The following is a 113,447-nucleotide window of genomic DNA, read 5'->3' on the forward strand; positions in this document are numbered from 1 at the left end:
CTGAGCACCAGGGCACGGCCGGCCAGGGCGGCGTGCAGGCGGTGCGCCGTGCGCGCGACGACGTCACCCTCGGGCACGTCAGCGCCTCAGCCGCAGGCCCCGCGGGGTGGCGTGGAACCCCGCGGCCTCCAGCGCCGCCACCATCGGGTGCCCCGAACCGAGCAGGCCAGCGCCGTCGGCGCGTTCCACCGTGAGCTTGCCCAAGGCGCCCTCGCGGACCGCGAGCGCCAGCGCGTCGGCCGCGGCGGACAGGTGCTGCTCGTCCTCGGTGAAGGAGAGCAGCGTCCGGCCCCCGCGCTCCACGTAGAGCACCAGGTCGCCGTCGTGCAGCACCACCAGGGCGCCGGCCTTGCGACCGGGGCGGTGCTGCGCGGCCGATCCCGCCGGTGCTTCGCCGCTCGCGGTGCGCTCGGGCCACGGCAGGGCGGCGCCATAGGGGTTGGCGGGGTCGGCCGCAGCGATGACGAGGGTCTGGGCGGGCCCGGCCTCGAGCGCGCGCAGCCGGTCCACCGGGCCCGTTGTGGCGAACTGGGCGGCGCCCAGCCCGTCGACGTAGTAGCCCCGACGGACCCGCCCGGCGTCCTCGAACGCCGACAGCACGCGGTAGACGGCTGCGAAGCCTCCCGGGGCTCCCTCGGCGGTCACGGCGCCTCGGGTCAGGACGCCGTGCCGGTCCAGCAGGGTCTCGGCCAGGGCAGCGGCCCGTGCGGTGGGCTCGAGGTCGACCGGAGGGAGCAGGGACCAGCGGCCGGCCGTGCCGGGGGGGCCGGTGCGGCTCGGCATCGCGGCTCGCCCCGGGATGCTGGGGCGGCCGGTGACGGCTGCCGGGCCCGAGACCGAGCCGCGCGACGTCGCGTACCGGCTGCGGCGGGGGCCGACCCGGGCGGGGCGGTGCGCCGTCCGGCCACCGGAGAGCCGAGCCCGCAGCGGCGCCACGGTGTCGCCGGTGACTCGGGCCGACCAGACCAGCTCCCACAACGCCACGGCGAGACCGGCGTCGTCCGTCGACCCGACCGTGTCGGACAGGGAGCGGAAGAAGAACGCGCCCCCGCTGGACAAGGCGTCCAGTACCGCCTCGTGGGTGCTGTTGAGCTCCAGCTCGGCTGGTGCAGGCAGGGTCAGCGGGGCGCCATCGGCGAGGTGCAGGGACACCCAGCCGTCGTCGCCGGGCAGTGCGCCGTGCCCGCACCACAGCACCTCGCCGGAGGAGGTGAGCTCGTCCAGCAGCGCGGGGCCGTACCCGGCGACGCGGTGCGGCAGGACCAAGGTCTCGATCGCGCTGGCCGGCAGCACGGCGCCGTCCAGCTGCTCGATCGCGCGCAGCAGCCCGGCGACGCCGCGGCCGTGCCGCCCGGCGAGCCCCTGCCACTGCGGCAGGAACCGGGCCAGGTCGCGGGCCGGTACCGGCTCGACCTGCTGGCGCAGGGCGGCGAGCGACCGGCGGCGCAGCGTGCGCAGCACCTCGGCGTCGCACAGCTCGAGCCCCTGGCCGCTCGGCCGCAGCTCACCCTCGACGAGCCGTCCGTTGCCGACCAGCCGGGCGGTCGCGGCCCCAGCCACGGCAGGCCCGAGCCCGAAGCGTTCGGCGACCTCGGCGATCGTGAACGGCGTGTGGGTCCGTGCGAAGCGGGAGACCAGCTCGCCCAGCGGATCGGCCACGGGCGCGAGGAACACCTCGGCGATGCCCACGGGCAACGGCGCCCCGAGGGCGTCCCGCAGCCGCCCGGCGTCCTCGACGACGGCCCACCGCTGGTCACCGGCGATGCGCACCCGGATCACCCGTCGCGAGGCCTCCAGGGACTCCAGCCACTGGGTGACCTCGGCCTCGTCGGCCGGGCCGGCCCGGGCCGCCACCTCGGCGGTGGACAACGGGCCGAGGACGCGCAGCAGGTCCGCCACGTCCTCCCCGTGCCGGGCCGCCCGCTCCGGCAGCAGGTGCTGCAGCTCGCGTTCGGTCCGCTCGACCGCCGCTGGGTCGAGCAGGTCACGCAGCGCGGCGCCCTCGCCGCGACCGAGGAGCTCGGACAGCAGGGTCGGGTCCAGCGCGAGGGCGGCGGCCCGCCGCTCGGCGAGAGGTGAGTCGCCCTCGTAGAGGAACTGCGCGACGTACCCGAACATCAGGCTGCGGGCGAAGGGCGACGGCTGGGTCGACTCGATCTCGACGACCTGGACCCGGCGTGCGGTGATGTCGCGCATCAGGTCGGCCAGCCCGGGCACGTCGAACACGTCCTGCAGGCACTCACGAACCGTCTCGAGCACGATCGGGAAGTCGGCGTAGCCGCTGGCGACCTCGAGCAGCTGGGCGCTGCGTTGCCGCTGCTGCCACAGGGGCTGACGCTGGCCCGGGCGGCGTCGGGGCAGCAGCAGGGCTCGCCCGGCGCACTCGCGGAAGCGGGAGGCGAACAGCGCGGACCCGCCGATCTGCTCAGTGATGAGGTCGTGCACGTCGTCCGGGTCGAAGGTCACCAGGGACGCCACGTCGATGGCCGGACCGTCGTCCAGCTCGACGTCCGGAAGGCGCAGCACCAGCCCGTCGTCTCCGTGCATCGCCTGCACGTCCACCCCGAACCGTTCGCGCATCCGCGCGCTCACCGCCAGTGCCCAGGGTGCGTGCACCTGGGCGCCGAACGGGGAGTGCACGACCACGCGCCAGTCGCCCAGCTCGTCCCGGAACCGTTCGACCACGATGGTCCGGTCGTCCGGGAGGTGTCCGCACGCCTCGCGCTGCTCCTCCAGGTAGGCGAGCAGGTTGTCCGTGGCCCAGTCGTCGAGGCCGGCTCGCCGCACCCGTTCGCGGGCGGCGTCCGGCGCCAGCGCACCGACCTCGCGGACGAACGCGCCGACCGCGCGACCCAGCTCGGCCGGTCGACCGAGCGAGTCGCCGTGCCAGAACGGCAGCTTCCCGGGTTGGCCCGGCGCCGGGGTGACGAGCACCCGGTCGTGGGTGATGTCCTCGATCCGCCAGGAGGAGGACCCCAGGGTGAAGACGTCGGAGACCCGGGACTCGTAGACCATCTCCTCGTCGAGCTCGCCGACCCGCCGTCCGGGCCCGTCTCCGGACGCCAGGAACACGCCGAACAGGCCACGGTCGGGGATGGTGCCGCCACTGGTCACGGCCAGGCGCTGCGCGCCGGGGCGGCCCGTCAGCAGGTCCGCGTGCCGGTCCCACACGAGCCGAGGCCGCAGCTCGGCGAACTCCTCGCTCGGGTACCGGCCCGCCAGCATGTCCAGCACCGCTTCGAGGACGTGCCGGGTCAGCGTGCCGAACGGCGCGGCCCGGCCGACCAGGGCGGCCAGGTCGTCGACCGACCAGTCGTCCATCGCGCACATCGCGACCACCTGCTGGGCGAGCACGTCCAACGGGTTCGCCGGGACGCGCAGCGCCTCGATCGCACCAGCTCGCATGCGCTCCACCACCACGGCGGTCTGCACGAGGTCGCCACGGAACTTGGGGAAGAGGACGCCGCGCGAGACCGCGCCCACCTGGTGCCCGGCCCGGCCGACCCGCTGCAGCCCGGATGCCACGCTCGGCGGCGACTCGACCTGCACCACGAGGTCCACCGCGCCCATGTCGATGCCGAGCTCGAGCGAGCTGGTCGCCACCACGGCAGGCAACCGCCCCGCCTTGAGGTCCTCCTCGATGATCGCCCGCTGCTCCTTGCTCACCGACCCGTGGTGAGCGCGAGCGAGCACCGCCGGGGCGCCGTGACTGGCGCCGGCCTGCGCCATGAGCTGGGCCGGGGTCCGGGCGGTCGTGGACGCCGGGGCCGAGCTCGGTTCGGAGTCCGTGGCCGCGTCGAGCCGCTCCTGCCACACCTCGTTGAGCCGTGCCGTGAGGCGCTCGGCGAGGCGGCGCGAGTTGGCGAACACCAGTGTGGAGGAGTGGTCGGCCACCAGGTCGACGACCCGTTCCTCGACGTGCGGCCAGATGGACGTCCGGGCCGGGTCGCCCGCCGCCGGACCCTCGAGGTCCCCGGTCGGCTCGCCGATGGCGCCGAGGTCCGGCACCGGCACGACGACCCGCAGGTCGAACTGCTTCTCGGACGGCGGCTGAACCACGGTCACCGGCCGCCCGCCGGCCAGGAACCGTGCCACCTCGTCGACCGGGCGCACGGTGGCCGACAGGCCGATGCGCTGGGCCGGCTCCGGCAGCAGGGCGTCCAGCCGCTCGAGGGACAGCGCGAGGTGCGCGCCCCGCTTGGTGCCCGCGACGGCGTGCACCTCGTCCAGGATCACCGTCTGCACCCCGGCCAGGGCCTCCCGGGCCTGCGAGGTGAGCAGCAGGAAGAGCGACTCCGGGGTCGTGATGAGCACGTCGGTGGGCGTGCGCGCGAACAACCGGCGGTCCTTGGCGGACGTGTCGCCCGAGCGGAGCCCGACGCTCACCTGCGGCTGCGGGAGGCCGAGCCGCGACGCCGCGTGGCCGATCCCGGTGAGTGGGCCGCGCAGGTTGCGCTCGACGTCCACCGCCAGCGCCTTGAGCGGCGAGACGTACAGCACCCGGCAGCGGCGCAGTACCTCGGCCGGCGGCGGCTCGCTCGCGAGCCGGTCGAGCGCCCACAGGAAGGCGGACAGCGTCTTGCCCGAGCCGGTGGGTGCCACCACCAGGGCGTGCTGGCCGGTGCTGATCGCGTCCCACGCGCCGACCTGCGCGGACGTCGGCGCGGCGAACGCCCCGCGGAACCACTCGCGGGTGGCGGGGGAGAAGCGGTCCAGGACGTCCGGCACGTCCCTGATGGTGTCACCGACCGCCGACAACGGCCCACGTGCGATGCTGGCGCGCGTGCGACACAGCGAGTTCTGGCAGCTGATGGAGGAGGAGTTCGGCCCCGGCTACGCCCGGACCGTGGCCCGCGACCAGGTCGTCGCGGCGCTCGGTGGCCGCACCGCCGAGCAGGCGCTCGCCGACCACGTGTCCCCGCGGGACGTCTGGCTGGCCCTCTGCGACGCCATGGACGTCCCGCTCGAGCACCGTTGGGGTCGGGAGAAGAACCGCAAGGCGCACGGCTGAACGGTCAGTAGACCCAGACGGTGCGACCGATCGGCGCCAGCCCCGACGACCACAGGAAGTCGATCGCGCTGTTGGACAGGCGCACGCAGCCGTGCGACGCCGGGTACCCGGGGATGCTCGGCGAGCCGTGCAGGGCGTACCCGCCGGTGAAGTACTTGGGGCGCCACAGCTCGCCGAGCCGGCTGACCCGCAGGCCGTCGATCTGGCGCTGCACGCTGAACCGGCCCTCGGGCGTCACGGCGACGTAGGTGTGGCCGTCCGAGGTGTAGTTCTGCCCGCTCCCGGTGGAGGTGTTCAGCACGTACTTGAGCTGGCCACCGCTGACCACCAGGACGAGCTGACGGGCCTTGTCGACCTCGATGGCGGACCCGGACGTCGTCCGGGCGTGCGGGCGCACGCCACTGTCGAGCGCCTTCTTGGTCTTGGGCCCTAGGACCCCGTCCCGGCCGAGTCCGGCGGCCTTCTGCAGGGCCATCACGGCCTGACTGGTGTTCGAGCCGTACTCGCCGTCGGCCGTGCCGAGCCAGTAGCCGAGCGCGGCCAGCTTCTTCTGCGCCGCGAGCACGAACGGTCCGCTCATCCCCGGGCGCAGGGTCGTCTGCTCGGTGACGGCCGGCTTGGTCGCGGTGGCGGTGGTGGACGGAGCGGCCGTCGAGGTCGGGTTCGCCGTCGACGTCCCCGTGGGTGCCGACGTGGCGCTCGTGGTGGGGCTCGACGTGGCGGTGGTGGACGGCGCCGAGGTCGCGCTCGGGGTCGCGCTGGGGGTCGACGAGGTACTCGAGGTGGTGCTCGAGGAGCTGGACGACGGCTGCGCGGCCGGGCTGGCGCTGTCACCCTCGGCTGGTCCGCAGCCCGTCGCGAGGACGGCCACCGTGGCGGCGATCGCGGCCAGCGTGAGCGGACGTCGCGCCCGCGAGGTGATCGCGGTGCGTGTGGTGTGCGGCCCCTGCGGCATGAGCTCCCCGTTCGATCCTGGTCGTTGCGGTCAGGTGTACAGACGCCTGACCTCCGCGGCCGGTTGCATCGAGCGTACGCAAGCCCCGCACCGGAACGGTGAGGGCGCGCGCGATCTGGCCAGACCGTTATCGAGGTGCGGGCTGTCGGTGGGCCTGGTTAGGGTCGCTCGGGTGAGCGAACTGGGGGACAGGTCGAGCATCTCGAGCAGGTCGAACGGGGAGGACGTCGCGTGACGCTTGAGCAGTCGGGTTCGTCGGGTCCGGTGGGGCGGGACGAGCCGACCGCCGACCCGCTCATCGAGGCCACCGGGCTGCGCAAGCAGTTCGGCGAGTTCACCGCGGTGGACGGCATCGACGTGCAGGTGCAGCGCGGTGAGGCGTTCGGGTTCCTCGGACCGAACGGGGCCGGCAAGTCCTCCACGATGCGGATGATCGGTTGCGTGTCGCCGCCCAGTGGCGGTGAGCTGCGGATCCTCGGGATGGACCCGCGCTCGGACGGCGCCCGGATCCGTGCGCGGCTGGGGGTCGTCCCGCAGCAGGACTCGCTGGACGGTGAGCTGACCGTCCGCGACAACCTGCTCATCTACGGCCGGTACTTCGGCCTCTCGCGCGCCGAGTGCCGGGTGCGAGCGGACGAGCTGCTCGAGTTCGCGAACCTCACCGAGCGAGCCGACGCGATGGTCGAGCCCCTGTCCGGTGGGATGAAGCGCCGGCTGACCATTGCCCGGGCACTCATCAACCGTCCCGAGATCCTGCTGCTGGACGAGCCGACGACGGGACTGGACCCACAGGCGCGACACGTCCTGTGGGACAGGCTGTTTCGGCTGAAGCGACAGGGCGTCACGCTCGTGCTGACCACGCACTACATGGACGAGGCCGAGCAGCTCTGCGACCGGCTGGTCGTGATGGACGGCGGCCGGATCGTCGCCGAGGGCACACCGAGGTCGTTGATCGAGACGTGGTCGACCCGCGAGGTGCTCGAACTGAGGTTCGACGACGAGGACCTCACACCGCACGCCGAGAAGCTAGACGGCGTCGCCGACCGCATCGAGGTCCTGCCGGACCGCCTGCTGCTGTACGTCGACGACGGTGAGGAGGCGACGGTCGCGGCCCACCAGCGTGGCGTGCAGCCCCTGTCCTCGTTGGCCCGACGCAGCACCTTGGAGGACGTGTTCCTCCGCCTCACCGGGCGGACGCTGGTGGACTGATGGACGCGACCGGCACGATCTCCCGACCAGGCCCGGCGCCACAGCCCGTGGACGGTGGGCCGCACCCGTCGCTGCGCGTGCTGGAATACTTCGTGGTGCTCTCGCGCCGCACGTTCCGCGGCACGATCTTCGGCAGCTTCCTCTCGCCGCTGCTCTACCTGGTGGCCATGGGCTACGGCCTGGGCTCACTGGTGGACGGGGCCAGCAGCTCGGGGGTCGACGGCGTGCCCTACGTGCAGTTCATCGCGCCGGGCGTCCTGACCGCCACGGCCATGCAGACCGGGGTGTTCGACTCCTCGTACTTCGTGCTCGGTGCGATCAAGTGGAGCCGTCAGTTCCACGCGATGCTGGCCACCCCGGTCGGGGTCTGGGACGTCGTGACGGGCCACCTGTCCGGGACCACGCTGCGCGCCCTGTTCAGCGGGGCCGTGTTCCTGGCGGTCGCCGCGGTGCTGGGCGCCATCCCGTCCTGGACGGGCGTGTTCGCGCTCGTCGCGGTCGTGCTGGTCACCCTGGCCTACGCCGGGCCGATGTTCGCGATCGCCGCGCGCGCTGAGACCGACACGTCGTTCACCCTGGTGTTCCGGCTGGGCCTCGTGCCGATGTTCCTGTTCTCCGGGACGTTCTTCCCGGTCGACCAGCTGCCCGGCTGGATGCAGCCCATCGCCTACGTGATCCCGTTGTGGCACGGGTCCTCCCTGGCCAGGGACGCCACGCTCGGCACGATGTCGCTCTGGCCCGACCTCGCCCACGTGGCGTACCTGCTGCTGTGGGTGGTCGTCGGCGCCTACCTCGCCCACCGCACGCTGCGCCGTCGGATGGTGGTCTGATGGCCGCCCTCGCCCTGGCCGGGGTCGTGGTGGAGCGGAACGTGCTCACCTACCGCCGCCAGTGGGTGGCGTTCCTCACCGGGTTCCTGGAGCCGGTCTTCTACCTGTTCTCGCTGGGTATCGGCCTGGGTGCACTGATCGGCGACGTGACGTTGGCCAACGGCCAGACGGTCACCTACGCCCAGTTCATGGCGCCGGCGATGCTCGCCATGTCGGCGATGAACGGTGCCGTCTTCGACGCGACGTACAACATGTTCTTCAAGCTCAAGTACATGCACACGTTCGACGCGATGCTGGCCACGCCGGTCGGGCCGCGGGACATCGCGATCGGCGAGATGCTCTGGTCGCTGATGCGCGCGGGCTGCTACGTCGTCGGCTTCCTGGTGATCTCGGTGGCGATGGGGCTGACCACCAGCTGGTGGGCGGTGCTGGCGCTACCGGCCGCGACGCTGATCGGGTTCGTGTTCTCGGCCGTCGGCATGGCGGCGACCACGTGGATCCGCAACTTCCAGGACTTCGACTACATCCAGATGGCGCTGGTGCCCCTGACTCTGCTGTCCGGCACGTTCTTCCCGGTCGACACGTACCCGGGCGCGCTGCGCTGGTTGGTCGAGCTGTCCCCGCTGTACCACGGCGTGGTGATCGAGCGGGCGCTCTGCCTGGGCGACGTGTCCTGGTCGCTGCTGGGCAACGTGGCGGTTCTGCTGGCGATGGGCGCCGTCGGCCTGGCCGTGACGCGTCGCCGACTGGCCGCGCTGCTGCTGAAGTAGCTCAGCTCGCGGCCGAGCCCCGCACCTGCAGGCTGTCCAGCAGCCGCTCGGTGGCCTGTGCGACCTCCTGGACGGCGGCCTGGAACGCCTCCGCGTTGTGCGAGGCGGGCTGGCGGAAGCCGCTGATCTTGCGCACGTACTGCAGCGCGGCGGCCTGGACGTCGGACGGGCCGACGTCGTGCGTGTAGGGCTCACGGAGGGTCTTGATGCTGCGGCACATGGGACGAGCCTACGTCCCTTCGACACGCCGGGACAGGTTCCCCGGGATCGAACACCTGTTCGGTAGTGTCGTCCACAGGTGTCCGGGTCAGTCCCACGATCCACAGATCGCGACCGGCTCGGGCGCGTTGTCGGTGGGGTCGCCTAGCGTCCTCCTCGATGACAACACGACGTAGCGGTCGGCAGTCCCGACCCGAACCCCGAGGTGGAAACATGCCCGCTCCCGCAGACCGCGAGAAGGCGCTCGACACGGCGCTCGCGCAGATCGACCGACAGTTCGGCAAGGGCTCGGTCATGCGCCTCGGCGACGAGGTCCGCGCCCCGATCGAGGTGATCCCCACCGGGTCGGTGGCCCTCGACATCGCGCTCGGCATCGGTGGCCTGCCGCGCGGTCGCGTGGTCGAGATCTACGGCCCGGAGTCCTCCGGTAAGACGACCGTCGCGCTGCACGCCGTCGCGAACGCGCAGAAGGCCGGCGGGATCGCGGCCTTCATCGACGCCGAGCACGCGCTCGACCCGGAGTACGCGCAGAAGCTCGGGGTGGACACCGACGCGCTGCTGGTCTCCCAGCCCGACACCGGTGAGCAGGCGCTCGAGATCGCGGACATGCTGATCCGCTCCGGCGCACTCGACATCATCGTCATCGACTCGGTGGCGGCGCTCGTGCCCCGCGCCGAGATCGAGGGCGAGATGGGTGACAGCCACGTGGGTCTGCAGGCGCGGCTCATGTCCCAGGCGCTGCGCAAGATCACCGGCGCCCTGAGCAACTCCAAGACGACGGCGATCTTCATCAACCAGCTGCGCGAGAAGATCGGCGTGATGTTCGGCTCGCCCGAGACGACGACGGGTGGCAAGGCGCTGAAGTTCTACGCGTCCGTCCGGCTCGACGTGCGTCGCATCGAGACGCTGAAGGACGGCACGGACCCGGTCGGCAACCGCACCCGGTGCAAGGTCGTCAAGAACAAGATGGCCCCGCCGTTCAAGCAGGCCGAGTTCGACATCCTCTACGGCCAGGGGATCTCCCGCGAGGGCGGCCTCATCGACATGGGGGTCGAGCAGGGCTTCGTCCGCAAGTCCGGCGCCTGGTACACGTACGAGGGCGACCAGCTGGGTCAGGGCAAGGAGAACGCGCGCTCGTTCCTGCGCGACAACCCCGACCTGACCAACGAGCTGGAGAAGCGCATCAAGGAGAAGCTCGGCATCGGCCCGCGGGTCGACGCGCCTGCCGAGGTCGCCGTGCCCGAGGCCAAGGTCGACTTCTAGCCCCGGCCCGATGGCACCTTCACGCCAAGCCCGTGCCCGAGGTGGGCGGCCCGGTTCGCCGAGCCAGCCCACCCCGGGCGGTACGGCGGACGAGACGCCGGACGCCGACCCCGAGTCGGTGGCCCGGTCGATCGTGCTCCGCCAGCTGACGATGGCGCCCCGTAGCCGGCAGCAGCTCGCCGACAAGCTCGCCCAGCGCGGCGCGCCGGACGACGTGGCCGAGCGGGTGCTGGACCGCTTCGAGTCCGTCGGGCTGGTCGACGACGCCGCCTTCGCGGACATGCTGATCCGTTCCCAGGTCGCCTCTCGCGGCCTGGGTCGTCGCGGGCTCGCTCACGAGCTGCGCCGCAAGGGCGTGGACGACGAGACCGCTCGCGCCGCGCTCGAGCAGGTCGACGACGACGATGAGGCCGAGACCGCGCGGGCGCTCGTGGCCCGCAAGGTACGCGCCACCCGCGGGCTGGACCGCGACAAGCGCATGGCTCGGCTGGCGGGCATGCTGGCGCGCAAGGGCTATCCGTCCGGCCTGACCATGACCGTGGTGCGGGAGGCGCTGGACGCCGACGCCGCGGCGACCGGCCACCCCGAGCGGGACTGAGCGGGACGGAGCGGGACTGAGCGGGAGCCGCCGGGTCAGGTCGTCGGTGCCGCGGCGTCCTCGAGCAGTGCCGTGGTCGTGGACCTGCGCGACCGGCGTGAGCGCTTCTCCAGCCAGCTCGCCAGCAGGCTCAGCACCACGCAGGTGGCGATGTAGACGGCCGCGACGATCAGGTAGGTGAGCACGTAGGGGAAGTCGAAGGCCCCGCGCCCGCCGATCTGCTTGGCCACGTACAGCAGCTCGTTGTAGGTGAGGATGAAGCCCAGCGCCGTGTCCTTGAGGAGCACCACGAGCTGGCTGATGATCGCCGGCAGCATGCTGCGCACGGCCTGGGGGAGCAGCACCTGCCGCATGACCTGGCCCTTGCGCAGACCGATGGCGTACGCCGCCTCGGACTGCCCGCGGGGCACCGCCACGATGCCGGCCCGGAAGATCTCCGCCAGCACCGAGCCGTTGTACAGCATCAGGCCCAGGATCACGGCCCACATCGGGCTCAGCCCCAGCCCGTACTCCAGCGACCCGTAGTAGAAGAAGAACATCAGGATCAGCAGCGGTATCGCCCGGAACAGCTCCACCAGGGTCGAGGCCGGCAGCCGCAGGAACCGGTGGTCCGACAGCCGCCCCGCGGCGAGCACGGCGCCGAGCAGCAGTGCCAGCACCGAGGCGATCGCCGCCGCCTTGAGGGTGGCGACGTAGCCGCGCAGCAGCTCGCGCTGCACCTCGGCGTACTGGAACTGCGCCACCCGTGCCTGCGAGAACTGGTCCGTCGCCAGCAGCCGCCACACGACGACCGCCACGAGCACGATGACCACCAGTGACGTGACCACCCCGAGCCCGAGGTGGCGGCGCTTCGCCCGCGGCCCCGGTGCGTCGTACAGCACCGTCGAGGTACTCATCGGCCCACCGCTGCCTTGCGCTCGGCGACGCGTTGCCCGACCGCCAACGGCACCACGAGCGCCACGAAGATGATCGCGATCCAAGTGTTCACGTACAGCTGGTTGGCGCCACGCTCGGACAGGTAGTCCGGCAGGGACCCCGCCTGCAGGACGTTCACCGCCGTGGCGATCGTGGTGTTCTTGAGCAGCGCGATCAGGACGCTGACCAGGGGCGGGATGCTGGCCCGCAGCGCCTGCGGAAGGACGACGAGCGAGAGCACCTGGCTGAACCGCAGCCCGATCGCCCGGGCCGCCTCGGCCTGACCCGTCGGCACCGTGTTGATGCCGGACCGGACCGCCTCGCAGACGAAGGCGGCCGTGTACAGGGTCAGCCCGAGGCAGGCTGCCGGGAAGTAGTCGATCGGGATGTCGAGCTTCGGCGCCGCGAACCCCAGGAAGACCAGCACCAGGGTGAGCGGGGTGTTGCGCACCACGTTCACGTACCCGGCGCCGAACAGGCGCATCGAGCGCACCGGCGACACGCGCAGCGACGCGACGACCGTCCCGAGCACCAGCGCGCCCACGCCGGCGATCAGGAACAGCTTGATCGTCGTCCAGAAGAACCGGGCGAACAGCGACGCGTTGTCACCCAGCACGGCGAGGAAGTCCGACACCGGCAACCCCTGCTACTGCTCGAGAGTCGGGGGCTTGGCGGCAGAGCCGGACTTGCCGAGCGTCCCGTCGTAGATCTTCTGCCAGGTGCCGTCCTGGAACGACTTGAGCAGCAGTGCGTTCACCGCGGTACGCATCGCCTTGTCGTCCAGGGGCAGCCCAATGCCGTACTTCTCCACCGAGAACGGCTTGCCGACCACCTTGAGCTTGCTCGGGTTCTGCGCCGCGAAGCCCTTGAGGATCGCGTCGTCGGTCGTCACCGCGTCGACCTTGCTGTCGAGCAGCTGGGACACGCACTCGGAGTAGGTCTTGAACTCCACGATGTTGGAGTCCTCGGTCAGCTTCTCGTCGCGCACCCGCTGGATCGGCGTCGACCCGGTGGCCGAGCAGACCTTCTTGCCCTGCAGGGTGTCCTTGCCGGTGATCGCGGTCTCGTCCTTGCGGACCAGCAGGTCCTGACCGGCCACGAAGTACGGCCCGGCGAACGAGACGATCTTCTTGCGGTCGTCGGTGATCGAGTACGTCCCGACGTAGTAGTCGATCTGGCCGCCCTTGATGGCCGACTCACGGTTGGCGGACGGGATCTCGGAGTACTGGATCTTCGAGGGGTCGACGCCGAGGCCAGCCGCGATCATCTGGGCGATCTCGATGTCGAAGCCGCAGCGCTTGCCGCTGGCGTCCTTGTAGCCGAGGTTGGGCTGGTCCGCCTTGACGCCGACCCGCACGGTCCCGGCGGACTTGATCTTGTCGAAGGTGGGGCTGCCGCTGATGGTCGGCGTCGCCGGCGTGAACGTGGTGCCCGACGTCGTACAGGCGTCGCTGGCGCCACCGCCGCTGCCGGACGACGTCGGGGTGCCCTCCTTGCCGCACCCGGTGACGGCGAGGGCCAGGACGGCCCCAGCCACCACGATCGAGCTTCGTGTCGCATTCATCGTTTCTCCCTCGTTCGCTCGTTCTCGGTCGTTCAGGGACTCGCTCGCAGACTCGTTCAGACCCCCACTCAGTGGCTGAGGATCTTGGACAGGAAGTCCTTCGCCCGGTCCGACGTCGGCTTGGTGAAGAACTCCTCGGGGGTGGCCTGCTCGACGATCTGTCCGTCGGCCATGAACACGACCCGGTCCGCGGCCCGGCGGGCGAAGCCCATCTCGTGCGTGACGACGATCATCGTCATGCCGGACTTCGCCAGGCTCGTCATCACGTCCAGGACCTCGTTGATCATCTCGGGGTCGAGGGCGGACGTCGGCTCGTCGAAGAGCATCACCTTGGGATCCATCGCCAGCGCCCGGGCGATGGCCACCCGCTGCTGCTGCCCGCCGGAGAGCTGGGCGGGGTACTTGTCCGCCTGGGCCTGCACACCGACGCGCTCCAGCAGCTCGTCCGCGCGCTTGTCGGCCTCGGCCCGGGCCAGGCCGCGGACCTTGATCGGCCCGAGCGTGACGTTCTCGCGGATCGTCTTGTGCGCGAACAGGTTGAAGGACTGGAAGACCATCCCGACGTCCGCCCGCAGCTGGGCGAGCTCCTTGCCCTCCGCGGGCAGCGGTGCGCCGTCCAGCGTGATGGTGCCGGACTCGATGGTCTCCAGCCGGTTGATCGCCCGGCACAGCGTCGACTTGCCTGAGCCGGACGGCCCGATGACCACGACGACCTCACCCTCGCCGATGGTCAGATCGACGTCCTTGAGCACGTGCAGCTCACCGAAGTGCTTGTTGACGTGGTCCAGCACGACGAACGGGCGGCGGTCCTGGGCGGGGCCCGGAGGATCGGTTTCTGGCTCGGTCATGCAGCAAGACCCTAGCCATGAGCGGACATACCTGGCTATGTGCGTATCTGTCCTGGTTGTGGACCGTCACCGTCTCGTGACCCGCGCAAGTACGCTGGACGGTGCCATGACCGACACGACGACAGACCCCACGACCCAGCCGGTCGACATCGCGCGCACGTACGAGGTGCGCACCTACGGCTGCCAGATGAACGTGCACGACTCCGAGCGCCTGACCGGGCTGCTGGAGGACGCCGGGTACGCCCCCGCCGCCGAGGGCAGCACGCCTGACGTCGTCGTGTTCAACACCTGCGCGGTGCGGGAGAACGCGGACAACAAGCTGTACGGCAACCTGGGCCACCTCGCGCCGACCAAGAAGCAGCACCCGGGCATGCAGATCGCGGTCGGTGGCTGCCTCGCGCAGAAGGACCGCGGCGAGATCGTCAAGCGCGCACCCTGGGTGGACGTGGTGTTCGGCACGCACAACATCGGGTCGCTGCCGGCGCTGCTCGACCGCGCCCGGCACAACGAGCAGGCCCAGGTCGAGATCCTGGAGTCGCTCGAGGTCTTCCCGTCGACGCTGCCGACCAAGCGCGAGTCCGCCTACGCGGGCTGGGTGTCGATCAGCGTCGGCTGCAACAACACCTGCACGTTCTGCATCGTGCCGAGCCTGCGCGGCAAGGAGAAGGACCGCCGGCCGGGCGAGATCCTCGCCGAGATCGAGGCGCTGGTCGCCGAGGGTGCGCTCGAGGTGACCCTGCTGGGGCAGAACGTCAACACGTACGGGGTGGAGTTCGGCGACCGCCTCGCCTTCGGCAAGCTGCTGCGGTCCTGCGGCGCCATCGACGGGCTGGAGCGGGTGCGCTTCACCAGCCCGCACCCCGCCGCGTTCACCGACGACGTGCTGGACGCGATGGCCGAGACGCCCAACGTGATGCCGAGCCTGCACATGCCGTTGCAGAGCGGCTCGGACCGGGTGCTCAAGGGGATGCGGCGCTCGTACCGCTCGCGCCGGTTCCTGGACATCATCGACTCGGTGCGCGCCCGCATCCCGGACGCCGCGATCACCACCGACATCATCGTGGGCTTCCCGGGGGAGACCGAGGAGGACTTCCAGGCCACCCTGGACGTCGTCCGCGAGGCGCGGTTCGCCAGCGCGTTCACGTTCCAGTACTCCCAGCGTCCGGGCACGCCGGCCGCCGACCTGCCCGACCAGCTGCCCAAGGCGGTCGTGCAGGAGCGGTACGTGCGGCTGGTCGCGCTGCAGGACGAGATCTCCTGGGCCGAGAACCGTGCCCAGGAGGGCCGGCGGCTCGACGTGCTGGTGGCTGAGGGCGAGGGGCGCAAGGACGACGCGACGCACCGGTTGTCCGGCCGGGCCGCCGACAACCGGTTGGTGCACTTCGCCGTCCCGGCGCACGCGCTGGCAACCGGTGACGTGCCGCGGCCCGGGGACGTCGCCACCGTCGAGGTCACCTACGGCGCACCGCACCACCTGGTCGCCGACGCCGCGCTGACCGGCGGTTCGTACGCCGTGCGCCGGACCAGGGCCGGGGACGCCTGGCAGGCCCGGCAGGAGGCCCCGTCGACCCCGGCGGGCGTCGGCCTGGGCATGCCCCGGGTCGGGCCACCCGTCGTCACGCCGGTGGTCCAGGGCTGCCGGTGAGCGCAGGTCGCGTGGTCGTGGCGGTGGTCGGCGCCACCGCGACCGGCAAGTCGGACCTCGCGATCGCCCTCGCGCACGAGCTCGACGGCGAGGTGGTCAACGCCGACGCGATGCAGCTCTACCGGGGCATGGACATCGGCACCGCCAAGCTCACGGCGGCCGAGCGCCAGGGCGTCCCGCACCACCTGCTCGACGTGCTCGACGTGCGGCAGGAGGCCACCGTCGCGGCGTACCAGCGCGAGGTCGACGCGGTGCTGGCGGACGTGCTGGGCCGTGGGCGGGTGCCGGTCGTGGTCGGCGGCTCCGGTCTCTACGTGCGGGCGGCGCTCGACGTCCTGGAGATCCCGCCCACCGACGCGGGCGTGCGCGCCCGCCTCGAGGACGAGTCCCGGACCGTCGGCGCCCTGGCCCTGCACGCCCGACTCGCCGAGCTGGACCCGCCGTCCGCCGCCCGCATCCTGCCGAGCAACGCCCGCCGCGTCGTGCGGGCCCTCGAGGTCATCGAGCTCACCGGTCGACCGTTCTCGGCGACCCTGCCCGAGCCGGTCTACCGACGACCGAGCGTGCAGCTGGGGCTGCGGGCGCCCCGCCCGGAGCTGGACCAGCGGATCGAGCGCCGGGTGCACCGCATGTGGGACGACGGGCTGCTCGCCGAGGTGCGGCGCCTGCTGCCGCAGGGCCTGCGCGAGGGGCGCACCGCCGGGCGGGCGGTCGGCTACGCCCAGGCAGTCGGCCAGCTCGACGGCAGCCTGGACGAGGCGGCAGCGCAGGCGCAGACCGCCCAGCTGACCCGCCGGCTCGTCCGCCGGCAGGAGTCCTGGTTCGGCCGCGACGAGCGGATCGCCTGGCTGCCGTACGACGGCCCGGACCTGGTCGAGCAGGCGCTCGCGGCGGTGCGGGCTGGGCGTTCGGCACCGCGTGCCGGATGATGGACCCGTGCAGCTGACCTTCACGAAGGGCCACGGGACGGAGAACGACTTCGTCCTGCTCCCCGACCTCGACGCGACGCTCGACCTGACGGCCGAGCAGGTGCGCCGGATCACGGACCGGCACGCCGGGATCGGCGCGGACGGCGTGATCCGGGTCGTGCGCACCCGCGACGTCCCGGAGGTCGCGGACCAGGCCGGTGCCGCGGAGTGGTTCATGGACTACCGCAACGCGGACGGCTCGGCCGCCGAGATGTGCGGCAACGGCGTCCGGGTCTTCGTCGCCTACCTCCTGCGCGAGAAGCTGCTCGACGGCGTGGACTGGACCGGCGGCGTGCTCGCCGTGGCCACCCGGGCCGGCACCAAGCACGTGCGGATCGAGGAGGCCGACCACCTGGCCGTGGACCTCGGTGCGTGGCAGGTCGTCGGCGGCCAGCAGGCGCTCGACGACGGCGGCGACTGCCAGGTCGCCCTGCCCGGGACCGACGGGCTCGTCGCCGCGCTGTCCCTCGACCTGGGCAACCCGCACACCGTGGTCATGCTGCCGAACGAGCCGGACCTGGAGGCCCTCGACCTGAGCACGGCGCCCACGGTGATCCCGGAGCCGCCGAACGGCACGAACGTCGAGTTCGTCGTGCTCGTCTCGTCCGGGCACGTGCGCATGCGCGTGCACGAGCGCGGGGTGGGCGAGACGCGCTCGTGCGGCACGGGCGCGGCCGCCGCGGCGTTGGCCGCGCGCGCCTGGGTGAGCGTGGCCGGCGGCGGCGAGGTCGACCTGTGGCGGGTGGACGTGCCCGGCGGCACGCTGCTGGTCCGGCTCAGCGCCGAGGGCACCGTGGAGCTGGCCGGCCCGGCCGAGCTGGTCGCGGACGGCACCCTCACGCTCTGACTGGCCGCTGTCGCAGGGTCCCCCTACGTTGGCAGAACATGCCCTTTCGGGAGGTTCTGCGATGAAGCGTCAGGTTTTGGTAGCAGGTGCGGCCCTGCTCGCGGCGACCGGTGGCCTGCTGGCCCCGTCGGCCGCGAACGCCGGGCAGCGCCCGACGTCCGGGTCCGGGCCGGCGACAACGGTCCCCACGACAGTGCACCCGGCGACGAAGGTGCCCGTGATGACCGGCGGCGGGGGAGCGGTGTCGTCGGTGGACGAGACCGCCACCCAGGTCGGGATCGACGTGCTGCGGCGGGGCGGCAACGCCGCCGACGCGGCGGTCGCCGCGGCCGCGACGCTCGGCGTGACCGAACCGTTCTCGTCCGGCATCGGTGGCGGCGGGTTCCTGGTCTACTACGACGCCAAGCACCGCCGCGTGCAGGCCGTCGACGGACGCGAGACCGCGCCGAGGTCGTTCACCAGCACGACGTTCACCGACGGCCAGGGCAAGGCGCTCGACTTCAACACGGTGGTCAACTCCGGGCTGTCCGTCGGGGTGCCCGGCACGCCCGCGCTGTGGGACACGGTGGCCCGCCGGTGGGGCACCCGGTCGTTCGCCGACCTGATGAAGCCGGCCCAGCAGGTCGCCGAGCAGGGGTTCGTCGTGGATGCGACGTTCCACCAGCAGGTGGCCGACAACGCGACCCGGTTCGCGAAGTTCCCGGCCACCGCGGCGCTCTACCTCAAGGGCGGCCAGCCCCCGGCCACGGGCGCGACGTTCCGCAACCCCGACATGGCCAAGGCGTACGGCGAGCTGCGGGCGCACGGCGTGCGCTCGCTCTACCAGGGCACGCTCGGCGCCGCCCTGCTGGCCGCGTCCCAGCACCCTCGGACCAGTGACGGCAGCACCGTGTACCCGGGCCAGCTGACGGCCCGTGACCTCGCGTCGTACCGGGCGCTGCTGCGTACCCCGACCAGCACCAGCTACCGCGGGCTCGACGTGCGCGGCATGCCGGTCGCCTCGTCGGGCGGCATCGCCGTGGGCGAGTCGCTGAACCTGCTCGAGGCCTACGACCGGCAGACCCACCAGAGCATCTCGGACGTCGACGAGGCCCAGTACCTGCACCGGTTCAGCGAGGCGACCGCGACCGCGTTCGCCGACCGCAACCGGTGGATCGGCAGCGTGCCCGGCGTCCCGACCCGCGAGCTCACCTCGCAGGGCTTCGCGAACGAGCGCGCCTGCGCGTTGTTCAGCCCGACCGCCGCGGCCACCCGCCCCCTGCCGTTCGGCAACCCCGACGGCTCGTACTCGTGCTCGCATCCGGCCGCCAGCCAGCCGGCCGCCCGCGACGACCACGGCACCACCCACCTGACGGTCGCCGACAAGTGGGGCAACGTGGCCTCGTACACGCTCACGATCGAGCAGACCGGCGGCTCGGCCATCACGGTCCCCGGCTGGGGCTTCCTGCTCAACAACGAGCTCACCGACTTCAACTTCGTGCCCCTCACGGCCGGCGTGCCCGACCCGAACCTGCCCGGCTCGAGCAAGCGGCCGCGCTCGTCGATGAGCCCGACCATCGTCACCCTGCACGGCCGGCCGGTGCTCGCACTGGGCTCGCCCGGCGGCGCCACGATCATCACGACCGTGGCCCAGGTACTCACCGAGTACGTCGACCGGGGGATGCCCCTGGTGGACGCGATCGCGGCCGCCCGCTTGTCGTCGCGCAACGGCGTCGAGCAGGCCGAGCCGGCCATCTACGACGGTCCGGACGGCGCTGCGCTGAGATCGCTCGGCCACGTGCTGTCCAGCACGCCCGAGATCGGGGCCGCGACCGGCATCGTGATCCGGCCCGACGGCACCTTCCAGGCCGCCGCCGAGCCCGTGCGACGCGGTGGCGGGTCGGCGCAGGTCGTGCGCCCCGGCGGCTAGCCCCCTCAGCTCAGCGGGGCGGTGACCTGCAGGACGCGGAAGCCCTTGGCGCTCGCGTGCCGGCTCGTCGTGTAGCCCCGCGGGCCGAGCTGCTCGTCGAGCCAGCGGTGCAGCGAGTCGGACCCGAGGTTGCGCTGCACCACGAGGTAGGCGCTGGCCCCGGCATCCAGCCGGGGCAGCCAGCGCAGCAGCAGCTCGTGCAGGGCCGTCTTGCCGACCCGGATCGGCGGGTTGCTCCAGATCGCGGCGAAGCGGACGTCGTCCGGGACGTCGTCCGGCCGACCGGCCCGCACGTTCGACGCGCCCGCACGGGCCGCGTTGCGCTCCAGCAGCCCGACCGAGCGTTCGTTGACGTCGACACCCCACACCGTCGCCTGCGGTGACAGCATCGCCAGGGTCAGGCTGATCGGACCCCAGCCGCAGCCGACGTCCAGCAGGTGACCGTGCTCGGGGGGTGGCGGGGACTCGCGCAGCAGCACCTGGGTGCCGGTGTCCAACCGAGCCGGGCTGAACACGCCGGGGGCGGTGACCAGGTCCAGGTCGCGGTCCAGCAGGCGGACCCGCAGTGGCCGCAGGTCGGCCGGGCTGGCGGGCTGGGCCGTGAAGTAGTGGTCGCCGTCGCCCTCGGGGCCGGTCCGCTCGCCGCTCTGCACCGGGACAGTGTGCCAGCGCCCACGGCCACCCAGGGGGAATCCGGTGGCCCTCCCGGTCGTTGATATGTCACGTTGGGATACGACGAACCCCCCAGCACCAGGAGATCCGTGAACCGCCGCGCCAGTGCCCCCGAGTCCACCAGTCCCGCCGACCTCGACGACCTCGACGTGGCGCGGGTCGACGAGGCGTCGGACGACGGGTTCGAGGCGAGCGACGACGGCGGGTACGACGGCGACCAGCTGGACCTCGAGGAGCGGCACGCGCTGCGCCGCGTGGTCGGCCTGTCCACCGAGCTCGCGGACGTCACCGAGGTGGAGTACCGCCAGCTGCGGCTCGAGCGGGTCGTGCTGGCCGGGGTCTTCAACGGTGACCTGCGGGACGGTGAGAACTCGCTGGCCGAGCTGGCCGCGCTCGCCGAGACCGCGGGCTCGCAGGTCCTGGACGCCATCATGCAGCGCCGCGACCAGCCGGACCCCGGCACCTTCCTGGGCTCTGGCAAGGCCAAGGAGCTGCGCGACATCGTGGTCGAGACCGGCGCCGACACCGTGATCTGCGACGGCGAGCTGTCGCCGTCCCAGCGCCGTGCCCTGGAGGACGTCGTCAAGGTCAAGGTCATCGACCGCACGGCACTGATCCTGGACATCTTCGCCCAGCACGCCCGCAGCCGGGAGGGCAAGGCGCAGGTCGAGCTCGCGCAGCTCGAGTACCTGCTGCCCCGCCTGCGTGGCTGGGGTGAGTCGATGTCCCGGCAGGCCGGTGGTCGGGTTGCCGGCGGTGAGGGCATCGGTTCGCGTGGCCCCGGTGAGACCAAGATCGAGCTCGACCGGCGCCGGATCCGTACCCGCATCGCCAAGCTGCGCCGGCAGATCCGCGAGATGAAGACCGCCCGCGACGTCAGCCGGCACGACCGCAAGCGGCACGAGGTGCCCAGCGTCGCCATCGCGGGCTACACCAACGCCGGCAAGTCCAGCCTGCTCAACCGACTCACGAACGCCGGCGTCCTGGTGGAGAACGCCCTGTTCGCCACCCTCGACCCGACGGTCCGGCGGGCCGAGACCAGCGACGGTCGGACGTACACGTTGGCCGACACGGTCGGGTTCGTCCGCCACCTGCCGCACCAGCTCGTGGAGGCCTTCCGGTCCACGCTGGAGGAGGTCGCGGACAGCGACCTCGTCCTGCACGTGGTGGACGCCGCCCATCCCGACCCCGAGGGCCAGATCCAGGCGGTGCGGACCGTCCTGGCCGACGTCGAGGCGCACCAGGTCCCCGAGCTCATCGTGCTGAACAAGGCCGACGCGGCCGACCCCGAGGTCATCGCCCGGATCCGCTCGCGCGAGCGGGCCGTCGTGGTCGTCTCGGCGCGGACCGGCGAGGGCCTGGCCGAGCTGCAGTCCCGGATCGAGGAGCTGCTGCCCCGACCGGACATCGACGTCGAGGTCCTGCTGCCCTACGGCCGCGGCGACCTGGTGAGCAAGGTGCACGACGACGGCACCGTGCTGGTCGAGGAGCACCTGGCCGAAGGCACCCGGATCAGCGCGCGGGTGCACCCCGCCCTGGCGGGCGAGCTCACCGGCTACGCCGTCTGACCCGGCTCACCCGCTGAGACCGTCGGGAGCAGCAGGCGGAAGCAGGCGCCGCCCTCGGGGGCGTGCGCGGCCTGCGCCTGCCCGCCGAGGCGGCGCGCGATGGTGGCGACGATCGCCAGCCCGAGGCCGGTGCTGACCGGCCGCTGGCCGGCGTACCGGCGGTGCAGCTCGGAGCGCTCGAACGCGACCGTCAGGTCCTCGTCGGTGAGCCCCGGCCCGCCGTCGCGGACCTCCAGGACGGCGTGGTCGGTCTCGTGCCGGACGGCCAGGACGACGGGCCGTCCGGACGGCGTGACCCGCACCGCGTTCTCGGCCAGGCCGTCCAGTACCTGGCGGACCCGCACCGGGTCGGTGCGCACCAGCACGGGTGCCGAGGGCCGCTCCACCAGGAGCTGTTGACCGCCCTGCCCGCACCGGCTGCGCCACACCGGCTCCGCGTCCGCCAGCAGGGCCGCGAGGTCGACGTCCACGGCGTCGATCCGCAGGTCGACCGCGTCCAACCGGGCCAGGTCCAGCAGGTCGCCGACCAGGCGCTGCAGCCGGTCCGCCTCGGCGACCAGCGTGCGGCCGACCGCGGGCACCGACTCCGGTTCGGTGACGCCGTCCGCCAGCGCCTCGGCGTAGCCGCGCACGGCCGTGAGCGGCGTGCGCAGCTCGTGCGAGACGGTGAGCAGGAACTCGCGCTGGCGCTGCTCGCTGAAGCCCAGCTCGGCGCTGAGCGTGTTCACCGCGTCGGCGACTTCCGCGACCTCCTGCGGGCCCGTCGGGTCGAGCACCACGTCGCGCTCCCCGGCGGCGAGGCGGTGCGCCGCAGAAGCCATGCGCTGCAACGGTTTCGCTAGCCAGCGAGCGAGCAGCACGCCGGCCACCACCGCGACAACAAGGCCGACCAGCAGGGCGAGGAGCTGGCGCCACAGCAGCCGTACCGCCGGGCCGATCGCGTCGGACTGCGCGCGCGCCAGCACGAGCCCACCGCCCTCGGACAGCGGGCGCCCCTCGGCGATCACCGTGCGGCCGCCCGCCTGGAAGCGCAGCGACACCGGCTGCCCGGCGAGGAGCTGGTCCTTGCCGCGCTCGGCCGCTGCCACCGCGAGGGCGTCCCCGCGCACCGTCCCGTTCGGCTGCACCCGGGCCACCGGCGTGCTGGTCGCGCGCAGCGCTCGCAGCGCCTGCCCGGTGCGGGCCGGGATGGCGGCGTCCACCAGACCGGTGACCACGTTCGCCTGCTGCGCCAGCGACCGGCGCGCCTCGGTGCGTGCCGCCTGCCGGACCAGCCCGATCGACAGCAGCGCCGCCACCAGCACTGCGAGCGCTACCGTCGCGGTAATCACCAGGGTGGTGCGCTGGGCCAGCGTCGGGCGGCGCCGGGGGCGGACGTCGCTGCTCATGCGCGCCGGTCGTCGGCGGCGTACCCGACCCCGCGCACCGTGCGGATCGGGCTGGCGTCGCCGAGCTTGGCGCGCACCTGGGCGACGTGCACGTCGACCGTGCGGGTCGCGTCGTCCGGCGGGTAGTCCCAGACCTGCGAGAGCAGCTCGCCGCGCCCGAACACCCGCCCCGGTCGACGCATCAGGTGCGCGAGCAGGTCGAACTCGGTCGCGGTCAGGTCGACCGGCTGGTCGTCGGCGAACACCTCGCGGCGTCCGGCGTCCAAGCGCACCCGCCCGACCTGCAGGGGCGGCTCCTCGCTGACCACGACCGTTGCGGTCCCACCGGGTCCGCGACGGAGCACGGCCTTGACCCGGGCGACCAGCTCGCGGGGGGAGTAGGGCTTGGTCACGTAGTCGTCGGCGCCGAGCTCGAGGCCGAGCACCCGGTCGACCTCGTCGTCGCGCGCGGTCACCAGGATGACCGGCGTCCAGTCACCCGCCGCCCGCATCTCGCGGCACAGGTCTACGCCGTCCCGGCCGCCGGGGAGGCCGATGTCCAGCAGGACGACGTTCGGGGGGTTGCGCCGGGCGGCGAGCTGGGCGCCGGCCACGTCCCCGGCGACGTCCACGACGAAGCCGTCCCGCTCGAGGTACATCCGGGCCAGGTCGGCCAGGGCGGGCTCGTCCTCGACGACGAGCACGCGGCGCACTGGGTCCATGTCCTCACCGTCGCGGTCGGTCTCGGGGTCTGGCAAGCCTCGTACAGGATGCTGACACACGCCGATCGGGGCGCAGATCTTGACGCGCCAACGTGCCCCTATGAGCAGCGACGAGACGACGATGGCAGCGGTCCGGATCGGCGCCCTGGCCACGGCCGCGGCCGGCGCGATCCACTTCGCGGTGGCCGGTGAGCACTTCCACGAGTGGTGGGTGTTCGGGGTGTTCTTCCTGGTCCTCGCGGTGGCCCAGGCGGTGCTCGCGGTGCGGTTCTGGGCCCTGCCGGAGGCCCGGGTGGCGGCGATGACCGCGGCCGTGAACCTGACCACGGTGCTGCTCTGGGTGGCCAGTCGCACGACCGGGCTGCCGATCGGGCCGGAGGCAGGCTCCCCGGAGGCGTGGGGGGTCACGGACGGCGTGTGCGCGGCCCTCGAGGTGGCGGCGGCCGTCGCCGCGGGTTGGGTCGTTCACCGGCTGCGCGAGGCGGGACCGGTGACGTGGCGGCCCACCCGCTCGCTGGCGGTGGTCACCGGCATCGCCGCCGTGGCCGTGGTGGCGGCCAGTGGTGTTGCGGTCGCCGCCCCCGGTGAGCCCGCCGGCCACGGGCACGACGACGACATGACGATGACCGCAGGTGCAGGACCGGGGCACGAGCACGGCGGGTCGGCCGGTACCGACCAGGGCAACGGCGAGCGCCACGTGATGGCGAACCTGCCGGACGTCTCCGGCGCGACGGCCGAGCAGACCGCGGCCGCCCGCGCGCTGGTCACCACCCTGGAGTCGGACACCCGCCGCTACCGCGACGTCGCGGTCGCCACCCGAGCCGGGTACGACGTGGACGCCGCGCTCAAGCACTGGCGGCAGAAGCACGACGGCAGGCAGCCCGGGCAGATCCCGGCCCTGCACGTGCCGCAGCAGCAGGCGCGCACCGACGGCCGGCTCGTCGACCCGGCGGCGCCCGAGACGTTGATCTACCACCGTGCCGCGGACGGCACGATGACGCTGATCGGGGTGATGTTCACCGCCGAGCACCAGCAGCCGCCCAGCTCGTACCAGCCGTTCCTGCGCTGGCACTTCCACCAGAAGCCCGCTGCCGCCGGCTCCGGCGCGACCAAGCCGACCGGCTACATGACGCACGTCTGGTTCGTCGATCCGGGCAGCACGGCCGACAGCCTGCGGTACGCGTTCGCGATGAGCCCGCCGAAGGCGCAGCTGCTGGCCTCGCCCGGGGCGAACGCCTGACCCGCGGCGGCCGCCTGCCCAGGACGCACCGCCCGGCCAAGTAGGGTCGGCGGGTGCCCGCAGCCCACCCGCCCGCGTCCAAGGGTCCGACCCGCCCTGCCGATCTGACGGCACTGCTCGAGGCCGCCGTCGAGGGCGTCGGCGGGACGCAGCGCCCGGGGCAGGTGCAGATGGCCCAGGCCGTCGCGGACGCGGTTGAGGGCGACGGCCACCTGCTGGTCCAAGCCGGCACGGGCACCGGGAAGTCGTTGGCGTACCTGGTTCCTGCGCTGGCGCACGCGGTGGCAACCCGGCGTCCGGTCGTCGTCGCCACGGCGACGCTGGCGCTGCAGGCGCAGGTCGTGGACCGCGACCTGCCCCGCATCACGGCAGCCCTCGAGCCGCTGCTCGGTCGGCGGGCGACGTACGGGTTGGTGAAGGGTCGGCGCAACTACCTGTGCCAGCACAAGCTCGTCGGTGGCTTCCCGGAGGAGGACGACGACGCGTTGTTCGGACCGCCCGCCGCCGCGAGCCGGATGGGCGAAGAGGTGCTGCGGCTGCGCGAGTGGGCGAACGACACGGCGTCCGGGGACCGCGACGAGCTCGTGCCCGGCGTCACCGAGCGGGCGTGGCGGCAGGTGTCGGTGTCCGCGCACGAGTGCCTGGGCGGCAAGTGCCCGATGCTCGAGGAGTGCTTCGTCGAGCAGGCGCGCTCGTCCGCCAAGGTGTCCGACGTGGTGGTCACCAACCACTCGATGCTGGCCATCGACGCCTTCGAGGGTCGCCAGATCCTGCCCGAGCACGACCTGGTCGTCGTCGACGAGGGGCACGAGCTGGTCGACCGGGTGACGTCGACCATCACCGACGAGCTGACCGCGCCCATGGTCGAGCGCGCCGCCCGGCGCGCCGCCCGGCTGGCTGACGTCGAGGCGCTCAGCACGTCGGCCGACGTGCTGCGCGAGGTGCTGACCGGGGCACCGGAGGGGCGGCTCACCTCGATTCCGGAGAGCCTCGGCGTCGCCCTGGCGGGCGTGCGGGACGCTGCCCGGTCCGTGCAGAGCGAGCTCAAGCCGGAGAAAGGCGCGGAGGTGGACGCCGGCCGCCAGGTCGCGCGCGCCGAGGTGGACGAGGTCTTCGAGGTCAGCGAGCGGCTGCTGTCCGACAACGACCACGACGTCGTCTGGCTGAGCGACGACCCGCGGCGTGGGCCGGTGCTGCACGTGGCACCCATCGGGGTGGCGGGCCTGCTGCGCGAACGGCTGTTCCCGGACCGCACGGTGGTGCTCACGTCGGCGACCCTCGAGCTGGGCGGCAGCTTCGAGTCCGTGGCGGCCTCGATGGGGCTGTCCGGGCCGGACGCGCCGGCCTGGCAGGGCCTGGACGTCGGCAGCCCCTTCGACTACCAGAAACAGGCGATCCTCTACTGCGCCAAGCACCTGCCGGCCCCCGGCCGGGACGGGACCTCGTCCGCGGCCATGGACGAGCTGGCGGAGCTGGTCACCGCCGCGGGGGGTCGCACGCTGGGCCTGTTCTCCTCCCGCCGTGCCGCGGAGGCCGCCGCCGAGGCGATGCGCGAGCGGCTCGACGTGCCGATCCTGTGCCAGGGCGAGGACCAGATGCCCACCCTGGTGCGGGCCTTCGCCCGGGACGCGCGGACCTGCCTGTTCGGCACGCTGTCCCTCTGGCAGGGAGTTGACGTGCCCGGGCCGGCCTGCCACCTGGTCGTGATCGACCGGATCCCCTTCCCGCGCCCGGACGACCCGCTGATGTCGGCGCGGTCCCAGGCTGTCGCCGACGCTGGCGGCAACGGCTTCATGGCGGTGGCCGCGACGCACGCGGCGCTGCGGCTCGCGCAGGGGGCCGGACGCCTGGTCCGCTCCTCGCAGGACCGCGGCGTGGTGGCCGTGCTGGACTCGCGGTTTGCCACCGCCCGGTACGGCTCCTTCCTGCGCGCGTCCATGCCGCCGTTCTGGCCGACCGCGGACCGCGAGAAGGTGCTGGCCGCGCTGCGCCGGCTGGACGAGGGCGCCGGTGAGCTGCTCCCGGTGCTGGAGCCGGGCCTGCGGGTGGACGCCGTCCGGGACACCAGCACCGTGCCGGCGCCGCCCGCGCACGCTGAGCCGAGCGTGCCGCTGGACGTGCCGGCCGCCGAGCCGGCGCCGGTCCCGGAGTCCAGCCGCACCGGGGTGGTGCAAGGACGCGCCTGGACGGCGCAGGACGACGTCACGATGCGCGAGGGCGTCGAGCTGGGCTGCAGCGTGGAGGACCTCGCCGACCAGTTCGACTGCGAGCCCGACGTCATCGAGGCTCGGTTGGACGCCCTCGGGCTGCACGCGCCGCACGAGCTCTTCTGAGCATCACTGCCAGGGGACGATCTCATCGAGTTCGGCCGTCTCCCAGGCGCCGCCCAGGTTCGTCGTCCAGCATGGGGTGATGCAGGAGGACGAAGCCAACCGGATCGCCGCCACTCTGATGGAGCGCGGGGTCATCGCCCGGGTCGCCAGGCCCAGCTCGTACCGCTTCGGCGTGCGCATCCCGCTCGGGGACGGCCGCGAGGCCCTCTGGGACGTCGACGGCGCCGCCGGACTGGAGGCGCAGGTCATGCGGGACGGCGTGCTGGTCGGGTTCGTGCCACAGATCCCCGGATCCGAGCACTTCGACGAGGCCCAGACCGTCGAGGCCATCCTCGCCACGGACTACGGCTCCGCCTGAGCGCTGGCCCGCTTCGAGGTCGGTGGACGGCAGTCCGCACCACCTGCTCTGATGAGTGGGTGAGCGCTGCCAGCAGGGCAGACCAGGATCCGGTCGTGGGGTGCGTCGTCCGCGGGGACGACGCGGCGACCGTGCTGCTGGACGCCGTCGGACGCAGGACCTCGCCGCTCGTCGGCTCGCTCTCCGGGCCGGCCGGTCGCCGTGCCGTCGTCGTCCCCGCGTTGTCCCAGCCGGCACCGGTGTGCGCCGACCTGGTCGCCACGCTGGTGGACCTGCTGCTGGACAACGGGTTCGCCGACGTCGTGGTCGGCACGGCGGCGCGGACCGGCGACCGCGACCGGGGACTCGGGTCGGTCGGCGACCTGGCCGCTGCGGCAGGTTGCACGGGGCGCACCGCGGCCGGGCGCGACTACCAGGTGGTGGACCTGCACGAGCACATGGTCCCGGCTGCTGTCCCCTTGTCCAGCGTGCTCGCCGGGCACGCGGTCGCGGCCGCGTGGGCGGAGGCGGACGTGCGGATCCTGCTGTGCCGCAGCGTGACCGATGTGCTGGACGGGTTCGCCGGGTCGCTGGACGCCCTGTTGCTGGTCGCGCCGGGCGTGCCCGGCGCCGAGCCGGCGGACGTCGCTGCGGACCTGCTGCAGCACCACCCGCCGACGCTGGTCATCGCGGACGCCCTGGTGTCCAGCGACGGCCCGGACGGCCGACACGTGCTGCGCGAGCTGGGCACCCAGGCGCTCGTCGTCTCGACCGACGCCCTCCGGCTGGACGTCACGCTGGCCGGCCTGCAGGGGGAGGACCCAGCGGCGTCCCGCCTGGTCCAGCGGGCCCTGACCCGGCAGCGCCCGGCGGTGGGCCGGGTGGTGGGCGACCTGACCCCGTTCCCGGGGTGGGTGCGGGCCCACCCCCTGGTGCGCGACGCGGCCCGCCGGGCCACGACGACCCCCGACCTCGCGCGGCTGCTGGCCGCTGCCACCGGTGGCCCAGATCGTGGCGCTGGCGGCGGCGACGGCAGCGACGCGGTGCTGGGTGCGTTCCGCGGGCTGCTCACCCCGTTGGTCGCGGCCGCCGACGACCCGATGGCGCGCGGGGTGCTCGTCGGCCTGCTCGGCGCCGTCTCCGCTGTGGCGCAACAGGTTGACGGCTGGACGACGACCAGCGCCAAGGGTCGGGTGCGCCGGGTCGAGGTCCCGCTGGGGTTCGACCCCTCGCACTGGGAGCCGGCCAGCTACGACGAGCTGCCCGAGCTGCTCGGCGAGCTCGACGCGCTGCTGGCCGGCGTCCCCGATGTGCCTGGCGCGATGCGGTGGTGCCTGCTCGACCGCTCCATCGTGTTCGAGACCACCCGGGTCGTCGAGGCGCCGTTCGCCGACTTCGTCGCCCGGGTCGACGTCGCCCAGGGGATCAGCCTGATGGCCGACTACCTCGGGGGGCGGCGGGTGCCGGTCAGCGCCGACGACTCCGGCCGTCCGGTGCGGCAGGCCGAGCGCAACGTGTACCTGCCGCAGCCCAATTACCTGGCGCACTGGGGCGGGCTGCCGATCGACGTCTGCAAGATCGAGCTGGTGCAGCGTGAGCAGGGTCGGCACGCCCTGCACTGGCGCACCGTGGACAGCCTCAACGGGTCGGCAACCTACGACGACGGAACCCTGAGCTTCACGGACCTCGGGGCCGGCCGCACCCGCTTGGGCGTTCGGGGCCGCCAGCTCTTCACGCTGCCCGCCTTCTGGCAGGCCGCGGACCTCGACCGGCTGCCGGAGGTCAAGGACGACCTCGTCGAGGACGCCTACCGGCGGTTCTTCAGCACCACGTTCGACAACCTCGAGGCCTGCTACGAGGGACGGGAGTTCCGCATCGGTCGGGACGCCGATGACGAGGGTCCACTGGTGACCCAGACGCTGCAGCTGCTGCTGGAGCTGGCGTCCCAGTGGCTGAGCCAGCACCAGCCGGGCTGGACGACAGTCACCGCCACGCCTGCGCCCGTGGTCGACGTCCACGGGTTCCGGCACTTCCGCGGCGGGGCGGAGGCCGTCGGATGAGGGTCGCGGTCACAGGGGCGTCGGGGCTGGTGGGCGGGCAGGTGGCCGCCGCCGCAGCTGCGGCGGGTCACGAGGTTCGTGGGGTCGTACGGCGGCGGGGATCGGTTGCGGCGCAGGGGATCGAGACCGTGCGGGCACCCCTGGAGGACCCGTCGGCCCTGCGGTCGGCCTTCGCCGGGTGCGATGCGGTCGTGCACTGCGCGGCGGTGTACGCGTTCGACGCCGACCGGGCCGCCGAGGTCGAGCGGGTCAACACCACCGGCACCGTCTCGGTCGTGCAGGCAGCTGCGGACGCCGGGGTCCAGCGGGTCGTCGTGACGTCGTCCTCCGTCACGCGCGGGTCGTCCCGGACGGCGGCACCGCGCACCGAGCTCGACGTCCTCGGCGACGAGCCGGCTCCCACCTACTACGCCAGCAAGGTCGAGCAGGAGCGGGTCGCGTTGCAGACCGGCCAGCGGTGCGGCGTGCCCGTGGTACTGGCACTGCCGACGGTCGTGCTGGGCGGCCCGGCGCAGCGGCTGCTGCCCAGCAACGCGATCGTGCTGCGGTACCTGCTGGACGCCACCCGCAGCACCTACCCCGGCGGGTGCAACGTCGTGGACGCGCGAGACGTGGCGCTGGGGCACCTGCTGCTGCTCGAGCGCGGGGTGCCGGGGGAGCGGTACCTGCTCGGTGGGCAGAACGTCAGCTGGCGCACCCTGCACGCCACCGTCGCCGAGCTGGCCGGGTTGCCCGGCCCGTTCCTGGAGGTGCCACGCCCGGTCGCCCAGGCCGTGGCGAGGGTCGCCGGCGGCTGGAGCCGGCTGACGTCGTCCGCTCCGCTGGTCACGCTCGACGAGGCGGACACCGTGGGCCGCTGGTACTGGTACGACCACGGCCGGGCGGCTTTGCTGGGCTATGCCCCGCGGTCCGCCCGGGACGCGGTCGCAGCGTCCCTGGCGTGGCTGCTGGTCGGTGAGCACGTCCCCAGGTGGGTGCGCGAGGGGCTGTCGCTGTCGCCCGACGTCCGGGCCGCTCGCCCACTCGTGCCGCGCCCGCTGTAGCCGCAAACCGACACGAAAGTGCTTTGTGCGGTGGGCGCCGTTGCGCCTAGCGTGGCGCGATGACGGTCTCCCTGCATGCCTTGTGCTTCGACGCGATCGACCCAGTCCGGGTCGCGGCCTTCTGGGCGGGCGTCCTGGGCTGGGAGCTGGCCGACGATCCGCACGATGGCACCGTGCTCCTGCCGGACGACGAGACGGGGTTCCGGCTCCGCTTCCTGGCGACCGAGGAGCAGAAGAGCAGCCAGAACCTGATGCACTTCGACCTGACGAGCACGTCCCTCGAGGACCAGCAGCAGAAGGTCGCCCTGGCACTCGCGCTCGGCGGGCGGCACGTCGACGTCGGTCAGCGCCCCGACGAGGGTCAGGTGGTGCTCGGCGATCCTGAGGGCAACGAGTTCTGCGTGATCGAGCCGGGCAACAACTTCCTGGCGGACTGCGGGTTCGTGGGAGCGGTCTCCGGCGACGGTTCGCAGGCGGTCGGGTACTTCTGGAGCAAGGCGCTCGGCTGGCCGCTGGTCTGGGACCAGGACGAGGAGACGGCGATCCGCTCACCGCACGGCGGGCCCAAGGTCACCTGGGGCGGTCCGCCGCTGATGCCCAAGCTCGGCCGGAGCCGGGTCCGCTTCGACCTCGTGTCGCCGGTCCACGGTGATCTGCAGGCGGAGGTGACCCGTCTGGTCTCCCTCGGTGCGACGCGGGTCGACGGAGGTGGGGGTGAGGGTGAGGCGAGCGAGGTGAGGATGGCCGACCCGGACGGCAACGAGTTCTCGCTCCGGGTCGCCGGTGCTGCCTGACCCGATCGAGGAGGCCATCGAGGAGGCCCGCCGTCGGCAGGCCATCGCCGACCGGGACACCTCCGACTCGGTGAACCACTTCGCCAGCTCCGTACGGGCCGTGTGCCGGCGGTGGAACCTGACGGCCCAGCGGTGGCTGCCCGGCGGTGCCGGTGCGCCGACCCTCGCGGTGACGGGGGTGGACGGCACGGCGGGCGTCCTGAAGATCGCCGAACCGGGGAGCCTGGACGACGCGGTGCGGGTCATGCTCGCGGCCGACGGCCAGGGATACGCGCGGGTGCTGTGCTGGGATGCCGACCGGGGTGCGCTGCTCACCGAGCGGCTGGGCGGCGACCTCTGGACGCACGCGGCGACGCTGGTCGAGCAGGCGCAGCTGGTCGTGCCGCTGCTGCAGCTCGCCTGGCGCGTGCCGCTCGACCGCGGCCGGCCGTTTCCGGGCAAGGCGTCCGGGCTGCTCGACATCCTCGCCGACCTGGGGCCGCGGTACGGCGCGCACCACGCTGACGTCCTCGCTCGGGCCTCGCGGTACGCGACCGAGCTGGCGGCGTCCGAGCGGCCGCAGGTGGTCTGCCACGGCGACCCGCACGCGGGGAACGTCCTGCGCCGAGGTTCGGGCTGGGCGCTCATCGACCCGGACGGGTTCGTGGGGGAGCGCGCCTACGACCTCGGGGTCGTGCTGCGCGACGGATGCCGGGAGATCGTGGCGGCGGAGGCGAGCCGGGCAGGCGCGGGCGCCTCGGTGCTGCGCCGGGCGTGCCAGGTCGCGGCCGGGCTCGCGGACGTCGACGCCGAGCAGGTGTGGCGGTGGTCGTTCGTGGAGCGGGTGACCACCGGGCTGTACCTGCGGTGGTTCGGCCACCACGACGAGTCGGCGAGCTTCCTGGGTGCGGCTGACCTGCTGAGCTCGCGCGAGAGGTAGGAGCCCGCCCGGTTGGTCGCGGAGGTCTCCGAGCCGCCGCCCGCCGGTCGGGCCAGCGGCGGGCTTGCTCACAACGAGTGACTCAAGGACGCCAGGCAATAGGCCGAAGGAGTGCTGTCGCCGTCATCTCGGCGCTGTTCGCGTGAACCCTCTGTCACAAATGCCCGATCCCGAGCCGACGACAGCACTGTGGCCCGGCCCCTGCTGAGGAGATCGCAATGCGAGTTACAGGAAAGCGCCGGGTCGCCCTCGTGGCGGCCGCGACCGCCATCGTGCTGGTCGGCGCCGGCACCGCCTACGCGTACTGGACGACGACGGGCAGCGGGAGTGGAAGTGCCAGCACCGGCACCAGCGTTCCCGTGACGGTGGCGCAGGACAGCACCGTCGCCGGGCTCTACCCGGACGGTCCGGACGTGCCGCTCGACTTCACCATCACCAACCCGAACCCCGGCTCGCAGTTCATCTCGTCCGTGACGATCGCCGTCACGGGGACGAGCTCCGCGAGCTGCACGGCTGCCAACTTCGCCGTGTCCCAGCCGACGATCACCGCGGGCAACATCGCGGCCGGCGCCACCTCCTACGCCAGCGCGACCACCGGCGCGGCGATCCACATGATCGACACCGGCGCCAACCAGGACGCCTGCAAGTCCGTCACGGTCAACCTGTCGTACTCGGTCAGCTGACCCAGGTCCTGGCGGTTGACGAGCAGCGTGACGCGCGATGACTGAGGGCGCTCAGCCGACCCCCACCCCGGAGCAGCCGGTGGCACCCCGCCGCCGAGCCGCTCTCGGGTGGTGGGTGCTGGGCGCCTTCGGCCTGCTCGCCGGCCTCGCGCTGGTCCTGGGCCAGCTGTTCCACGGGCCGGCGGCGGGCCAGGCGTCCGCCGGGTCACCGACGACGCCACCCACCACCTCGCACGCGGGCGGGCAGACTCCGTCGTTCAGCGGCACTGCCACCCCGACCGGTACCCCCACCGGTACCCCCACCGCATCCCCGACCACCACCGGCGCGGGCTCGAGCACGCGCTCGGCCGGGACGGGTCCGGTCGGATCAGGCTCCAGCGGGACCGGACCCCGCGCCACCGCGTCGGGCAGCACGACGTCCCGCCCGAGTGCCCCCTCGACCACGAGGACGTCGACCCCGCCCCCCGGTGGCGGCCCGACCATCACCCCGAGCGGCCCGGCGACGGGCTCACCGTTCACCATCACCGTGTCGGGAGTCGACGGTCCGCTGGTCCCGGGTGCGCCACGGACCTTGACCGTTCAGGTGCACAACCCGAACAGCTCCACGATCCGCCTGCTGTCCCTCACGGCGTCGGTCGGCGACCCCCAGCACGCGGGCTGCTCCGCGGCCTGGGTGTCGGTCGGCAGCTACGCCGCCGCGCACGCCCCGTTGCTGCTCGTCGGGGCCGGCCAGTCGAGGCCGCTCTCGCTGCCGATCGTGCTCACCAACCTCGCGACGGTGAACCAGGACGGTTGCAAGGGCGTCAGCTTTCCCCTGACCTTCAACGGATCTGCCACGCAGGTGACCCCGTGAGCGCCCGCGGCCAGCACCGCCGTCGGGACGGCCGCCCGGTGGTCCGGCTGCTCGTCGGGTCCGTGATCGGCGTGGCCGCGCTGGTCGGGATCGGCTCGGGGTCGACCGCGATCGCCAGCTGGTCCGCGACCGGTAGCGGTGCCGGCGCCGCCGCCACGGCGACCCTGGCCCCCGCCAGCGCGCTGACCGCCGCGCAGGTCGGCAACGACGTCAAGCTCACCTGGTCTCCCGCGGTGCCGCCGAGCGGAGCGACCCTGACCGGCTACTACGTGACCCGGTACGCCGGGGCCACACCGTCCAAGGCCTGTGGCACCAACCCCGCGGCCCCCGGCACGCTCCTGCCCGCCTCCGCGCTCACCTGCACGGACACCTCCCTGGTGAACGGCACCTACTCCTACACCGTCACCGCGGTGCTGCGGACCTGGACGGCACCGAGCGCCGCCAGCAACGCGCTGGTCGTGATCGTCGACGGATCGGCGCCCGGACTCGCCCTGGGGATGGCCTCCGGCGCCACCGGTGCCTCACTCTCCGGGAGCACGCTCTGGTACCGCAGCGGCGGCGCGGGCAGCGTCAGCCTGACGGCGGCCGTGACCGACGGGCAGTCGGGTCCGGCGTCCGCGTCGTTCCCGCTGGTCGCGGCCAGCGGCTGGACGCACGCCGCCGAGACCGTCACCACCGGCACCGGCTCGCCGCCCACGGTCACGTACCAGTCCAGCCCGTTCGCCTGGACGGCGTCACCGGGCACCCCTGCCTCGATGGCCGTCGTCGGCCGCGACGCCGTCGGCAACGCCTCCTCGATCTCGGTCGCGTTCGCGGCCGACGCGAGCGCCCCGACAGGCGGCTCGCTCAGCGTGAACGGCGTGGCGGCCACGGCTGCTGGGAGCCAGAGCGTCAACAAGACCGGTGCGTTCACCCTCGGCCCGCGCATCGACTACACCGCGGACGTCGGGTCCGGGCTGGCGAGCAGCCTGCTGACGCTGCAGTCCGCGTCACTGGTCAACGGCGCCTGCGGGGCCTTCGGGGCCGCCACCACGGTGACCGGCGCGCCGGCACAGAGCGGCCTGGCCACGGGGTGCTACCGCTACAGCCTGACCGGCACCGACCGGGTGGGCAACGCGTCGGCGCTCGTGTCGACGGTGAAGGTCGACGTCACGGCGCCCACCCAGAACCTGTCGCTGGTCTCCGGCACCGGCGCGTTCCTGACCCCGGGCCGCCTGTACTTCCGTGGCACCGCGGCGGGTTCCTTCCAGCTCGCCACCACCGTCACCGACGCCGCCACCGGCCCCGCGCAGACCGTCTTCCCGGCCATCGCGACGACGGGCTGGACCCACAACGCAGAGACCGTGACCACCGGGTCCGGCACTCCGCCCAGTACGACGTACTCCTCGACGAGCTACTCCTGGACTGCCGCACCCTCGGTCCCCGGCTCCAAGAACATCATCAGCGGCGACGGCGCGGGCAACACCGTGACCACCGCGCTGGCGTTCACCCGGGACAACGCGGCGCCCACCGGCGCAGTGCTCAAGGTGAACGGCGGGACCGCCAGCGCGGCAGGCACGTTCACCAACAGCGCCAGCGGTACCTTCGCGATCGGGACCCGCACCGACTACGTCGAGACGACCTCCACCACCGCAGCGGGTCTGGCGTCCAGCGTGCTGACCCGCGAGGCAGGAACCCTCACGGGCACGTCCTGCAGCGCCTTCGGTGCGGCGACCACGGTGACCGGCGCGCCGGCCGAGACCGGTCTGACCACCGGTTGCTACCGCTACACCCTGACCGGCACCGACAACGTGGGGAACGTCGTCGCGATCAGCACGACCGTGCGGGTGGACCAGTCGGCTCCGACCGGCGCCGCCCTGACCGTCAACGGCCAGGTCGCCTCGGCGGCCGGCACCACGACGACCAACGGCACCGGCAGCTGGCCGATCGACGTCCGCACCGACTGGACCGACCCGCAGTGGGCCACCACCACCAGCACCCTGACCCGGCAGACCGCCCCGATGGCCAACGGGGTCTGCGGGACCTACGGGGGATCGTCGACGATCGCTGGGACGACGGCGCAGACCGGGACGGCACGCAACTGCTACCGGTACACGCTCACCGGTACGAACACTGCGGGGCTCGTCTCGACCGTCTCGGTCGTCGTCAGGGTCAACCCGTACGTGAGCGGCGTCCAGCTGGTCAACGGATCGGGCGCCGCCGGCCGGGTCAGTGCCGGCGACCGGATGGTCGTCACGTTCTCGGACACCATGGACCCCAGCACCTTCTGCACCGCCTGGGGCACCAGCGGCGACCAGTCCATCACCGGTGACAACCAGGCCAAGGTCTCGTTGAACGACGTCGCCGCCGGGGACACGGTGACCGTGACGTCCACGCTCTGCACGTTCCGGTTCGGCACGATGGCCCTGGGCTCCACCGGCTACACGGGCGCGACCACCACGTTCGCAGGCGCCGGCGCCAACAAGTCCACGATCGTCTGGGACGCTGCCGCCCGCACGTTGACCGTGACGTTGGGAGCGGCGTCCAGCACCTCGCCGACCGTCGTGCCGTCGAGCGCCGTCACGTTCACCCCCAGCACGGTGATCCGCAACAGCGGAGGCCTGGCGATCGGTGGCACCTTCGTGACCGGCACGATGCAGCAGTTCTGAGCCGCCCTGGGCCGGTGCCGTCCTCCTGCGCGGGAGTAGCATCCTGCGTGGAGGGGAGCGAGGTGATGAAGCGGCTCCTGTGCACGGTCATCAGCCACCGGTACGCCCGGGTGCGCTACCCGTCGTCCCCCGACGGGTACTACCTGAGGTGCCTGCGCTGCGGGCACCGCGGCGAGGAGCCGTACCTCTCCTTCCAGGTGGCGTCCGCGGTCCGGGCCGACTCCGCAGCGCACGTGGACCTGCGCTCCCGCCGGTAGGTCGGCTGCTGCCGGCCACTGCTAGCGGACGGTTGCCGCGAACGCGGCGAGCGACTCCGACGACTGCCCGGACCGCACCCTGTCGGCGACGGCGTCCCTCGTCCGCAGCGCGCGTCGCCATCCCACGACGGGCAGGCCGACGACGTCCGCGTCGACGTCTTCGTCGACGTCCGCTGGGGTGCGGCGACGAACCTCAACGGTCCACGGACGCCGTAGCGCGACGCGGGTGAGCGCCCCGAGCACCACCAGCAGCAGCACGACGAGCCCGTCGAGGAGGAGCAGGACGAGGGGCAGCAGCAGCCACCAGAAGACCAGCCCGAAGATGATCAGGCCCACCACCACGGCGATCCCGACGAGCAGGTCGTCGATGCTGTCGACCCAGGGGACGTCCAGGGTGTCCAGCCACGACCCGCGGTCCTTGCTGCGCCTGCGGTTCTCGCGCCTGCGCCAGCCACCAAGACGCCGTGCCAGCGGTCGCCACCTCGGCACCGCCCGCACGGTCACCGCGAACGTGTCGCCCGCGGGCGTGCGAGCAGTCGTGGTCAGCATCGACTGGATTCTGCCGCAACGGGTTCAGTCGACGGCCACGACACACACGACAGTGGCCTCCTCACCGCCGCTGACGGTGATCGTCGAACGGTAGGTCCGGCCCGCGGTGACGGTGCCGGGAGTGAGGTCGCAGGAGATCGAGACGACCTCCTCCTTGCCGGCCGGCACGGTGGTCCTCGTCGGGTCGAGGGTGAGGGTCGCCGCCACGACGACTCCGAGCTCGTCGACGAGCGGCGAGGCCGCCAGCTCGATGCGTCGTGCTCGCGGGTGCCGGTTCGCGACGGTCAGCGAGCCGACCGCACGGTCCCCGACCACGCCGTGCAGGGTCAGCCCGGCCAGGCCCGCCGGTGCGGGCGGGGGCGGTGCCGCATGGTGCGCCGCGGGTTCGGCCGACGGGGCGTGCGCAGAGCGGCCGGTTCGCGTCCGGGCCACGTCGTCCACGACGTTCGTGGCGACCTGGCTGCCGAGCTGGGCGACGTCGCGCGCGTACTCCGCGCCGAGCCGGCTCGCGCTGCGCCAGTAGCGCGTCCCCTCCCGCCGCGCGGCCTCGGCGTAGGCCCGGCTCGCGCTGGCCGTGTCCAGCTCGCCGCCGATCGCCGAGCGCAGCAGGTCCACGGATGCCCTGGCCCACGCCGCCTGCGCCTGCCACGCCTCGCGGGTCACGTCGAGCCATCGAGTCAGCTCCGGATCGCGTTCGTTGTCGGGCATCGCGCCTCCCTCAGCAGCAACCGCAGTCGCACGTCACGTCCACCGCGTCGCACGAGGCCGGGTGGACGACGACCGCCACACGTTGCGGGCGTGCGCACCCCTCGAACCTGATGTCAGCGTAGGCGCTCGCGCAGCTCTGCACATCGCCCAGCGGTTCACGCTGCTCGCCGTCCTTGCCTGCGCTCACAGCGACCAGGAGCCGCACGACCTTGCGCTCGCAGCCCTGCAACGTCAGTGGCGAGTCGACGTCGAACCGGGCCTGCACCTGCACGGGCTCGTCGCTGCACAGGTGCCACGGGCCCACCTCGAGGCTGACCTCGCGCTCGCGGTGCCGGGGGTTGCGCAGCGAGAAGGCCAGCACCCGGCGTTCACCGGCGCGTGCGTGCAGCACGATGTCCGCCTGCGGGATGCAGCACGAGCACGGGTCGCCGCAGCCGCAGTCGTCGTGCGACTCCGTGCAGCCGCAGTCCTTCTGGCGGCCCTGCGGCTCGACCGTCCAGCTGCGCTGCAGCGAGCGCACGGCGCTGGAGGAGTCGTCCCACCAGCGCTGCATCGCATCGGCCCAGCCGGTGGCGAGGTCGGACAGGACGTCGGTCGGTGCGCTGCTGCTCATCGGCTCTTCCTTGCTGTGGTGGGCTTCTCGTCGGACGGCAGCACCACGACGACCAGCGTCGCGGTGCCGACCGGGATGCGGGCCTGGTGACGTCGGGTCGGGTCGAGGTCGTCGGGGACGCTCACGTGCCCGGTGGCGTCGACCGTGACCCCCGGCTCGACGGTGACGGGGGAGTCCAGGCCGACCTCGACGTCGAGGTCGCCCACCACGCCGTTCGTCCAGAGCCGGGCCCGCAGCACCGACGCGATGGGCACGGACACGTTGCCCGCGTTGGTGATCCGCACGCTCAGCGGTTGCTGGCCGCGCTGCGCGAGCAGGCGGGACGGGCTGATCCGCAGGTCGAGATCGGCCTCGACCTGCAGCACGGCGTCGCGCGCGACACCGGCCACCTCGAGCTCGACCGGGTAGCTGCCCGGCGCAGTCGATGCCGGCAGGCTCACGCTGACCGGCACGGTGCCCGTGGACCCAGCGGCCAGACGGGCACCGACCCGCGCGGTCGTCGTCCGGACGTCGGGCCCGCGGACGGTCGCCGACCTGACCGTCACTGCGCGGTCGCCCTCGTTCGTCACGCTCACGGTGGCGTCGAGGTGGCGCGGCGTCCCGCGCAGCAGGATGGGCGGCGGGGCGTCCGCGGCCTTGGTCGTGCGACGTTTCGTTGCCACGTCGCCCGCCTACCGGTCCACGACGATCGGCCGCGCCCGGTCGGGTCGCACGTGGGTGGACGTCTGGCCGCAGACACTGAGCGAGAACAGCTCCAGCCCGAGCACCGACCACCCCCAGCGCTGTTCGTAGGGCGTGCACACCTCCGTCGGTGGCGGTGGGGCGAGCTCCAGCCGGACGCACGAGTCGACGGCCACCGGCTTCAGGTCGATGCTGGACGTCGTCTCCAGTGGCGCGAGAGTGATCCGTGCGTCGGAGCTGACCGTGCTGTCCGTGTGCACCTTCGAGTCCGACGTCACCGCGGACGTGGTGTTCAGGCTCGTCCCGCCAGCCAGCGTGGTCGTCGTCCCGCCGTCCACCGTGAGGTTCATGTCCTCCAACCCGGCCAGGTCGGTGGTCAGGCCACCAGAGACGTTGGTGTCGATCGAGTAGTCCGCCATCAGGGCGTCCCTTCCGTTGGGCTGACTGGGCTGACTGGGCTGACTGGGTTCACCAGGTAGGAGTGGTGGAAGCCGAGCCGGGGGTCGCCCCAGCTCGGTACCCGGGGGTCGAACTCCTGCAGCTCGGGCATGGGTATCCGCGTGCGCAGCTCCAGCGACGGGTAGTCGTACACGGTGATGTGGTTCTGGCCGCGGTTCGCCGTGAACAACAGGGTCTGGTCGGCGGACAGCTGGCACGCGTAGATGCCGTCCAGCAGGGCACCCCGGCTCACCTTCATCGCGCCGACGTACAGGTGCGCGTTGGCGAACACACTGCCGCGGGACAGCGCCTCGGTGACGGTGGACGCCGCCTGGCGGGCGTGCGTCCACTGGTCCAGCGCGCCGGGGTGCTCGTCGATGATCCGGTGCTGGGACAACGTCGCCAGGTCGACCAGCACGACCGTGTGGCTGCCACCGGTGCAGAAGATGAGCTCGCGGTCGGAGATGGTCACGTCCGAGTTGATGTGCGCCGGCAGGTCCCGGTCGGCTGACCAGTGCCGCAGCACCTGCCCGGACTCCGCGTCGACCTCGTACGCGTACTCGCGAAGGTACGACATTCCCCAGTGCTGCCAGTCGGTTCCGTCGGCCGGCGCCACCCGGAACGACAGGGCGTAGAACACGTCGAGCACCGGGTGGCACACCAGGTGCCAGCACGTGGTGGGGAGCTCGACCCGTTGCACCGTGCCGGTCCGCGTGTCCAGGATGCCGACCTCACGTGCCTCGCCCCGGCTGGGGTGGTCCATTCCGCCGTACACGACGTAACGGCCGGAGGCGCTGCGCTTCATGGCGTGCGGCACCTTCAGGCCGTGCGGGGCGATCTGCTCGGCCTTGGTCAGCCGGTTGACGTCGAAGCGCCACAGGTGCTCACCGATCGCCGTGATGAACTCGGTCTCGTCCAGCCAGACCAGGTGCGTGCTGCCCTTGATCGTGGTGTCCGGCACCGCAAAGCGCAGGGTCGAGACGCGGTCCGCCTCGTCCAGGGTCTGCGGGTCGTAGAAGAGCAGGTGCTGGCCGGTGTTGCCGAGGAACCCCAGCCGACGCGACGGATCCACCGAGGGGGCGTGGCCGCCCGCGACCCCGCCGAAGTAGGTGATCTTGTAGGCGTGGTCGCCGGTGACGGGGTCGTACCGGAAGAGGCACACGCCGGCGCGGCCCTCAAGACCGTTGAGCCCGTTGCCGTCCAGGGCGATGTGGAAGGCGTAGGGGTACTCCCGCATCGACCCGACGCCGCTCACCAGTGATCACCACCCCGCCTGGTGCTGGTTCCGTGCGGCTCCAAGCCGCCCGAAATCGACCATACGCGGTGCCGTGAAAAGCGTCACGGTGACGAACCGGACAACCTGCTCGGCGGGCGCGTCGGTGAAAACGGTAGAAAACCGACGTGTCGAACTTCTTGCTATGTGATCTTGCTCGCCCCTAGCATTCGGCGCGGCGGGGTGGCAGCGCGCACCTCGCCTTCGACTGCGCCCCGGTGGACGACGGTGAGGTGGACCATGCACGACTTCGGCAACGCGAAGGTGTCGCGTGGTCGCCGGATTCTGGTGCTGAGCAGTGACGAGTTCGGCGCGGACGTCGCCGGTCGACTCACCGGGTTGGGGTCCGTCGTGGTGCACGACGTCAGCGCCGACACGCACCCGAGCTCGTGGCCGTCGGCCGACCTGATCGTGTTGGCCGGGCGGGACCGGCCGTGCGTGGCCGATGCGGTCGACGAGACCTCGTTCCAGCGTGGCCTTCCCTGGTTCCCGGTCAGCGTGCACGGCAGCGAGATCCAGGTGGGTCCCGTGGTCCGCCCGGGGCACAGTGCCTGCCACGGGTGCCTGACCCGTGGTCCCGAACCGCGCAGGGCGGCACTGCCGGCGGACGAGTACGCCCAGGACCACGTCGGGATCGCGGTGGGCATGGCCTACACGGCCGCCCGCGAGGCCTTCGGCGAGCTGGGTGCGACCGACGTCGGCGGCACGGTGCGAGTGTTCAGCCGGGCCGGTGGCGCGCACCGTCGGGCCGGCGCGGTCACGGCCGCGTCCGCGGACGACGACTGCCGCCGGTGTGGTGGGACGGCCGCCCCGCAGCCGGTGGGGACCGCCGTCAGCTGACCTCGATGGGCTGCCCGCCGGTGATCCGGACCAGCTCCTCGTAGGACGTCGGGAACACGGTGTGCGGGTGACCCGCGGCGGCCCACACGACGTCGTAGCGGGACAGCGCGATGTCCACGAAGGTGCGGACCGACGTGGGGTGCCCGACGGGTGCGACGCCGCCGATGGCGAAACCCGTTGCCGCACGGACGATCTCGGGGGTCGCCCGCTGCAGGTCCGCCAGCCCGAGCAGGTCGGCGACCTTGTGCGTGTCGACCCGGTGCGCACCCGAGGTCATGATGAGCAGCGGCTCGCCGGGGTCGCCGAGCTGGTGACGTCCCTGGTCGGGGTCGGCCACCGCGGGGACGCTCACGAAGACGAGAGAGTTCGCGATCTGCCCGACCTCGATCCCGAGCGCGTCAGCCGCGGCCTGCGCCGTGCGAGCGGCGTCGTCCAGCACCCGGATCTCGCCCTGGACGCCGAGCCCGACCAGCGTCTGCGCGACGCGTTGCACGGCCGCGTGCTGGCTGACGTCCGTCATGCAGGCAGGGTAGTGCTGTCGTGATCACCGGTGCCGCAGGTCGGGCTCAGGTGGCGCGTTTCACCAGAAGCGGGGCTGCCCGGGGATCGTCTCGAGGTCGGCCAGCACGAGCGCTCGGTCCTCGGGGTCCGTGACGTCCTCGGCGCAGGCCAGCGCCTGCTCGGTGGCCGCCCGGGCAGCCTCCTCGTCACCGCAGACGGCGTGCGCCCGGGCCAGCGCCTCGTAGGCGAAGGCCAGGTCCCAGTCGCCGATCTCGTTCTCCTGGCACAGGTCCAGGACGCGCTGGGCGTGGTGCAGGCTCGGCTCGCCACGTCGCTGCAGGGCGTAGACCCGCGAGCACAGCCACTCGCCGCGGGCCAGGTTGACCGCGTTGCCGGCGAGCTCCCAGTGGTAGCGGGAGGCGTGTGCCATGTGCAGCATGCGGTCGTCGTCCGCGCGGGTGCGGGCGTCATCCTCCATGAGCCGCCAGGTGCCGTTGAACAGGTCGACGGCGAGCCGGCGGTGCAGCTCGCCGTCCGGGGCGGGTCCGCTGGTCGGGGAGGCCGGTCCGGCCGGGACCGCGGGTGTGCTCACGGGTGTCTCCTTCAGGTGGTGGTCGATGGTGTGCAGGTCGCCGCGCAGGCGGATCGAGCGCGCCTCGACCCGTCGGCGGTGCCGGGCCAAGGCCGTGGCCACGGCGTCGGGGTCGGTGCTCGCCAGGCACTCGCGCACCTCGCCCAGCGGGACGTCGACCGAGCGCAGCAGGTGCACCAGCTGGGCGTCGGCGAGCTGCGCCCGGGTGTAGTAGCGGTAGCCGGTCTGCGGGTCGACGAACGCCGGTGCCAGCAGGTCGACGCGGTGGTAGTGCCGCAGCGCCTTGGTGGTCAGCCCGGTCCGCCGGGCCAGCTCACCGATCGGCAGTAGGCCGTCGTGCTGGGTCATGTCGGCAGGCTAGAGGTCTGCCCCGGGGCAGTCTCAAGATCGCACCTGGCAGTCCTGCGCCCGTTCGGGCGAAGGTGTTGACGGGCTGTCCGAGGCCGGGTGTAGTGTCGTTCTTGTTCGAACACCTGTTCGAATCCTCCCCAGGGCCAGCTCCCCGTCGGCTCGGGAGGAGGGTCCGTCTTCCGGCCGCTTCGACCCCGGCCTTCCGACGGACCCGGACCTGCCTGACCCGGGTGGCGGTGGGGAAGCCGCCGCCCGGGTCCGGGCCAGTCCTGCCCTGCCCCGTCTTCCCCCTACGGCAGCGCGACCCGGATCAGGGACGTCCAGACGTGGTGTGGAGGTGGGTGCGGTGCGGCGGTACGACGAGCAGATCGAGGTGCGGACGGCGAGCCCGGCCGAGGGTGGGCCTGGCATCGGCCCCGGCCGGCCGGCACCGCCGGTGGCATTCGTGTGGCGGGACCGGCTGTACGTCGTGCGAGGGGTCCTCGCGCACTGGTACGAGCGTCGGGTGTGGTGGCGCGAGGCTGCGGCCTCGGCGTTGCTGGGCCTGCGCTCGGAGGCAGCCGGGGGAGCGCGAGGTGAGGGGGTCTTCGGCGGCGGCATCGCGCAGGGGGCGGTGGCGACCGTGCCCACAGACCCCGACGAGCGCCTCGAACCCACCGAGCGGCAGGTCTGGCGGGTCGAGGCGGCGGCCGGCCGGTCGAGCCCGGTCGGCGTCTACGACCTCGTGCACGACCCGTCGTCCGAGCCGAGCACCGGCTGGCGACTGGCCGGCATCGACGACTGAGCGATCCAGCTGACCAGCCGACCATCCAGCCGACCATCCAGCCGACCATCCACCGACCCCGACGAGGAGGTTCTCGTGACGACATCAGGCCCCCCACGGGTGCCAGCCAGCAGCCTCGACCTGGTCGAACGGGCCCGCGACAGCCTGGTCGCCGCGCTCACCGCGACCTCGGCCGGCGAGCGGTACGTCGCGGCGCACCTGGGTGCGCTGCGGGCGGCGGCGGCCGTGCTGTCGGTGCGGGGTCGCCCGCACCGCTACGGCCGCCCGCGCAGCGTGTGGGAGGTGCTGCCCACGGTGGCGCCCGAGCTGGGGGAGTGGGCCGCCTTCTTCGAGGCCGGGGCGACCCGCCGCGCGGCGGTCGAGGCGGGCCGCGAGGACGCCGTGAGCGGTCGGGAGGCCGACGACCTGGTGCGCGACGGTGAGGCGTTCCTTGCCGTGGTGGAGGACGCGCTCGGCCTGCCCCGGCACGCGGTCCTGCCATCCGGTGCCGTGTCGATCCGCAGCGGCTCCGCCCTGCCGCTGTCGCTGCCGGGATGAGCAGCGACTTCGTCCACCTGCACGTGGCGTCGGGGTACTCGCTGCGGCACGGGGCCTGCTCGCCGCAGGCGCTGGTGGACCATGCGGTCGAGCTGGGGATGGGTGGGCTCGCCCTGACCGACCGCGACGGCCTGTACGGCGCGGTCAAGTTCGTCCAGGCCTGCGAGCGCGCCGGGATCGCACCCTCGCTGGGGGTGGACCTCGCGACGGCACCCACCGGCTTGGTCGACGAGCTGCCCGGGTGGGCCGACCCGTCGACGACCGTGCGGGCCGCCGGTGCCGGGCGCACCCCCGTCCGCGGCGGTGCGCTGGTGGACGTCTACCGGCCCCGGGTCACCGTCCTCGCCCTGGGCGCCGACGACCGGCAGGCCCGACCGGCCGGGCAGGGCTGGGCGGCGCTGTGCCGGCTCACGTCGTCCGCCCACCTGGCCAGCGCCTCGCTGGGCGGTGAACGCGGGACGCCGGTCAGCGACCTGGCGATGATCGCCCGGCACATCACCGGTTCCACCAGCGCCGACGACGGTCCCGCGGCGCTCGCGGTGCTGCTCGGTCCGGCCAGCGAGGTCGGCCGCGCGGTGCTGGCCCGGCGACCGGACCTGGCCCGTGCCGTCCTGTCCCGGTGGCGCGCGGCGCTGCCCGAGGGCGCGCTCGCGATCGAGGTGGTCTGCCACCACGGGCCGCCGGGTGGTCCGCTCAGCGTCCAGCACGCCGCCCGGATGCTGGCCCTGGCCCGCGAGGTCGGCCTGCCCGCCGTCCTGACCAACGCCGTGCGCTACGCCACGCCGGACGGTGCCGCCACCGCCGACGTCCTGGACGCCACCCGGCGGTTGGTCACGCTCGACGTCCGGCACCTGGACCGCGTGACGGCCCAGGGGTACCTGGCGGACGGTGCCACCATGGCGCGCACCGCCGAGCAGGTCGCCGCGGCGCTCGGCGGCGGCAGCCACCAGGCCGGTGAGCAGGCGCACCGGCTGCTGGCGGACACGGCCGCCCTGGCCCGCCGCACCCGGCTGGACCCGCGGGCCGACCTCGGCATCGGCTCGGTGCACCTGCCCGAGCCGGCGGTGCTCGGGCTGACCGCCGACCAGCGGCCAGCGACGGTGCTGCGTGAGCGGGTGCGGGCCGCGATCGGCGGCCGGTACGCGGGGGTCTCGGGTCACCAGCTGGCGCAGGTCGAGCAGCGGCTCGACGACGAGCTCTCGGTCATCGACCAGCTCGGCTACCAGAGCTACTTCCTCACCGTGGCCGCGGTGTGCGACCTGATCCGCGACATGAACGTGCGGGTGGCCGCTCGCGGCTCGGGGGCGGGCAGCCTGGTGAACTACCTGCTCGGCATCAGCGGCGTCGACCCGATCGAGCACGGCCTGCTGATGGAGCGCTTCTGCTCGCCGCTGCGCGCCCAGCTGCCGGACATCGACATCGACGTCGAGTCGGACCGGCGCACCCAGGTGTACGAGCAGATCCTGGCGCGGTTCGGCGGTGAGCGGGTCACCTGCGTGTCGATGATGGACACCTACCGGGTGCGGCACGCCGTCCGCGACGTCGGTGCCGCGCTCGGCCTGCCGCCAGCCGAGGTCGACGCCATCGCCAAGTCCTTCCCGCACATCCGGGCGCGCAACGCCCGCACCGCGATCGCCGAGCTGCCCGAGCTGCGGGCCAGCGGTCTGGGGCACCAGCGGCTCGACCTGCTCTTCGAGCACGTGGAGCGGCTCGACGCGCTGCCCCGGCACATCGCGCTGCACCCGTGCGGGGTCGTGCTGTCCGACGGCACCCTGCTGGACCGCACGCCGGTCGAGGCGAGCTGGCTGGGCTTCCCGATGAGCCAGTTCGACAAGGACGACGTCGAGGCGATGGGCCTGCTGAAGCTCGACGTGCTGGGCATCCGGATGCAGTCGGCGATGGCGCACGCGGTCGACGAGGTCGCCCGGGTGGACGGCGAGCAGGTCGACCTCGACGACCGTACGCACGTGCCGCTGGACGACGAGGCGACCTTCCGACTGATCCGCTCGACGCACACCCTCGGCTGCTTCCAGATCGAGTCGCCCGGCCAGCGCGAGCTCGTCGGCAAGTTCGGCCCAGAGACGTTCGGCGACCTCGTCATCGACATCTCGTTGTTCCGGCCCGGCCCGGTGAAGTCCGACATGGTGACGCCGTTCCTGCAGGCCCGGCAGGGCTGGCGGGACGCCCAGTACCTGCACCCGTCCCTGCGTCCGGCGCTGGAGGACACCTGCGGCGTCGTCGTCTTCCACGAGCAGGTGCTGCAGATCGTGGCGGTCACCACCGGGGTCAGCCTCGCCGAGGCGGACGAGGTGCGCCGCGCGATGGGCTCCCCGGCCGGCCAGCTGGAGGTCGAGGCGTGGTGGCGTCCGGCGGCCCGTGCCCGCGGGTACGCCACTACCGACGTCGAGCGGATCTGGTTGGTGCTCAAGGCGTTCGCGTCCTTCGGCTTCTGCAAGGCGCACGCCGCCGCCTTCGCGCTGCCCACCTACCAGTCCGCCTGGCTCAAGGCGCACCACCCGGCCGCGTTCCTGGCCGGGGTGCTCACCCACGACCCCGGCATGTACCCCAAGCGGCTGATCCTGGACGACGCGCGCAGCCTCGGCATCGCCGTCCTCAGCCTGGACGTCAACGCCAGCGACGGCACCTACCGGGTGGAGCGGCTCGCGCCCTGGGACGAACCGCCGCCGGCCATCCTGGACCAGCTGGACGCCGGCCCGGACCGCCCGGACGACGGGCCGCGCCCTCGCCCGCACCCCGACCTGCCGGACGGGCGGGACTACGGCATCCGGCTCTCGTTGGCAGACGTCAAGGGGATCAACGCCGCGGAGGTCGAACGGATCGTCGCCGGGCGCCCGTACGCCTCGCTCGCCGACTTCTGGCACCGGGCCCGGGTCAGCCGTCCGGTGGTGGAGCGGCTCGTCGTCGCAGGTGCCTTCGACAGCCTGTACGGGTTGGGTGGGCTGGCCGCACGGCTGCCGGTGCGCCGCCGCGGGCAGGTGACCCGCCGCGACCTGATGCTCCAGGTGGTCGAGCTCGACCGCTGGACGCGCGCCACCACCCGCGGCACCGGCCAGGGGCGACAACGAGCCGCCGCCAGGGTCGCCCAGGGCGCCCGCGGCCCGCAGAGCCCGGACGACGTGCGTGCCCTCGCCAAGGCCCAGTCGCAGGCCGCGGCCGTGGCCGTCCCCGCCGCCGAGCAGCCCGTGCAGCTCGCGCTCGACCTGGGCGACGCCCCGGACACCACCCGGCTCACCGGCCTGCCCGAGATGACCATGACCGAGCGCGTGCACGCCGAGCTCGAGGTGCTCGGCCTGGACGCCAGCGCGCACGTCGTCGAGGCCTACGCGCCGATGCTCGACGCGCTCGGCGTCACCCGCAGCAAGGACCTGCTGGGCCAGCGCAGCCGGGCCGAGCTGCTGGTCGCCGGCGTGAAGGTGGCCACCCAGACACCACCGATCCGCTCCGGGCGGCGCGTCGTCTTCCTCACCCTGGACGACTCGACCGGCCCGGTCGACGCCACGTTCTTCGAGGACGTCCAGGGTCCTTACGCCGCAACGGTCTTCCACTCCTGGCTGCTGGTCGTGCGCGGCGTGCTGCGCCGCACGGGGCCGCGGGGGGTCTCGCTGCGGGCGACCGGTGCCTGGCAGCTCCCACCGCTCTGGGAGGCGTGGACCGCCGGCGGCCTGCCCGCGGTGCACGCCGCGCTGGACGCCGCCGACGTCCTCGCGCACGCCCAGGTGGCGCCGGACGACGAGGCGCTGGCGGCCGGGGAGCTCGTCCTGGAGTACACGGCCGAGGCGACCGCCGGCGCGGCGGCCAGCCGTTCCACCCGCCCGGTCGTCGCGCCGCCCCAGCCGGAGGAGACGGCGGCCCGGGCCGGCGGCATGGGCGGCGGTTCGCGGACCCGCCGGGTGCTGGTGCACGCCAGCGGCTTCAAGCAGTCGCCGTACGCGGACGTCAAGCCGCCGGGCGAGGACGTCAAGTCCGCCCCGCGCAAGCTGTGGCACTCCAGTCCGGGCAGCTCCGGCCGGTGACCGTCGCGCCGTCAGCGGCCCTCACTAGGCTGGGCGGTGGCCGCGAGCACCGTGGCCCCCGCGAGCCCAGCGCCCGGGTACGACGACCTCGAGGAGCCCACCGGTGGCCGCACCGTCCGACGCGCCCCGCCGTGCCCGCCGGGGCGACGTGGCCAGCGCCCCTCGCACCGCCGCGGTCTGGGAGGTGGTGTCTCGCACCGCAGCTGCCCTGCAGCGCGCGCAGCCGGATGCCGACGCCCCGCTCACCGTGCTCGACGTCGGTGGCGGCACCGGCGGCCTCGCCGTCCCGCTCGCCTCGCTCGGCCACCACGTCACCGTCGTCGACCCGAGCCCGGACGCGCTCGCTGCGCTGGCCCGCCGCGCCGAGGAGGCCGGTGTCGTCGGCCGGATCACCGCCGTCCAGGCGGACGCCGCGCAGCTCGCCCAGGTGGTCGGGCCAGGCAGCGTCGACCTGGTCTGCTGCCACGGCGTGCTGGAGTACGTCGACGAGCCCGCCGAGGCCGTCGGGGCCGTCGCCGACGTGCTGCGTGACGGTGGCGCAGCCAGCCTCCTGGTCGCCCAGCGCCTTGCCGTCGTCCTCGCCCGTGCCCTGGCCGGCCGGTTCGCCGAGGCCGTGCACGCGCTGGACGACCCGGCCGGGCGGTGGGGGATGGCCGACCCCTTGCCGCGTCGCTTCGACGCGACCGACGTCATCGCCCTCGCCGAGGCGGCCGGCCTGTCCACCAGCAGCGACCTGGCGGTCGTGCACGGGGTGCGCCTGTTCAGCGACCTCGTGCCCGAGGCACTCGTCGACAGCGAGGACGCCCGCACGGCCCTGCTCGACCTGGAGCGCCAGGCCGGCGACCACCCGGACCACCCAGAGCTCGCCTCGCTGGCTGCCCAGCTGCACGTCGTGGCGGTTCGCGAGCCACGGTGATCGAGACCGTGATCGAGACGGTGACGACACCGGTGACGACACCGGTGATGACAGGGTGACGGCATGAGCCGGCGCCAGATCACCGCGGCCCACCGCCCGCAGGACGCGGACGACACGGGCTGCACGATCTTGCACGCCGACATGGACGCCTTCTACGCGTCGGTGTCCCTGCTGGAGCGGCCCGAGCTCGTCGGCACCCCGGTGATCATCGGCGGTTCCGGCAGCCGGGGTGTCGTGCTGTCCGCGACGTACGAGGCCCGCACGTTCGGCGTGCACGCCGCGATGCCGATGTCCCGGGCCCGCCGGCTGTGCCCGCGCGCGGTCGTGATCGAGCCCGACCACAGCCGGTACGCCACGGTGTCGCGCGGGGTGATGGCGGTGTTCGCCGACGTCACCCCGTACGTCGAGCCGCTGTCCCTGGACGAGGCGTTCCTGGACGTCGCCGGCTCGGTCAGGAGGCTCGGCCGCCCGCGCGAGATCGCCCAGCACATCCGCGACCGGGTGCACGACGAGCAGGGCGTCGCGGTGTCGGTCGGGGTGGCGTCCACGAAGTTCGTCGCCAAGCTGGCCTCCGGGCTGGCCAAGCCGGACGGGCTGTTCGTCGTCCCGGCCGAGCAAACCCTGCAGGTGCTGCACCCGCTGCCGGTGGGCGCGCTGTGGGGCGTGGGGGAGAAGACCGAGGAGACGCTGCACCGGTACGGACTGCGCACCGTCGGCGACCTCGCGCACACGCCGGTGGACACCCTGCGCCGAGCGCTGGGCCAAGCCGTCGGCACCCAGCTGTTCGAGCTGTCCTGGGGGCGGGACCCGCGCAGCGTCGTCCCGGTGCAGAGCGAACGCAGCATCGGCAACGAGGAGACCTTCGCGCACGACGTCGACGACCCCCAGGTGATCCGCCGCGAGCTGCTCCGGCTGTCCGAGCGCACCGCGGCCCGCCTCCGGTCAGCCGGTCAGGTCGGCAAGACCGTGTCCATCAAGGTCCGGTTCGCGGACTTCACGACCATCACCCGGGCCCGCACCCTGCCGCAGGCGACCGACGTCGCCCGCGAGGTGTACGCCACGGCGAGCACCTTGTACGACGCCCTGGGGCTGCAGCGCAGCCGCATCCGACTCGTCGGCGTCCGGGTCGAGGGACTGCAGCCCGCCGAGCAGCAGCAGCGCCAGCTCGCCCTGGACGACAAGCCCTTCGGGTGGCGTGACGCCGAGCGCGCGGTCGACCGGGCCAGCGCCCGGTTCGGCGCGGGCAGCGTCCGGCCGGCCAGCCTGGTGGACCCGGAACGAGCCGCTTCAGGGCCCGGTGAGGGGGACCAGCCAGGCGCTGGTCGGGGGTCCCGGTGAGGTCCGGTTGGTCCAGCTCAGCGAACCGATTCCCCGGTCCGCTTTCGCGCGGCCCCTGGGCGACCTATCCTGGGGATGCCAAGGATTGACGACGACCGCTCCACCAGCCGTCGTCCTCCATCGACTCAGTGCCACTGGGGAGGTCACCGTGCCGCTTTCCGAGCACGAGCAGCGGGTGCTCGAGCAGATGGAGCACGCGATGGAGGCCGAGGACCCGAAGTTCGCCACGGCCATGCGCGGGCGTACCCCGAAGGCGCGTCAGCGTCGCCGCATCATGGTGGGCAGCATCGGTGTCGTCGTCGGCCTCGTACTCGTCGTTCTCGGTGTCGCACAGGGGGTTGTCGCACTCGCCGTCGCTGGATTCGTCCTGATGCTCGGCGCCGGTGCGCTCGCCCTGACGCCCCCGCGCAAGCAGACGGCCAAGGGTGCAGCCACCCACGCGCCGGGCCCGCTCGGGGCGGTGGCGCCGGACGGCAGCACCAAGCCGCGCAAGCAGCGGGCCGCGAAGGCGAACGGCTCGTTCATGCACCGCCTCGAGCAGCGCTGGGACCACCGCAAGGACCAGGGCCAGGGCTGGTAGAGCCAGCCCCACCGCGTCGTCGGCGCCCGGAGGCTTCCTTCCGGGCGCCGCTTCATGTCCGATCTCGGCACGTCGGGTGCCGATCCCGCGCCGCCTCGAGGTGGCTAGCGCTCCTTCTTGTGCAGCCGCGGCTTGCGCAGCCGGTGCGTCGCGCGGGCGATGCGCTCGTCCCAGCCGCCGACGACACGGCCCAGCCGACGGCCGGCCATGCTGATCCGCGACGTCCCCGAGTGCGGGTAGAGCACGGCCCGCAGACGCTGCGAGCGCGGTCGCGTCCCGGAGACGGCTCGCACGACGGTGCGGACGTCCCCGCGCAGATCCCCGGCCTGGCTGCCGGGGCGGGCGTACCGCGCGCGTTCGACCGTCGTGGTGATCCGGGACAGAGCCGCCTGGGAGTCATCGGACAGGTCGGCGGCCGAGCGCAGCCGGTGGTCGACCTGTCGAGGGGTGAGCGCCATCGACAGCGGGATGCCCAGGTCGGCGACCTGCTCGTGCAGGTCGGCCCACGAGGCCTCGGCATCCACGCCGTCCTGCGCGGCGCGGCGACGGCGGCGACGACGTCCGAGCCACGCCGTCACCGGTGTGACCAGCAGGGCCGCGAGCAGCAGCAGGGCGATGCCGAGGACCTTGACTCCCAGCCCGAGGGACTGATCCTGCGCCTGCGTGCTGGCCGTGACGGCATCTACTTCGCCGGTGCGCTCGCGCGCCTCGGCGTCCTGCAGAGCGCCCACCCGGGGGTCGAGCGAGGCGGTGGACGTCGCGCCCGCCCCGGCGGTCGCGCCGCTCGTCGGGCCGCTGGTCGCGGAACCGGTGGCGCCGACCTGCGCCCAGATCGGGGCGGAGCCGGTGCGCGCGGCCGGGGTCGGCTCGAACCGAACCCACCCCACGTTCTGGAAGTACAGCTCGGGCCACGCGTGCGCGTCGGTGAGCTTGACCGTCCACCAGTTGTCCTCGGCGACGGTGCCGGGCAGGAACCCGACCCCGATGCGGGCGGGGATGCCCAGCGAGCGAGCCATCACGGCCATCGCGGACGAGAACTGGATGCAGAAGCCCTTGCGCTCGCGCAGGAAGTCGGCCACGGCGTCGCCCCCGGAGTCCGAGGGTGCGTCCGTCGAGTAGGTGAACTTGCCACCGGTGCGGAACCACTCCTGCAGCGCCATCGCCTGGTCGTACTGGTTGGTCAGGCCCTTGGTCACCGTGCGAGCGGTGTTCGCCACGACGTCCGGCAGGCTGCGGGGCAGGCGCGTGTAGGCCTGCATCGACTGGTCCGGCAGGACCGGTGCGTTGCGCAGCTGGTCCACGGTCGGCCGCACGGCGAGGTACGTGACGCTGTAGTCCTTGCCCCGCACGGTCTCGCCGTCACCGATCACGTTCAGGGTGGACGCGTCGTACAGCCAGGCGCCCTTGATGTCGACTCGCTTGGTCGGGTACGGCAGCGGCAGGAAGTCCTGGTCGAGACTCGAGCTCACCTCGACCTTCATCGTGTACTGGCTCTGCGATACCTCGGGGGACAGGCCGGGCGCGTTCGGCAGGCCCTGGCTGGCCCGGTTGCGCCGCGAGACGTCGCGGGTGCCGGGCTTCCAGGTGTTGCCGTCGAACGTGTCGGCGGTGACGATGCGCAGCGGCTGCACGTCGGCCTGCGTCGTGTTGTAGCGCAGGATCTCGATGTTGCGCCGCGGCGTCAGGTTGTCTCGCAGCGTCAGCACGGGGTTGATCACGGTCACCCCGTTCAGTCCCGTCGTCGTACCGCCGGAGCCACCACGGGTGAGCAGGCCGTCGGAGACACCGGGCAGCGCTGCGGGAACGACCACCGCGAGGGCGATGGCAGCGAGCCCGACCCGTCGGCCGGTCGCGGCCATCGCCGCGGTGTCGTTGCCGAACGTCTGGCGGCTGGCGCCGATACCCGAACCCCAGCGGGGAAGCAGTCGGCCCCAGCGCAGCACCCGGCTGCTCGCGTCGTGCGCGAGCAGCAGCAGCCAGCCCGTGGCGGCAGCGACGAAGTAGCGCCACTGCAACCCGTCGGGCACGACGGCTGCTGGAACCGCGTACAGCGCGAGCAACGGGATCCCCGCGGCGGCGGGCGCGCGCAGGCCGACGACGAGCAGGTCGACGAGCACGGCGATGGAGAGCACGCCGATGGCCAGGATCAGCGAGATGCCGTGCGACGTCGGGACCGGTGCGGCGTAGCGGTTGATGGTGTCCCCGCCGTCGGCCACCACGTCTCCCAGCCGGGCGATGGCGGCCGGGCCGGGCAGCAGCCCGGCGATCGCCGTCTCGCCGGCGAACACCGTGGTGAGCACGATGCCGCCGGCCGCCAGCTGGAGCGGGGCGACGAGCACCTTCGGGAAGCGCGCGGCCCGGGCGCCCATGCCGACGACCATCACCACGAGGATGAGGACGATGCACGGCCCCTGCCAGTCCTTGCCGTCGACGACCGGTGCGAGCGACCACGTGGTCAGCAGGGTGGCTAGCGCAGCCAGCACGGGAGCGAGTCGGTCCCTGGTCATCGCCGGGCCCCCCCGACCGTGCGACCGGCGCCGATCCGTCGCCAGGTGTGATCCAGCGGCTCCTGGCTGCGCACCGGCACGACGTCCCAGCCGGCGGCCCTCAGCTGCTCGACCTGCGCCATCGTGCGGGCCGACACCTCCGCGCGCAGCGTGGCGTCGTTGATGGCCGACGTGGTGTCGGCGACCAGGGCGATGCAGTTGGTGCCCGCCTGGTGCAGGCTCGCGAGCAGCGAGGTGTCCTGCGCGTCGATCTCGCCGAGCGCGGCGACGACGAGGCCGCCCGTGGCGGCCCGAGCCGCGGCGTGCACGGCTCGTCGCAGCTCGATCTCGCCGCCGGCGCTCACGGCGGACAACGTGTCCAGGACGGCCGACGAGGTGGACTCGCCGCCGCTCGAGATGTGCGCCCAGGGGTTCGCCGACTCCTGACCCTCGGTGCCGTCCACCATGCGCACCGCGTAGCCGCGGGCGGCCAGGTGCACCGCGACGGAGCCGATGGCCGAGACCGCCCACTCGAAGCTGGAGGCGCTGCCGTCGCCGCGGTGGGCCGCCCGGCGGCGGTCCAGCAGCAGGGTGGCCCGGCTCTGCCAGGGCTGCTCCTCGCGGCGGACCATGAGCTCGCCGCGACGGGCGGTGGATCGCCAGTGCACCCGCCGCAGGTCGTCGCCCTGGTGGTACTCGCGGGTCGTGACGTCGTCCTCCCCGGAGGCCGAGACGGCCCGCGGCCGGCTGTCGCCCGACCCGCTCCAGTCGCCCGGGAGCTGCACCGGGGGGAGTGCCACCACCCGCGGGATGACGATCAGCTGGTCTCGTGCGGTGAACGAGCGGCGGTGCTCACCCATGCCGAACGGGTCCGTGAGGGTCAGGCTGAGCGGGCCGATCAGGAAGCGGCCACGGACGTCCGAGCGCACCGGGTAGCTGACGGCTCGGCGCTCGCCGGGCTCCAGCCCGGGCAGGACGAATCGCGGGCGGGTGCCGAGCGTGTAGGGCACCTGCTCCTCGGCCAGGACCATGCCGCAACGCGTGCTGGACACGTTGGCCACCTCGAGCACCACCTGGGACGCCTTGCCCACCTCGACCCGGACCGGGGAGACCGACCGGGAGCAGGCGAGCCGGTAGCGCGACCGGCCCAGCACCACGACGGTCAGCACGGGAACGAGGGCGAGCAGCACCCCGACCCGCAGCAGGTCCTGCTGGCCGAGCACGACTGCGCACAACGCGCACGTGAGGCCGGCCGCGAGCACTGCGCGACCCCGCGTGGTGAGCCGCGACAGCGGCCCGAGCAGGGTGCGGCCGAGCTTGCGGCGAGAGGCGCGCAGGGTCACCGTGGGGCCGTCAGCTCACCGGGCCGGCGGGCACCGGCACCCGCTGCACGAGGTTCGTGACGACGTCCTGCGCCGTCCGCCGGGCCAGCAGCGCGTCGGGGGTCAGCAGCAGCCGGTGGGCGAGGACCGGGACCGCCAACGACTGCACGTCGTCCGGCAGGACGTGGTCCCGACCCTCGAGGGCCGCCTGCGCGCGGGCCGCCCGCAGCAGGTGCAGGGTCGCTCGCGGCGAGGCCCCGAGTCGCAGGTCGGAGGTGGACCGGGTGGACTCGGAGATGTCCACGACGTACTGCTTGACGGCCTCGGAGACCCACACCTCGCGGGTCTGGGCCACGAGCTCGCGCACGTCCGCCGCGGTGGCCACGGGCTGCACCAGGTCCAGCGGGGACGACGAGCCGTGGCTGCTGAGCATCGCGAGCTCGGAGGCCGTGCCCGGGTAACCCATCGAGACGCGCGCCAGGAAGCGGTCCCGCTGCGCCTCAGGCAGCGGGTAGGTGCCCTCCATCTCGATCGGGTTCTGGGTGGCGACGACGATGAACGGGGCCTCCAGGTGGTAGGTGACGCCGTCCACGGTGACCTGGCGCTCCTCCATGCACTCGAGCAGGGCCGACTGCGTCTTCGGTGAGGCGCGGTTGATCTCGTCACCGAGGACGACGTTCGCGAAGATCGCGCCGGGCTTGAACTCGAAGTCGCGGGTCTCCTGGTTGTAGATGCTCACCCCGGTGACGTCGCTGGGCAGCAGGTCAGGGGTGAACTGCACCCGGCGCACGCTGCAGTCGATGGCCCGGGCCATGGCCTTGGCGAGCATGGTCTTGCCGACGCCGGGGACGTCCTCGATCAGCAGGTGCCCCTCGGCGAGCAGGGCGGTCAGGGCGATCCGGACGACGTCCGGCTTCCCCTCGATGACCGAGCCGATGGCGTCGGCAATGGCTCCGGTGGTCCGGCGCAGCTGCGCCAGGTCCAGGTCGGATCGGGTCTGCGGGGCGCTCATCGCGCTCACGGGGCCTCCTGCATCGGGCTTCTGACCATCTGCTGCTGACCATCGGCTACTGACCATCGGCTACTGACTCGCGCACTGCTGACTCGCTCACGGCGAAGACGCACGTCGATCCATTGTCGGCGCGAACACCCCACCTGGCGAGAGTGAAGTCTGGCACCGACCAGGGACATCGGGCAGTCACGACGTACCGTCCCGTGTCCTGTCCGTTCCCTTTTCGTGTCCTGACGTCCGGTTCGTCTGGCCAGGTCACCCGGATGGAGCAGCAACCCGCCGTCACAACGTGTACGGGTGCCAAGCGGTTCCGGTTCGAACGCGGCGTGATTCTCTCGCGCCGGGGCGGGCCTCCACTTCGCTCCACGGTCGGCCCCGGCCGCGCGGCTCGGCGCCCACCTGAAGCCGACGACGTGCTCAGCAGTTCGGCTCCCACCGTGAGCGGGGTGGCTGATCCGCGCCGTCGGCGCCGATCGCCCTCCACCCGCGAGATGTCCGTTTCATCCCTGCTGACCTGCGGTTTTGTCGTGCCGTGACCTTCCCCAAATGGCCGAACCTGCTTGACCGGGGAGTGAAGTGGAGTAATGTGGAGGACGTCGGAGGGATGGGGGGATCTCGCCGGCAGGTCGGTGCAGGGTCGGCAGGCGGTTCAGGTCCGCGGTTCGGGGAGGGAGGTGCGTGATGTTCCTTGGCACGCACTCGCCCAAGCTGGACGACAAGGGCCGGCTGATCCTGCCCGCGAAGTTCCGCGACAAGCTCGCCGGTGGCCTGGTGGTCACCCGCGGTCAGGAGCGGTGCCTGTACGTCTTCGCGATGGACGAGTTCGGCCGGGTCGCGGAGCAGCTGAGGTCCGCACCCGTCACCAGTCGTGCGGTGCGCGACTACCTGCGCGTGTTCCTGTCCGGCGCGAGCGACGAGGTGCCGGACAAGCAGGGCCGGGTCACCATCCCGACCGTGCTGCGCGAGTACGCCGGTCTGGGGCGCGACCTCGCGGTCATCGGGACCGGCGCCCGCATCGAGATCTGGGACGCGACCGCCTGGAACGACTACCTCGCCGCCAGCGAGCAGGCCTTCTCCGAGCAGGCGGAAGAGGTGGTCCCGGGACTGCTCTGACCCGCACCGACCCGCTGCCCACCCGTCTGCCCCATCCGTCAGTCCTGGTCTCCACCCGCTCCCGCTGTCCTGGCGCACCTTCCCCGGTGCCAGGCCGAACCCTCGGAGCGGTTGGGGACCAGGCCGGACGGCCGCAGGACCCAGCCGACAGCTCGACCCGACCCCCTGACGAGAGGAACGACCATGACGCGGACCGGCGACGCCGCCTCGCGGCACGCGCCGGTCATGCTGTCGCGCATCGTGTCGCTGCTCGCGCCCGCACTCGGCGAGCCGGGCGCGGTCGTCGTCGACGGAACGCTGGGGATGGGTGGGCACGCCGAGGCGTTGCTGACGGCCTGCCCGGACGCCGTCCTGGTCGGGATCGACCGCGACCGGGAGGCGCTGGCACTGGCGGGGGAGCGGCTCACCCCGTTCGGGGACCGGGTCCGCCTGGTGCACGCGGTGTACGACGAGATCGGTGAGGTCCTCGACCGGCTCGGTCTCGGACCGGTGGCCGGGGTCCTGCTCGACCTCGGTGTCTCGTCGCTGCAGCTCGACGAGGACGACCGCGGCTTCGCCTACCGGGTGGATGCACCGCTGGACATGCGGATGGACGCGGGCGAGGACCTGACCGCCGCCGAGGTGCTCAACACCTACGACGCCGGGGACCTCACCCGCATCCTGCGCGAGTACGGCGAGGAGCGGTTCGCCCGGCGGATCGCCGCGGCAGTGGTCCGCGAACGCGCCGTCGAGCCCTTCACGACGTCCGCCCGGCTGGTCGAGCTCGTCCGGGCCAACGTGCCGGCGGCGACGCGGCACAAGGGCGGCAACCCGGCCAAGCGCACCTTCCAGGCTCTGCGCATCGAGGTCAACGGTGAGCTGGACGCCCTGGCAGCGGCCCTCCCGGCCGCTGTGGACGCGCTGGCCGTCGGTGGCCGGATCGCCGTCCTGGCGTACCACTCGCTCGAGGACCGCATGGTCAAGCGCGAGCTGGCCGCGGGGGCGCACAGCAGTGCACCGCCGGACCTGCCGGTGGAGCTGCCCCAGCACGCGCCGTACCTGCGCCTGCTGACCCGCGGCGCCGAGGTGCCGGACGCAGACGAGCTGGAGACGAACTCCCGGGCCGCCTCCGCGCGGTTGCGGGCCGCGGAACGGACCCGCCCCGGAAGGAGCGCAGCATGAGCCAGACCCTCGCCGCCACGGCGCACCGGCGCTCCGCGTCCGCCACCGGTACCCCGACCCCGACCGCCCGCCCCACCCCCCGCGCCCCGCGAGCGAGCCTGCGGGTCGTGCACGCGCCGGCGGTCGACCGCGGCCGGACGGCCTTCGTGATCGGCTGCATGCTGCTCCTGGTCGGCGGCCTGCTGGGGCTGCTGATGATCAACACTGCGCTCGCCCAGGGCTCGTTCACCCTGCACGACCTGCAGGAGCGCTCCGACGAGCTCGGCGACCAGCAGCAGTCGCTGCGCCAGTCCATCGACAGCCAGGCCGCCCCGGAGCGACTGGCCAGCCGGGCCAGGGCCCTGGGCATGGTGCCGTCGCAGGGGGCGGCCTTCGTGCTCCTGCCCGACGGGCGGCTGGTCGGCGTGGCGACCCGGGCGACAGCCCCTCCGGCGCCTACCGTGAAGGCGACGGGCGCGGCTGCCCCGACGGCCACCGCGGGCGTGACGACCAAGCCCAAGAACGCGGCGAAGCCGACGAAGACGACCGGACAGCACGCCACGGCCACCGCCGGGGCCACGAGAACGAGGTGAGGGTGGACGCCAAGGGGGCACGCGGCTCCGCCCGTTCCGGCACCCCCAACCGGGTGCCCGCCCAGCGCAAGCCCGCCGCCCGTTCGGCGAGCCGGACCACCACCCGTCCGACCCCTCGCTCGACCACCCGCCCGGCCGCGCAGCGCTCGGCCCGGGCGGCCGGGCGGCCGGCGTCCCAGCAGCGCGGCGGACGTCGTCCGCCGCCTCCGCCTGCTCGCCGCCCCAAATTGGGGCATCCGCAGCGCCGGGCGCGCGCCATGTTCATCGGGGTCTGCTTCGTCCTGAGCCTGTTCGCGGTGCAGCTGCTGCGGTTGCAGGCGCTGGACGCGTCCGCGATGGCCGAGCAGGCTCTCGGCAGCCGGCTGACCACCGTGCCGGTGTCGGCCGCCCGCGGCGAGATCGTGGACCGCAGCGGCGTCGTGCTGGCCACCAGCCTGGAGCGCTACAACGTCACCGTCGACCAGACGACCGTGCAGCTCTACAAGAAGTACGAGCGGGATCCGGTCACCGGCAAGAAGCATGAGGTCACGTTGGGGATCGCCGGTGCCGCTGCCGCGCTGGCACCGGTGCTCGGGATGGACGTCGCGACCGTCGAGGCCAAGCTCACCGGCACCCGGCGCTTCGCCTACATCACCAAGGGGGTCACCCCCGAGGTGTGGCGCAAGGTGGACGCCCTCGGCGTGACCGGGATCTACCCCGAGCGCACCACCCAGCGGTCCTACCCGGCGGACGGCGTCGGCGCCTCCGTCGTCGGGTTCGTCGGGAAGGACAACACGCCGCTCGCCGGCCTCGAGCTCAAGCTGAACAAGCTGCTCACCGGGACGCCCGGCAGCCAGACGTACGAGCGCGACCCGCAGGGTCGGCACATCCCGACCGGCGACATCGCGCAGAAGGCCGCGGTGCCGGGCAGCACCGTGCAGCTGACCCTCGACCGCGACCTGCAGTGGAAGGCCGAGCAGGCGCTCGCCGCCAAGGTCAAGGAGACCGGCGCCCTGTCCGGGACGGTCGTCGTGATGTCGGTGGACGGCAGGATCCTGGCGCTGGCGAACGCCCCGACGTTCGACCCGAACGTGCCGGCGCAGAGCAAGCCGGCGAACCTGTCCAACCGCGCACTGTCCGAGGTCTACGAGCCCGGCTCGACCAGCAAGGTGATGACCGCCGCCGCCGCACTCGAGGAAGGCGTCGTCACCCCGTCGACGCCCTTCGAGGTGCCCGGCGAGATCCACCGGGCCGGCAAGGTCTTCCACGACTCCCACGCGCACGCCGTCGAGGCCCTGACGTTCGCCGGGGTGCTGGCGAAGTCCAGCAACGTCGGCACGATCATGGCCGGCGAGAAGCTCGCGCCGACGACCATGTACTCCTACCTGAACAAGTTCGGCATCGGGCAGCCCTCCGGTCTGGCCTTCCCCGGCGAGAGCCGGGGCATCCTGGCCCAGCCGCAGGACTGGAGCGGGTCGCAGCGGTACACGGTGCTCTTCGGCCAGGGCCTGTCGGTGAACGCGGTGCAGGCGGCCGGGGTCTACCAGACCATCGCCAACGACGGCGTGCGGGTGCAGCCCGAGCTGGTGGCCGGCACCGTCGACGCCAACGGCACCCTGAAGCCGGCCGCGGCCCCGAAGCAGACGCGGGTGGTCAGCGCCAAGACGGCGGCCACCCTGCGCCGGATGCTCGAGGGCGTGGTCAGCAAGGACGGCACCGCGCCCGAGGCCAAAATCGCCGGGTACCGGGTGGCCGGCAAGACGGGTACGGCGCAGCGCTTCGACCCGACGTGCGGCTGCTACCGCGGCTACACCGGCTCCTTCATCGGCATGGCCCCCGCGGACGACCCCCAGCTGGTCGTCGCGGTCACCCTGCAGCGTCCGGTCCGTGGGTACTTCGGCGGCACGGTCGCCGCGCCGGTGTTCAAGGACGTGATGACCTACGCGCTGCAGAAGATGCAGATCCCGCCGACCGGGTCGAAGTCGCCCACGATCCGGCTCACCCCGAAGGACCGGTAGCCTCGCCACCGTGTCTGCAGCCGCTGTGACGTCGCCCGGGCTGCGCCCATCGATCTCGACGGGGTGCACGCTGCGCGAGGTCGTCGACACCTCCCCGGAGCCGATCCGGTGCCCCGCTGAGGCACTCGCGTCCCGGGTGCTCGGGGTGACCCTGGACTCCCGGTCCGTGCGTCCCGGTGACCTCTACGCAGCCCTGCCGGGATCGCGGGTGCACGGCGCCGAGTTCGCCGCCGCGACCGCCGCGTCCGGAGCTCGGGCCGTGCTCACCGACGAGCACGGAGCGACCCTGGTGGCCGCGGCAGGGGTCGACCTTCCCGTGCTGGTCACCGCCGACCCCCGGGCGGTGCTGGGCTGGGTCGCCTCGACGGTCTACGGCAACCCGGCGGGGGACGTGACCCTGCTGGGCGTGACGGGGACGAACGGCAAGACCACCACGACGTACCTGATGGACGCCGTGCTGCGGGCTGCGGGCCGCAGCACCGGACTGGTCGGCACGGTCGAGACCCGGGTCGCCGACGTCCGCGTCCCCAGTGTGCGCACCACGCCCGAGGCCCCCGACCTGCACGCGCTGCTCGCCACGATGCGCGAGCGCGGGGTCCAGGTCTGCTCGATGGAGGTGTCCAGCCAGGCACTGGCCCAGCACCGGGTGGACGGCGCCGTCATGGACGTCGCCGGCTTCACCAACTTCAGCCAGGACCACCTCGAGCTGCACGGGGACATGGACACGTACCTGGCGGCCAAGGAGCTGCTGCTCACCCCCGCGCACAGCCGCCGGGCCGTCGTCGTCGTGGACGACGAGGGCTCGCGGCACGCCGCAGCCGGCGCCACCGTCCCGGTGACCACGCTGTCCGGCCGACCGGACGCCGACACGCACTGGCGGGTCGTGCGCCGTTCGCCGCGGGCCGGGGGGATCGACTTCGTGCTCGCCGACCAGGCGGGGCAGGAGCTGGCCCTGCGCTGCCCGCTCCCAGGCGACTTCAACGTGCTCAACGCCGCCCTGGCCGCCGTGATGCTGCTGACCGCCGGGCTGAGCGCCGAGCAGGTGCGCAGCGGGTTGGCCGCCGCCGACGGCGTCCCCGGGCGCATGGAGCGGGTCAGCGAGCCCGGCCGCGACCCGCTCGCGGTGGTCGACTACGCGCACACCCCCGACGCGGTCGGCGCGGCCCTGCAGGCGCTGCGGCCGGCGGCGTCCGGTCGCCTGGTCGTCGTCCTCGGTGCGGGTGGGGACCGCGACCCCGGCAAGCGTCCTGGCATGGGTGGTGCCGCGGCCCGCTACGCCGACGTCGTGGTGGTCACCGACGACAACCCGCGCACCGAGGACCCGGCCGCGATCCGCACCGCCGTCCTGGCTGGTGCCAGGTCCGCCGCGGTGGACGGAGTCGAGGTGATCGAGGTCGGCGACCGCCGGGCCGCCATCGAGGAGGGCGTCCGGCAGGCCGCCGGCCCCGGTGACGTCCTGCTCGTCGCCGGCAAGGGCCACGAACCCGGCCAGGAGGTCGCTGGCGTCGTCCATCCGTTCGACGACCGGGCCGAGCTCGCTCGGGCCCTGCGTGAGGCCCGCTCGTGATCCCGCTGACCCTGGCCGAGCTGGCCGCCGCGACCGGCGCCCGGCTGCACGGCGACCCCACGACGCTGGTGGACGGCGAGGTCGTCACGGATGCCCGTCTCTGCGGCCCCGGCAGCCTCTACGTCGCGCGCCGGGGTGAGCACGCGGACGGGATGGACTACGTGCCGCAGGCCGTCGGGCGTGGCGCCGTGGCGGTGCTGGCCGAGCGGCCGGCGGACGAGCTGGGCACCCTGGTCGTCGACGACGTCCAGCTCGCGTTCGGGGCGATCGCGCACGAGGTGGCGCAGCGGGTGCCGGGGCTGCGGGTGGTCGCGATCACCGGGTCCTCGGGCAAGACGAGCACCAAGGACCTGCTGGCCCAGGTGCTGGCCGAGCACGGGCCGACCGTCGCCACCGTGGAGTCCTACAACGGCGAGGTCGGCGTCCCGCTGACCGTCTGCCGGGTCGAGCCCGGCACCGCCCACGTCGTCGTCGAGATGGGCGCGCGCGGCCTGGGCCACATCCGCTACCTGACCGAGATCGTGCGCCCGGACGTCGCGGTCGTCCTGAACGTCGGCGCCGCGCACGTGGGGGAGTTCGGCTCCGTCGAGGTCATCGCCCGCGCCAAGGCCGAGCTCGTGCAGGCGCTCACCCCCGACGGGGTCGCCGTGCTGAACGCCGACGACCCGCGGGTCCGAGCCATGGCCGGCGCCACGGCCGGCCGGGTCGTCCTGGTCGGGCGCTCCGAGGACGCCGAGGTGCGCGCCGCCGACGTCCTGCTCGACGACCAGGCCCGGGCGTCGTTCTCGTTGCAGCGCGGCGCCGAGGCGGCCCCGGTCCGGCTCGCGCTGCACGGCGAGCACCAGGTCGGCAACGCGCTCGCGGTCGCCGCCGTGGCCCTCGAGCTCGGGATGTCGCTGCCGGACGTCGCGCAGGCGCTGGGCCGGGCCCGCCCGGCGAGCCGCTGGCGGATGGAGGTCACGGAGCGCCCGGACGGAGTGCGCATCGTGAACGACGCCTACAACGCCAACCCGGACTCGATGCGAGCCGCACTGAAGGCGCTGGCCAGCATGGGCGAGGGGCGCCGCACCTGGGCCGTCCTCGGCGAGATGCTCGAGCTGGGGGACAGCACGATCGACGAGCACGACCGCATCGGCCGGCTCGCGGTGCGGCTCAACGTGTCGCGGCTCGTCGCCGTCGGCCCGGGGGCCCGCGCGATCCACACCGGTGCCACCCAGGAGGGATCCTGGGGGGAGGAGTCCATGCACGTGCCGGACGTCGAGGCGGCCTACGCGCTGCTCGCCGAGCAGCTGAAACCAGGGGACGTCGTGCTGTTGAAGTCGAGCCGGGACGCCGGCCTGCGCCATCTCGGGGACCGACTCGCGGGGGTGGGCGCATGAGGGCCGTCCTGATCGCGGCTGCCGTCTCGCTGATGGTCTCGCTGCTGGGCACGCCGGTGTACATCCGCTGGCTCACCAAGCAGGGGTACGGCCAGTTCATCCGGGACGACGGCCCGACGTCGCACCACACCAAGCGCGGCACGCCGACCATGGGCGGCACGGTCATCATCCTGGCGGCGCTGCTGGCCTACGGCGCGGCCCACCTCATCACCACGAACCCGCCGACGATGAGCGCGATCCTGGTGCTGTTCCTGATGACCGGCCTCGGCGTCGTCGGCTTCCTGGACGACTTCATCAAGATCAGCAAGCAGCGCAGCCTCGGGCTGCGCACCGTGCCCAAGCTCATCGGGCAGTCGGTGGTGGCCCTGCTGTTCGCCGTGCTGGTGCTGCAGTTCCCCAACCACAAGTTCCGCACCCCGGCCTCGACCCAGATCTCGTTCATCCGGGACACCCGGTTCGACTTCGCGTTCGCGGGGGCCACGCTCGGCGTCATCCTGTTCTGCATCTGGGCGTACGTGATGATCGCGGCGACCAGCAACGGCGTGAACCTCACCGACGGCCTGGACGGCCTGGCCACCGGGGCCAGCACGCTGGTGTTCGCGGCGTACGTGCTGATCGGCACCTGGCAGTCCAACCAGAGCTGCCAGCTGCTCGGCGACGGCGAGACCGGGGCGACCGCCCTGAAGTGCTACGAGGTCCGCGATCCTCGTGACCTGGCGGTGGTCGCCGCCTGCCTGATGGGCGCGTGCATCGGGTTCCTGTGGTGGAACGCCTCGCCCGCGAAGATCTTCATGGGCGACACGGGGTCGCTCGCCCTCGGCGGCGCGCTGGCCGGCCTGGCGATCACGACCCGCACCGAGCTGCTGCTGCTCGTCGTCGGCGGCCTCTTCGTGCTCATCACGCTCTCCGTCATCATCCAGGTCGGCTCGTTCAAGCTGACCGGCAGACGGGTCTTCCGGATGGCACCGCTGCAGCACCACTTCGAGCTGCTCGGCTGGCACGAGGTCACCATCGTCATCCGGTTCTGGATCATCGCCGGACTGTTCGTGGCCCTCGGCCTGGGCATCTTCTACGCGGAGTGGGTGGTCGGTTCGTGAGCGAGGCGGCTGGCCGGCTCGACGCCCTGACCGACTGCGACGCGGACTGGGCCGGCCTCGACGTCGTCGTGGCCGGGTTGGCGGTCAGCGGGTTCGCCGCCGCCGACGCGCTGCTGCAACGCGGGGCCCGTCTGGTCGTGCTGGACGGTCGAGAGGGCGCCGCCGAGCAGGAGCGGGCCGAGATCCTGCGCATCATGGGAGCCGACGTCCGGCTGGGTGACGATGCGACGACGTCGCTGCCCGGGCGCCCCGACCTGGTGGTGACCTCGCCGGGCTGGCGGCCTGAGCAGCCCGTGCTCGCCGCAGCAGCCGCGGCTGGGATCCCGGTCTGGGGCGAGGTCGAGCTGGCCTGGCGGATGCGTCCGGCGCACGGCGGTCCGCCCTGGCTGACCCTGACCGGGACGAACGGCAAGACCACGACCGTCCGGATGCTCGCGTCGATGCTCGAGGCGGCGGGGCTCAAGGCCGCGGCCGTGGGCAACGTGGGGACGCCGATCCTGCACGCCGTGCTCTCCGAGCAGCCGCTGGACGTGCTGGCCGTCGAGCTGTCCAGCTTCCAGCTGCACTGGTTGGGACCGGACCGGGCCCGCTCCGTGGCGCCGCTGGCCAGCGCCGTCCTCAACGTCGCGCCCGACCACCTCGACTGGCACGGCAGCCTCGAGGCCTACACCCGGGACAAGGGCGAGGTGTACGAGCGCACCGAGGTGGCCTGCGTCTACAACGTGCAGGACCCGCGGACCGAGCAGCTGGTGCGCGACGCCGACGTCACCGACGGCTGCCGCGCGATCGGCTTCACCCTCGGCACCCCGTCGGTCGGGATGGTCGGGGTGGTGGACGACGTGCTGGCCGACCGGGCGTTCGTCGAGGAGCGCCGCACGTCGGCCGCCGAGCTCGGCACGCTGGACGACGTCCAGGGCGACTCCCCGGTGCTGGCCCCCCACCAGGTGTCGAACGCGCTGGCCGCGGCCGCGCTGGCCCGGGCGGCCGGGGTGCCACCCGCCGCGGTGCGCAACGGCCTGCGCGGGTTCCGGCCCGACCCGCACCGCATCGCGCACGTCGCCACGGTGGACGGCGTGACCTGGGTCGACGACTCCAAGGCGACCAACCCGCCGGCTGCTGCCGCGTCGCTGGCCGCGTTCGAGCACGTGGTCTGGGTGGCCGGCGGGCTGCTCAAGGGCGCGGACGTCGACGACCTGGTCCGGGTGCACGCGCCGCGCCTGCGCGCCGCCGTGCTGATCGGTCGGGACCGGGACCAGATCGCCCGGGCGATCGCGCGACACGCGCCGGATGTCCCGGTCGTGGAGGTCGACCCGTCGGAGACTGGCCTCATGGACGACGTCGTGCGCCGCGCCGCAGGTCTGGCGCACCCCGGCGACACCGTGCTGCTCGCCCCGGCGGCGGCGTCGATGGACCAGTTCCGCGACTACGCCCAGCGCGGGGAGGAGTTCGCCGCCGCCGTCCACCGGTTCACTCGGTCACGGCAGGGGGAGTAGCACGTGAGCAGCCAGGTCGACCGGCGCGAGGCGTTCGCCGTGCCGCAGTCGCGACTGCGTCGGCACGTACCGGCCGCGGAGCGGCTGGACTCGCCCGTGACCACCTACTACGTGCTGCTCGGCTCGACGCTGCTGCTGCTGGTCATCGGGCTGGTCATGGTGCTGTCGGCCTCCTCGGTCACGTCGCTGTCCAAGAGCGGGTCCTCGTTCACCGTGTTCCTGAGCCAGCTCCGATTCGCCGTGATCGGGCTCCCGCTCATGCTGGTCGCCTCCCGCGTGCCGGTCCGCTGGTGGAAGCGCTTCGGCTGGGTCGTGCTGATCGGTGCGCTCGCCGCCCAGCTCCTGGTCTTCACCGGGCTCGGGGTCAGCGTCAACGGCAACCGCAACTGGATCGAGCTCGGCGGCCAACGGCTGCAGCCCTCCGAGGGGCTCAAGCTCGCGCTCGTGCTGTGGGGCGCCGCCGTGCTGGCCCGCAAGCGGCTGCTGCTGGACCGCTGGGTGCACGTGCTGGTCCCGGTGCTCGCGCCGGTCGGCGTGCTGGCCATTGCGCTCGTGCTGGCCGGTCACGACCTCGGGACGGCGTTGGTCCTGCTGATGATCCTGGGGGCACTGCTGTTCGCCGCAGGGGTACCCGCCCGGATGTTCCTGTTCGCCGGCGCGGCCATGAGCGGCCTGGTGGCCGTGATGGTCAGCACCAGCCCCAACCGCATGCAGCGCATCGAGTCGTGGCTGGGTGGGGGCTCGTGCACTGAGGTCCTCACCACCTGCTACCAGTCGATCCACGGCAAGTACGCGTTGGCCGACGGGGGCTGGTGGGGGGTCGGGCTGGGCGCGAGCCGCGAGAAGTGGTCCTGGCTTCCCGAGGCGCACAACGACTTCATCTTCGCCATCATCGGTGAGGAGCTGGGGCTGCCCGGCGTCCTCGTCGTCCTCGCGCTCTTCCTGCTGATCGGCTGGGCCTGCCTGCGGCTGGTCACCCGCAGCGACGACCTGTTCGTCCGCATCGCGTCGGCCGCGACGATGGCCTGGCTGCTCGGCCAGACCCTGATCAACGTCGGCGCCGTCATCGGGATGCTCCCGGTCATCGGGCTGCCGCTGCCGCTGGTCTCCAGCGGCGGCTCCGCGCTGATCACCTCGATGCTGGTGCTGGGCATGCTGATGGCCTTCGCCCGCGCCGAGCCTGGTGCGGCGCAGGCCTTGGGGGCGCGCGCGGGACTGCTGCGGCGCTCGCTCGCGGTCCTGCCGGGGCGGCGCGGGTCGTGACGACGTCCGTGCTGCTCGCCGGCGGGGGGACCGCCGGTCACGTCTCACCGCTGCTGGCGCTGGCGGACTGCCTGCGCCGGCGCGACCCGGCGACCCGGATCACCGTGCTGGGCACCACCGAGGGGCTCGAGGCGCGGCTGGTGCCGGCGCACGGGTACGAGCTGCTGACCATTCCCAAGGTGCCGATGCCGCGCCGTCCAGGTCCGGCCCTGGTTCGGCTGCCCGGACGCCTGTCGTCGGCCGTGCGGGCCGCGTCCGACGCGGTGCGCACCAGCGAGGCGGACGTCGTCGTGGGCTTCGGCGGGTACGTGGCCGCGCCCGCCTACCTGGCCGCGCGCCGGCGTGGCGTGCCGATCGCCGTGCACGAGCAGAACCCGCTTCCCGGGGTCGCCAACCGGCTCGGGGCCCGGCTGACCCGCTTCGTGGCCACCACGTTCGCGGACACCCAGCTGCCGCACGCCGTGCACACCGGGATGCCGCTGCGCCAGCAGATCAGCAGCCTGGCCGGCCTCAGCGGGGCCGAGCGCGCCGAGCGCCGGGCCGCGGCCCGGGCCGAGCTCGGGCTGGACCCGGATCGCCAGACCTTGCTGGTCACCGGCGGGTCGTCGGGCGCGCAGCGGCTGAACGAGACGTTCGGCGCCGCCGCGCCGGAGCTGCGGGCGGCGGGCGTCCAGGTCCTGCACGTGAGCGGGCTGGGCAAGCACGTGCACGTCGAGAGCGCGCCGGACGACGGTCGCGACGTCGGCGCCCCCTACGTCGTGCTGCCGTACCTGGACCGGATGGACGAGGCCTACCTGGCCGCGGACCTGGTGGTCTGCCGGTCGGGGGCCAACACGGTCTGCGAGCTGGCGACGGCCGGCCTCCCGGCGGCGTACGTGCCGCTGCCGATCGGCAACGGCGAGCAGCGGCTGAACGCCGAGCCCGTGGTGGCCGCCGGCGGCGGGCTGCTGGTCGACGACGCCGGCTGCACGCCGGCCTGGGTCCGCGAGGTGCTGCTGCCGCTGCTGGCCGACTCGGCCGCTCTGGCGTCGATGGCCCAGGTCGCGACCCGGTTCGTCGTCCCGGACGCCGACGAGCGGCTCGCCGACCTGGTGCTGGCCGCGGCTGCCAGCAGGCAGTCATGAGGCGGCAGCCGTGATCGCGGACACGCCGGCCGCGGACCTGTCGCCCGTGCACTTCATCGGCATCGGCGGCGCCGGGATGTCGGGCATCGCCCGGATCATGCTGGCCATGGGGCTGCAGGTCAGTGGCAGCGATGCCAAGGACTCCCTGCTGCTCACGGCGCTGGCCGCCGAGGGTGCCACGGTGCACGTCGGCCACGACCCGCGTCAGCTCGACGGTGTGCGCACGGTGGTCGCCTCGTCGGCGGTGCGGGACACCAACCCCGAGCTCGCCCGGGCACGCGAGCTGGGCCTGCAGGTGCTGCACCGTTCGGCGGCGCTCGCGGCGGTCAGCTCCGGACGCCAGGTCGTGGCCGTGGCCGGCACCAACGGCAAGACCACGACGACGTCCATGACCACCGTGATGCTGCAGCACTGCGGGCTCGACCCGTCGTTCTCGATCGGCGGCGAGCTGACCGAGAGCGGGACCAACGCGCACCTGGGTAGTGGTGCGGTGTTCGTGCTGGAGGCGGACGAGAGCGACGGCACGTTCGTCGTCTACCGGCCGCAGGTCGGGGTCGTCACCAACGTCCAGCCCGACCACCTCGACTTCTACGGCACCGCCGAGGCCGTCGAGCAGGGCTTCCTGGAGTTCGCGCGCAGCATCCGTCCCGGCGGACTCCTCGTCGCCTGCGCGGACGACACCGGCTCGGCCCGGCTGGCGGAGCGAGCGGCCGCCGAGGGGATCGCGGTCCGTACCTACGGCGAGTCGGACGGCGCCGACGTCCGGCTGGACGACCTGGTGCTCGACCAGTCCGGGTCGGGTTTCGAGGTCTGGTCGGCTGGTCGGCCGGTCGGCCGGGCCCGGGTCAACGTGCCCGGCCACCACAACGCGTTGAACGCGCTCGCGGCGTGGACGGCGATCGTCGCCGTCGGGGTGGCGCCCACCGACGCGCTCGCGGCGATCGGCTCGTTCACCGGGACCCGGCGCCGTTTCGAGCCCCGCGGCAGCGCGGGCGGGGTCCGGCTGTTCGACGACTACGCGCACAACCCCGGCAAGGTCGCGGCCGCGCTGCAGACGGCGCGCCAGGTCGCCGGGGACGGTCGGGTGGTCGTGGTGTTCCAGCCGCACCTGTACAGCCGCACCAAGGACTTCGCCGTCGAGTTCGGCCGGGCACTCGGGCTGGCTGACGAGGTGGTCGTGATGGACGTCTACGCCGCCCGGGAGGACCCGCAGCCGGGAGTGTCCGGTGCACTGGTCGCTGACGCCGTCCCGCTGCCGCCCGAGCACGTCGCGTTCGTGCCGTCGTGGTCGGCGGTGGCCGGCGCGGTCCGAGCGCGGGTGCGGCCGGGGGACCTCGTGCTGACCGTGGGTGCGGGGGACGTCACGATGCTGGCCGACGAGCTGCTGGCCCTGCTGGGTGGGTCGGACCCGCGATGAGCACGCGGACGACGTCGGTGCGCGAGAGCGGGGCCGAGACGTCCGCACGGTTCGAGGCCCGGGCCCGGGCGGCCCGGTGGCGGGCGCGCCGTCCGGTGCTGGTGACCGCGCTCGTGGTCGTCGCCCTGCTGGGACTGGGGCTGCTGGCCTACGCGGGGCCGCTGCTCACCGTCCGGACGATCGAGGTGCGCGGGGTCACCGGGACGATGGCCGAGCAGGTGAGACAGGCTGCGGCCGGCGCTCGGGGCGAGCCGCTCGGCCGGGTCGACACGGGTGGGCTCGGACGCCGGGTCAAGGACCTCCCGCAGGTGGCCGACGTGTCGGTGGAACGAGGCTGGCCGACGACGCTGCGACTGGTGGTCCGCCCGCGCGTCGCGGTCGCTGCCGTCCCCTCGAGCGGCGGTGGCTACCGTCTCGTGGACGCGTCCGGGGTGGCGTTCGAGGCCGCCGCCAAGGCGCCCAAGGGGCTGCCGGTGCTGCGGGTGCCCGTCGGGCCGGAGTCGGCGGACACCCTGTCCGCGGCACTGACGGTGCTCGACGCGGTGCCGGCCGGCATGCGCTCGAAGATCAGCCGGGTGAGCGCGACGTCGCCGGACGACGTCCAGATGCGCTGGGGCGCGGCCACCGTCGTGTGGGGGAGTGCGCAGGACAGCGAGCTCAAGGCGGAGGTGCTCACCGCCCTGTCGAAGCACCGGGCGACGGTCTACGACGTGAGCTCGCCGCACACGCCGGTCCTGCGCTGAGCTGGCCGCCCTGAGAGCGGGCGTTCGGGTTGTCGGGCAAGGGATGTCCCGACACGCCGGGCGATGTCGTTGGCGACCGGGCGATCGGCACCTAGCGTCTTCGACCAGGACGAGGTTGACATAACTATAACCCTCAAGTTGAGGGTCAGGGTCACCATCAGGGCACCATCCAGTGAGAGGCACTCGACGTGGCTGCACCGCAGAACTACCTGGCCGTCATCAAGGTCGTCGGCATCGGCGGCGGCGGCGTCAACGCGATCAACCGGATGATCGACGTCGGGCTCAAGGGCGTCGAGTTCATCGCCGTGAACACCGATGCACAGGCCCTGCTGATGTCGGACGCCGACGTGAAGCTCGACGTCGGCCGCGAGCTGACGCGCGGGCTCGGCGCCGGCGCGGACCCCGAGGTCGGCAAGAAGGCCGCCGAGGACCACGCGGAGGAGATCGAGGAGGTGCTGCGCGGCGCCGACATGGTCTTCGTGACCGCTGGTGAGGGCGGCGGCACCGGCACCGGTGGCGCCCCCGTCGTGGCCCGGATCGCGCGCTCGCTCGGCGCCCTGACCATCGGCGTCGTCACCCGCCCGTTCACCTTCGAGGGGCGTCGGCGCGCCAACAGCGCCGAGGCTGGCATCGCCCAGCTGCGCGACGAGGTGGACACCCTCATCGTGATCCCGAACGACCGGCTGCTGTCGATCAGCGACCGCGCCGTGAGCATGCTCGACGCGTTCCGCAGCGCCGACCAGGTGCTGCTGTCCGGCGTCCAGGGCATCACCGACCTGATCACCACCCCCGGCCTGATCAACCTCGACTTCGCCGACGTGAAGTCGGTCATGCAGGGTGCGGGCAGCGCCCTGATGGGGATCGGATCGGCCCGTGGCGAGGACCGCGCCGTCCAGGCCGCCGAGCTGGCGATCTCGTCGCCGCTGCTCGAGGCCAGCATCGATGGTGCCTACGGCGTGCTGCTGTCCATCCAGGGTGGCAGCGACCTCGGGCTCTTCGAGATCAACGAGGCCGCCCGCCTGGTCCAGGAGGCCGCGCACCCGGAGGCGAACATCATCTTCGGTGCGGTCATCGACGACGCCCTGGGCGACGAGGTGCGGGTCACCGTCATCGCCGCCGGTTTCGACGGTGGCGTCCCGACCCAACGCAAGGACGACCGCGCGCTCGGCCAGATCACTGGCTCGTCGACGTCCAGCGGCATCCGCACGGCGCCCCCGTCGTCACCGAGCTACGCCGGAAACGGTGCGTCCAACGGCCACGGTGCGAGTCAGCGCCCCTACTCCACCAACGGTTCCACGACCGCGAGCGAGCCCGCCCCGGACGGCGCGCAGACGGGCCAGGCGCCGGTTCCGGCGCGGCGCGACGAGCCCGTCGTCGTCCCGGACACGCTCGAGCCGGTGCGCGCCCGCGCGCCGCGCTCGGTGGTCTTCGACGACGCCGACGACGAGCTGGACGTGCCCGACTTCCTGAAGTAGTCGGTAGGGCAGACTGGCCGGGTGATCGCCTGGACCGAACGACTCGAGGGTCGCGCCGGCCCAGGTGCACCCGTCGTGGACCTGGCGCTCACGGACCGGGTCGGTGGGTCCAGCCCGGCGCCGTACGCGACCGCGGGCGGCGCCGGCGGCCTGAACCTCGGCTCCCACGTCGGCGACGACCCGGCTCTGGTGGTCGCCAACCGGACGGCGGTCGCCGCCGCGCTGGGGCTGCCGACGGACCGCCTGGTCGTGGCCAACCAGGTCCACGGGGCCCGCGTGGTGCAGGTCGACGGCCCGTGGGTCGGCGCGCCTGCTGACGCCGATGCCCTGGTCACCACCTCGACCGAGCTCGCGCTCGCCGTCCTGGTCGCGGACTGCGTGCCGGTGCTGCTGGCGGCCCCGGACGACGGAGTCGTGGCCGTGGCCCACGCCGGGCGTCCGGGGATGGCGGCCGGCGTCGTGCCGGCCGCCGTGTCGGCCATGCGTGACCTTGGTGCCCGACACGTGGTCGCCCGGCTCGGGCCGTCGGTGTGCGGGCGCTGCTACGAGGTCCCGCTGGACCTGCGCGAGCAGGTCGCCGCGTCCCAGCCCGCCAGCCGCACGGTGACGTGGACGGGTACGCCCGCTCTGGACGTCGCCGCCGGGGTGCTGCAGCAGCTCGCCGAGCTGGACGTGCCGGTGCGGCAGCTGCCGGGCTGCACCCGCGAGTCGGACAGCCTCTACTCCTACCGCCGCGACGGCCGAACCGGCCGCTTCGCCGGCGTCGCGGTCCTGCGGTCCGCCGGGAGCGGGACGTGAGCGGCCAGGACGGTCGGCGTCGCGACGAGCTGGCCGCCGGGCTGTCCCAGGTGCGCCAGCGGATCGACCGGGCCTGCGCCGGGGCCCAGCGGGATCCGGCCGAGGTGACGCTGGTCGTGGTGACCAAGACGTTCCCCGCCTCGGACGTGGCTGCGCTCGTCGACCTGGGCGTCCGCGACGTCGGGGAGAACCGCGACCAGGACGCGGCAGCCAAGGTGCTGGCGACCGACGTCCTGCTGGCGGCAGGGCAGTCGCGGCCCCGATGGCACTTCGTGGGCCAGCTGCAGCGCAACAAGGCTGCCTCGGTGGCGCGCTACGCCGACGTCGTCCACTCGGTGGACCGACTGGCCCTCGCTCGAGCGCTGGGCAAGGCGGCACACCAGGCAGGCCGTCGCCTGGAGGTGCTGTTGCAGGTCTCGTTGGATGACCCGCAGGGCGCGAGCGGACGCGGCGGCGTCGCGCCGTCCGAGCTGCTGGACCTGGCAGCCGGGGTGGCGGGCACGGAGGGGCTCGACCTGCGCGGCCTGATGGCCGTCGCACCGCTCGACGGACCGCCCGGGCCCGCGTTCGCCCGGCTCGCCGGGCTGGCTGGCCAGCTGCGCGAGCAGCACCAGGGCGCCACCTGGATCTCGGCCGGCATGAGCGGTGACCTCGAGGAGGCGGTGGCACATGGTGCGACACACCTGCGTGTCGGGAGCGCGGTCCTCGGATCACGTCCGTCACTCCGGTAACGTCCAAAACCGTACGCGGGCGCGAGGTGTGCCCCGGACGACGACGGAGGAGCTGGCGATGTCAGGTGCGCTGCGCAAGACCATGGTGTACCTCGGGCTGGCCGAGGACGACGAGCACTATGAAGACGAGCTGTACGAGGAGTACGACGACGAGACCTCGCAGCGTCCCGAGGTGCCGCGCTCGGAGCGAAGCCAGGTCACGCCGCTGCCGACCCGGTCGCTGGCTCGGGTCGTCCCGGGGTCCGGTCACGGGGACCTGCACCGGATCACCACGATCCACCCGCGGACGTACAACGAGGCGAAGACCATCGGGGAGTCGTTCCGCGAGGGCGTGCCGGTGATCATGAACCTCAGCGACATGGGGGACTCGGACGCCAAGCGCCTCGTGGACTTCGCCGCGGGACTGGTGTTCGGCCTGCACGGCTCCATCGAGCGGGTGACGAACAAGGTGTTCCTGCTCTCGCCGGCGCACATCGAGGTGACGGCCGAGGACAAGGAGCCGACGAACACGGCTGGCTTGTTCAACCAGAGCTGACACGTGTCGCTGATCGTCGGCCTGCTCGGCCTCGTCGTCCTGGTGTTCTTCGTGTTCCTGATCGGGCGCCTGGTGCTCGACTGGATCCAGGCCTTCGCGCGGGACTGGCGGCCCAAGGGGATCACCCTGGTGCTTGCCGAGGCCGTCTACACCGTCACGGACCCACCGCTGCGCGCCCTGCGCCGGGTGATCCCGCCCCTGCGGATCGGCCAGGTCCAGCTGGACCTCGCCTTCATGATCCTGTTCATCGTGACGCTGCTGCTGCTCCAGCTGCTGCGCTAACGACCGTCCCCGACCCCGCTCCCAGCGGCGCGCGACCTGCTCGTTGGAGCGTCGAATCGACCTCCCACCTGCAGATTCGCTACGGTGGGCGGGCGACCCCAGACACCGAGAGGTGACCACATGCCGCTGAACCCCGAGGAAGTTGTCAACAAGCGCTTCAGCCCGACGAAGTTCCGTCAGGGTTATGACGAGGAAGAAGTCGACGAGTTCCTCGACGAGGTCGTCGCCGAGCTGCGACGTCTCAACACGGAGAACGAGGAGCTGCGCGCGAAGCTGACCGCGTGCGAGAGCCGCGTCGCAGAGCTGTCCCGCAATGGCGGACGGCGCGACGAGCCGGCGGCCAGCGGGCCCGTGGCCGTCGTGCCACCGACCCCTGCACCGGCGCCGGCTCCCGTGCCGACGCCTGCGCCCGCACCGGTGCCGACGCCTGCACCGGCTCCGGCTCCGGTCCCCGCAGCCGCCTCCACGGGTGGCTCGGAGAGCGCCGCCGGGATGCTCGCGCTGGCGCAGAAGCTGCACGACGAGCACGTCGAGGCCGGCAAGGCCGAGCGCAACAAGATCGTCAACGAGGCGCAGGAGCACGCGGCTCGGCTCGTGCGTGAGGCGGAGGCCAAGCAGCGCGAGACCCTCGGCGATCTCGAGGAGCAGCGTCAGGTGCTCCAGCGCAAGGTCGAGCAGCTGCGCAACTTCGAGCGTGAGTACCGCAGCCGCCTCAAGGCCTACCTCGAGGACCAGCTCAAGCAGCTGGAGGCGAAGGCCTCCGCTGGCGGTTCGGAGCCGGAGGCAGCCAGCGGGACGGGCTCCACGCCGTCCGCTGAGGTCACTCCGCTGCCGACGCGCGGCGGCACCTTCGGCGGCAACGACGGCGACCGCCAGGGTCAGGCCGAGACGCCGCGGTTCCCCTTCGGGAGCTGACCGCAGCGCATCTCGGCTGCGAGCGGGGAGCAACGCGCCAGGACCACCGGAAGAATCCGGTGGTCCTGGCGCGTCCGTGTGCGGCGCGTCGAATTGAGCTCGTCGTGCGCGCCGCCTATCCTTCCGGCACCACGCCGAGCGGCGCGGCTGATTTCCGGGTGGGGCACAGGATCGGTTCGCTTCGCAACGAGGGAGACACGATGGCCAGGTCGAGCGTCGCAGGGACCGCACGACGTGCAGTCGGAGGCGTCGTGCTGTCGGCTGCTCGAGTCGCCAAGAAGGTGACCACCAGGAAGGTCGCCGCAGCTCCCGCGAAGAAGGCGGCTCCGGCCAAGAAGGTCACGGCGGCGAAGAAGGCGGCTCCGGCGAAGAAGGCGGCTCCGGCGAAGAAGGTCACGGCGGCGAAGACGGTCACGGCGGCGAAGAAGGCGGCTCCGGCGAAGAAGGCGGCTCCGGCGAAGAAGGCGGCTCCGGCGAAGAAGGCGGCTCCGGCGAAGAAGGCGGCTCCGGCGAAGAAGGCGGCTCCGGCCAAGAAGGTCACGGCGGCGAAGAAGGCGGCTCCGGCGAAGAAGGCGGCTCCGGCGAAGAAGGCGGCTCCGGCGAAGAAGGCCGCTCCGGCGAAGAAGGCCGCTCCGGCGAAGAAGGCGGCTCCGGCGAAGAAGGCGGCTCCGGCGAAGAAGGCGGCTCCGGCGAAGAAGGCGGCTCCGGCGAAGAAGGCGGCTCCGGCGAAGAAGGTCACGCCGGCGAAGAAGGTCACGCCGGCGAAGAAGGTCACGCCGGCGAAGAAGGCGGCTCCGGCGAAGAAGGCGGCCCCGGCGAAGAAGGCGGCCCGCGCGCTGCGGGTCCGCGAGGACGAGTCGCCCTGGACGGCAGCGGAGCTCCGCGAGGTCAAGCGCGAGCTGTCCGCGGACGTGGCCCGCCTCGAGGGCGAGATCTCGCACGCGGAGAGCGACTTGCAGGACCTGCTCCGGGACTCCGGTGACGGCGCGGGCGACGACCAGGCGGATGCGGGGGCCAAGACCTTCGAGCGCGAGCAGGAGATCACGCTCGCCAACAACAGCCGCGAGATGCTCGAGCAGAGCCAGCGTGCGCTGGCCCGCATCGAGGACGGCACGTACGGCATCTGCGAGTCGTGCGGGCACCCGATCGGCAAGATGCGACTCCAGGCCTTCCCACGTGCGACCCTGTGCGTGTCATGCAAACAGCGCCAGGAGCGTCGCTGAGCGACGCCGCCCCCCAGCCCAGGCAGCCCCGCAAGGGGCTGCTCGTCGTCCTCACGCTCGTCGCGGTGGGGGTCTACCTGCTCGACCAGCTGAGCAAGGCGGTCGCGGTCGCCCGGTTGACCGCCGGTGACCCGGTCGAGCTCGTCGGCGACCTCCTGCGACTCGACCTGACCCGCAACTCGGGTGCCGCGTTCTCGCTGGCCACCGGCATGACCTGGGTCCTGACGGTGGTCGCCATCGTGGTCGTGGTCGTCGTCGTGCGCTCGGCCCGACGGCTGGCCAGCCTGCCGTGGGCGATCGCGTTGGGCCTGCTGCTGGGTGGCGCCCTGGGTAACCTGACGGACCGGCTGCTGCGCGACCCGGGCTTCGGTCGAGGTCACGTCGTCGACTTCATCGCCTACGGGCACCTGTTCATCGGGAACGTGGCCGACATCGCCATCGTGGCGGCCGCGGGCCTCATCGTCGTCCTGGGCCTGCGCGGCACGAACCTCGACGGCTCGCGCCCCGTGGCAGCCGCCCCGGCGCAGACGGACGACCAGCCCGATGACTGAACCCGAGGCAGAGTCCGGCGAGCTGCGTGCCCTCCCGGTCCCCGAGGGGCTGGAGGGCGAACGCCTGGACGCCGCGATGGCCCGGCTGTTCGGACTGTCCCGGACCCGTGCGGCCGAGCTCGTCGCGCAGGGCAACGTGCAGCTGGACGGCAAGTCCACGGCGAAGTCCGACCGGGTCAGCGGCGGCTCGTGGCTCGAGGTGCGGCTGCCGTCCCGGCGGGTCCAGCCTGCGGCGGTCTCCGAGCCCGTCCCGGGGCTGCGTGTCGTGCACGACGACGACGACATCGTCGTGGTCGACAAGCCGGTCGGGGTCGCCGCGCACCCCAGCCCGGGCTGGACCGGCCCGACCGTGGTCGGTGGACTGGCTGCGGCCGGCTACCGCATCTCGACGTCCGGTGCCGCGGAGCGGCAGGGCATCGTGCACCGGTTGGACGTCGGCACCTCGGGCCTGATGGTCGTGGCCAAGAGCGAACGGGCCTACACGCTGCTCAAGCGCGCCTTCAAGGAGCGCACGGTCGAGAAGGTCTACCACGCGCTCGTCCAGGGCCACCCGGACCCGCTGCGCGGCACCATCGACGCGCCGATCGGGCGCCACCCCCAGCACGACTACAAGTTCGCCGTGACGGCCGGCGGCAAGCCCAGCGTCACGCACTACGAGGTCCTCGAGGCCTTCCGGGCGGCCTCGCTCGTCGAGGTGCACCTCGAGACCGGACGAACCCACCAGATCCGGGTGCACTTCGCCGCCCTGCGTCACCCGTGCGTGGGCGACCTGACCTACGGGGCCGACCCCACGCTGGCCCAACGGGTGGGGCTGCAGCGCCAGTGGTTGCAGGCGATGCGGTTGGGTTTCGACCACCCGTCCAGCGGCGAGTGGGTCGAGTTCGAGAGCACGTACCCGGACGATCTTGCCCATGCGCTCGAGGTGATCTCGGCCGTCTGACGGCGTGTCCAGCCGCGACACGCGGGCTGGCCTGGATCGTTGCCGGGGGTGGCCGGAACTGTCGGTCCGCCGACCTAGACTCGGCCCATGCCGTCGAGCTCCACCCCGTCCTCCGCTGCCCCCTCAGGCGGGCCCTCGTTCGCCCACCTGCACGTGCACACCGAGTACTCGATGCTCGACGGCGCGGCGCGGATCGACGACCTGATGGCCGAGGCGGCCCGGCAGGGGATGCCCGCCGTCGCGACCACCGACCACGGCTACATCTTCGGGGCCTACGAGTTCTGGAAGGCCGGCCAGCGGCACGGCGTCAAGCCGATCATCGGGCTCGAGGCGTACCTGACGCCCGGCACCAGCCGATTCGACCGCACCCGGGTGAAGTTCGGCGACGGCGGCCGCAACGACGTCTCCGGCTCCGGGGCGTACACGCACATGACGATGCTGGCCCGCACGACGGGCGGCATGCACAACCTGTTCCGGATGGCGTCGCTCGCCTCCTTGGAGGGCTACTACTTCAAGCCCCGGATGGACCGCGAGCTGCTGCAGACCTACGGCGAGGGCCTGCTCGCCACCACCGGGTGCCCCAGCGGCGAGGTGCAGACCCGGCTCCGGCTCGGCCAGTACGACAAGGCGGTGGCCGCGGCGGCCGACTTCCGCGACATCTTCGGTGCCGAGAACTTCTACTGCGAGCTGATGGACCACGGGCTGGGCATCGAGCGCCAGGTCCAGCAGGACCTGCTGCGCCTGGCCCGCGAGCTGGGTCTGCCGCTGGTGGCGACGAACGACCTGCACTACACCCGGGCCGAGGACGCGAAGGCGCACGCCGCGCTGCTGTGCGTGCAGTCCGGCTCGACCCTCGCCGACCCGAACCGCTTCAAGTTCGACGCCGACGACTTCTACCTCAAGAGCGCCGCCGAGATGCGGCACACCTGGCGCGAGCTGCCGGAGGCGTGCGACAACACCCTGCTCATCGCCGAGCGCTGCGAGGTCGGGTTCACCGAGGGCGAGGGCCGGTTCATGCCGCGCTTCCCCTGCCCCGAGGGTGAGGACGAGACCTCGTGGTTCATCAAGGAGGTCGAGCGAGGGCTGCTGGAGCGCTACCCCTCGGGAGTGCCCGATGCGGTCCGTCGCCGCGCCGAGTACGAGACCGGCGTCATCGTCTCCAAGGGCTACGCGGGGTACTTCCTCGTGGTCGCCGACTTCATCGGCTGGGCCAAGGCGCACGGCATCCGGGTCGGCCCCGGCCGCGGGTCGGGCGCGGGCTCGATGTGCGCCTACGTCATGAAGATCACCGACCTCGACCCGCTGCAGCACGGGCTGATCTTCGAGCGCTTCCTCAACCCCGAGCGCATGTCGATGCCGGACTTCGACGTCGACTTCGACGAGCGGCGCCGGGGTGAGGTGATCCGCTACGTCACCGAGAAGTACGGCGAGGAGCGCGTCGCCCAGATCGTCACCTACGGCACGATCAAGGCCAAGCAAGCGGTGAAGGACGCGGCCCGGGTGATGGGCTTCCCGTTCGCGATGGGCGAGAAGCTCACCAAGGCGATGCCGCCGGCCATCATGGGGAAGGACGTGCCGCTGGCCGGCATCTTCGACCCGAACCACAAGCGGTACAGCGAGGCGGGCGAGTTCCGCGTCGTGCACGACACCGACCCGGACGCGCGCGAGGTCGTGAAGACCGCGCTGGGGCTGGAGGGGCTCAAGCGCCAGTGGGGCGTGCACGCGGCCGGCGTCATCATGTCCAGCGAGCCGCTGCTCGACCTGATCCCGATCATGCGCCGCGAGCAGGACGGCCAGATCATCACCCAGTTCGACTACCCGAGCTGCGAGACGCTCGGCCTGGTCAAGATGGACTTCCTGGGCCTGCGCAACCTCACGATCCTGGACGACGCGCTGATCAACGTCCGGATGAACCGCGACGAAGAGGTCGACCTCGACGCGATGAGCAAGACCCTGAACGACCCGCTGACGTTCGAGCTGCTGGGTCGCGGCGACACCCTCGGTGTCTTCCAGTTCGACGGTGGCCCCATGCGGGCTCTGCTGCGGTTGATGAAGCCCGACAACTTCGAGGACATCTCAGCCGTCGGTGCGCTCTATCGTCCGGGCCCGATGGGCGCGAACAGCCACACGAACTACGCGCTGCGCAAGAACGGTGCGCAAGAGGTCAGCTACCTGCACCCTGAGCTCGCCGAGGCGCTCGAGCCGATCCTCGGCACCACGTACGGCCTGATCGTGTATCAGGAGCAGGTCATCCTGATCGCCCAGCAGCTGGCCGGCTACTCGCTGGGCAAGGCCGACCTGCTGCGCAAGGCGATGGGCAAGAAGAAGCGCGAGGTGCTGGACGCCGAGTTCGTCGGGTTCGAGGCGGGCATGAAGGAGCGCGGGTTCTCGGCGGCGTCGATCAAGGCACTGTGGGACGTGCTGGTGCCCTTCTCCGACTATGCGTTCAACAAGGCGCACAGCGCGGCGTACGGCCTGGTGTCGTACTGGACGGCGTACCTGAAGGCGCACTACCCCGCCGAGTACATGGCTGCCGTGCTGACCAGCGTGCGCGATGACAAGGACAAGTCGGCGCTGTACCTGGGGGAGTGCCGGCGGATGGGCATCAAGGTGCTCCCGCCGGACGTGAACGAGTCCGTCGCGAACTTCGCCGCGGTCGGCACCGACATCCGGTTCGGTCTCGCCGCGATCCGCAACGTGGGGACGAACGTCGTCGAGGCGATCGTGGCGACCCGTGAGCAGAAGGGCGCGTTCACCTCGTTCAAGGACTTCCTGCGCAAGGTGCCGGCGGTCGTCTGCAACAAGCGCACGATCGAGTCGCTGGCCAAGGGCGGCGCCTTCGACTCGATGGGCCACCCTCGTGGCGGCCTGGTCAAGATCCACGAGCAGTACGTCGAGACGCTGGTCGAGGTCAAGAAGAAGGAGGCCATCGGCCAGGACTCCCTGTTCGCCTCGCTGATGCCCGGCCCGCAGGACGACGCCGGTTCGCTGGACGACTACGACGGCCTGCCGGAGATCCCGCCCTTCGAGTGGGAGAAGCGGGACAAGCTCCGCTTCGAGCGCGAGATGCTCGGGCTGTACGTGAGCGACCACCCCTTGTTCGGCATCGAGCACGTGCTCAGCAGCGCCGCGGACTGCTCGATCGCCTCGCTCCTCACGGACGAGTCGCGGCCGGACGGCGCCAACGTGACCATCGCGGGCATGATCAGCGGCCTCCAGCGCAAGATGACCAAGGCGGGCAACCCGTGGGCCATCGCGACGGTCGAGGACCTCGAGGGAGCCGTCGAGGTGCTCTTCTTCCCGCAGAGCTACCAGACCGTCTCCACGATGCTGGCCGAGGACCTCGTGGTCGTGGTCCGCGGGCGGCTGAACCGCCGCGACGAGGTGCCCACCCTGTACGCGCAGGAGATGACGATCCCCGACGTGAGCGAGGGCCCGCGCGGTCCGGTCGTCATCGCGATGCCGCTGGCCAGGTGCACCCCGCCGGTCGCGGAGCGGCTGAAGGACGTGCTGGCCACCCATCCCGGTGTGACCGAGGTGCACCTGCGGCTGACCCAGTCCGGCAAGGCCACGGTGATGCGGTTGGACGATCGGCTCCGGGTCACCGCCGGCCCAGCGCTGTTCGGTGAGCTGAAGCAGCTGCTCGGCCCGTCCTGCCTCGTCGGGTGAGGATCCGTCCGTTCGGGGGCCTGTAGGACGGTTTCGCCCCCGGTGTCGGACGCCTTGCCTAGACTGACCCGACTCCCGCGGGGCGTTCCTGTGGGCGAGCAACCAGGGGGACCCTTCCATGACCCAGCCGCCGAGCGGTGCCACGCCGCCCCGCGACGACCACGACCAGACCGCGAGCCAGCCCTGGGCACCCCAGCCCTACGCAGGCGGCGAGGTGCTCGACGCCAGCCAGGGAGCCGACGGAGGGCCCGAGTCATCCAGCGGCCGCCGTCGCGGTGTGCTGATCGGCGCGGGCGTGCTCGTCGTCGCGCTGCTCGGTGCCGGCGCCGCCTTCGCCGCCGCCAAGCTCGGCGGCGGCGGCGCGCAGCCGGACGAGGCCGTGCCGGCATCGGCGGTGGCGTTCGTGGCCGTCGACCTGGACCCGTCCTCGGGTCAGAAGATCGACGCCCTGCGGTTCCTGCGCAAGTTCCCCAAGGCCGCCGACCAGATCGGCAAGGACGACGACCTGCGCAAGGCCCTGTTCGACTCGCTCAAGGACGACGGCACGGTCACGGGCGACTGGGCCACGGACGTCGAGCCGTGGCTGGGCGACCGGGCCGGCGTGGCCGTGCTGCCGCCGGTGCAGGACGGGGACGACCCGGGGGTGGTCGTGGTCCTCGCGGTCAAGGACCAGGGCAAGGCGAAGGCCGGCCTGGCCAAGGTCGCCGGCGGCGACGCGTCCTGCGAGGTCACGGCCGACTTCGCCGTCTGCGCTGAGGAGGCGGCCACCGCCAAGAAGGCGGTCGCGGACGCCGAGCGGAGCCCGCTGTCGGAGTCGAAGAACTACGCCAGTGACGTGGACGCCGTGGGAGACACCGGCATCGTGCACGCCTGGGTCGACGTCGCTGCGGCGCAGGCCGTCGTGCCCACCACCGGTGGCGTGGACTCGACCCTCAGCGGTCTGGACGCGAGCGGCCGGGTGGCGGTCGCCCTGCGCTTCGACGGCCCGCACCTCGAGCTGGCCGGCAAGACGGTCGGCGCCAAGCTGCCCGCGAAGGCCGGCAGCGTGTCCATGGCCGACCTGCCGGCCTCCTCGCTGGCGGCCGTGGGCGTCAGCGGTGCCGACGAGTCGGTCCGGGCCGCGTACGACCGGCTGCGCAAGGCCGCCGAGCAGGCGCTCGGCGCAGGCGCTCTCGACCAGCAGCTCGACGCGATCCAGCAGGAGACCGGGATCGCCGTCCCGGACGACGTCGTCAAGGCGCTGGGTGACCGGGTCTCCGTGGTGTTCGGTGGCCTCGACGGCCAGACCCCGAAGGTCGCTGCCCGCCTGAGCGGCGATCGCGGGACCCTCGACAAGATCGTCAACGCCGCCCGTGAGCAGGGTGGACTCGAGCTGGCCACGGCCCCGGCCGGTGCAGACACCGTGCTGGCGTCCACGCAGGCCTACGCGGACGAGGTCGCCAAGGGCAAGGGGCTGGGGTCTGCCAAGGCCTTCACCAACGCGGTCCCGAGCGCGAAGGACGCCCAGGCGGTGCTGTACGTCGACATCGCCCAGGTCGTCGCCCAGCTGGGTGACGAGATGAACATCAGCGACGAGGACCGCAAGGTTCTCGCACCCCTGTCCTCGTTCGGGGCGAGCCTGCACCGAGACGGGGGCGACGCCACGTTCGACATCCGGCTCACCACGAAGTGAGCCGACAGTCGATGATGTGGTCGTGAGCATCAGCGCCGGAGTCGTCATCCAGCCCGCCGCCGCCCCCCGCAGGGGGTGGCGGCGGCTGGGGCGCGTCACGCTCATCGACCTCGGCCTGGCCGTGGTCGGGGGGGTTCTGCTCGGCGTCGCGTGGCGCCTGCTCGCACCCGTCGCGACCGCTCAGCTGATCGACGGCGGCGTCTACCTGCAGGGCCACCAGGAGCTGGAGGCCGCGCAGGACGGGTGGCTCGCCATCGTGCTGGGCCTGGCCGGCGTCCTGGTGGCGACGGTCCAGGCCGTCCGGGCCCGCGAGCCTCAGGCCGTGCGAGCGGTGCTGGCCGTCGTCGGGCTGGGGATCGCCGGGGTGATCGCCTGGCAGGTCGGCCAGTGGCTCGGCCCGGACTCGTTGCGCCACCAGATCGACGCGCACACCACGCCACTGCGCACGCCGCTGGAGCTGCACTCGGCGGGGGTCCTGCTGTTCGGGCCGCTGCTGTTCGCCATCACCCGCTGCCTCGCCGCCCTGTTCAGCGCCCCGCGCCGCTGAACGCGTCCGGGAGGCCGCTAACCGCGGTCGGACGGGCGCCGGGCCAGGTCCACGGCCGGGACCGACGGCACCACGGACCACAGGACGCGTTCGCGACGGAGCAGGCTGCGCGCGGTGCGCAACCTGGCTGCCGCGTCCGACGCGGCCAGCAGGGACTGCCGCTCCGCCAGGTGCAGGAGCATCGAGGCGGTGATCACGTACGACAGCAGGGTCGGGTCCTCCAGCGCGGGGGAGGTGGTGGCGCCGTCGCGGCCCATGCCGAGGCGGTCGCAGTACTCGACGAACTCGCTGCGGACCTCCTCGACCAGCAGCGGGTCGACGGGCGTGGCCGGCTCGTCGAGCCACGCGACCTCACCCGTCAGGTAGGCCGTCCCCGCGTCGCCGTCCAGCCGATCCAGCCGGAACCGCTCACGCCCGACCGCGACGACGTCGCAGCTGCCGTCGTCGTTGCGGTCGACCTCCAGGACCTCGGCGGCGCAGCCCACGTCGAAGAGCGCACCGAGCCGGTTCGCCCCCACCTCGTGCCCCTTGCGGATCCCCAGGACGCCGAACCTGGCCCCCGGGACGGGCTGCTGCTCGTCGTCGCCGAGGACGTCACGCAGCAGGTCGAGGTACCGCGGTTCGAACAGGTGCAGTGGCAGGACCTCGCCCGGCACCAGGACGGTGCCGAGCGGGAAGAGCGGCAGTCGCGCGGTCACCGCCCCACTCTAGGCACGATGCCCGTCAGCCACCCGCGCGCGATCAGCTCCACGGCCACCATCACGGCAACCGACTGGACCATGAGCAGCGCGACCAGGACCACGAGCTGCACCGCGGCGGCGTCGACCGGGCTGGCCCCGCCCAGCAGCATCCCCACGAAGGCACCCGGCAGCGTGACCAGCCCGACCGTCCGCGTCTGGTCCAGCCCGGGCACCAGGGCCAGCGCTGCGTCGTCCCGGGCCACCAGCAACGCGGAATCGCGCGAGCTCAGCCCGATGGAGACCCCGGCCTCGTACTCGCCCCACCTGGTCGTCAGCGCGTCCAGGCAACGCCGTCCGGCCAGCACCGTGGCGGTCATGGCACCGCCGACGAGGATCCCGCCGATCGGCACCAACGCCGTGCCCTCGAGCGGGACCAGACCGGTCACCAGCACGAGCAGCAGCGCCGGGACGGACCCCGCCAGGACGGGCAGGAAGGCGAGCAGCCCACTGCGCTCGCGGGTCAGCCGGCGACCGGCCGTCACGCTGGCGACGGTCGCCATCAGCAGCAGGAAGGCGAAGGTCAGGGCGAGCGAGTCCAGGACCGCCGCGATGATCAGGGCGACCACCAGCAGCTGGAGCAGTGCCCGCCCGTTCGCGCGCAGCACCGCCCAGCCCTGCCCGAGGGAACCCGCCACGTTGACCAGCACCGCAGCGGCCGTGCTGAGCACCACGACCAGGACGAGGGCGACCCGGGCAGAGGTGTCGTCCAGGCTGACGACGGCGGCCGACCGCAGCAGTCCTGACGTCGCCGTGACCAGCACGTGGGAAACGTACCGCGCACGACGTGGCAGCCGGGCCGTCGCGTCGGCGTCCCTGACTAGAATGTCCGGGTGATCGCGCGTACCGACCTGCGCGGACGCCCGCTGGACGCGGCGTCGCTGCGACAGGTGCTGCCCCGGGCCGAGTTCGACGTCGAGGCCGCCCTCGACGCCGTCCGACCGATCTGCGCGCAGGTGCAGCACGGTGGCGCCGGGGCGCTGCGCGACCTCGGCGAGCGGTTCGACGGCGTGCGCCCGACCGACCTGCGGGTGCCGGCCGCGGCCCTGCACGACGCGCTCGCCCAGCTCGACGACGGCGTCCGCGCCGCCCTCGAGGAGTCGATCCGACGCACCCGGCTCGTGCACCGCGACCAGCGCCGCCACGACGTGACCACCCAGGTCGCCGAGGGTGGCACGGTCACCGAGCGCTGGATCCCGGTCGGCCGGGTCGGCCTCTACGCCCCCGGCGGGCTCGCGGTGCTGGCCAGCAGCGTCGTGATGAACGCCGTCCCCGCCCAGGAGGCCGGCGTCCCGTCCATCGCCCTCGCCAGCCCGCCCCAGCGTGACAACCCGCCGCGGTTCGCCGGCCTGCCGCACCCGACGGTGCTGGCCGCCTGCGCCCTGCTGGGCATCGACGAGGTCTACGCCGTCGGCGGCGCCCAGGCCATCGCGATGTTCGCCTACGGCGCCCGCGAGGACGACGGCACCGTGGTCTGCGCGCCGGTCAACCTGGTCACCGGCCCGGGCAACATCTACGTGGTGGCCGCCAAGCGCCTGCTCAAGGGCGTCATCGGCATCGACTCCGAGGCCGGCCCCACCGAGATCGCCGTGCTCGCCGACGACACGGCCGACCCGCACCTCGTCGCCGCGGACCTCGTCAGCCAGGCCGAGCACGACCCGCTGGCCGCGGCAGTCCTGGTCACCGACGACGAGGACCTCGCAGACGCCGTGGAGGCGGCGCTCGCCGAGCAGGTCGCCGCCACCAAGCACACCGAGCGAGTCCGTGCCGCGCTCGGCGGACGCCAGTCCGGCATCGTCCTGGTCGACGACCTCGAGGCCGGTCTCGCGGTGTGCGACGCCTACGCCGCCGAGCACCTCGAGATCCACACCCGGGACGCCGCCGCCGTGGCCGCCCGGGTGCGCAACGCCGGGGCGATCTTCGTCGGTCCCTACGCCCCCGTCTCGCTCGGTGACTACCTTGCAGGCAGCAACCACGTGCTGCCGACCGGCGGCTGCGCCTGCCACTCCAGCGGCCTGTCCGTGCAGTCCTTTCTGCGCGGCGTGCACGTCATCGAGTACGACCGGGCGGCCCTCGAGCAGGTCGCCGACCACGTCGTGGCGCTGGCCGAGGCCGAGGACCTGCCCGGGCACGGCGACGCCGTGCGGGCCCGTGCCCGCGGCCGCGGGTGAGCACCGTCAATAGACTCGACCCCGTGGGCTCCACCTCCGTCGGTCCGGGTCTTGACGCGCTGCCGTTGCGCGACGACCTGCGCGGTCGCCTGCCCTACGGTGCACCGCAGATCGACGTCCCCGTTCGGTTGAACACCAACGAGAACTCCTACCCCCTGCCCGAGCCGGCGGCGCTCGCGGTCGTCGCGGCGCTCGCCCTCGAGGTCCGTCAGCTCAACCGCTACCCCGACCGTGAGTTCACCGCCCTCCGTACGGCGCTCGCCACGTATCTCGGGCACGACCTGACCGCGGACCAGGTCTGGGCGGCGAACGGCTCCAACGAGGTGCTGCTGCACCTGTTCCAGGCGTTCGGCGGCCCGGGACGCACGGCCCTGGGCTTCACCCCGGCGTACTCGATGCACCCCAACATCGCCGCGACCTCGGCGACGGCGTGGGTGGACGGTCTGCGCGGTGCGCCATCCGGACAGTTCGACCTGACCGCCGAGTCGGCGGCCGAGCAGGTCGCCCGGCACGACCCCGACCTCGTCATGCTCTGCTCGCCGAACAACCCGACCGGCACCGCCCTCGGGCTGGACGTCGTCACCGCCGTGTACGACGCCACGGACCGCGCGGTGGTGGTGGTGGACGAGGCCTACGCGGAGTTCGCCCGGACCGGCACGGCCAGCGCGTTGACCCTGCTGCCCGGTCGCGAGCGCCTCGTCGTGACCCGCACCATGAGCAAGGCGTTCGCGTTGGCCGGCGCGCGACTGGGCTACCTGGCGGCCGACCCGGCGGTGTGCGACGCCCTGCGGCTGGTCCGGTTGCCCTACCACCTGTCGTCGCTGACCCAGGCGGCCGCGCTGGCGGCCGTCCGGCACGCACCCGACCTGCTGGGCAGCGTGCAGGTGCTGCGCGAGCAGCGCGACCGCATCGTGACCGAGCTGGCGGGGCTGGGCCTGGCCCCGGTGCCCAGCGACGCGAACTTCGTGCTCTTCGGCGGCCTGGCCGATCCCGTGGCCACCTGGCAGGCGCTGCTCGAGCACGGCGTCCTGGTCCGGGACGTCGGGATCCCCGGGCACCTGCGCGTGACGGCCGGGAACCCGGACGAGACCAGCGCCTTCCTCACTGCCCTGACCCGCGTCCTCGAGGAGACACCGTGACCGACCCGACCACCGATCGCCGGGCCGTGCTGGAGCGGGCCACCGGGGAGAGCAGCGTCCGCGTCGAGCTCGACCTGGACGGCACGGGCCGCTCCAGCATCAGCACCGGTGTCGGCTTCTACGACCACATGCTCGCCAGCCTGGCCAAGCACGCCCTGTTCGACCTCGACGTGCAGGCCACCGGGGACACCCACGTGGACGCCCACCACACGGTCGAGGACGTCGCCATCGTGCTGGGCGAGGCCCTGCGGGAGGCCCTCGGCGACAAGGCCGGCATCGCGCGGTTCGGCGACGCGCTGGTGCCGCTCGACGAGACGCTGGTGCAGGCCGCGGTCGACGTCAGCGGGCGCCCGTACTGCGTGCACACCGGCGAGGCCGAGGGGCAGCAGTACGTGGTGATCGGCGGCACCTACGTGGGGTCGCTGACCCGGCACGTGTTCGAGACCTTGGCCCACCACGCCGCGATCGCGCTGCACGTGCGGGTGCTCAGCGGGCGCGACCCGCACCACGTCGTGGAGGCCCAGTTCAAGGCGGTGGCTCGCGCCCTGCGGGCCGCGGTCACGCCGGACCCGCGGGTCGGGGGCGTGCCCAGCACCAAGGGCGTGCTGTGAACCGAGTCGTGCGCCGGCGAGCACCGTGAGTGCGCCTCGCGTCGTGCTCGTCCTGCGCGGACGGCTGGACGGTGTGCGGGCCTGGGCCCGCTCCGGGCTGGTGCCGGTGTGGATCGTGCCGGACGTCGCGTGGACCCTCGTCGTGCCCGCCGGCCCCGCCGAGTCCGCGCCGCCCTACGACGACCCGGTGGCCCTGCTCGGCGGCCGACCCGTGCCGGGCCGGCTGCGGCCGGTGATGTGCTTCGTCGCGGACGGACCGCGGGCCGCCGTGACGCTGCAGCGCGGTCGACGACAGGACGCCCGCTGGCTCGGCTGGACCGGCGAGATCGGTCCACACCGGGTCGACGACCTCCCGCTGGCGTCCCCGGACCTGCTGGCGGAGCTGGCCGGCGTCGGCGCGCAGGCGCGCACCGACCGGCGGGCCGACCTCCGCGAAGCCCTGCGACCGGACGGCCGCAGCGGCGCCGACGTCGTGGACGACCTGCTGCGCGCCCTGGGGCTGCCCGGGGCCGGGCTCACCCTGGGGGCCGTCGCCGCGGGTGACCTGCCGGGAGCCGTCCGGATCGAGCCGGACGACAAGCTCGTGCAGCGGTTCGACCGCTACGCCGCCGACGAGGCCAGGCTGTCCGCCCAGCTCGAGGAGGGCCAGTGAGCACGCCCCAGGTGGTGGTCCTCGACTACGGCTCGGGCAACGTGCACTCGGCCGTGCGGGCCCTGGAGCGAGTGGGCGCGCAGGTGCGCCTCACCGCCGACCGCCAGGGCGCGCTGGACTGCGACGGGCTGGTGGTGCCCGGGGTCGGGGCGTTCTCGGCCTGCGTGGCCGGCCTGGCTGCCGTTCGTGGCCCCGAGCTGGTCGACCGGCGGCTGGCCGGGGGGCGACCGGTGCTGGGCATCTGCGTCGGCCACCAGGTCATGTTCGAGCGTTCCACCGAGCCGTACGCCGCCGGCGTGCTCGACGGGCTGGGGGAGTGGCCCGGGGTCGTCGAGCGGCTGCCGGCGGACGTCGTCCCGCACATGGGGTGGAACACCGTGCAGGCCGCTGAGGGCTCACGGCTGTTCGCCGGGGTCGAGCAGGAGCGCTTCTACTTCGTGCACTCCTACGCCGTGCAGCGCTGGCTGCTCGAGCCCCACGACGGCCAGGTGGCGCACTTCAGCGCCCCTCGGGTCAGCTGGTCCGAGCACGGCGTGCCGTTCGTCGCCGCGGTCGAGAACGGACCGCTGTCGGCGACCCAGTTCCACCCGGAGAAGAGTGGGGACGCCGGTGCGCACCTGCTGGAGAACTGGGTGCGGTCGCTGTGACCGCCACCCCGTCAGACCCCACCCCGAGGAGCGTTCCTGTGTCCGGTGAGCCCAGGCTCCAGCTGCTGCCCGCGGTCGACGTGGCCGACGGGCTGGCCGTCCGCCTCGTGCAGGGTGAGGCGGGCAGCGAGACCTCGTACGGCGACCCGCTGGCGGCCGCCCTGGCCTGGCAGCAGGACGGCGCCGAGTGGATCCACCTCGTCGACCTCGACGCGGCCTTCGGGCGCGGCACGAACCACGAGCTGCTCGCGACCGTCGTGGCACGGCTGGACGTCGCCGTCGAGCTCAGTGGTGGCATCCGGGACGACGAGTCGCTGGCCCGCGCCCTGGGTACGGGCTGCGCCCGGGTGAACCTGGGCACCGCCGCGCTGGAGGACCCGGAGTGGACCGCGGCGGCCATCGCCCGCCACGGCGACCGCATCGCGGTCGGGCTCGACGTCCGGGGGACGACGCTCGCCGCGCGCGGCTGGACGCAGGAGGGCGGCGACCTGTGGGAGACGCTGGAGCGCCTCGACCGGGACGGCTGCGCGCGGTACGTCCTGACCGACGTCACGAAGGACGGCACGTTGCGCGGGCCCAACGTCGACCTGCTGCGCGAGCTGTGCGAACGCACGAGCGCCCCGGTGGTGGCCAGCGGCGGCGTCTCCAGCCTCGAGGACCTGGCGACCCTGCGGACGCTGGTGCCGTTGGGGGTCGAGGGTGCCATCGTCGGCAAGGCGCTGTACGCGCAGGCGTTCACGCTCCCGGACGCGCTCGACGTGGCCGGCCGGCCCGGTCCGGGCTGATGACGCAGGTTCCGTCGGGCGACTCCGCGGGCACGGCCTGGTCGGGTCGGACGTTGCCCGCCGGGGGCTTCGACGGCGATGACGGCGCCGTCGATCCCGCTGTGGCACAGGCGCTCTCGGCGCTGGAGTCCGGGCAGGGTGCGGCGCAGCAGGTGGTGGCCGCCCTGGCGGCGGCGCGGGTCCTGGTGCCCGTGGTCGCCGTCCTCGGCGAGGGTGAGCAGGCCGCGCACGGCCTGGTCGACAAGAGCGCGGACATGGCGGTCGTGACGTTGACCGCGCCGGACGGACGCCGGGCGCTACCGGTGTTCAGCGGCCTGGAGTCGTTGCAGCAGTGGGACCCCACCGCCCGCCCTGTCCCGGTCGACTGCCGTCGAGCGGCGGTCTCCGCGGTGGCCGAGGGGTGCGACGTGATGGTCCTGGATCCGGCCGGACCGGTGGCGTTCGTGGTGTCCCGCCCCGCTGTGTGGGCGTTGGGGCAGGGCCGCGCGTGGGTGCCGGCCCACGAGGACCCGGACGTGGCCCGGGTGCTGCAGGGCGCCGCCGCGCAGGTGCCGGGCGTCGTCGGCCTGCGCGCCGAGCGCGGCGACCAGGTGGACCTGCTCGTCGTGGTGCTGCTGGCGGTCGGCCTCGACCGCGACGAAGCCCGCGCGGCGGTCGCGGCGGTTGGCGAGCGGCTGCAGTCGGACGACCTGCTGCGCGAGCGGGTGGAGGGCGTCCAGCTCCGGGTCGAGCCCGCGGCCTGACCCGCTCAGGTCGCCAGCGCCTTCTCGATGTCGGAGGTGATCGACTCGGGCTTGGTGGTCGGCGCGTAGCGGTCGATCACCTGACCGTCCCGGCCGACCAGGAACTTGGTGAAGTTCCACTTGATCGAGTCGCCGAGGATGCCGCCCTTCTCGGTGCGCAACCAGCGGAAGATCGGGTCCGCGCCGTCCCCGTTGACCTCGACCTTGGAGAACAGCGGAAAGGTCACGCCGAAGTTGCGCTCGCAGAAGCCGGCGATCTCGTCGTCCGCACCGGGCTCCTGGCCGCCGAACTGGTCGCACGGGAACCCCAGGACGCGCAGGCCCTCGCTGGCGAACTTCTCGTGCAGCTCCTGCAGGCCCTGGTACTGCGGGGTGAAACCACACTGCGATGCGGTGTTGACCACCAGGAGCACGTCGCCGGAGTAGGTGGCCAGGTCGACGGTGGTGCCGTCGATGCTGCGGGCGCTGAAGTCGTTGATCGAGGTCACGTGGTGAGTCTGTCATCGCCCGCGCCGAACCACCGGGTGAGGGCCCGCGGCAGCTCGGGGTCCGTGAGGTCACCGGCCCAGGCGACGTGCCCGTCGGGCCGGATCAGCACGGCGGCCGGTGCCTCGACCTCACCGAGGACCGGCAGCTCCCAGGCGCCGTCGTAGCCGGCCTCGACCCGCCGGACCCGGTCCGCCCACGGGCCCAGGTCGAAACCATGGGGTTCACCCAGGTCGAGGAGCACCGGGTGGGCGTCGTGCAGCAGGGCGAACACGCGGGTGGGACCCTCCGCGGTCCGCAGGTCGAGGTCCGGCATGCGCCGCCCGAGCAGCGGGTGCCCCTCGCCGAGGTCGTAGTGGATGTCCAGGCCCGAGATCATGCCGGCGGTGCGGCGGCGGGGCTCGTCCACCGCCAGGTGCTCGAGCACCGCGTCGCGCAGGGCGCGGCTGCGCTCGTCGGTGCGCGCGAGGGCGACCTGGGCCATGGTGTTCTGCAGCACACGGGCGCCGACCGGGTGCCGTTCGGAGTGGTAGGTATCGAGGAGGTGCTCGGGTGAGGTCCCGGCGACCACCTGGGCGAGCTTCCAGCCCAGGTTGACCGCGTCCTGGACCCCGGTGTTCAGGCCCTGCCCGCCTTGCGGGCCGTGCACGTGGGCGGCGTCCCCGGCGAGCAGCACCCGGCCCTGGCGGTAGGACGCCGCCTGCCGGGTCAGGTCGGTGAACCGGGAGATCCAGGTCGGGCTGTGCACGCCGAAGTCGGTGCCGTAGGCAGCAATGAGGGCCTCACGGAGGTAGGCGAGGGTGGGCTCGGTGGTGTGCCCGACGCCCTCCTCGAGCAGGACGACCCCGTACGGCCCGCCGCCCTCGGCCCGGTTCACCGGCCCGATGCCACCGCCCTCGGGTCGCCGGCCGACCGCCGGTTCCACGGCCATCTGGACCTCGGCGATCAGGAAGCTGGACGTCGGGTCCCAGCCGGCGAAGTCGATGCCCGCGGCCTTGCGGACCAGGCTGCGCCCGCCGTCGCAGCCCACGACGTACCGCGCTCGTAGCGTGGTCCCGTCGGACAGCTGCACGTCGACGCCGGTCTCGTCCTGGGCCAGGCCTTCCACCTCGCAGCCGTGCCGGATGCGGACGCCGAGCTCGCCGACCCAGCCGGCCAGGATCGGCTCGAAGTCCCGCTGCCAGAGCGCGAGCAGGTACGGGTGGCGGGTCGGGAAGTCGCTGAGGTCGAGCGTGGTCCCGGCGTACCCGACGAACGGGTGCACCTGTCCCGCGGAGACGAACCGTTCCGCGACGCCGCGCTGGTCGAGCACCTCGATGGTCCGCGCGTGCAGGCCGCCGGACCGCGATCCGTCGAGGTCCTGGCTGGCGCGGCGTTCGACGACGACGACGTCGGCGCCGCCCAGCGCCAGCTCGGCCGCCAGCATCAGCCCGGTCGGGCCCCCGCCGACGATCACCACCGCGTGCTCGGTCATCGGCCCAGGTTTCCACAGTCGGCCACTGCCGCCCGAAGATCATTTCGTGGAATGCTGCCCGACGCACGGCGCCCGCGTGGGCGCCCCGCCGAAGGAGCTCCCGTGACCACCCAGTCCAACCTGCAGGCGAAAGGCTTTCTGGCCACCCTGTTCGACTTCAGCTTCACGTCGTTCCTGACCCTGCGCTTCCTGAAGGTCATCTACACCGTGCTGGTGGTGCTCGTCCTGCTCGGCGGTCTGTCCATCTTCATCGCGTTCGCGTCGCGGGGCGTGGGGGGCTTCATCGCCGGGCTGGTCCTGGCTCCGCTGCTCGCCCTGGTGTACCTGGTGATCGCCCGCATCTCGCTCGAAGTCGTGGCGCTGTTCTTCCGGATCGGGGAGAACACCTCGGTGATGGCCCGGGCGGCGCTGGCCGACGGCGTCGTGGCCCCGGCCTCGCCGTACGGTCAGCCGCCGGTCGCGCCGCCGACCTCGTCGACCGAGCCGACCTCGCCGATCACGTCGACCGAGCCGACCGAGCCGCCCTTCCCGCCGTCCACCACCGACCCCCTGGGGTAGCAACGCTGAACGACGTCCGAACGGATCGCACCCATGCGTGCGATCCGTTCGGACGTAGGCGAGACTCCCGGGGTGCCGCTGACTCCCTACCGCCGCGTGCTGGCCGTACCCGGCGTCCCGTCACTGACGCTGCTCGGCATCGTCGCCCGGCTGCCGAACGCAGGCACCGGCGTCATCGTCACCGTGCACGTGGTGCAGACCCTGGGGCGCAGCTACGCGGCCGCGGGACTGGTGGTGGCGGCACTGACCATCGGCACGGCCATCGGTGCGCCGTGGCGCGGGCGCATGGTCGACCGCCTGGGGCTGCGCCGGGCGCTGCTGCCCTCGCTGCTGGCCGAGGGGGTGGTGTGGTCCAGCGCGCCCTGGCTCTCCTACTGGTGGCTGGTCGGCGCGGTCGTCGTCGGGGGAGTCTTCTCGCTGCCCGTCTTCACCGTGATCCGGCTCGCGCTGTCGGCCATGGTCCCGGTGGCCTTGCGGCGCACCGCGTTCGCGCTGGACTCGGTGAGCGTCGAGGTGTCCTTCATGGTGGCGCCGGCCGCCGGCATCCTGGTGGCGACGCACATCTCGACCACCGTCGCGCTGATCGCCCTCGGCGCGACGTCGGTGCTGGCCGGGATCGGCCTGTTCGTGATGAACCCGCCGACCCGCACGCCCGAGGGCAACGCCAGGGCGGCTGGCCACCCGTCGATCCCGATCGACGACGGGCCCAAGCCGAAGATCGCCGTGACGGCACCGCTCGTGCTCGTGCTGGTCGCGACGTCCGCGGCCACGGTGGTCCTGGCCGGCACCGACGTGTCGATCATCGCGACGCTGCGCGCGAGCGACCAGCTGCAGTGGACCGGCCTGGTCGCCTCGGTGTGGGCGTTCGCGTCACTGCTCGGCGGCGTCGTGTACGGCGCCATCCCGCGCTCCATCCCACCGACCTGGCTGCTGCTGGGCCTCGGCGCGCTGACCATCCCGGTCGCGCTGGTCAGTGGCCCGCTGGCCCTGTGCCTGGCCATGGTGCCGGCCGGGTTCCTCTGCGCGCCGGTCATCACCGCGACGGCCGAGGTCATCGCCGAGCTCGTGCCCGAGGAGGTCCGCGGCGAGGCGATGGGCTGGCACGGCTCCGCGCTGACCGCCGGTATCGCGCTGGGCGCCCCGCTGGCCGGCTACGCCATCGACAAGGTCGCGCCCTGGGCCGGCTTCGTGACCGTCGGGGTCACCGGCACCGTCGTGGCCCTGGTCGGCCTCGCCGTGTTCTCCCTCCGGGCCCGCGAGCCGCGCCCGGCCTGACGGTCCGCCGCGATCGCGGGCAGAATCGAGCGATGCGCATCGAGCTCGTCCGCGGCGACATCACCACCCAGGACGTCGACGCCGTCGTCAACGCGGCGAACTCCGGGCTGCTCGGTGGCGGTGGGGTGGACGGCGCGATCCACGCCGCCGCCGGCCCCGAGCTGCTCGAGGCGTGCCGGCGCCTGCGGGCCAGCACGTTTCCCGACGGCCTGCCGACCGGTAAGGCGGTCGCCACCGACGCCGGGCGGCTGCCGGCCCGCTGGGTCATCCACACGGTCGGCCCGATCTACCCGCGTGCGGCGGACCCGGCGTCCGACCTCGCCTCGGCCTACCGCCAGTCCCTGCGGGTCGCCGACGAGCTCGGCGCCGGTTCGGTGGCGTTCCCGTCGATCTCCACCGGCGCCTACGCCTACCCGCTGACCGAGGCGGCGCCGATCGCGCTGCGCACGGTGGCGACGTCCGGCAGCTCCGTCGAGCTGGTGCGGTTCGTGCTGTTCGGTGGCGCGGCGCTGGACGCCTTCCGGCGCGCCGAGCGCGACCTCAGCTGACGGGGCCGGTCAGCTTCTCGCCGGGGCCCTGACCGGGCGGGTCCGGCACGAGTGACGCCTCGCGGAAGGCCAGCTGGACCTGGCGCAGCCCGTCCCGCAGCAGCGACGCGTGCTGGCTCCCCACCTCGGGGGCGGCCGCGGTGACCAGCCCGGCTAGCGCGGTGATCAGCTTGCGGGCCTCGTCGAGGTCCTGGTGCTGGGCGGCGTCCTCGTCGTGACCGAGGCCGCACTTCACGGCCGCCGCGCTCATCAGGTGCAGCGCCGTCGTGCTGATCAGCTCGATGGCCGGGACGTCGGCGATGTCCCGCTCGGGGGAGTCGCTCGGGCCGCCGGGAATAGGTGCTGCGCCGTCCATGCTGTTACCCTTGCAGACTGACCGACCGGACTTGTCGGCGGCCTTCGGGTCAACGGCGGGTCAGGTACGCAAGAGGAGTCTCTCCCACCCGGGTGACCACACGGTTGCCGGGTTACGGTCCGGCCGGCCTTCGGGCCGGTTGCGTGCGTGAGCACGTCGGCGCCTCGGCGTCGGTGTCGCCCGTGCCGCTGACGGACCCGTGGTAGCTGGCTCCCCTCGCAACGGCGACGGGAGCCTTTCTCGTCTCCGCGGTCAGGACATCCGCCCGAACCGTGAGGAGCAGCACATCAGCGAGCCCCGCATCAACGACCGCATCCGGGTACCCGAGGTGCGGCTCGTCGGACCGAACGGCGAGCAGGTCGGCATCGTGCGCGTCGAGGACGCGCTCCGACTGGCGCAGGAGGCTGACCTCGACCTGGTCGAGGTGGCCCCCACCGCCCGTCCGCCGGTCTGCAAGCTCATGGACTTCGGCAAGTTCAAGTACGAAGCGGCTCTGAAGGCCCGTGAGGCCCGCAAGAACCAGATCAACACCGTGATCAAGGAGATCAAGCTCCGACCGAAGATCGACCCGCACGACTACGGCACCAAGAAGGGCCACGTCGTCCGGTTCCTCAAGGCCGGAGACAAGGTGAAGGTCACGATCATGTTCCGCGGACGTGAGCAGTCCCGGCCCGAGCTGGGCTACCGGCTGCTGCAGCGGCTCGCCGAGGACGTCGCCGAGCTCGGCTTCGTCGAGAGCGCGCCGAAGCAGGACGGCCGCAACATGATCATGGTGCTCGGACCCACGAAGAAGAAGGCCGAGGCCAAGGCCGAGGAGCGTCGCCGCCGCAGCGCGGACGACGCGCTGGCGGCCGAGGCCGGGACGACGACGGACGAGTCCGTCGAGGCCCCGGTCGTCACCGAGGCCCCGGTTCCGACCGAAGCCTGACCGAGGACAGCACGACGGTCGCCCCGGCGACCACCAAGCTTCCGGCCGCGACACCGTCGCGGCCGGCGGACGAGACAGCACGCCCGCCACCGTGGGCGAAGCAACGACGAGGAGAACGGCAGCCATGCCGAAGATGAAGACGCACAGCGGTGCGAAGAAGCGCTTCCGGATCACGGGCAAGGGCAAGGTCATGCGCGAGCAGGCCGGCCACGTCCACAAGTTCCACGAGAAGACGCCCCAGAAGGCGCGTCGCCTGTCGAACGACGTCGTGCTCGCGCCGGCGGACACGAAGAAGATCAAGAAGCTGCTCGGCCGCTGAGGCCACCGTTCCCCTGGGCGCCCGCACGGGCGCCGAGATTCACTGAAGGAGTACTCACGTGGCACGCGTGAAGCGGGCGGTCAACGCCCAGAAGAAGCGCCGGGTCGTCCTCGAGCGGGCGAGCGGCTACCGCGGTCAGCGCTCGCGCCTGTACCGCAAGGCCAAGGAGCAGGTCACCCACTCGATGACCTACGCCTACCGGGACCGGCGGGCCAAGAAGGGCGACTTCCGTCGCCTCTGGATCCAGCGCATCAACGCGGCCGCTCGCGTCAACGGCATGACGTACAACCGCTTCATCCAGGGGCTCAAGGCCGCGGGTGTCGAGGTCGACCGTCGCATGCTGGCCGAGCTGGCCGTCAACGACGCTGCGGCGTTCACCGCGCTCGTCGAGCTCTCGCGTGCGAACGTCCCGGCTCAGGCCGAGACCGACGCCGCCTGAGAAGAACCGTCCGGGCCATCGCGTGCCCGACCTCATGAAGCCGCCGCAGAGTGCCCGCGCACACTGCGGCGGCTTCGTGCTGCCCGGGGGCGTGCGCCCGTGAGCACCCCGACGGGCGCGCCGCTCCCGGCCCTGACGAACCCCCGGGCCGAGCGGGTCCGCAAGGTCGCCCAGCTGTCCCGCCGGGTCGGCCGCGAGCGGGCCGGGCGGTTCGTGGCCGAGGGTCCGCAGGCCGTGCGGGAGGCGATCGCCGCCCACGTGTCGTCCGGGGACGTCGTCCTCGACCTGTTCGCCACGCCCGACGCGGCGCAGCGGTGGTCCACCGAGCTCGCGGCCGCGCACGCCGCCGGGCTGGCCGTGGTGCTGGTCGCGGACGACGTGCTGGCCGCGATGACCGGCACCGTGACCCCGCAGGGTCTGCTGGCGGTGTGCCGGTTGCTCGACCGGCCGCTGGACGAGGTGCTGGACCGCGCCCTGGCGGTCCCCGCGGAGCGCACGACGCCGTTGGTCGCCGTGCTCTCGCACGTCCGCGACCCGGGCAACGCCGGCACGGTCCTGCGGGCGGCCGATGCGGCGGGCGCCGGGGCGGTGGTGCTGACCGAGGCGAGCGTGGACGTGCACAACCCCAAGTGCGTGCGGGCCACGGCAGGCAGCGCCTTCCACCTGCCCGTCGCGCAGGGGCCGGCGCTCGTCGACGTCGTGTCCGCACTGCGGGCCCGGGGCTTCGTGGTGCTGGCGGCGGACGGCGCCGGCGAGGCGGACCTGGACGAGCTGCAGGACGCCGCCGAGTCCGACGAGGGCGCGCTGCTGCGCCGCCCGACGGCGTGGATCTTCGGCAACGAGGCGTGGGGCCTCAGCGAGGAGCAGCGCGGCCTGGCCGATGCCGTGGTGCGGGTGCCGCTGCGTGGCGGCGCCGAGAGCCTGAACCTCGCGATGGCGGCCACGGTCTGCCTCTACGCCTCGTCGCGCGCCGGACGGCGCCTGCCGTCCACCCGCCGCGAGAGTCGATAGAGTCCGGGGCATGCCACGCCGCCCAGCGCTCGCCCGCCCCAGGGGTGGCCGATGACCGCTGGACCTCCGGTGGATCTCGACCACCTGCCGGACGGAGTGCTGGTCGCCGGTGCCGATGCCCGCGTCACGGCCGTGAACGCGGCGGCCGAGCGCGTCCTGCACATGTCCCGTGCCGCGCTGCTCGGCCAGGACGTCCGCCAGGCCCTGCCGCTGCGCAACACCGAGGGCCAGCGCTGGTGGGACTGCACGGATCCGTGGAGCGGACTGGCCACCCGGAGCGGGCACCGGGAACGGCTGCTGCTGCTGCCTGGCGACGGCAAGCCGGTCGAGGTGTTGGTCACCGCCAGCTACCGCCGCTCGGCCATGAGCGCGCCCGTCGACGCCGTGGTGCTGGGGCTGCGGGACGCGAAGGCGCGCCAGCGCACCCAGGAGGAGCACGGCGCCCTCATCTCCACCGTCGCCCACGAGCTGCGCTCCCCGCTGACCTCGGTCAAGGGCTTCACGGCGACCCTGCTGCGCCGCTGGGAGCGGTTCACCGACGACCAGAAGCGGTTCATGCTGGAGACGATCGAGCACGACGCGGACCGGGTGACCCGGCTGATCAGCGAGCTGCTCGACATCTCGCGGATCGACGCCGGCCGGCTCGAGGTGCACGCCCAGCCCGTCGACCTCGCCGCCGCCGCCCGTCGGCACGTCGACCGGATGGTCGCCAGCGGTAACGACCAGCGCAAGTTCGTCGTGCACGCCGCCCCGCACCTGCCCGAGGTCTGGGCCGACCCGGACCGCCTCGACCAGGTCATGTCCAACCTGCTGGAAAACGCCGTGCGGCACGGGGACGGCATGGTGACACTGGACCTCGTGGCCACGTCCGAGGTGCTCAGCGCCGGCTCCGACCCGGAGCCGGTCGTCGCGGTGAGCGTCAGCGACGAGGGCGAGGGCATCGACGAGGAGAACCTGCAGCGGGTGTTCACCCGGTTCTGGCACGGCCACCGGCGCGGCGGCACGGGCCTCGGGCTGTACCTGGTGCGCGGTCTTGTCGAGGCGCACGGCGGCAAGATCACGGTCGGACGGGCCGCCTCGGGCGGTGCCGAGTTCCGATTTACGCTGCCCGCCTCGGTCCCGGACCACGTGGCCTGAGCGCGGGCGCCCACCCCGACCTCGCAGCACCCTCGCTCGTCGAAAGGCAATCCCATGTCCGGCCCCAACTCCAGCTACGACCCGGTGGAGGTCGAGGCGCTGAAGCCCGCCGCCGTCGAGGCCGCGCTGGCCGACGCGCTGGCCGCAGCCGCGGCCGCGACCACCCTGGACGACCTCAAGACGGCCCGGCTCGCGCACGCGGGGGACCGCAGCGCCCTCGCGCTGGCCAACCGCGAGATCGCCGCCCTGCCGCCGGCCGCCAAGGCCGACGCCGGACGCCGGGTCGGACGGGCCCGCGGGCAGGTGTCCCGCGCGTTCGCCGACCGACAGGCCGTGCTCGAGGACGAGCGCGACGCGCGGGTCCTCGTCGAGGAGGGCGTGGACGTCACCCTGCCCGCCGGACGCACGCTGCGCGGTGCGCGGCACCCGCTGAACACGCTCCAGGACAAGGTGAACGACCTGTTCGTCGGGCTCGGCTGGGAGGTCGCCGAGGGACCCGAGCTCGAGTCGGAGTGGTTCAACTTCGACGCCCTGAACTTCGACCCGGACCACCCGGCGCGGCAGATGCAGGACACCTTCTTCGTCGAGCCACCCGAGGCCGGGCTGGTGCTGCGCACGCACACCTCGCCGGTGCAGGTCCGCAGCCTGCTCGAGCGCGGCGTCCCGACGTACGTGATCTGCCCCGGCAAGGTGTTCCGCACGGATGAGCTGGACGCCACGCACACCCCGGTGTTCCACCAGGTGGAGGGGCTGGCGGTCGACGAGGGCCTGACCTTCGCGCACCTGAAGGGCACGCTGGACCACTTCGCCCACGAGATGTTCGGCGACGGGACGGCGACCCGCTGGCGCCCGTCGTTCTTCCCGTTCACGGAGCCCAGCGCGGAGGTGGACCTGCAGTGCGTCGTCTGCCGCGGCACCGACCGGTCCTGCCGGACCTGCGGCGGCACCGGCTGGATCGAGTGGGGCGGGTGCGGCATGGTCCACCCGAACGTGCTGCGCTCCTGCGGCGTCGACCCGGATCGGTACTCCGGCTTCGCGTTCGGGATGGGCGTCGAACGGACCCTGATGATGCGCTACGGCGTGCGCGACATGCGCGACATGGTCGAGGGCGACGTCCGGTTCAGCCAGCACTACGGGATGGAGATCTGATGCGCGCCCCGCTGTCCTGGCTGCGCGAGCACACCGACCTGCCGGCCGAGGCGACCGCCGAGGACGTGCAGGCCGTGCTGGTGCGGGTCGGTTTCGAGGAGGAGGCGATCCACCGCGCCGACCTGGTCGGTCCGCTGGTCGTCGGCGAGGTGCTCACGGCCGAGCGCGAGCCGCAGAAGAACGGCAAGACCATCTCCTGGTGCCAGGTGCGGGTCGGCGCCGGCCACGGCGCGGACGGCGGCGACGTCCGCGGGATCGTGTGCGGTGCACCGAACTTCGAGGCGGGGGACCGGGTCGTCGTGGCGCTGCCCGGGGCCGTGCTTCCCGGCGGATTCGAGATCGCCTCGCGCAAGACCTACGGCCACGTGTCCGACGGGATGATCTGCTCCGAGCGCGAGCTCGGCCTGGGTGACGACCACAGCGGCATCATCGTGCTGTCCCGCATCGGCCTCGGCGACGCCGAGGTGGGCACGGACGCACTGGCCCTGCTGGGGCTGGACGATGTCGCCGTCGAGGTGAACGTCAACCCCGACCGCGGCTACTGCTTCAGCCTGCGCGGCCTTGCCCGCGAGTACGCGGTGAGCGCAGGCGGCCGGTTCGTCGACCCGGTCGACCCGCAGGTCGTGGTGGCACCCGCGCCGGACGGCCAGGGTCACCCGGTTCGGCTCGCCGACGACGGGCCGCTGCGCGGCACGCCGGGCTGCGACCGCTACGTCGCGCGCACCGTGCGCGGCTTCGACCCGACCGCCGCCACCCCGCCGTGGATGCGCCGGGTCCTTCGGCTGTGCGGCATGCGGCCGATCTCGCTCGCGGTCGACGTGACCAACTACGTGATGCTCGCGACCGGGCAGCCGCTGCACGCCTTCGACCTGGACGCGCTCGGCGACGAGATCGTGGTGCGCCGGGCCCGGTCGGGCGAACGGCTGTCCACGCTGGACGGCGTCGAGCGGACGCTGGACGTCGAGGACCTGCTGATCACGGACGAGTCCGACGGGCGCTCCCGGGTGCTCGCCCTGGCCGGGGTGATGGGTGGCGCGAGCAGCGAGGTGCGCGACGCCACGACGAACCTGCTCGTCGAGTCGGCGCACTTCGACCCGATCACCGTGGCCCGCACCGCGCGCCGGCACAAGCTGCCGACGGAGGCCGGACGGCGCTACGAGCGCGGCGTGGACACGGACCTCGCCGACCGCGCGGCCGAGCTCGCCGTCCGGCTGCTCGCCGAGCTGGGTGGCGGCTCGGGATCCAGTGGGATCACGGATGTGGACGAGCGAGTTCCCCGGCCGGCGCTGCTGATGCCCGTGGACCTGCCGACCCGGTTGGTCGGGGTGAGCTACACCCGCGAGCAGGTGGTCCAGGCCCTGGAGGCCGTCGGCTGCCTGGTCTCGCCCGCCGCGATCGAGGGTGCGGACGACGCCGACGCCGCCCGCGAGGACCTGCAGGTGGTGGTGCCGTCGTGGCGTCCGGACCTGGTGCAGGGCGCGGACCTGGTCGAGGAGGTCGCCCGGGTGCACGGCTACGAGCACATCCCGTCGGTGCTGCCGCAGGCGCCGGCCGGTCGTGGGCTGACGCGTTCGCAGCGGCTGCGCCGGTCGGCGGCGCGCTCGCTGGCCGAGCGCGGGCTGGTCGAGGTGCTCACGTACCCGTTCACGTCGGTGGAGCGGTTCGACGCGCTCGGCCTGCCCGCGGACGACGTCCGTCGCCGGGCGCTGCGGCTGGCGAACCCGTTGAGCGAGCAGGAACCCCTGCTGCGTACCAGCGTCCTGGCCACGCTGCCGGACGCCGCCCGCCGCAACGTCTCGCGCGGCCAGCGCGACGTCGCCCTGTTCGAGGTGGGCCGGGTCTTCCGCCCGAGCGGCGAACCAGTGGCTGCCCCCCGCCCGGGCGGTGGTCGACGTCCGGACGACGCCGTGCTCGCCGAGCTGGAGGCCGGGGTGCCGGCTCAGCCGTGGCTGGTCGGCCTGCTGCTGGCCGGTCAGCGCGAGCCGGCCGGCTGGTGGGGACCGGGGCGGGCTGCGGACTGGGCGGACGCCGTGGACGCGGTGCAGGGACTCGCCCAGGCGTTGGGAGTGCCGCCGCTGCGCGTGACGGCCGACCAGCACGAGCCGTGGCACCCGGGGCGGTGCGCCCGGCTCGAGCTGGCGGACGGCACGCTCGTCGGGCACGCCGGCGAGCTCGCGCCGAAGGTCGTCGCGGCCCTCGACCTGCCCGAGCGCACGTGTGCGGCCGAGGTCGACCTCGACGTCCTGGTCGCCGCGGCGCCCGAGGTGATCGAGGCCGAGCCCGTGCTCACCCACCCGGTCGCCCTGCGCGACGTGGCCCTCGTGGTCGGCGCCGACGTCCCCGCCGCTCGCGTCGAGCAGGCGCTGTGGGACGGCGGCGGCGCGCTGGTCGAGCAGGTGCGGTTGTTCGACGACTACCGCGGCGAGCAGGTGGAGCCCGGCAAGCGGTCGCTGGCGTACCGGCTGGTGCTGCGGGCGCCGGACCGGACGCTGACCGGCGAGGAGGCCGCGGCCGCCACGGATGCCGCGGTCGCGGCGGCGGTCGAGGCCACCGGGGCGGTCCTGCGCGACCACTGACCCCCACCTCCCCGCGGTGATCATGCACGTTCGCCCCGCGACGTCGTGGCGTGCGGGGCGAACGTGCATGATCACCGCGGGAGGTGGGGTGACGCGAGGGGTGGCGACGCAGGGTGCATCGACTCGCTCGGTTGTGTATAGTCATGCAACATGGTGAGTGTGGCGGTCGCGGGTGCCAGCGGGTACGCCGGTGGTGAGGTGCTGCGGCTGTCCCTGGGCCACCCGCAGCTGACGGTCGGCGCGCTGACCGCGGGGGCCAGTGCCGGCACTGCGCTGGGCCAGCACCACCCGCACCTGCGACCGCTGGCGGACCGCGTGCTGGAGGCGACCACGGTCGAGGTGCTCGCCGGCCACGACGTCGTCGTGCTCGCGCTGCCGCACGGGGAGTCCGCGCGGCTGGTCGAGCAGCTGCCCCCCGACACGGTGGTCATCGACTGCGGAGCCGACTTCCGGCTCGCCGACCCGGCCGCCTGGAAGACCTTCTACGGCAGTGACCACGCCGGCACCTGGCCGTACGGGCTGCCCGAGCTGCCGCTGGCCGGTGGTGGCCGGCAGCGCGACGTCCTCGCCCTGGCCCGCCGCATCGCCGTCCCCGGCTGCTACCCGACGGCCGTCAGCCTGGCGCTCGCGCCCGGCTTCGCGGCCGGGCTCACCGAGCCCGACGACGTCGTCGTGGTCGCCGCCTCCGGGACGTCGGGGGCCGGGCGCTCGCTGAAACCGCACCTGCTCGGCTCCGAGGTGATGGGGTCGATGTCGCCGTACGGGGTCGGCGGCGGCCACCGGCACACGCCCGAGATCGAGCAGAACCTCGCGCTCGCGGCCGGAGCGCCGGTCACGGCCTCGTTCACGCCCACGCTGGCCCCGATGGCCCGCGGCATCCTGGCCACCTGCACGGCCCGGCTGCGACCTGGCGTCAGCGCGAGCTCGGTGCGCGAGGCGTGGCAGCACGCCTACGCCGACGAGCCGTTCGTCGAGCTGCGGCCCGAGGGCAGCTGGCCGCGCACCGCCGACGTCAACGGCGCCAACACCGTGCACCTGCAGGTCGCCGTCGACGAGCGGGCCGGCCGGGTGGTCGCCGTCGCCGCCGTCGACAACCTGGTCAAGGGCACGGCCGGCGCCGCGATCCAGTGCGCGAACCTCGCCCTGGGGCTGCCCGAGGCCCTCGGCCTGCCCGTGGTGGGGGTGGCACCGTGAGCGTCACCGCTGCGAAGGGCTTCCGGGCCGCGGGGGTCACCGCCGGCCTCAAGCCGTCCGGCAAGCCGGACGTCGCCCTCGTCGTCAACGACGGGCCCGGCACGGCCGCCGCCGCCGTCTACACCAGCAACCGGTGCAAGGCGAATCCCGTGCTGTGGAGCGAGGTGGCCAGCGCGGACGGCGTGGTGCGCGCCGTCGTCCTGAACTCGGGCGGGGCGAACTGCTACACCGGACCGGCCGGGTTCGCGGTGACCCACGCCAGCGCCGAGCTCGTCGCGCGCGTCGTCGGCGTCGACGCCGGGGACGTCGTGGTCTGCTCCACCGGGCTGATCGGTCAGCCGCTCGACCAGCCGTTGCTGGAGGCAGGAATCGAGTCCGCCGCCGCCGCGTTGGCGGCCGACGGTGGGCCGGCCGCCGCCACCGCCATCATGACCACGGACACGGTCGCCAAGGAGACCGTCCAGGCCGGCAACGGGTGGGTCGTCGGTGGCATGGCCAAGGGCGCCGGCATGCTCGCGCCCGCGCTGGCCACCATGCTCGTGGTGCTCAGCACGGACGCGGACGTCGACGCCGCCCAGTGCGACGCGGCGCTGCGGGCGGCGACCCGGGTCACCTTCGACCGGCTCGACTCGGACGGCTGCCAGTCCACCAACGACACGGTGCTGCTGATGGCCAGCGGCGCCAGCGGCGTGCGACCGGACGCCGACGCGTTCACCGCCGCCGTCACCGCGGTCTGCCACGACCTGGCCCAGCAGCTCATGCGGGACGCCGAGGGCGCCGACCACGACATCGCCATCGAGGTCGTGCACGCCGCGACGGAGGACGAGGCCGTCGAGGTGGCCCGGTCGGTCGCCCGCAGCAACTTGTTCAAGGCCGCCGTGTTCGGCCGGGACGCCAACTGGGGCCGGGTGCTCGCGGCGGTCGGGACGACGTCCGCGGCCTTCGACCCGTCCGTGCTGGACGTCGCGATGAACGGGGTCTGGATCGCCCGCGACGGCGGTCCGGGGGACAGCCGCGACGGCATCGACCTCGAGGGCCGCGACGTGCACGTGCTCATCGACCTCAAGGAAGGCGACGCGACCGCCACCGTGTGGACGAACGACCTGACGCACGCGTACGTGCACGAGAACTCGGCGTACTCGACATGAGCGACACCCGCCGCTGGGGCAGCACCCGCCCCATGCGCGAGGACAACCCGGAGTGGGACGCGACGCGCGCAGCCGTCCTGGTCGACGCGCTGCCCTGGCTCAAGGAGTTCTACGGGCAGGTCGTCGTGATCAAGTACGGCGGCAACGCGATGACCGACCCCGACCTCAAGCGCGCGTTCGCCCAGGACATGGTCTTCCTGCGGCACGTCGGCATCCGACCCGTGGTCGTGCACGGCGGGGGGCCGCAGGTCACCGCCATGCTCAACCGGCTCGGCGTCGACTCCCAGTTCCGGGCGGGCCTGCGGGTCACCACCGAGGACACCGTGGACGTCGTCCGGATGGTGCTGGTCGGGCAGGTCGGGCGCGAGCTGGTCGGTCTGATCAACGAGCACGGACCGCACGCCGTGGGGCTGTCCGGCGAGGACGCCGGGCTGTTCCGCGCCGAGCGCACCCGGCCGCTGGTGAACGGCGAGCCGGTGGACGTCGGCCTGGTCGGCGACGTGGTCCAGGTGGACCCCACCGCGGTGCTGGACCTGGTGGCGGCCGGGCGCATCCCCGTGGTGTCCAGCATCGCGCCCGAGGCCAGCGGGCAGGTGCTGAACGTGAACGCGGACACCGCGGCCGCTGCGCTCGCCGTCGCGCTCGGTGCGGTCAAGCTCGTCGTCCTCACCGACGTCGAGGGGCTCTACGCGGACTGGCCGGACCGCAGCTCCCTGGTGCAGAAGATCGGTGCGGACGAGCTCGAGCAGGTGCTGCCGCAGATCGACTCCGGGATGGCGCCCAAGATGGCCGCGTGCCTACGCGCCGTCCGGGGCGGGGTGGGCCGGGCGACCGTGGTGAACGGCCGGCTCGAGCACGCCCTGCTGCTCGAGATGCTGACCAGCGAGGGGACCGGGACGATGGTGACGCCGTGAACGAGTTCGTGCCGATGCCCGCGCTGCCGGCGGGGCTCGCCGGTCACGCCGGGGCCGAGTGGCTCGACCGCTACACGCACGCCCTGCTGCCGACGTACGGCGTGCCGCAGCGCGCGCTCGTGCGCGGCGACGGCGCGTACGTGTGGGACGCCGACGGACGGCGCTACCTAGACCTGCTCGGCGGCATCGCCACCAACGTGCTGGGCCACGCCCACCCCACCCTGGTGGGCGCGGTCAGCGCCCAGCTGGCCACCCTCGGCCACGTCTCCAACTTCTTCGCCAGCCCGCAGCAGGTCGCGCTCGCCGAACGCCTGCTGGCCCTGCTCGAGGCGCCGCAGGGGTCGAGGGTCTTCCTGGCCAACTCGGGGGCCGAGGCCAACGAGGGCGCCTTCAAGGTGGCCCGGCGCACCGGCCGCCCGCGCATCCTCGCGCTGCAGGGTGCCTTCCACGGCCGCACCATGGGCGCGCTCGCCCTGACCCACAAGCCCGACTACCGCGAGCCGTTCGCACCGCTGCCCGGTGGCGTCGAGCACGTCCCGGCCGGCGACCTCGGCGCGCTCGAGGCCGCCCTGGACGGTGACGTCGCCGCCCTGTTCGTCGAGGTGATCCAGGGTGAGGCGGGCGTGCGTCCGCTGCCCGAGGGGTACCTGGCGGCGGCGCGCGAGCTCACCGCGTCGGTGGGTGCGCTGCTGGTGGTCGACGAGGTGCAGACCGGCGTCGGGCGCACGGGCCACTGGTTCGCGCACACCCGGCACGGCGTCGTCCCGGACGTCGTCACGGTGGCCAAGGGGTTGGGCGGCGGCATCCCGGTGGGGGCCATGGTCACCCTCGGCGAGCGGGCGTCCGGTCTGCTCGGTGCGGGCCAGCACGGCACCACGTTCGGCGGGAACCCGGTCGCCTCCGCTGCCGCGCTCGCCACCCTGCACGTGATCGAGCGCGACGGTCTGCTGGACAACGTCAGCAGCGTGGGACGGCGCCTCGCCGAGGGCGCGCCCGCGGCGGGTGGGTCGCTCGTCACCGACGTCCGCGGCGAGGGCCTGCTGCTCGGGCTGCACCTGGCCCGGCCACGAGCCAAGGAGCTCACCGCCGCCGCCCTGGAGGCCGGCTTCATCGTCAACGCCGTCGGCCCCGACACGGTGCGGCTGGCGCCGCCGCTGATCCTGACCGCGGACCAGGCAGACTCCTTCCTCGCGGCGCTGCCGCAGCTGGTCCAGACCGCCGAACCCGACGAGGAGTCCTGACATGCCGCGCCACTTCCTGCGTGACGACGACCTGAGCCCCGCCGAGCTGGCGGAGGTCCTCGACCTCGCCGCGCACGCCAAGGCAGACCGGTTGGCCCTGCGTCCGCTGGAGGGTCCGCGAGCCGTGGCCGTCATCTTCGACAAGCCGTCCACCCGCACCCGGGTCTCGTTCAGCGTCGGCATCGCCGAGCTCGGCGGCTACCCGCTGGTGATCGACGCGGCCAGCAGCCAGCTCGGTCGCGGCGAGCCCGTCGAGGACACCACCCGCGTGCTCGACCGCCAGGTCGCCGCGATCGTCTGGCGCACCTTCGGCCAGGAGCGGATCGAGGCGATGGCCTCCGTCAGCCGCGTCCCCGTCGTCAACGCGCTCACCGACGAGTTCCACCCGTGCCAGATCCTGGCCGACCTGCTGACCGTGCGCGAGCACAAGAAGACCCTGGCCGGCCTCACCTTCAGCTACCTGGGCGACGGCGCGAACAACATGGCGCACTCGTACCTGCTCGGCGGCGCGGCCGCGGGCCTGCACGTGCGGGTCGGCACCCCGTCGTCCCACCTGCCGGACCCGGCGATCGTCGAGCGGGCTCGGCAGATCGCCGACGAGACCGGCGGCTCGGTGCTGGTCACCGACAGCGCCGAAGGGGCCGCGGACAGCGCCGACGTGCTCGCCACCGACACCTGGGTCTCGATGGGTCAGGAAGGCGAGAAGGGCGAGCGGGCCGGCGCGGCCAGCCCGTTCGCGCCGTACGCCATCGACGGGGCGCTGCTGGCCCGCAGCGCGGCCGACGCCGTGGTGCTGCACTGCCTGCCGGCCTACCGCGGCCTGGAGATCAGCGCCGACGTCATCGACGGACCCCAGTCCGTGGTCTGGGACGAGGCGGAGAACCGGCTGCACGCCCAGAAGGCCCTGCTGACCTGGTTGCTGGAGCGCAGCCCGTGACCGCCGCGACCCGGACCACCCCGCAGACCAAGGCGGCCCGCCAGCAGCGGATCGCGGACCTGCTCGGCCGGACCGCGGTGCGCTCGCAGACCCAGCTGGCGCAGCTGCTCGCCGACGACGGCATCGACGTCACCCAGGCCACCCTGTCGCGTGACCTGGTCCAGATGGGCGCCGTGCGGGTGCGCGGCACGACCGGGGAGCTCGTGTACGCCGTGCCCGCCGAGGGCGGTGACCGCACGCCGCGGGCCGCGGACCTGGGCGGCGACGCCCGGCTGGCCAAGGTCGCCAGCGAGGTGCTGGTCTCGGCTGAGGCGTCCGCCAACCTCGTCGTGCTGCGCACCCCGCCGGGCGCCGCGAACTACCTGGCCTCCGCCCTCGACCACGCCGACGCGGCCGACCTGCTCGGCACCATCGCCGGCGACGACACGGTCCTGCTGATCGCGCGCGACCCCGAGGGCGGCGCGGCGCTCGCCGCCCGGCTGCTCGCCGTCGCCGAGGGCACCGACCCCGTCGCCACGCCGCCGCAAGCCCTCCAGACCGACGTCCAGACCCAGCCCGACGAGACCAACCGAAGGAACCCACGGTGAGCAAGGTCCTGACCTCCCTGCCCGGCGGCGAGCGGATCGGCATCGCCTTCTCGGGCGGCCTCGACACCTCGGTCGCGGTCGCCTGGATGCGTGAGAAGGGTGCCGTCCCGTGCACCTACACCGCCGACATCGGCCAGTACGACGAGCCGGACGTGCAGGGCGTGCCGGCGCGGGCCCTGCAGTACGGCGCCGAGCTGGCCCGCGCGGTGGACTGCAAGCAGGCGCTGGTCGAGGAGGGGCTGGCCGCGCTGGCCTGCGGGGCGTTCCACATCCGTTCCGGCGGCCGCGCGTACTTCAACACCACCCCGCTCGGCCGCGCCGTGACCGGGACGATGCTGGTGCGCGCCATGCACGAGGACGGCGTGGACATCTGGGGCGACGGCTCGACCTTCAAGGGCAACGACATCGAGCGGTTCTACCGCTACGGGCTGCTCGCGAACCCCTCGCTGCGCATCTACAAGCCGTGGCTGGACGCGCAGTTCGTCGAGGAGCTGGGCGGCCGCGCCGAGATGAGCCAGTGGCTGACCGAACGGGGGCTGCCGTACCGGGACAGCCACGAGAAGGCGTACTCGACCGACGCCAACATCTGGGGCGCCACGCACGAGGCCAAGACCCTCGAGCACCTGGACGTCTCGCTGGAGTCGGTCGAACCGATCATGGGGGTGCGGTTCTGGGACCCGGCGGTGCTGATCGACCCCGAGGACGTCACCATCCGGTTCGAGGCGGGCCGGCCGGTGGCGATCAACGGCGCGCGCTTCGACGACCCGGTCGCCCTCGTGCACGAGGCGAACGCGGTCGGGGGCCGGCACGGCCTCGGCATGTCCGACCAGATCGAGAACCGGATCATCGAGGCCAAGAGCCGGGGGATCTACGAGGCGCCGGGCATGGCCCTGCTCTGGGCGGCGTACGAGCGGCTGGTCAACGCCATCCACAACGAGGACACCATCGCGAGCTACCACGCCCACGGCCGCCGGCTGGGCCGGCTGATGTACGAGGGTCGCTGGCTCGACCCGCAGTCCCTGATGCTGCGCGAGTCGATCCAGCGCTGGATCGCTTCCGTGGTCACCGGTGAGGTCACCCTGCGGCTGCGTCGCGGCGAGGACTACACGGTGCTGCGCACGCAGGGCCCGGCCCTGTCGTACCACCCGGACAAGCTGTCGATGGAGCGCACCGAGAACGCAGCGTTCGGTCCCACCGACCGGATCGGCCAGCTGACCATGCGCAACCTGGACATCGCCGACTCGCGGGCGCTGCTCGAGCTCTACGCCGGGCAGCCGCTGGACCAGGGCCAGGTCCTCGTCGAGCACGGCACGCTGTTCGGTGAGCTGCCTGCCGGCGGCGCCGACCGGATCGCCGCCAACCCCGCGGTGGCCGGCGACGAGGAGGCCGCGCTGGAGAACGCCGCGATGGAGACGGGAACCGACTGATGGAGCAGGGCACCTCGGGGACCAACGCCGGTGCGCTGTGGGGCGGCCGGTTCGCCGGCGGTCCGGCGGACGCGCTGGCCGCGCTGAGCAAGTCGACCCACTTCGACTGGCGGCTCGCCCGGCACGACATCGAGGGCTCCCGGGCGCACGCCCGCGTACTCGGTGCCGCCGGTCTGCTGGACGACGAGCAGCTGGCGGGGATGCTGGCGGCGCTCGACGTGCTGGACGCGGACGTCGAGGCCGGCCGGTTCGGGCCGGCGCCGGACGACGAGGACGTGCACGCGGCCCTCGAGCGCGGGCTGATCGAGCGGGCCGGGACCGAGCTGGGCGGCCGGCTGCGGGCCGGTCGCTCGCGCAACGACCAGATCGCCACGCTGGTGCGGATGTACCTGCGCGAGCACGCCCGGCTGGTCGCGGCGGGGGTGCTGGACGTCGTGGACGCCCTGGTCGCCCAGGCGGCCGCCCACCCCGGCGCGGCCATGCCGGGGCGGACCCACCTGCAGCACGCCCAGCCGGTGCTGCTCGCGCACCACCTGCTGGCCCACGCCTGGCCGCTGTTGCGCGACGTGGCGCGCCTGCAGGACTGGGACGCGCGCGCCGCGGCGTCGCCGTACGGCTCCGGTGCGCTGGCCGGGACGTCACTGGGCCTCGACCCGGCAGCGGTCGCCCGCGACCTGGGTTTCGAGCGGCCCGTGGAGAACTCCATCGACGGCACCGCGGCCCGCGACGTGGTCGCGGAGTTCTCGTTCGTGGCCGCGATGATCGGGGTGGACCTGTCCCGGCTGGCCGAGGAGGTCGTGCTCTGGGCGACGAAGGAGTTCTCGTTCGTCACGCTGGACGACGCCTACTCGACCGGGTCGAGCATCATGCCGCAGAAGAAGAACCCGGACGTCGCCGAGCTGGCCCGCGGCAAGGCGGGCCGCCTGATCGGCGACCTCACCGGACTGCTGGCGACGCTCAAGGGGCTGCCGCTGGCCTACAACCGGGACCTGCAGGAGGACAAGGAGCCGGTCTTCGACGCCGTGGACACGCTCGAGGTGCTGCTGCCGGCCGTCGCCGGCATGGTCGCCACCCTGCAGTTCCACACCGACCGGCTCGCCGCCCTCGCGCCGCAGGGCTTCGCGCTGGCCACCGACGTCGCCGAGTGGCTCGTCCGCCAGGGGGTGCCGTTCCGGGTCGCGCACGAGGTGGCCGGGGCCTGCGTGCGCGAGTGCGAGGAGCGCGGCATCGAGCTGTGGGACCTGGCGGACGACGACCTCGCGGCGATCTCGGAGCACCTGACCCCCGGCGTCCGCTCCGTGCTGTCCGTCGAGGGCTCGCTGGCCTCGCGCGACGCCGTCGGCGGCACCGCGCCGTCCCGGGTCGGCGAGCAGCTGGCGCTCGCGGAGCAGAC

At 73.1% G+C, this 113,447-nt stretch carries 106 protein-coding genes (1 of these 106 cut by a window edge); 79 read left to right on the plus strand and 27 right to left on the minus strand.

Going from position 1 to position 113,447, the window contains the following annotated elements:
* Both ABEB17_RS09400 and ABEB17_RS09405 read right to left on the minus strand, forming a co-directional pair.
* A protein-coding gene (locus ABEB17_RS09400; RefSeq protein WP_345716442.1) for a DNA-formamidopyrimidine glycosylase family protein crosses the window boundary here: on the minus strand, window positions 1-77 show its beginning. The gene continues 736 nt to the left of window position 1, outside the view; the window shows 77 of its 813 coding nt (coding positions 1-77); the start codon lies at window positions 75-77; its stop codon lies off the left edge, out of view.
* Between the two features lies 1 nt (window position 78).
* Complete coding sequence (locus ABEB17_RS09405; protein ID WP_345716443.1) at window positions 79-4,728, minus strand: ATP-dependent helicase; 4,650 nt, start codon at window positions 4,726-4,728, stop codon at window positions 79-81.
* Window positions 4,729-4,783: 55 nt separating this feature from the next.
* Here ABEB17_RS09405 and ABEB17_RS09410 point away from each other — a divergent pair, with 55 nt between their 5' ends.
* On the plus strand, window positions 4,784-5,011 hold the full coding sequence (locus ABEB17_RS09410) for a DUF3046 domain-containing protein (RefSeq protein ID WP_345716444.1): 228 nt from the start codon (window positions 4,784-4,786) through the stop codon (window positions 5,009-5,011).
* A 4-nt stretch (window positions 5,012-5,015) separates the two neighbouring features.
* On the opposite strand, the gene ABEB17_RS09415 is transcribed toward ABEB17_RS09410, so the two are convergent.
* Complete coding sequence (locus tag ABEB17_RS09415) at window positions 5,016-5,591, minus strand: L,D-transpeptidase family protein (RefSeq protein ID WP_345716445.1); 576 nt, start codon at window positions 5,589-5,591, stop codon at window positions 5,016-5,018.
* A 25-nt stretch (window positions 5,592-5,616) separates the two neighbouring features.
* Here ABEB17_RS09415 and ABEB17_RS09420 point away from each other — a divergent pair, with 25 nt between their 5' ends.
* Genes ABEB17_RS09420 through ABEB17_RS09435 form a run of 4 tightly spaced genes read left to right on the plus strand, consistent with a single transcriptional unit; the run spans window position 5,617 to window position 8,775 of the window.
* Window positions 5,617-6,201, plus strand: a complete 585-nt coding sequence (locus tag ABEB17_RS09420; RefSeq protein WP_345716446.1) for a hypothetical protein — start codon at window positions 5,617-5,619, stop codon at window positions 6,199-6,201.
* Between the two features lie 29 nt (window positions 6,202-6,230).
* Window positions 6,231-7,175 carry an ABC transporter ATP-binding protein gene (locus tag ABEB17_RS09425; protein WP_345717315.1) on the plus strand — a complete coding sequence of 315 codons (945 nt, stop codon included), beginning with the start codon at window positions 6,231-6,233 and terminating at the stop codon, window positions 7,173-7,175.
* Complete coding sequence (locus ABEB17_RS09430) at window positions 7,175-8,005, plus strand: ABC transporter permease (RefSeq protein WP_345716447.1); 831 nt, start codon at window positions 7,175-7,177, stop codon at window positions 8,003-8,005. The genes ABEB17_RS09425 and ABEB17_RS09430 overlap by 1 nt, the downstream gene beginning before the upstream one ends.
* Entirely contained in the window at window positions 8,005-8,775 is a 771-nt protein-coding gene (locus ABEB17_RS09435; RefSeq protein WP_345716448.1) for an ABC transporter permease, read from the plus strand. The genes ABEB17_RS09430 and ABEB17_RS09435 overlap by 1 nt, the downstream gene beginning before the upstream one ends.
* A 1-nt stretch (window position 8,776) precedes the next feature.
* Here the strand turns inward: ABEB17_RS09435 and ABEB17_RS09440 are convergent, their stop codons facing one another.
* Entirely contained in the window at window positions 8,777-8,995 is a 219-nt protein-coding gene (locus tag ABEB17_RS09440; protein ID WP_345716449.1) for a DUF2277 domain-containing protein, read from the minus strand.
* Between the two features lie 212 nt (window positions 8,996-9,207).
* Here ABEB17_RS09440 and recA point away from each other — a divergent pair, with 212 nt between their 5' ends.
* Both recA and ABEB17_RS09450 read left to right on the plus strand, forming a co-directional pair.
* Window positions 9,208-10,257: a recombinase RecA gene (gene recA, locus ABEB17_RS09445; protein WP_345716450.1), complete on the plus strand. Its 1,050-nt coding sequence runs from the start codon at window positions 9,208-9,210 to the stop codon at window positions 10,255-10,257.
* Window positions 10,258-10,267: 10 nt separating this feature from the next.
* Entirely contained in the window at window positions 10,268-10,855 is a 588-nt protein-coding gene (locus tag ABEB17_RS09450) for a regulatory protein RecX (protein WP_345716451.1), read from the plus strand.
* Window positions 10,856-10,890: 35 nt separating this feature from the next.
* Here the strand turns inward: ABEB17_RS09450 and ABEB17_RS09455 are convergent, their stop codons facing one another.
* From ABEB17_RS09455 to ABEB17_RS09470, 4 genes are all read right to left on the minus strand, one after another.
* Window positions 10,891-11,751 (minus strand): amino acid ABC transporter permease, encoded by an 861-nt coding sequence (locus tag ABEB17_RS09455; RefSeq protein ID WP_345716452.1) that lies wholly within the window; start codon window positions 11,749-11,751, stop codon window positions 10,891-10,893.
* Window positions 11,748-12,404 carry an amino acid ABC transporter permease gene (locus ABEB17_RS09460; RefSeq protein WP_345716453.1) on the minus strand — a complete coding sequence of 219 codons (657 nt, stop codon included), beginning with the start codon at window positions 12,402-12,404 and terminating at the stop codon, window positions 11,748-11,750. The genes ABEB17_RS09455 and ABEB17_RS09460 overlap by 4 nt, the downstream gene beginning before the upstream one ends.
* Before the next feature lie 12 nt (window positions 12,405-12,416).
* The gene (locus tag ABEB17_RS09465) at window positions 12,417-13,334 is read right to left on the minus strand and encodes a glutamate ABC transporter substrate-binding protein (protein WP_345716454.1); all 918 of its coding nucleotides are present in this window, start codon (window positions 13,332-13,334) and stop codon (window positions 12,417-12,419) included.
* A 68-nt stretch (window positions 13,335-13,402) separates the two neighbouring features.
* Window positions 13,403-14,182, minus strand: a complete 780-nt coding sequence (locus tag ABEB17_RS09470; protein ID WP_345716455.1) for an amino acid ABC transporter ATP-binding protein — start codon at window positions 14,180-14,182, stop codon at window positions 13,403-13,405.
* Between the two features lie 106 nt (window positions 14,183-14,288).
* Here ABEB17_RS09470 and miaB point away from each other — a divergent pair, with 106 nt between their 5' ends.
* The 4 genes from miaB (at window position 14,289) to ggt (ending at window position 19,551) form a co-directional block, all read left to right on the plus strand.
* Window positions 14,289-15,827, plus strand: coding sequence for a tRNA (N6-isopentenyl adenosine(37)-C2)-methylthiotransferase MiaB (miaB, locus tag ABEB17_RS09475; protein ID WP_345716456.1), 1,539 nt, complete (start codon window positions 14,289-14,291; stop codon window positions 15,825-15,827).
* Window positions 15,722-16,756, plus strand: coding sequence for a tRNA (adenosine(37)-N6)-dimethylallyltransferase MiaA (miaA, locus tag ABEB17_RS09480; RefSeq protein WP_378226964.1), 1,035 nt, complete (start codon window positions 15,722-15,724; stop codon window positions 16,754-16,756). Before miaB ends, miaA begins: the two co-directional genes overlap by 106 nt.
* Before the next feature lie 7 nt (window positions 16,757-16,763).
* Entirely contained in the window at window positions 16,764-17,642 is an 879-nt protein-coding gene (gene dapF / locus ABEB17_RS09485; RefSeq protein WP_345716457.1) for a diaminopimelate epimerase, read from the plus strand.
* 61 nt (window positions 17,643-17,703) lie between these two features.
* On the plus strand, window positions 17,704-19,551 hold the full coding sequence (gene ggt, locus ABEB17_RS09490; protein WP_345716458.1) for a gamma-glutamyltransferase: 1,848 nt from the start codon (window positions 17,704-17,706) through the stop codon (window positions 19,549-19,551).
* Window positions 19,552-19,556: 5 nt separating this feature from the next.
* On the opposite strand, the gene ABEB17_RS09495 is transcribed toward ggt, so the two are convergent.
* On the minus strand, window positions 19,557-20,204 hold the full coding sequence (locus tag ABEB17_RS09495) for a class I SAM-dependent methyltransferase (RefSeq protein WP_345716459.1): 648 nt from the start codon (window positions 20,202-20,204) through the stop codon (window positions 19,557-19,559).
* Window positions 20,205-20,312: 108 nt separating this feature from the next.
* On the opposite strand from ABEB17_RS09495, the gene hflX reads away from it, so the two are divergent.
* Window positions 20,313-21,791, plus strand: coding sequence for a GTPase HflX (gene hflX, locus ABEB17_RS09500; protein WP_378226921.1), 1,479 nt, complete (start codon window positions 20,313-20,315; stop codon window positions 21,789-21,791).
* On the opposite strand, the gene ABEB17_RS09505 is transcribed toward hflX, so the two are convergent.
* Window positions 21,779-23,179 (minus strand): sensor histidine kinase, encoded by a 1,401-nt coding sequence (locus ABEB17_RS09505; RefSeq protein WP_345716460.1) that lies wholly within the window; start codon window positions 23,177-23,179, stop codon window positions 21,779-21,781. The two genes, hflX and ABEB17_RS09505, sit on opposite strands and share 13 nt — an antisense overlap.
* A complete protein-coding gene (locus tag ABEB17_RS09510) occupies window positions 23,176-23,880 on the minus strand; it encodes a response regulator transcription factor (RefSeq protein ID WP_345716461.1) in 705 nt (234 codons plus the stop codon). Before ABEB17_RS09510 ends, ABEB17_RS09505 begins: the two co-directional genes overlap by 4 nt.
* A 100-nt stretch (window positions 23,881-23,980) precedes the next feature.
* On the opposite strand from ABEB17_RS09510, the gene ABEB17_RS09515 reads away from it, so the two are divergent.
* From ABEB17_RS09515 to ABEB17_RS09565, 11 genes are all read left to right on the plus strand, one after another.
* A complete protein-coding gene (locus ABEB17_RS09515) occupies window positions 23,981-25,120 on the plus strand; it encodes a hypothetical protein (protein ID WP_345716462.1) in 1,140 nt (379 codons plus the stop codon).
* Between the two features lie 53 nt (window positions 25,121-25,173).
* Window positions 25,174-27,453: an ATP-dependent DNA helicase gene (locus tag ABEB17_RS09520; protein ID WP_345716463.1), complete on the plus strand. Its 2,280-nt coding sequence runs from the start codon at window positions 25,174-25,176 to the stop codon at window positions 27,451-27,453.
* 79 nt (window positions 27,454-27,532) lie between these two features.
* Window positions 27,533-27,811, plus strand: a complete 279-nt coding sequence (locus ABEB17_RS09525; protein WP_345716464.1) for a hypothetical protein — start codon at window positions 27,533-27,535, stop codon at window positions 27,809-27,811.
* 59 nt (window positions 27,812-27,870) lie between these two features.
* On the plus strand, window positions 27,871-29,850 hold the full coding sequence (locus ABEB17_RS09530; protein ID WP_345716465.1) for a DUF362 domain-containing protein: 1,980 nt from the start codon (window positions 27,871-27,873) through the stop codon (window positions 29,848-29,850).
* Complete coding sequence (locus ABEB17_RS09535) at window positions 29,847-30,893, plus strand: NAD-dependent epimerase/dehydratase family protein (RefSeq protein ID WP_345716466.1); 1,047 nt, start codon at window positions 29,847-29,849, stop codon at window positions 30,891-30,893. Before ABEB17_RS09530 ends, ABEB17_RS09535 begins: the two co-directional genes overlap by 4 nt.
* A gap of 59 nt (window positions 30,894-30,952) precedes the next feature.
* Window positions 30,953-31,687 carry a VOC family protein gene (locus ABEB17_RS09540; RefSeq protein ID WP_345716467.1) on the plus strand — a complete coding sequence of 245 codons (735 nt, stop codon included), beginning with the start codon at window positions 30,953-30,955 and terminating at the stop codon, window positions 31,685-31,687.
* The gene (locus tag ABEB17_RS09545; protein WP_345716468.1) at window positions 31,677-32,606 is read left to right on the plus strand and encodes an aminoglycoside phosphotransferase family protein; all 930 of its coding nucleotides are present in this window, start codon (window positions 31,677-31,679) and stop codon (window positions 32,604-32,606) included. Before ABEB17_RS09540 ends, ABEB17_RS09545 begins: the two co-directional genes overlap by 11 nt.
* A 218-nt stretch (window positions 32,607-32,824) precedes the next feature.
* Window positions 32,825-33,289: a hypothetical protein gene (locus ABEB17_RS09550; protein ID WP_345716469.1), complete on the plus strand. Its 465-nt coding sequence runs from the start codon at window positions 32,825-32,827 to the stop codon at window positions 33,287-33,289.
* Between the two features lie 37 nt (window positions 33,290-33,326).
* Window positions 33,327-34,142, plus strand: a complete 816-nt coding sequence (locus ABEB17_RS09555) for a hypothetical protein (protein ID WP_345716470.1) — start codon at window positions 33,327-33,329, stop codon at window positions 34,140-34,142.
* Entirely contained in the window at window positions 34,139-36,790 is a 2,652-nt protein-coding gene (locus ABEB17_RS09560) for a beta strand repeat-containing protein (RefSeq protein ID WP_345716471.1), read from the plus strand. The genes ABEB17_RS09555 and ABEB17_RS09560 overlap by 4 nt, the downstream gene beginning before the upstream one ends.
* Window positions 36,791-36,855: 65 nt before the next feature.
* Complete coding sequence (locus ABEB17_RS09565) at window positions 36,856-37,047, plus strand: hypothetical protein (protein WP_345716472.1); 192 nt, start codon at window positions 36,856-36,858, stop codon at window positions 37,045-37,047.
* A 21-nt stretch (window positions 37,048-37,068) separates the two neighbouring features.
* Here ABEB17_RS09565 and ABEB17_RS09570 read toward each other — a convergent pair whose 3' ends face one another.
* Genes ABEB17_RS09570 through ABEB17_RS09595 form a run of 6 tightly spaced genes read right to left on the minus strand, consistent with a single transcriptional unit; the run spans window position 37,069 to window position 41,291 of the window.
* Window positions 37,069-37,596: a hypothetical protein gene (locus ABEB17_RS09570; protein ID WP_345716473.1), complete on the minus strand. Its 528-nt coding sequence runs from the start codon at window positions 37,594-37,596 to the stop codon at window positions 37,069-37,071.
* A gap of 24 nt (window positions 37,597-37,620) precedes the next feature.
* The gene (locus tag ABEB17_RS09575) at window positions 37,621-38,304 is read right to left on the minus strand and encodes a hypothetical protein (RefSeq protein ID WP_345716474.1); all 684 of its coding nucleotides are present in this window, start codon (window positions 38,302-38,304) and stop codon (window positions 37,621-37,623) included.
* A 10-nt stretch (window positions 38,305-38,314) separates the two neighbouring features.
* Window positions 38,315-38,917 carry a hypothetical protein gene (locus tag ABEB17_RS09580; protein ID WP_345716475.1) on the minus strand — a complete coding sequence of 201 codons (603 nt, stop codon included), beginning with the start codon at window positions 38,915-38,917 and terminating at the stop codon, window positions 38,315-38,317.
* On the minus strand, window positions 38,914-39,579 hold the full coding sequence (locus ABEB17_RS09585; RefSeq protein WP_345716476.1) for an NEW3 domain-containing protein: 666 nt from the start codon (window positions 39,577-39,579) through the stop codon (window positions 38,914-38,916). Before ABEB17_RS09585 ends, ABEB17_RS09580 begins: the two co-directional genes overlap by 4 nt.
* A gap of 9 nt (window positions 39,580-39,588) precedes the next feature.
* On the minus strand, window positions 39,589-40,017 hold the full coding sequence (locus tag ABEB17_RS09590; protein WP_345716477.1) for a hypothetical protein: 429 nt from the start codon (window positions 40,015-40,017) through the stop codon (window positions 39,589-39,591).
* Entirely contained in the window at window positions 40,017-41,291 is a 1,275-nt protein-coding gene (locus ABEB17_RS09595; protein WP_345716478.1) for an NHL repeat-containing protein, read from the minus strand. The genes ABEB17_RS09590 and ABEB17_RS09595 overlap by 1 nt, the downstream gene beginning before the upstream one ends.
* A gap of 258 nt (window positions 41,292-41,549) precedes the next feature.
* On the opposite strand from ABEB17_RS09595, the gene ABEB17_RS09600 reads away from it, so the two are divergent.
* Window positions 41,550-42,149 carry a hypothetical protein gene (locus ABEB17_RS09600; protein ID WP_345716479.1) on the plus strand — a complete coding sequence of 200 codons (600 nt, stop codon included), beginning with the start codon at window positions 41,550-41,552 and terminating at the stop codon, window positions 42,147-42,149.
* On the opposite strand, the gene ABEB17_RS09605 is transcribed toward ABEB17_RS09600, so the two are convergent.
* Together ABEB17_RS09605 and ABEB17_RS09610 are read right to left on the minus strand one after the other, a co-directional pair.
* Window positions 42,142-42,669 (minus strand): YbaK/EbsC family protein, encoded by a 528-nt coding sequence (locus ABEB17_RS09605; protein WP_345716480.1) that lies wholly within the window; start codon window positions 42,667-42,669, stop codon window positions 42,142-42,144. The genes ABEB17_RS09600 and ABEB17_RS09605 overlap by 8 nt on opposite strands.
* A 60-nt stretch (window positions 42,670-42,729) precedes the next feature.
* Window positions 42,730-43,590 carry a MerR family transcriptional regulator gene (locus ABEB17_RS09610; RefSeq protein WP_345716481.1) on the minus strand — a complete coding sequence of 287 codons (861 nt, stop codon included), beginning with the start codon at window positions 43,588-43,590 and terminating at the stop codon, window positions 42,730-42,732.
* A gap of 349 nt (window positions 43,591-43,939) precedes the next feature.
* Here ABEB17_RS09610 and ABEB17_RS09615 point away from each other — a divergent pair, with 349 nt between their 5' ends.
* From ABEB17_RS09615 to ABEB17_RS09640, 6 genes are all read left to right on the plus strand, one after another.
* On the plus strand, window positions 43,940-44,377 hold the full coding sequence (locus ABEB17_RS09615; protein WP_345716482.1) for a DUF6504 family protein: 438 nt from the start codon (window positions 43,940-43,942) through the stop codon (window positions 44,375-44,377).
* A gap of 75 nt (window positions 44,378-44,452) precedes the next feature.
* On the plus strand, window positions 44,453-44,914 hold the full coding sequence (locus ABEB17_RS09620) for an SAV_6107 family HEPN domain-containing protein (protein WP_345716483.1): 462 nt from the start codon (window positions 44,453-44,455) through the stop codon (window positions 44,912-44,914).
* Window positions 44,911-48,948 carry a DNA polymerase III subunit alpha gene (locus tag ABEB17_RS09625; protein WP_345716484.1) on the plus strand — a complete coding sequence of 1,346 codons (4,038 nt, stop codon included), beginning with the start codon at window positions 44,911-44,913 and terminating at the stop codon, window positions 48,946-48,948. The genes ABEB17_RS09620 and ABEB17_RS09625 overlap by 4 nt, the downstream gene beginning before the upstream one ends.
* 103 nt (window positions 48,949-49,051) lie before the next feature.
* The gene (locus ABEB17_RS09630) at window positions 49,052-49,864 is read left to right on the plus strand and encodes a methyltransferase domain-containing protein (protein ID WP_345716485.1); all 813 of its coding nucleotides are present in this window, start codon (window positions 49,052-49,054) and stop codon (window positions 49,862-49,864) included.
* Between the two features lie 63 nt (window positions 49,865-49,927).
* Entirely contained in the window at window positions 49,928-51,202 is a 1,275-nt protein-coding gene (locus ABEB17_RS09635; RefSeq protein ID WP_345716486.1) for a DNA polymerase IV, read from the plus strand.
* A gap of 148 nt (window positions 51,203-51,350) precedes the next feature.
* Window positions 51,351-51,782, plus strand: coding sequence for a DUF3040 domain-containing protein (locus ABEB17_RS09640; protein ID WP_345716487.1), 432 nt, complete (start codon window positions 51,351-51,353; stop codon window positions 51,780-51,782).
* A gap of 104 nt (window positions 51,783-51,886) precedes the next feature.
* Here ABEB17_RS09640 and ABEB17_RS09645 read toward each other — a convergent pair whose 3' ends face one another.
* Genes ABEB17_RS09645 through ABEB17_RS09655 form a run of 3 tightly spaced genes read right to left on the minus strand, consistent with a single transcriptional unit; the run spans window position 51,887 to window position 56,602 of the window.
* Window positions 51,887-54,289, minus strand: a complete 2,403-nt coding sequence (locus tag ABEB17_RS09645) for a transglutaminase TgpA family protein (RefSeq protein WP_345716488.1) — start codon at window positions 54,287-54,289, stop codon at window positions 51,887-51,889.
* Complete coding sequence (locus ABEB17_RS09650; protein WP_345716489.1) at window positions 54,286-55,611, minus strand: DUF58 domain-containing protein; 1,326 nt, start codon at window positions 55,609-55,611, stop codon at window positions 54,286-54,288. The genes ABEB17_RS09645 and ABEB17_RS09650 overlap by 4 nt, the downstream gene beginning before the upstream one ends.
* Window positions 55,612-55,621: 10 nt before the next feature.
* A complete protein-coding gene (locus ABEB17_RS09655) occupies window positions 55,622-56,602 on the minus strand; it encodes an AAA family ATPase (protein WP_345717318.1) in 981 nt (326 codons plus the stop codon).
* 681 nt (window positions 56,603-57,283) lie between these two features.
* Here ABEB17_RS09655 and mraZ point away from each other — a divergent pair.
* The 24 genes from mraZ (at window position 57,284) to ABEB17_RS09775 (ending at window position 84,866) form a co-directional block, all read left to right on the plus strand.
* Window positions 57,284-57,715, plus strand: coding sequence for a division/cell wall cluster transcriptional repressor MraZ (mraZ, locus tag ABEB17_RS09660; protein ID WP_345716490.1), 432 nt, complete (start codon window positions 57,284-57,286; stop codon window positions 57,713-57,715).
* Window positions 57,716-57,898: 183 nt separating this feature from the next.
* Window positions 57,899-58,876 carry a 16S rRNA (cytosine(1402)-N(4))-methyltransferase RsmH gene (gene rsmH, locus ABEB17_RS09665; RefSeq protein ID WP_345716491.1) on the plus strand — a complete coding sequence of 326 codons (978 nt, stop codon included), beginning with the start codon at window positions 57,899-57,901 and terminating at the stop codon, window positions 58,874-58,876.
* Window positions 58,873-59,448: a cell division protein FtsL gene (gene ftsL, locus ABEB17_RS09670; protein WP_345716492.1), complete on the plus strand. Its 576-nt coding sequence runs from the start codon at window positions 58,873-58,875 to the stop codon at window positions 59,446-59,448. The genes rsmH and ftsL overlap by 4 nt, the downstream gene beginning before the upstream one ends.
* 2 nt (window positions 59,449-59,450) lie before the next feature.
* Window positions 59,451-61,445: a peptidoglycan D,D-transpeptidase FtsI family protein gene (locus ABEB17_RS09675; protein WP_345716493.1), complete on the plus strand. Its 1,995-nt coding sequence runs from the start codon at window positions 59,451-59,453 to the stop codon at window positions 61,443-61,445.
* 10 nt (window positions 61,446-61,455) lie between these two features.
* On the plus strand, window positions 61,456-63,012 hold the full coding sequence (locus ABEB17_RS09680; RefSeq protein ID WP_345716494.1) for a UDP-N-acetylmuramoyl-L-alanyl-D-glutamate--2,6-diaminopimelate ligase: 1,557 nt from the start codon (window positions 61,456-61,458) through the stop codon (window positions 63,010-63,012).
* A complete protein-coding gene (locus tag ABEB17_RS09685; protein ID WP_345716495.1) occupies window positions 63,009-64,391 on the plus strand; it encodes a UDP-N-acetylmuramoyl-tripeptide--D-alanyl-D-alanine ligase in 1,383 nt (460 codons plus the stop codon). Before ABEB17_RS09680 ends, ABEB17_RS09685 begins: the two co-directional genes overlap by 4 nt.
* Complete coding sequence (gene mraY, locus ABEB17_RS09690; RefSeq protein WP_345716496.1) at window positions 64,388-65,488, plus strand: phospho-N-acetylmuramoyl-pentapeptide-transferase; 1,101 nt, start codon at window positions 64,388-64,390, stop codon at window positions 65,486-65,488. Before ABEB17_RS09685 ends, mraY begins: the two co-directional genes overlap by 4 nt.
* Window positions 65,485-66,981, plus strand: a complete 1,497-nt coding sequence (gene murD / locus ABEB17_RS09695; RefSeq protein WP_345716497.1) for a UDP-N-acetylmuramoyl-L-alanine--D-glutamate ligase — start codon at window positions 65,485-65,487, stop codon at window positions 66,979-66,981. Before mraY ends, murD begins: the two co-directional genes overlap by 4 nt.
* 3 nt (window positions 66,982-66,984) lie before the next feature.
* Complete coding sequence (gene ftsW, locus ABEB17_RS09700) at window positions 66,985-68,244, plus strand: putative lipid II flippase FtsW (RefSeq protein ID WP_345716498.1); 1,260 nt, start codon at window positions 66,985-66,987, stop codon at window positions 68,242-68,244.
* Window positions 68,241-69,368, plus strand: a complete 1,128-nt coding sequence (murG, locus tag ABEB17_RS09705; RefSeq protein WP_345716499.1) for an undecaprenyldiphospho-muramoylpentapeptide beta-N-acetylglucosaminyltransferase — start codon at window positions 68,241-68,243, stop codon at window positions 69,366-69,368. Before ftsW ends, murG begins: the two co-directional genes overlap by 4 nt.
* Window positions 69,369-69,378: 10 nt before the next feature.
* The gene (gene murC, locus ABEB17_RS09710; RefSeq protein ID WP_345716500.1) at window positions 69,379-70,785 is read left to right on the plus strand and encodes a UDP-N-acetylmuramate--L-alanine ligase; all 1,407 of its coding nucleotides are present in this window, start codon (window positions 69,379-69,381) and stop codon (window positions 70,783-70,785) included.
* Entirely contained in the window at window positions 70,782-71,528 is a 747-nt protein-coding gene (locus ABEB17_RS09715) for a cell division protein FtsQ/DivIB (protein WP_345716501.1), read from the plus strand. Before murC ends, ABEB17_RS09715 begins: the two co-directional genes overlap by 4 nt.
* A 188-nt stretch (window positions 71,529-71,716) precedes the next feature.
* Window positions 71,717-73,003 carry a cell division protein FtsZ gene (gene ftsZ, locus ABEB17_RS09720; protein WP_345716502.1) on the plus strand — a complete coding sequence of 429 codons (1,287 nt, stop codon included), beginning with the start codon at window positions 71,717-71,719 and terminating at the stop codon, window positions 73,001-73,003.
* A 21-nt stretch (window positions 73,004-73,024) separates the two neighbouring features.
* Window positions 73,025-73,801 (plus strand): peptidoglycan editing factor PgeF, encoded by a 777-nt coding sequence (gene pgeF, locus ABEB17_RS09725; protein ID WP_378226922.1) that lies wholly within the window; start codon window positions 73,025-73,027, stop codon window positions 73,799-73,801.
* Complete coding sequence (locus ABEB17_RS09730; protein ID WP_345716503.1) at window positions 73,798-74,532, plus strand: YggS family pyridoxal phosphate-dependent enzyme; 735 nt, start codon at window positions 73,798-73,800, stop codon at window positions 74,530-74,532. The genes pgeF and ABEB17_RS09730 overlap by 4 nt, the downstream gene beginning before the upstream one ends.
* A gap of 58 nt (window positions 74,533-74,590) precedes the next feature.
* The gene (locus tag ABEB17_RS09735) at window positions 74,591-75,067 is read left to right on the plus strand and encodes a cell division protein SepF (RefSeq protein ID WP_345716504.1); all 477 of its coding nucleotides are present in this window, start codon (window positions 74,591-74,593) and stop codon (window positions 75,065-75,067) included.
* Window positions 75,068-75,070: 3 nt separating this feature from the next.
* Entirely contained in the window at window positions 75,071-75,349 is a 279-nt protein-coding gene (locus ABEB17_RS09740) for a YggT family protein (RefSeq protein WP_345716505.1), read from the plus strand.
* Window positions 75,350-75,469: 120 nt separating this feature from the next.
* A complete protein-coding gene (locus ABEB17_RS09745) occupies window positions 75,470-76,264 on the plus strand; it encodes a DivIVA domain-containing protein (protein ID WP_345716506.1) in 795 nt (264 codons plus the stop codon).
* Between the two features lie 200 nt (window positions 76,265-76,464).
* The gene (locus ABEB17_RS09750; RefSeq protein WP_345716507.1) at window positions 76,465-77,487 is read left to right on the plus strand and encodes a TraR/DksA family transcriptional regulator; all 1,023 of its coding nucleotides are present in this window, start codon (window positions 76,465-76,467) and stop codon (window positions 77,485-77,487) included.
* The gene (gene lspA / locus ABEB17_RS09755) at window positions 77,460-78,038 is read left to right on the plus strand and encodes a signal peptidase II (RefSeq protein WP_345716508.1); all 579 of its coding nucleotides are present in this window, start codon (window positions 77,460-77,462) and stop codon (window positions 78,036-78,038) included. Before ABEB17_RS09750 ends, lspA begins: the two co-directional genes overlap by 28 nt.
* On the plus strand, window positions 78,031-78,978 hold the full coding sequence (locus ABEB17_RS09760; protein ID WP_345716509.1) for an RluA family pseudouridine synthase: 948 nt from the start codon (window positions 78,031-78,033) through the stop codon (window positions 78,976-78,978). The genes lspA and ABEB17_RS09760 overlap by 8 nt, the downstream gene beginning before the upstream one ends.
* Window positions 78,979-79,065: 87 nt before the next feature.
* Window positions 79,066-82,647: a DNA polymerase III subunit alpha gene (gene dnaE, locus ABEB17_RS09765; protein WP_345716510.1), complete on the plus strand. Its 3,582-nt coding sequence runs from the start codon at window positions 79,066-79,068 to the stop codon at window positions 82,645-82,647.
* 118 nt (window positions 82,648-82,765) lie between these two features.
* Entirely contained in the window at window positions 82,766-84,319 is a 1,554-nt protein-coding gene (locus tag ABEB17_RS09770) for a DUF3352 domain-containing protein (RefSeq protein ID WP_345716511.1), read from the plus strand.
* 22 nt (window positions 84,320-84,341) lie between these two features.
* Window positions 84,342-84,866 carry a hypothetical protein gene (locus ABEB17_RS09775; protein ID WP_345716512.1) on the plus strand — a complete coding sequence of 175 codons (525 nt, stop codon included), beginning with the start codon at window positions 84,342-84,344 and terminating at the stop codon, window positions 84,864-84,866.
* A 17-nt stretch (window positions 84,867-84,883) separates the two neighbouring features.
* On the opposite strand, the gene ABEB17_RS09780 is transcribed toward ABEB17_RS09775, so the two are convergent.
* Window positions 84,884-85,564 carry an LON peptidase substrate-binding domain-containing protein gene (locus tag ABEB17_RS09780; protein ID WP_345716513.1) on the minus strand — a complete coding sequence of 227 codons (681 nt, stop codon included), beginning with the start codon at window positions 85,562-85,564 and terminating at the stop codon, window positions 84,884-84,886.
* The gene (locus ABEB17_RS09785) at window positions 85,561-86,364 is read right to left on the minus strand and encodes an ABC transporter permease (protein WP_378226965.1); all 804 of its coding nucleotides are present in this window, start codon (window positions 86,362-86,364) and stop codon (window positions 85,561-85,563) included. Before ABEB17_RS09785 ends, ABEB17_RS09780 begins: the two co-directional genes overlap by 4 nt.
* Window positions 86,365-86,436: 72 nt before the next feature.
* Between ABEB17_RS09785 and hisD the strand changes: the two genes are divergently transcribed.
* From hisD to ABEB17_RS09820, 7 genes are read left to right on the plus strand one after another with little or no spacing between them, the layout of a single operon-like run.
* On the plus strand, window positions 86,437-87,774 hold the full coding sequence (gene hisD / locus ABEB17_RS09790) for a histidinol dehydrogenase (RefSeq protein ID WP_345716514.1): 1,338 nt from the start codon (window positions 86,437-86,439) through the stop codon (window positions 87,772-87,774).
* 23 nt (window positions 87,775-87,797) lie between these two features.
* Window positions 87,798-88,913 (plus strand): histidinol-phosphate transaminase, encoded by a 1,116-nt coding sequence (locus ABEB17_RS09795; protein ID WP_345716515.1) that lies wholly within the window; start codon window positions 87,798-87,800, stop codon window positions 88,911-88,913.
* Complete coding sequence (gene hisB / locus ABEB17_RS09800) at window positions 88,910-89,524, plus strand: imidazoleglycerol-phosphate dehydratase HisB (RefSeq protein ID WP_345716516.1); 615 nt, start codon at window positions 88,910-88,912, stop codon at window positions 89,522-89,524. The genes ABEB17_RS09795 and hisB overlap by 4 nt, the downstream gene beginning before the upstream one ends.
* Window positions 89,525-89,549: 25 nt before the next feature.
* Window positions 89,550-90,176 (plus strand): hypothetical protein, encoded by a 627-nt coding sequence (locus ABEB17_RS09805; RefSeq protein WP_345716517.1) that lies wholly within the window; start codon window positions 89,550-89,552, stop codon window positions 90,174-90,176.
* Window positions 90,173-90,823 (plus strand): imidazole glycerol phosphate synthase subunit HisH, encoded by a 651-nt coding sequence (gene hisH, locus ABEB17_RS09810; protein WP_345716518.1) that lies wholly within the window; start codon window positions 90,173-90,175, stop codon window positions 90,821-90,823. Before ABEB17_RS09805 ends, hisH begins: the two co-directional genes overlap by 4 nt.
* 38 nt (window positions 90,824-90,861) lie before the next feature.
* The gene (gene priA / locus ABEB17_RS09815; protein ID WP_345716519.1) at window positions 90,862-91,608 is read left to right on the plus strand and encodes a bifunctional 1-(5-phosphoribosyl)-5-((5-phosphoribosylamino)methylideneamino)imidazole-4-carboxamide isomerase/phosphoribosylanthranilate isomerase PriA; all 747 of its coding nucleotides are present in this window, start codon (window positions 90,862-90,864) and stop codon (window positions 91,606-91,608) included.
* On the plus strand, window positions 91,608-92,351 hold the full coding sequence (locus ABEB17_RS09820; RefSeq protein WP_345716520.1) for an SseB family protein: 744 nt from the start codon (window positions 91,608-91,610) through the stop codon (window positions 92,349-92,351). The genes priA and ABEB17_RS09820 overlap by 1 nt, the downstream gene beginning before the upstream one ends.
* 5 nt (window positions 92,352-92,356) lie before the next feature.
* Here the strand turns inward: ABEB17_RS09820 and ABEB17_RS09825 are convergent, their stop codons facing one another.
* Complete coding sequence (locus tag ABEB17_RS09825; RefSeq protein WP_345716521.1) at window positions 92,357-92,839, minus strand: glutathione peroxidase; 483 nt, start codon at window positions 92,837-92,839, stop codon at window positions 92,357-92,359.
* The gene (locus ABEB17_RS09830; protein ID WP_345716522.1) at window positions 92,836-94,311 is read right to left on the minus strand and encodes an FAD-dependent monooxygenase; all 1,476 of its coding nucleotides are present in this window, start codon (window positions 94,309-94,311) and stop codon (window positions 92,836-92,838) included. Before ABEB17_RS09830 ends, ABEB17_RS09825 begins: the two co-directional genes overlap by 4 nt.
* Window positions 94,312-94,413: 102 nt before the next feature.
* Here ABEB17_RS09830 and ABEB17_RS09835 point away from each other — a divergent pair, with 102 nt between their 5' ends.
* The 3 genes from ABEB17_RS09835 (at window position 94,414) to ABEB17_RS09845 (ending at window position 96,692) form a co-directional block, all read left to right on the plus strand.
* A complete protein-coding gene (locus ABEB17_RS09835; RefSeq protein ID WP_345716523.1) occupies window positions 94,414-94,869 on the plus strand; it encodes a DUF4282 domain-containing protein in 456 nt (151 codons plus the stop codon).
* A 72-nt stretch (window positions 94,870-94,941) separates the two neighbouring features.
* A complete protein-coding gene (locus tag ABEB17_RS09840) occupies window positions 94,942-96,144 on the plus strand; it encodes an MFS transporter (protein ID WP_345716524.1) in 1,203 nt (400 codons plus the stop codon).
* Between the two features lie 32 nt (window positions 96,145-96,176).
* Complete coding sequence (locus tag ABEB17_RS09845; RefSeq protein WP_345716525.1) at window positions 96,177-96,692, plus strand: O-acetyl-ADP-ribose deacetylase; 516 nt, start codon at window positions 96,177-96,179, stop codon at window positions 96,690-96,692.
* On the opposite strand, the gene ABEB17_RS09850 is transcribed toward ABEB17_RS09845, so the two are convergent.
* Window positions 96,685-97,047, minus strand: a complete 363-nt coding sequence (locus ABEB17_RS09850) for a DUF1844 domain-containing protein (RefSeq protein WP_345716526.1) — start codon at window positions 97,045-97,047, stop codon at window positions 96,685-96,687. The genes ABEB17_RS09845 and ABEB17_RS09850 overlap by 8 nt on opposite strands.
* A gap of 286 nt (window positions 97,048-97,333) precedes the next feature.
* Here ABEB17_RS09850 and infC point away from each other — a divergent pair, with 286 nt between their 5' ends.
* The 15 genes from infC to argH all read left to right on the plus strand — a co-directional run.
* Window positions 97,334-97,975 (plus strand): translation initiation factor IF-3, encoded by a 642-nt coding sequence (infC, locus tag ABEB17_RS09855; RefSeq protein ID WP_345717321.1) that lies wholly within the window; start codon window positions 97,334-97,336, stop codon window positions 97,973-97,975.
* Window positions 97,976-98,099: 124 nt separating this feature from the next.
* A complete protein-coding gene (rpmI, locus tag ABEB17_RS09860) occupies window positions 98,100-98,294 on the plus strand; it encodes a 50S ribosomal protein L35 (RefSeq protein ID WP_345716527.1) in 195 nt (64 codons plus the stop codon).
* Window positions 98,295-98,352: 58 nt separating this feature from the next.
* Complete coding sequence (rplT, locus tag ABEB17_RS09865; RefSeq protein WP_345716528.1) at window positions 98,353-98,733, plus strand: 50S ribosomal protein L20; 381 nt, start codon at window positions 98,353-98,355, stop codon at window positions 98,731-98,733.
* A 99-nt stretch (window positions 98,734-98,832) separates the two neighbouring features.
* Complete coding sequence (locus ABEB17_RS09870; RefSeq protein WP_345716529.1) at window positions 98,833-99,744, plus strand: TrmH family RNA methyltransferase; 912 nt, start codon at window positions 98,833-98,835, stop codon at window positions 99,742-99,744.
* Window positions 99,745-99,795: 51 nt separating this feature from the next.
* On the plus strand, window positions 99,796-100,881 hold the full coding sequence (locus tag ABEB17_RS09875) for a sensor histidine kinase (RefSeq protein WP_345716530.1): 1,086 nt from the start codon (window positions 99,796-99,798) through the stop codon (window positions 100,879-100,881).
* 54 nt (window positions 100,882-100,935) lie between these two features.
* Window positions 100,936-102,030: a phenylalanine--tRNA ligase subunit alpha gene (gene pheS / locus ABEB17_RS09880; protein ID WP_345716531.1), complete on the plus strand. Its 1,095-nt coding sequence runs from the start codon at window positions 100,936-100,938 to the stop codon at window positions 102,028-102,030.
* Window positions 102,030-104,606, plus strand: coding sequence for a phenylalanine--tRNA ligase subunit beta (gene pheT, locus ABEB17_RS09885; RefSeq protein ID WP_345716532.1), 2,577 nt, complete (start codon window positions 102,030-102,032; stop codon window positions 104,604-104,606). Before pheS ends, pheT begins: the two co-directional genes overlap by 1 nt.
* 150 nt (window positions 104,607-104,756) lie before the next feature.
* Entirely contained in the window at window positions 104,757-105,800 is a 1,044-nt protein-coding gene (gene argC / locus ABEB17_RS09890) for an N-acetyl-gamma-glutamyl-phosphate reductase (RefSeq protein WP_345716533.1), read from the plus strand.
* A complete protein-coding gene (argJ, locus tag ABEB17_RS09895) occupies window positions 105,797-106,948 on the plus strand; it encodes a bifunctional glutamate N-acetyltransferase/amino-acid acetyltransferase ArgJ (protein ID WP_345716534.1) in 1,152 nt (383 codons plus the stop codon). The genes argC and argJ overlap by 4 nt, the downstream gene beginning before the upstream one ends.
* A 32-nt stretch (window positions 106,949-106,980) precedes the next feature.
* Window positions 106,981-107,862, plus strand: a complete 882-nt coding sequence (gene argB, locus ABEB17_RS09900; RefSeq protein WP_345717322.1) for an acetylglutamate kinase — start codon at window positions 106,981-106,983, stop codon at window positions 107,860-107,862.
* A 14-nt stretch (window positions 107,863-107,876) separates the two neighbouring features.
* Window positions 107,877-109,103 carry an acetylornithine transaminase gene (locus tag ABEB17_RS09905; RefSeq protein WP_345717323.1) on the plus strand — a complete coding sequence of 409 codons (1,227 nt, stop codon included), beginning with the start codon at window positions 107,877-107,879 and terminating at the stop codon, window positions 109,101-109,103.
* Window position 109,104: 1 nt separating this feature from the next.
* Window positions 109,105-110,040, plus strand: a complete 936-nt coding sequence (argF, locus tag ABEB17_RS09910; protein ID WP_345716535.1) for an ornithine carbamoyltransferase — start codon at window positions 109,105-109,107, stop codon at window positions 110,038-110,040.
* Complete coding sequence (locus tag ABEB17_RS09915; protein WP_345716536.1) at window positions 110,037-110,627, plus strand: arginine repressor; 591 nt, start codon at window positions 110,037-110,039, stop codon at window positions 110,625-110,627. The genes argF and ABEB17_RS09915 overlap by 4 nt, the downstream gene beginning before the upstream one ends.
* Window positions 110,624-112,054: an argininosuccinate synthase gene (argG, locus tag ABEB17_RS09920; protein ID WP_345716537.1), complete on the plus strand. Its 1,431-nt coding sequence runs from the start codon at window positions 110,624-110,626 to the stop codon at window positions 112,052-112,054. Before ABEB17_RS09915 ends, argG begins: the two co-directional genes overlap by 4 nt.
* Window positions 112,054-113,447: argininosuccinate lyase (gene argH / locus ABEB17_RS09925; RefSeq protein WP_345716538.1), on the plus strand; the 1,394-nt coding region annotated here is incomplete at its 3' end. The genes argG and argH, both read left to right, overlap by 1 nt.

Origin of the sequence: Angustibacter luteus (assembly GCF_039541115.1) — a bacterium.
GTDB classification, from domain to species: Bacteria; Actinomycetota; Actinomycetes; order Actinomycetales; family Angustibacteraceae; genus Angustibacter; species Angustibacter luteus.

Excerpts from the sequence above, each read along its gene's own strand:
- ABEB17_RS09580 (WP_345716475.1), bottom strand. The coding sequence starts at position 38,917 with ATGAGCAGCAGCGCACCGACCGACGTCCTGTCCGACCTCGCCACCGGC.
- ABEB17_RS09555 (WP_345716470.1), top strand. The coding sequence starts at position 33,327 with ATGACTGAGGGCGCTCAGCCGACCCCCACCCCGGAGCAGCCGGTGGCA.
- ABEB17_RS09430 (WP_345716447.1), top strand. The coding sequence starts at position 7,175 with ATGGACGCGACCGGCACGATCTCCCGACCAGGCCCGGCGCCACAGCCC.
- ABEB17_RS09470 (WP_345716455.1), bottom strand. The coding sequence starts at position 14,182 with ATGACCGAGCCAGAAACCGATCCTCCGGGCCCCGCCCAGGACCGCCGC.
- ABEB17_RS09905 (WP_345717323.1), top strand. The coding sequence starts at position 107,877 with ATGCCCGCGCTGCCGGCGGGGCTCGCCGGTCACGCCGGGGCCGAGTGG.
- ABEB17_RS09450 (WP_345716451.1), top strand. The coding sequence starts at position 10,268 with ATGGCACCTTCACGCCAAGCCCGTGCCCGAGGTGGGCGGCCCGGTTCG.
- pheS (WP_345716531.1), top strand. The coding sequence starts at position 100,936 with ATGTCCGGCCCCAACTCCAGCTACGACCCGGTGGAGGTCGAGGCGCTG.
- rsmH (WP_345716491.1), top strand. The coding sequence starts at position 57,899 with ATGACGCGGACCGGCGACGCCGCCTCGCGGCACGCGCCGGTCATGCTG.
- ABEB17_RS09635 (WP_345716486.1), top strand. The coding sequence starts at position 49,928 with ATGAGCCGGCGCCAGATCACCGCGGCCCACCGCCCGCAGGACGCGGAC.
- ABEB17_RS09770 (WP_345716511.1), top strand. The coding sequence starts at position 82,766 with ATGACCCAGCCGCCGAGCGGTGCCACGCCGCCCCGCGACGACCACGAC.
- ABEB17_RS09745 (WP_345716506.1), top strand. The coding sequence starts at position 75,470 with ATGCCGCTGAACCCCGAGGAAGTTGTCAACAAGCGCTTCAGCCCGACG.
- argB (WP_345717322.1), top strand. The coding sequence starts at position 106,981 with ATGCGCGAGGACAACCCGGAGTGGGACGCGACGCGCGCAGCCGTCCTG.
- mraY (WP_345716496.1), top strand. The coding sequence starts at position 64,388 with ATGAGGGCCGTCCTGATCGCGGCTGCCGTCTCGCTGATGGTCTCGCTG.
- ABEB17_RS09575 (WP_345716474.1), bottom strand. The coding sequence starts at position 38,304 with ATGCCCGACAACGAACGCGATCCGGAGCTGACTCGATGGCTCGACGTG.
- ABEB17_RS09735 (WP_345716504.1), top strand. The coding sequence starts at position 74,591 with ATGTCAGGTGCGCTGCGCAAGACCATGGTGTACCTCGGGCTGGCCGAG.
- ABEB17_RS09465 (WP_345716454.1), bottom strand. The coding sequence starts at position 13,334 with ATGAATGCGACACGAAGCTCGATCGTGGTGGCTGGGGCCGTCCTGGCC.
- dnaE (WP_345716510.1), top strand. The coding sequence starts at position 79,066 with ATGCCGTCGAGCTCCACCCCGTCCTCCGCTGCCCCCTCAGGCGGGCCC.
- ABEB17_RS09645 (WP_345716488.1), bottom strand. The coding sequence starts at position 54,289 with ATGACCAGGGACCGACTCGCTCCCGTGCTGGCTGCGCTAGCCACCCTG.
- mraZ (WP_345716490.1), top strand. The coding sequence starts at position 57,284 with ATGTTCCTTGGCACGCACTCGCCCAAGCTGGACGACAAGGGCCGGCTG.
- rpmI (WP_345716527.1), top strand. The coding sequence starts at position 98,100 with ATGCCGAAGATGAAGACGCACAGCGGTGCGAAGAAGCGCTTCCGGATC.
- ABEB17_RS09505 (WP_345716460.1), bottom strand. The coding sequence starts at position 23,179 with ATGAGCAGCGACGTCCGCCCCCGGCGCCGCCCGACGCTGGCCCAGCGC.
- ABEB17_RS09540 (WP_345716467.1), top strand. The coding sequence starts at position 30,953 with ATGACGGTCTCCCTGCATGCCTTGTGCTTCGACGCGATCGACCCAGTC.
- ABEB17_RS09605 (WP_345716480.1), bottom strand. The coding sequence starts at position 42,669 with ATGACGGACGTCAGCCAGCACGCGGCCGTGCAACGCGTCGCGCAGACG.
- argF (WP_345716535.1), top strand. The coding sequence starts at position 109,105 with ATGCCGCGCCACTTCCTGCGTGACGACGACCTGAGCCCCGCCGAGCTG.
- ABEB17_RS09830 (WP_345716522.1), bottom strand. The coding sequence starts at position 94,311 with ATGACCGAGCACGCGGTGGTGATCGTCGGCGGGGGCCCGACCGGGCTG.
- ABEB17_RS09510 (WP_345716461.1), bottom strand. The coding sequence starts at position 23,880 with ATGGACCCAGTGCGCCGCGTGCTCGTCGTCGAGGACGAGCCCGCCCTG.
- ABEB17_RS09750 (WP_345716507.1), top strand. The coding sequence starts at position 76,465 with ATGGCCAGGTCGAGCGTCGCAGGGACCGCACGACGTGCAGTCGGAGGC.
- ABEB17_RS09590 (WP_345716477.1), bottom strand. The coding sequence starts at position 40,017 with ATGGCGGACTACTCGATCGACACCAACGTCTCTGGTGGCCTGACCACC.
- ABEB17_RS09820 (WP_345716520.1), top strand. The coding sequence starts at position 91,608 with ATGACGCAGGTTCCGTCGGGCGACTCCGCGGGCACGGCCTGGTCGGGT.
- ABEB17_RS09565 (WP_345716472.1), top strand. The coding sequence starts at position 36,856 with ATGAAGCGGCTCCTGTGCACGGTCATCAGCCACCGGTACGCCCGGGTG.
- recA (WP_345716450.1), top strand. The coding sequence starts at position 9,208 with ATGCCCGCTCCCGCAGACCGCGAGAAGGCGCTCGACACGGCGCTCGCG.
- miaB (WP_345716456.1), top strand. The coding sequence starts at position 14,289 with ATGACCGACACGACGACAGACCCCACGACCCAGCCGGTCGACATCGCG.
- ABEB17_RS09415 (WP_345716445.1), bottom strand. The coding sequence starts at position 5,591 with ATGAGCGGACCGTTCGTGCTCGCGGCGCAGAAGAAGCTGGCCGCGCTC.
- ABEB17_RS09850 (WP_345716526.1), bottom strand. The coding sequence starts at position 97,047 with ATGGACGGCGCAGCACCTATTCCCGGCGGCCCGAGCGACTCCCCCGAG.
- ABEB17_RS09625 (WP_345716484.1), top strand. The coding sequence starts at position 44,911 with ATGAGCAGCGACTTCGTCCACCTGCACGTGGCGTCGGGGTACTCGCTG.
- ABEB17_RS09440 (WP_345716449.1), bottom strand. The coding sequence starts at position 8,995 with ATGTGCCGCAGCATCAAGACCCTCCGTGAGCCCTACACGCACGACGTC.
- ggt (WP_345716458.1), top strand. The coding sequence starts at position 17,704 with ATGAAGCGTCAGGTTTTGGTAGCAGGTGCGGCCCTGCTCGCGGCGACC.
- ABEB17_RS09570 (WP_345716473.1), bottom strand. The coding sequence starts at position 37,596 with ATGCTGACCACGACTGCTCGCACGCCCGCGGGCGACACGTTCGCGGTG.
- ABEB17_RS09600 (WP_345716479.1), top strand. The coding sequence starts at position 41,550 with ATGCACGACTTCGGCAACGCGAAGGTGTCGCGTGGTCGCCGGATTCTG.
- ABEB17_RS09875 (WP_345716530.1), top strand. The coding sequence starts at position 99,796 with ATGACCGCTGGACCTCCGGTGGATCTCGACCACCTGCCGGACGGAGTG.
- ABEB17_RS09550 (WP_345716469.1), top strand. The coding sequence starts at position 32,825 with ATGCGAGTTACAGGAAAGCGCCGGGTCGCCCTCGTGGCGGCCGCGACC.
- ABEB17_RS09525 (WP_345716464.1), top strand. The coding sequence starts at position 27,533 with ATGCAGGAGGACGAAGCCAACCGGATCGCCGCCACTCTGATGGAGCGC.
- lspA (WP_345716508.1), top strand. The coding sequence starts at position 77,460 with ATGCAAACAGCGCCAGGAGCGTCGCTGAGCGACGCCGCCCCCCAGCCC.
- ABEB17_RS09610 (WP_345716481.1), bottom strand. The coding sequence starts at position 43,590 with ATGACCCAGCACGACGGCCTACTGCCGATCGGTGAGCTGGCCCGGCGG.
- ABEB17_RS09535 (WP_345716466.1), top strand. The coding sequence starts at position 29,847 with ATGAGGGTCGCGGTCACAGGGGCGTCGGGGCTGGTGGGCGGGCAGGTG.
- ABEB17_RS09515 (WP_345716462.1), top strand. The coding sequence starts at position 23,981 with ATGAGCAGCGACGAGACGACGATGGCAGCGGTCCGGATCGGCGCCCTG.
- ABEB17_RS09845 (WP_345716525.1), top strand. The coding sequence starts at position 96,177 with ATGCGCATCGAGCTCGTCCGCGGCGACATCACCACCCAGGACGTCGAC.
- ABEB17_RS09655 (WP_345717318.1), bottom strand. The coding sequence starts at position 56,602 with ATGAGCGCCCCGCAGACCCGATCCGACCTGGACCTGGCGCAGCTGCGC.
- ftsL (WP_345716492.1), top strand. The coding sequence starts at position 58,873 with ATGAGCCAGACCCTCGCCGCCACGGCGCACCGGCGCTCCGCGTCCGCC.
- ABEB17_RS09760 (WP_345716509.1), top strand. The coding sequence starts at position 78,031 with ATGACTGAACCCGAGGCAGAGTCCGGCGAGCTGCGTGCCCTCCCGGTC.
- pheT (WP_345716532.1), top strand. The coding sequence starts at position 102,030 with ATGCGCGCCCCGCTGTCCTGGCTGCGCGAGCACACCGACCTGCCGGCC.
- argC (WP_345716533.1), top strand. The coding sequence starts at position 104,757 with ATGGTGAGTGTGGCGGTCGCGGGTGCCAGCGGGTACGCCGGTGGTGAG.
- ABEB17_RS09435 (WP_345716448.1), top strand. The coding sequence starts at position 8,005 with ATGGCCGCCCTCGCCCTGGCCGGGGTCGTGGTGGAGCGGAACGTGCTC.
- ABEB17_RS09455 (WP_345716452.1), bottom strand. The coding sequence starts at position 11,751 with ATGAGTACCTCGACGGTGCTGTACGACGCACCGGGGCCGCGGGCGAAG.
- ABEB17_RS09715 (WP_345716501.1), top strand. The coding sequence starts at position 70,782 with ATGAGCACGCGGACGACGTCGGTGCGCGAGAGCGGGGCCGAGACGTCC.